At 60.1% G+C, this 113,348-nt stretch carries 108 protein-coding genes and 1 pseudogene (2 of these 109 only partly in view); 56 read left to right on the forward strand and 53 right to left on the reverse strand.

What is annotated here, in order from left to right; all coding sequences use genetic code 11:
* Positions 1-220 carry the 5' portion of a CidA/LrgA family protein gene (locus AC07N4_RS10215; RefSeq protein ID WP_273537012.1) on the reverse strand. The gene continues 167 nt to the left of window position 1, outside the view, so the window shows 220 of its 387 coding nt (coding positions 1-220); its start codon is at positions 218-220; its stop codon lies beyond the left edge, outside the window.
* 95 nt (positions 221-315) lie between these two features.
* On the opposite strand from AC07N4_RS10215, the gene AC07N4_RS10220 reads away from it, so the two are divergent.
* Entirely contained in the window at positions 316-1,203 is an 888-nt protein-coding gene (locus tag AC07N4_RS10220; RefSeq protein ID WP_493065288.1) for a LysR family transcriptional regulator, read from the forward strand.
* On the opposite strand, the gene AC07N4_RS10225 is transcribed toward AC07N4_RS10220, so the two are convergent.
* Entirely contained in the window at positions 1,193-1,648 is a 456-nt protein-coding gene (locus AC07N4_RS10225; RefSeq protein WP_096819050.1) for a flavodoxin, read from the reverse strand. The two genes, AC07N4_RS10220 and AC07N4_RS10225, sit on opposite strands and share 11 nt — an antisense overlap.
* 153 nt (positions 1,649-1,801) lie before the next feature.
* Between AC07N4_RS10225 and AC07N4_RS10230 the strand changes: the two genes are divergently transcribed.
* The gene (locus AC07N4_RS10230; protein ID WP_096819048.1) at positions 1,802-2,278 is read left to right on the forward strand and encodes a PAS domain-containing protein; all 477 of its coding nucleotides are present in this window, start codon (positions 1,802-1,804) and stop codon (positions 2,276-2,278) included.
* A 54-nt stretch (positions 2,279-2,332) separates the two neighbouring features.
* Positions 2,333-2,938, forward strand: a complete 606-nt coding sequence (locus AC07N4_RS10235) for a hypothetical protein (protein ID WP_096819046.1) — start codon at positions 2,333-2,335, stop codon at positions 2,936-2,938.
* Positions 2,939-2,941: 3 nt separating this feature from the next.
* Here the strand turns inward: AC07N4_RS10235 and AC07N4_RS10240 are convergent, their stop codons facing one another.
* Positions 2,942-3,901 (reverse strand): MerR family transcriptional regulator, encoded by a 960-nt coding sequence (locus AC07N4_RS10240; RefSeq protein ID WP_493065287.1) that lies wholly within the window; start codon positions 3,899-3,901, stop codon positions 2,942-2,944.
* 222 nt (positions 3,902-4,123) lie between these two features.
* Between AC07N4_RS10240 and AC07N4_RS10245 the strand changes: the two genes are divergently transcribed.
* The 6 genes from AC07N4_RS10245 (at position 4,124) to AC07N4_RS10270 (ending at position 7,111) form a co-directional block, all read left to right on the forward strand.
* The gene (locus tag AC07N4_RS10245; RefSeq protein ID WP_102619453.1) at positions 4,124-4,693 is read left to right on the forward strand and encodes an antibiotic biosynthesis monooxygenase; all 570 of its coding nucleotides are present in this window, start codon (positions 4,124-4,126) and stop codon (positions 4,691-4,693) included.
* Positions 4,694-4,749: 56 nt separating this feature from the next.
* On the forward strand, positions 4,750-5,460 hold the full coding sequence (folM, locus tag AC07N4_RS10250; protein WP_493065286.1) for a dihydromonapterin reductase: 711 nt from the start codon (positions 4,750-4,752) through the stop codon (positions 5,458-5,460).
* A gap of 22 nt (positions 5,461-5,482) precedes the next feature.
* A complete protein-coding gene (gene folE, locus AC07N4_RS10255) occupies positions 5,483-6,043 on the forward strand; it encodes a GTP cyclohydrolase I FolE (protein WP_096819040.1) in 561 nt (186 codons plus the stop codon).
* On the forward strand, positions 6,044-6,415 hold the full coding sequence (gene folX, locus AC07N4_RS10260; protein WP_096819038.1) for a dihydroneopterin triphosphate 2'-epimerase: 372 nt from the start codon (positions 6,044-6,046) through the stop codon (positions 6,413-6,415).
* Between the two features lie 68 nt (positions 6,416-6,483).
* Positions 6,484-6,780, forward strand: a complete 297-nt coding sequence (locus AC07N4_RS10265; protein ID WP_102619451.1) for a DUF1244 domain-containing protein — start codon at positions 6,484-6,486, stop codon at positions 6,778-6,780.
* Entirely contained in the window at positions 6,773-7,111 is a 339-nt protein-coding gene (locus AC07N4_RS10270) for a HopJ type III effector protein (protein WP_493065285.1), read from the forward strand. Before AC07N4_RS10265 ends, AC07N4_RS10270 begins: the two co-directional genes overlap by 8 nt.
* 64 nt (positions 7,112-7,175) lie before the next feature.
* On the opposite strand, the gene trxB is transcribed toward AC07N4_RS10270, so the two are convergent.
* Entirely contained in the window at positions 7,176-8,138 is a 963-nt protein-coding gene (gene trxB / locus AC07N4_RS10275; protein WP_085711762.1) for a thioredoxin-disulfide reductase, read from the reverse strand.
* A 312-nt stretch (positions 8,139-8,450) separates the two neighbouring features.
* On the opposite strand from trxB, the gene cysZ reads away from it, so the two are divergent.
* Together cysZ and AC07N4_RS10285 are read left to right on the forward strand one after the other, a co-directional pair.
* A complete protein-coding gene (gene cysZ / locus AC07N4_RS10280; protein WP_493065284.1) occupies positions 8,451-9,203 on the forward strand; it encodes a sulfate transporter CysZ in 753 nt (250 codons plus the stop codon).
* Positions 9,204-9,246: 43 nt separating this feature from the next.
* Positions 9,247-10,467: a glycosyltransferase family 4 protein gene (locus tag AC07N4_RS10285; RefSeq protein WP_493065283.1), complete on the forward strand. Its 1,221-nt coding sequence runs from the start codon at positions 9,247-9,249 to the stop codon at positions 10,465-10,467.
* Here AC07N4_RS10285 and AC07N4_RS10290 read toward each other — a convergent pair.
* The 3 genes from AC07N4_RS10290 to AC07N4_RS10300 all read right to left on the reverse strand — a co-directional run bounded on the left by AC07N4_RS10290 (position 10,436) and on the right by AC07N4_RS10300 (position 12,787).
* Positions 10,436-11,539 (reverse strand): NADH:flavin oxidoreductase, encoded by a 1,104-nt coding sequence (locus AC07N4_RS10290; protein ID WP_493065282.1) that lies wholly within the window; start codon positions 11,537-11,539, stop codon positions 10,436-10,438. The genes AC07N4_RS10285 and AC07N4_RS10290 overlap by 32 nt on opposite strands.
* A 157-nt stretch (positions 11,540-11,696) precedes the next feature.
* On the reverse strand, positions 11,697-12,179 hold the full coding sequence (locus AC07N4_RS10295) for a glutathione peroxidase (RefSeq protein ID WP_007959082.1): 483 nt from the start codon (positions 12,177-12,179) through the stop codon (positions 11,697-11,699).
* Between the two features lie 122 nt (positions 12,180-12,301).
* Positions 12,302-12,787, reverse strand: a complete 486-nt coding sequence (locus tag AC07N4_RS10300) for an FKBP-type peptidyl-prolyl cis-trans isomerase (protein WP_096819004.1) — start codon at positions 12,785-12,787, stop codon at positions 12,302-12,304.
* On the opposite strand from AC07N4_RS10300, the gene AC07N4_RS10305 reads away from it, so the two are divergent.
* The 3 genes from AC07N4_RS10305 to yihG all read left to right on the forward strand — a co-directional run bounded on the left by AC07N4_RS10305 (position 12,756) and on the right by yihG (position 16,153).
* Positions 12,756-13,082, forward strand: a complete 327-nt coding sequence (locus tag AC07N4_RS10305; protein ID WP_096819002.1) for a DUF3565 domain-containing protein — start codon at positions 12,756-12,758, stop codon at positions 13,080-13,082. The genes AC07N4_RS10300 and AC07N4_RS10305 overlap by 32 nt on opposite strands.
* Before the next feature lie 61 nt (positions 13,083-13,143).
* On the forward strand, positions 13,144-15,243 hold the full coding sequence (pta, locus tag AC07N4_RS10310) for a phosphate acetyltransferase (protein WP_096819000.1): 2,100 nt from the start codon (positions 13,144-13,146) through the stop codon (positions 15,241-15,243).
* A 4-nt stretch (positions 15,244-15,247) separates the two neighbouring features.
* Entirely contained in the window at positions 15,248-16,153 is a 906-nt protein-coding gene (gene yihG / locus AC07N4_RS10315) for a 1-acylglycerol-3-phosphate O-acyltransferase, YihG family (RefSeq protein WP_134825509.1), read from the forward strand.
* Positions 16,154-16,617: 464 nt separating this feature from the next.
* On the opposite strand, the gene cysN is transcribed toward yihG, so the two are convergent.
* The 3 genes from cysN to AC07N4_RS10330 all read right to left on the reverse strand — a co-directional run bounded on the left by cysN (position 16,618) and on the right by AC07N4_RS10330 (position 20,351).
* Positions 16,618-18,516 carry a sulfate adenylyltransferase subunit CysN gene (gene cysN, locus AC07N4_RS10320; RefSeq protein WP_096818996.1) on the reverse strand — a complete coding sequence of 633 codons (1,899 nt, stop codon included), beginning with the start codon at positions 18,514-18,516 and terminating at the stop codon, positions 16,618-16,620.
* Positions 18,517-18,525: 9 nt separating this feature from the next.
* Entirely contained in the window at positions 18,526-19,443 is a 918-nt protein-coding gene (cysD, locus tag AC07N4_RS10325) for a sulfate adenylyltransferase subunit CysD (RefSeq protein WP_096818994.1), read from the reverse strand.
* 149 nt (positions 19,444-19,592) lie between these two features.
* Positions 19,593-20,351 carry a Nif3-like dinuclear metal center hexameric protein gene (locus AC07N4_RS10330; protein WP_102619445.1) on the reverse strand — a complete coding sequence of 253 codons (759 nt, stop codon included), beginning with the start codon at positions 20,349-20,351 and terminating at the stop codon, positions 19,593-19,595.
* A 103-nt stretch (positions 20,352-20,454) separates the two neighbouring features.
* Here AC07N4_RS10330 and algW point away from each other — a divergent pair, with 103 nt between their 5' ends.
* The 3 genes and pseudogenes from algW (at position 20,455) to AC07N4_RS10345 (ending at position 24,535) form a co-directional block, all read left to right on the forward strand.
* Entirely contained in the window at positions 20,455-21,612 is a 1,158-nt protein-coding gene (algW, locus tag AC07N4_RS10335; RefSeq protein ID WP_096818989.1) for a Do family serine endopeptidase AlgW, read from the forward strand.
* A gap of 87 nt (positions 21,613-21,699) precedes the next feature.
* Complete coding sequence (locus tag AC07N4_RS10340) at positions 21,700-23,805, forward strand: TonB-dependent siderophore receptor (RefSeq protein ID WP_096818987.1); 2,106 nt, start codon at positions 21,700-21,702, stop codon at positions 23,803-23,805.
* A gap of 12 nt (positions 23,806-23,817) precedes the next feature.
* Positions 23,818-24,535, forward strand: a pseudogene (locus AC07N4_RS10345) (DUF4198 domain-containing protein).
* A 49-nt stretch (positions 24,536-24,584) separates the two neighbouring features.
* Here AC07N4_RS10345 and hisC read toward each other — a convergent pair.
* The 10 genes from hisC to AC07N4_RS10395 all read right to left on the reverse strand — a co-directional run bounded on the left by hisC (position 24,585) and on the right by AC07N4_RS10395 (position 32,534).
* On the reverse strand, positions 24,585-25,637 hold the full coding sequence (gene hisC, locus AC07N4_RS10350; RefSeq protein WP_493065281.1) for a histidinol-phosphate transaminase: 1,053 nt from the start codon (positions 25,635-25,637) through the stop codon (positions 24,585-24,587).
* Positions 25,638-25,639: 2 nt separating this feature from the next.
* Positions 25,640-26,965, reverse strand: coding sequence for a histidinol dehydrogenase (gene hisD / locus AC07N4_RS10355; protein WP_096818982.1), 1,326 nt, complete (start codon positions 26,963-26,965; stop codon positions 25,640-25,642).
* A gap of 125 nt (positions 26,966-27,090) precedes the next feature.
* Complete coding sequence (gene hisG, locus AC07N4_RS10360; RefSeq protein ID WP_096818980.1) at positions 27,091-27,726, reverse strand: ATP phosphoribosyltransferase; 636 nt, start codon at positions 27,724-27,726, stop codon at positions 27,091-27,093.
* 127 nt (positions 27,727-27,853) lie between these two features.
* On the reverse strand, positions 27,854-29,119 hold the full coding sequence (gene murA / locus AC07N4_RS10365; protein WP_085729622.1) for a UDP-N-acetylglucosamine 1-carboxyvinyltransferase: 1,266 nt from the start codon (positions 29,117-29,119) through the stop codon (positions 27,854-27,856).
* Positions 29,120-29,141: 22 nt separating this feature from the next.
* Entirely contained in the window at positions 29,142-29,381 is a 240-nt protein-coding gene (locus AC07N4_RS10370) for a BolA family protein (RefSeq protein ID WP_096818978.1), read from the reverse strand.
* A gap of 115 nt (positions 29,382-29,496) precedes the next feature.
* A complete protein-coding gene (locus tag AC07N4_RS10375; protein ID WP_096818976.1) occupies positions 29,497-29,802 on the reverse strand; it encodes an STAS domain-containing protein in 306 nt (101 codons plus the stop codon).
* The gene (locus AC07N4_RS10380; RefSeq protein WP_096818974.1) at positions 29,799-30,449 is read right to left on the reverse strand and encodes an MlaC/ttg2D family ABC transporter substrate-binding protein; all 651 of its coding nucleotides are present in this window, start codon (positions 30,447-30,449) and stop codon (positions 29,799-29,801) included. The genes AC07N4_RS10375 and AC07N4_RS10380 overlap by 4 nt, the downstream gene beginning before the upstream one ends.
* Before the next feature lie 11 nt (positions 30,450-30,460).
* The gene (gene mlaD / locus AC07N4_RS10385) at positions 30,461-30,928 is read right to left on the reverse strand and encodes an outer membrane lipid asymmetry maintenance protein MlaD (RefSeq protein ID WP_096818971.1); all 468 of its coding nucleotides are present in this window, start codon (positions 30,926-30,928) and stop codon (positions 30,461-30,463) included.
* Complete coding sequence (gene mlaE, locus AC07N4_RS10390; RefSeq protein WP_096818969.1) at positions 30,928-31,725, reverse strand: lipid asymmetry maintenance ABC transporter permease subunit MlaE; 798 nt, start codon at positions 31,723-31,725, stop codon at positions 30,928-30,930. Before mlaE ends, mlaD begins: the two co-directional genes overlap by 1 nt.
* Entirely contained in the window at positions 31,725-32,534 is an 810-nt protein-coding gene (locus tag AC07N4_RS10395) for an ATP-binding cassette domain-containing protein (RefSeq protein ID WP_096818967.1), read from the reverse strand. The genes mlaE and AC07N4_RS10395 overlap by 1 nt, the downstream gene beginning before the upstream one ends.
* Before the next feature lie 275 nt (positions 32,535-32,809).
* Between AC07N4_RS10395 and AC07N4_RS10400 the strand changes: the two genes are divergently transcribed.
* The 10 genes from AC07N4_RS10400 to AC07N4_RS10445 all read left to right on the forward strand — a co-directional run bounded on the left by AC07N4_RS10400 (position 32,810) and on the right by AC07N4_RS10445 (position 39,836).
* Complete coding sequence (locus tag AC07N4_RS10400) at positions 32,810-33,784, forward strand: KpsF/GutQ family sugar-phosphate isomerase (RefSeq protein ID WP_493065280.1); 975 nt, start codon at positions 32,810-32,812, stop codon at positions 33,782-33,784.
* Positions 33,785-34,309: a KdsC family phosphatase gene (locus AC07N4_RS10405; protein ID WP_011332476.1), complete on the forward strand. Its 525-nt coding sequence runs from the start codon at positions 33,785-33,787 to the stop codon at positions 34,307-34,309.
* Positions 34,310-34,317: 8 nt separating this feature from the next.
* Positions 34,318-34,890, forward strand: a complete 573-nt coding sequence (gene lptC, locus AC07N4_RS10410; protein ID WP_085711782.1) for an LPS export ABC transporter periplasmic protein LptC — start codon at positions 34,318-34,320, stop codon at positions 34,888-34,890.
* Positions 34,877-35,422 (forward strand): lipopolysaccharide transport periplasmic protein LptA, encoded by a 546-nt coding sequence (gene lptA, locus AC07N4_RS10415; RefSeq protein ID WP_096818965.1) that lies wholly within the window; start codon positions 34,877-34,879, stop codon positions 35,420-35,422. Before lptC ends, lptA begins: the two co-directional genes overlap by 14 nt.
* Entirely contained in the window at positions 35,422-36,147 is a 726-nt protein-coding gene (gene lptB, locus AC07N4_RS10420) for an LPS export ABC transporter ATP-binding protein (RefSeq protein ID WP_007953572.1), read from the forward strand. The genes lptA and lptB overlap by 1 nt, the downstream gene beginning before the upstream one ends.
* A 186-nt stretch (positions 36,148-36,333) precedes the next feature.
* Positions 36,334-37,827, forward strand: a complete 1,494-nt coding sequence (locus AC07N4_RS10425) for an RNA polymerase factor sigma-54 (RefSeq protein WP_011332472.1) — start codon at positions 36,334-36,336, stop codon at positions 37,825-37,827.
* Positions 37,828-37,900: 73 nt separating this feature from the next.
* The gene (gene hpf, locus AC07N4_RS10430) at positions 37,901-38,209 is read left to right on the forward strand and encodes a ribosome hibernation-promoting factor, HPF/YfiA family (protein WP_007953578.1); all 309 of its coding nucleotides are present in this window, start codon (positions 37,901-37,903) and stop codon (positions 38,207-38,209) included.
* Between the two features lie 11 nt (positions 38,210-38,220).
* Entirely contained in the window at positions 38,221-38,685 is a 465-nt protein-coding gene (ptsN, locus tag AC07N4_RS10435; RefSeq protein WP_096818963.1) for a PTS IIA-like nitrogen regulatory protein PtsN, read from the forward strand.
* A gap of 2 nt (positions 38,686-38,687) precedes the next feature.
* On the forward strand, positions 38,688-39,545 hold the full coding sequence (rapZ, locus tag AC07N4_RS10440; RefSeq protein ID WP_493065279.1) for an RNase adapter RapZ: 858 nt from the start codon (positions 38,688-38,690) through the stop codon (positions 39,543-39,545).
* Positions 39,546-39,560: 15 nt separating this feature from the next.
* Positions 39,561-39,836, forward strand: a complete 276-nt coding sequence (locus AC07N4_RS10445) for an HPr family phosphocarrier protein (RefSeq protein WP_096818959.1) — start codon at positions 39,561-39,563, stop codon at positions 39,834-39,836.
* Positions 39,837-39,876: 40 nt separating this feature from the next.
* On the opposite strand, the gene AC07N4_RS10450 is transcribed toward AC07N4_RS10445, so the two are convergent.
* From AC07N4_RS10450 to AC07N4_RS10470, 5 genes are read right to left on the reverse strand one after another with little or no spacing between them, the layout of a single operon-like run.
* Entirely contained in the window at positions 39,877-40,770 is an 894-nt protein-coding gene (locus tag AC07N4_RS10450; protein ID WP_273539079.1) for a ZIP family metal transporter, read from the reverse strand.
* 30 nt (positions 40,771-40,800) lie between these two features.
* Positions 40,801-41,412, reverse strand: a complete 612-nt coding sequence (locus tag AC07N4_RS10455) for a superoxide dismutase (protein WP_096818954.1) — start codon at positions 41,410-41,412, stop codon at positions 40,801-40,803.
* A 1-nt stretch (position 41,413) separates the two neighbouring features.
* Positions 41,414-41,854, reverse strand: coding sequence for a DUF2753 family protein (locus AC07N4_RS10460; RefSeq protein ID WP_096818952.1), 441 nt, complete (start codon positions 41,852-41,854; stop codon positions 41,414-41,416).
* A 27-nt stretch (positions 41,855-41,881) separates the two neighbouring features.
* Positions 41,882-43,258, reverse strand: a complete 1,377-nt coding sequence (locus AC07N4_RS10465) for a class II fumarate hydratase (protein ID WP_096818950.1) — start codon at positions 43,256-43,258, stop codon at positions 41,882-41,884.
* On the reverse strand, positions 43,239-43,646 hold the full coding sequence (locus tag AC07N4_RS10470) for a FagA protein (protein ID WP_085608076.1): 408 nt from the start codon (positions 43,644-43,646) through the stop codon (positions 43,239-43,241). Before AC07N4_RS10470 ends, AC07N4_RS10465 begins: the two co-directional genes overlap by 20 nt.
* Before the next feature lie 366 nt (positions 43,647-44,012).
* Between AC07N4_RS10470 and AC07N4_RS10475 the strand changes: the two genes are divergently transcribed.
* Together AC07N4_RS10475 and AC07N4_RS10480 are read left to right on the forward strand one after the other, a co-directional pair.
* A complete protein-coding gene (locus AC07N4_RS10475) occupies positions 44,013-44,291 on the forward strand; it encodes a hypothetical protein (RefSeq protein ID WP_102619439.1) in 279 nt (92 codons plus the stop codon).
* Between the two features lie 117 nt (positions 44,292-44,408).
* On the forward strand, positions 44,409-44,666 hold the full coding sequence (locus tag AC07N4_RS10480) for a hypothetical protein (RefSeq protein ID WP_102619438.1): 258 nt from the start codon (positions 44,409-44,411) through the stop codon (positions 44,664-44,666).
* 94 nt (positions 44,667-44,760) lie between these two features.
* Here the strand turns inward: AC07N4_RS10480 and pmbA are convergent, their stop codons facing one another.
* On the reverse strand, positions 44,761-46,107 hold the full coding sequence (gene pmbA, locus AC07N4_RS10485) for a metalloprotease PmbA (RefSeq protein WP_096818948.1): 1,347 nt from the start codon (positions 46,105-46,107) through the stop codon (positions 44,761-44,763).
* 108 nt (positions 46,108-46,215) lie between these two features.
* Here pmbA and yjgA point away from each other — a divergent pair, with 108 nt between their 5' ends.
* The gene (yjgA, locus tag AC07N4_RS10490) at positions 46,216-46,740 is read left to right on the forward strand and encodes a ribosome biogenesis factor YjgA (protein WP_096818946.1); all 525 of its coding nucleotides are present in this window, start codon (positions 46,216-46,218) and stop codon (positions 46,738-46,740) included.
* A gap of 51 nt (positions 46,741-46,791) precedes the next feature.
* Here yjgA and tldD read toward each other — a convergent pair whose 3' ends face one another.
* The 8 genes from tldD to mreB all read right to left on the reverse strand — a co-directional run bounded on the left by tldD (position 46,792) and on the right by mreB (position 58,029).
* Positions 46,792-48,234: a metalloprotease TldD gene (tldD, locus tag AC07N4_RS10495; RefSeq protein ID WP_085711794.1), complete on the reverse strand. Its 1,443-nt coding sequence runs from the start codon at positions 48,232-48,234 to the stop codon at positions 46,792-46,794.
* Positions 48,235-48,239: 5 nt separating this feature from the next.
* Positions 48,240-49,100 carry a carbon-nitrogen hydrolase family protein gene (locus AC07N4_RS10500; RefSeq protein WP_493065278.1) on the reverse strand — a complete coding sequence of 287 codons (861 nt, stop codon included), beginning with the start codon at positions 49,098-49,100 and terminating at the stop codon, positions 48,240-48,242.
* Between the two features lie 58 nt (positions 49,101-49,158).
* The gene (locus AC07N4_RS10505; RefSeq protein WP_493065277.1) at positions 49,159-52,962 is read right to left on the reverse strand and encodes a YhdP family protein; all 3,804 of its coding nucleotides are present in this window, start codon (positions 52,960-52,962) and stop codon (positions 49,159-49,161) included.
* 75 nt (positions 52,963-53,037) lie between these two features.
* The gene (rng, locus tag AC07N4_RS10510; protein WP_096818937.1) at positions 53,038-54,495 is read right to left on the reverse strand and encodes a ribonuclease G; all 1,458 of its coding nucleotides are present in this window, start codon (positions 54,493-54,495) and stop codon (positions 53,038-53,040) included.
* A 58-nt stretch (positions 54,496-54,553) separates the two neighbouring features.
* Positions 54,554-55,150 carry a Maf family protein gene (locus AC07N4_RS10515; protein WP_493065276.1) on the reverse strand — a complete coding sequence of 199 codons (597 nt, stop codon included), beginning with the start codon at positions 55,148-55,150 and terminating at the stop codon, positions 54,554-54,556.
* 63 nt (positions 55,151-55,213) lie between these two features.
* Positions 55,214-55,705: a rod shape-determining protein MreD gene (mreD, locus tag AC07N4_RS10520; protein ID WP_085711798.1), complete on the reverse strand. Its 492-nt coding sequence runs from the start codon at positions 55,703-55,705 to the stop codon at positions 55,214-55,216.
* Positions 55,705-56,850 (reverse strand): rod shape-determining protein MreC, encoded by a 1,146-nt coding sequence (mreC, locus tag AC07N4_RS10525; protein ID WP_096818934.1) that lies wholly within the window; start codon positions 56,848-56,850, stop codon positions 55,705-55,707. The genes mreD and mreC overlap by 1 nt, the downstream gene beginning before the upstream one ends.
* A gap of 141 nt (positions 56,851-56,991) precedes the next feature.
* A complete protein-coding gene (mreB, locus tag AC07N4_RS10530; RefSeq protein ID WP_002555108.1) occupies positions 56,992-58,029 on the reverse strand; it encodes a rod shape-determining protein MreB in 1,038 nt (345 codons plus the stop codon).
* 211 nt (positions 58,030-58,240) lie between these two features.
* On the opposite strand from mreB, the gene gatC reads away from it, so the two are divergent.
* The 6 genes from gatC to AC07N4_RS10560 all read left to right on the forward strand — a co-directional run bounded on the left by gatC (position 58,241) and on the right by AC07N4_RS10560 (position 63,400).
* Positions 58,241-58,528, forward strand: a complete 288-nt coding sequence (gatC, locus tag AC07N4_RS10535) for an Asp-tRNA(Asn)/Glu-tRNA(Gln) amidotransferase subunit GatC (protein ID WP_096818932.1) — start codon at positions 58,241-58,243, stop codon at positions 58,526-58,528.
* 16 nt (positions 58,529-58,544) lie between these two features.
* Positions 58,545-59,996 (forward strand): Asp-tRNA(Asn)/Glu-tRNA(Gln) amidotransferase subunit GatA, encoded by a 1,452-nt coding sequence (gatA, locus tag AC07N4_RS10540; RefSeq protein ID WP_273537988.1) that lies wholly within the window; start codon positions 58,545-58,547, stop codon positions 59,994-59,996.
* Positions 59,997-60,006: 10 nt separating this feature from the next.
* A complete protein-coding gene (gene gatB, locus AC07N4_RS10545; protein WP_493065275.1) occupies positions 60,007-61,452 on the forward strand; it encodes an Asp-tRNA(Asn)/Glu-tRNA(Gln) amidotransferase subunit GatB in 1,446 nt (481 codons plus the stop codon).
* Between the two features lie 88 nt (positions 61,453-61,540).
* The gene (locus tag AC07N4_RS10550; protein ID WP_493065274.1) at positions 61,541-61,915 is read left to right on the forward strand and encodes a septal ring lytic transglycosylase RlpA family protein; all 375 of its coding nucleotides are present in this window, start codon (positions 61,541-61,543) and stop codon (positions 61,913-61,915) included.
* A 46-nt stretch (positions 61,916-61,961) separates the two neighbouring features.
* Positions 61,962-63,023, forward strand: coding sequence for a calcium/sodium antiporter (locus AC07N4_RS10555; RefSeq protein WP_096818926.1), 1,062 nt, complete (start codon positions 61,962-61,964; stop codon positions 63,021-63,023).
* Entirely contained in the window at positions 63,020-63,400 is a 381-nt protein-coding gene (locus AC07N4_RS10560) for a carboxymuconolactone decarboxylase family protein (RefSeq protein ID WP_085685699.1), read from the forward strand. The genes AC07N4_RS10555 and AC07N4_RS10560 overlap by 4 nt, the downstream gene beginning before the upstream one ends.
* Before the next feature lie 10 nt (positions 63,401-63,410).
* Here AC07N4_RS10560 and AC07N4_RS10565 read toward each other — a convergent pair whose 3' ends face one another.
* From AC07N4_RS10565 to kdgD, 5 genes are all read right to left on the reverse strand, one after another.
* Entirely contained in the window at positions 63,411-64,352 is a 942-nt protein-coding gene (locus tag AC07N4_RS10565; RefSeq protein WP_096818922.1) for an AEC family transporter, read from the reverse strand.
* A gap of 95 nt (positions 64,353-64,447) precedes the next feature.
* Positions 64,448-66,001: a galactarate dehydratase gene (gene garD, locus AC07N4_RS10570; protein ID WP_493065273.1), complete on the reverse strand. Its 1,554-nt coding sequence runs from the start codon at positions 65,999-66,001 to the stop codon at positions 64,448-64,450.
* 11 nt (positions 66,002-66,012) lie between these two features.
* Positions 66,013-67,377 carry an MFS transporter gene (locus AC07N4_RS10575; protein WP_493065272.1) on the reverse strand — a complete coding sequence of 455 codons (1,365 nt, stop codon included), beginning with the start codon at positions 67,375-67,377 and terminating at the stop codon, positions 66,013-66,015.
* Between the two features lie 98 nt (positions 67,378-67,475).
* Positions 67,476-68,915: an aldehyde dehydrogenase family protein gene (locus AC07N4_RS10580; RefSeq protein ID WP_192559778.1), complete on the reverse strand. Its 1,440-nt coding sequence runs from the start codon at positions 68,913-68,915 to the stop codon at positions 67,476-67,478.
* 61 nt (positions 68,916-68,976) lie between these two features.
* A complete protein-coding gene (gene kdgD, locus AC07N4_RS10585; protein ID WP_007953624.1) occupies positions 68,977-69,888 on the reverse strand; it encodes a 5-dehydro-4-deoxyglucarate dehydratase in 912 nt (303 codons plus the stop codon).
* Between the two features lie 236 nt (positions 69,889-70,124).
* Between kdgD and AC07N4_RS10590 the strand changes: the two genes are divergently transcribed.
* The 3 genes from AC07N4_RS10590 (at position 70,125) to AC07N4_RS10600 (ending at position 72,103) form a co-directional block, all read left to right on the forward strand.
* Positions 70,125-71,423 carry a phospholipase gene (locus tag AC07N4_RS10590; RefSeq protein ID WP_493065271.1) on the forward strand — a complete coding sequence of 433 codons (1,299 nt, stop codon included), beginning with the start codon at positions 70,125-70,127 and terminating at the stop codon, positions 71,421-71,423.
* An 11-nt stretch (positions 71,424-71,434) separates the two neighbouring features.
* Positions 71,435-71,626 (forward strand): hypothetical protein, encoded by a 192-nt coding sequence (locus tag AC07N4_RS10595; RefSeq protein WP_102619428.1) that lies wholly within the window; start codon positions 71,435-71,437, stop codon positions 71,624-71,626.
* A gap of 102 nt (positions 71,627-71,728) precedes the next feature.
* Entirely contained in the window at positions 71,729-72,103 is a 375-nt protein-coding gene (locus tag AC07N4_RS10600; RefSeq protein WP_493065270.1) for a hypothetical protein, read from the forward strand.
* Between the two features lie 4 nt (positions 72,104-72,107).
* On the opposite strand, the gene AC07N4_RS10605 is transcribed toward AC07N4_RS10600, so the two are convergent.
* The 4 genes from AC07N4_RS10605 to AC07N4_RS10620 all read right to left on the reverse strand — a co-directional run bounded on the left by AC07N4_RS10605 (position 72,108) and on the right by AC07N4_RS10620 (position 76,599).
* A complete protein-coding gene (locus AC07N4_RS10605) occupies positions 72,108-72,854 on the reverse strand; it encodes a FadR/GntR family transcriptional regulator (protein WP_096818913.1) in 747 nt (248 codons plus the stop codon).
* A gap of 105 nt (positions 72,855-72,959) precedes the next feature.
* The gene (locus tag AC07N4_RS10610; protein ID WP_273540226.1) at positions 72,960-74,687 is read right to left on the reverse strand and encodes an ABC transporter ATP-binding protein/permease; all 1,728 of its coding nucleotides are present in this window, start codon (positions 74,685-74,687) and stop codon (positions 72,960-72,962) included.
* Between the two features lie 96 nt (positions 74,688-74,783).
* Positions 74,784-75,344 carry a response regulator transcription factor gene (locus AC07N4_RS10615; protein WP_003221630.1) on the reverse strand — a complete coding sequence of 187 codons (561 nt, stop codon included), beginning with the start codon at positions 75,342-75,344 and terminating at the stop codon, positions 74,784-74,786.
* Positions 75,337-76,599: an ATP-binding protein gene (locus AC07N4_RS10620; protein ID WP_096818909.1), complete on the reverse strand. Its 1,263-nt coding sequence runs from the start codon at positions 76,597-76,599 to the stop codon at positions 75,337-75,339. The genes AC07N4_RS10615 and AC07N4_RS10620 overlap by 8 nt, the downstream gene beginning before the upstream one ends.
* A gap of 226 nt (positions 76,600-76,825) precedes the next feature.
* Here AC07N4_RS10620 and AC07N4_RS10625 point away from each other — a divergent pair, with 226 nt between their 5' ends.
* Positions 76,826-77,542 (forward strand): SIMPL domain-containing protein, encoded by a 717-nt coding sequence (locus tag AC07N4_RS10625; protein ID WP_096818907.1) that lies wholly within the window; start codon positions 76,826-76,828, stop codon positions 77,540-77,542.
* A 74-nt stretch (positions 77,543-77,616) separates the two neighbouring features.
* Here the strand turns inward: AC07N4_RS10625 and AC07N4_RS10630 are convergent, their stop codons facing one another.
* Positions 77,617-77,979, reverse strand: a complete 363-nt coding sequence (locus tag AC07N4_RS10630; RefSeq protein ID WP_273540228.1) for a DUF6124 family protein — start codon at positions 77,977-77,979, stop codon at positions 77,617-77,619.
* A gap of 1,003 nt (positions 77,980-78,982) precedes the next feature.
* Between AC07N4_RS10630 and AC07N4_RS10635 the strand changes: the two genes are divergently transcribed.
* From AC07N4_RS10635 to AC07N4_RS10675, 9 genes are all read left to right on the forward strand, one after another.
* A complete protein-coding gene (locus AC07N4_RS10635; RefSeq protein WP_493065269.1) occupies positions 78,983-80,584 on the forward strand; it encodes an ABC transporter substrate-binding protein in 1,602 nt (533 codons plus the stop codon).
* 260 nt (positions 80,585-80,844) lie between these two features.
* Positions 80,845-82,467, forward strand: coding sequence for an ABC transporter substrate-binding protein (locus AC07N4_RS10640; RefSeq protein ID WP_096818903.1), 1,623 nt, complete (start codon positions 80,845-80,847; stop codon positions 82,465-82,467).
* A gap of 294 nt (positions 82,468-82,761) precedes the next feature.
* The gene (locus tag AC07N4_RS10645; RefSeq protein WP_096818901.1) at positions 82,762-84,360 is read left to right on the forward strand and encodes an ABC transporter substrate-binding protein; all 1,599 of its coding nucleotides are present in this window, start codon (positions 82,762-82,764) and stop codon (positions 84,358-84,360) included.
* 178 nt (positions 84,361-84,538) lie between these two features.
* Positions 84,539-85,951 carry an OprD family porin gene (locus AC07N4_RS10650; protein WP_096818899.1) on the forward strand — a complete coding sequence of 471 codons (1,413 nt, stop codon included), beginning with the start codon at positions 84,539-84,541 and terminating at the stop codon, positions 85,949-85,951.
* A 78-nt stretch (positions 85,952-86,029) separates the two neighbouring features.
* Positions 86,030-87,625 (forward strand): ABC transporter substrate-binding protein, encoded by a 1,596-nt coding sequence (locus AC07N4_RS10655; RefSeq protein WP_493065268.1) that lies wholly within the window; start codon positions 86,030-86,032, stop codon positions 87,623-87,625.
* Positions 87,626-87,698: 73 nt separating this feature from the next.
* A complete protein-coding gene (locus tag AC07N4_RS10660) occupies positions 87,699-88,709 on the forward strand; it encodes an ABC transporter permease subunit (protein WP_096818896.1) in 1,011 nt (336 codons plus the stop codon).
* An 11-nt stretch (positions 88,710-88,720) separates the two neighbouring features.
* The gene (locus AC07N4_RS10665; protein WP_096818895.1) at positions 88,721-89,647 is read left to right on the forward strand and encodes an ABC transporter permease subunit; all 927 of its coding nucleotides are present in this window, start codon (positions 88,721-88,723) and stop codon (positions 89,645-89,647) included.
* A 10-nt stretch (positions 89,648-89,657) separates the two neighbouring features.
* Positions 89,658-90,626: an ABC transporter ATP-binding protein gene (locus AC07N4_RS10670; protein WP_085711820.1), complete on the forward strand. Its 969-nt coding sequence runs from the start codon at positions 89,658-89,660 to the stop codon at positions 90,624-90,626.
* On the forward strand, positions 90,626-91,606 hold the full coding sequence (locus AC07N4_RS10675; protein WP_096818892.1) for a peptide ABC transporter ATP-binding protein: 981 nt from the start codon (positions 90,626-90,628) through the stop codon (positions 91,604-91,606). Before AC07N4_RS10670 ends, AC07N4_RS10675 begins: the two co-directional genes overlap by 1 nt.
* Before the next feature lie 105 nt (positions 91,607-91,711).
* Here AC07N4_RS10675 and AC07N4_RS10680 read toward each other — a convergent pair whose 3' ends face one another.
* The 3 genes from AC07N4_RS10680 to AC07N4_RS10690 form a co-directional block, all read right to left on the reverse strand.
* Positions 91,712-91,969, reverse strand: coding sequence for a hypothetical protein (locus AC07N4_RS10680; protein WP_096818890.1), 258 nt, complete (start codon positions 91,967-91,969; stop codon positions 91,712-91,714).
* 156 nt (positions 91,970-92,125) lie between these two features.
* On the reverse strand, positions 92,126-93,361 hold the full coding sequence (locus tag AC07N4_RS10685) for an MFS transporter (protein WP_493065267.1): 1,236 nt from the start codon (positions 93,359-93,361) through the stop codon (positions 92,126-92,128).
* A gap of 134 nt (positions 93,362-93,495) precedes the next feature.
* Complete coding sequence (locus tag AC07N4_RS10690) at positions 93,496-95,079, reverse strand: peptide chain release factor 3 (protein ID WP_192559766.1); 1,584 nt, start codon at positions 95,077-95,079, stop codon at positions 93,496-93,498.
* Between the two features lie 357 nt (positions 95,080-95,436).
* Between AC07N4_RS10690 and AC07N4_RS10695 the strand changes: the two genes are divergently transcribed.
* The 4 genes from AC07N4_RS10695 to AC07N4_RS10710 are packed head-to-tail and all read left to right on the forward strand — an operon-like array spanning position 95,437 to position 98,862.
* Complete coding sequence (locus tag AC07N4_RS10695) at positions 95,437-96,126, forward strand: ABC transporter permease (RefSeq protein ID WP_170931630.1); 690 nt, start codon at positions 95,437-95,439, stop codon at positions 96,124-96,126.
* A 21-nt stretch (positions 96,127-96,147) separates the two neighbouring features.
* Positions 96,148-97,041: a glycine betaine ABC transporter substrate-binding protein gene (locus tag AC07N4_RS10700; RefSeq protein ID WP_273540807.1), complete on the forward strand. Its 894-nt coding sequence runs from the start codon at positions 96,148-96,150 to the stop codon at positions 97,039-97,041.
* A 13-nt stretch (positions 97,042-97,054) separates the two neighbouring features.
* The gene (locus AC07N4_RS10705; RefSeq protein WP_085729571.1) at positions 97,055-97,708 is read left to right on the forward strand and encodes an ABC transporter permease; all 654 of its coding nucleotides are present in this window, start codon (positions 97,055-97,057) and stop codon (positions 97,706-97,708) included.
* A complete protein-coding gene (locus AC07N4_RS10710) occupies positions 97,705-98,862 on the forward strand; it encodes an osmoprotectant ABC transporter ATP-binding protein OsmV (protein ID WP_493065266.1) in 1,158 nt (385 codons plus the stop codon). Before AC07N4_RS10705 ends, AC07N4_RS10710 begins: the two co-directional genes overlap by 4 nt.
* Positions 98,863-98,915: 53 nt before the next feature.
* Here the strand turns inward: AC07N4_RS10710 and AC07N4_RS10715 are convergent, their stop codons facing one another.
* Positions 98,916-99,893, reverse strand: coding sequence for a hypothetical protein (locus AC07N4_RS10715; protein ID WP_493065265.1), 978 nt, complete (start codon positions 99,891-99,893; stop codon positions 98,916-98,918).
* 880 nt (positions 99,894-100,773) lie between these two features.
* Here AC07N4_RS10715 and AC07N4_RS10720 point away from each other — a divergent pair.
* Positions 100,774-101,937, forward strand: coding sequence for a type III PLP-dependent enzyme (locus AC07N4_RS10720; RefSeq protein ID WP_102619415.1), 1,164 nt, complete (start codon positions 100,774-100,776; stop codon positions 101,935-101,937).
* A 43-nt stretch (positions 101,938-101,980) separates the two neighbouring features.
* Here AC07N4_RS10720 and AC07N4_RS10725 read toward each other — a convergent pair whose 3' ends face one another.
* From AC07N4_RS10725 to AC07N4_RS10740, 4 genes are all read right to left on the reverse strand, one after another.
* Complete coding sequence (locus AC07N4_RS10725; RefSeq protein WP_273538389.1) at positions 101,981-102,892, reverse strand: hypothetical protein; 912 nt, start codon at positions 102,890-102,892, stop codon at positions 101,981-101,983.
* A gap of 12 nt (positions 102,893-102,904) precedes the next feature.
* A complete protein-coding gene (locus AC07N4_RS10730; RefSeq protein WP_493065264.1) occupies positions 102,905-105,124 on the reverse strand; it encodes an alpha-xenorhabdolysin family binary toxin subunit A in 2,220 nt (739 codons plus the stop codon).
* Positions 105,125-105,361: 237 nt separating this feature from the next.
* Positions 105,362-106,120, reverse strand: a complete 759-nt coding sequence (locus AC07N4_RS10735; RefSeq protein WP_493065263.1) for a tetratricopeptide repeat protein — start codon at positions 106,118-106,120, stop codon at positions 105,362-105,364.
* On the reverse strand, positions 106,121-106,801 hold the full coding sequence (locus AC07N4_RS10740; protein ID WP_085698411.1) for a Fe2+-dependent dioxygenase: 681 nt from the start codon (positions 106,799-106,801) through the stop codon (positions 106,121-106,123). It abuts the gene before it with no gap.
* Between the two features lie 207 nt (positions 106,802-107,008).
* On the opposite strand from AC07N4_RS10740, the gene AC07N4_RS10745 reads away from it, so the two are divergent.
* Positions 107,009-109,333, forward strand: coding sequence for a TonB-dependent receptor (locus tag AC07N4_RS10745; protein ID WP_493065262.1), 2,325 nt, complete (start codon positions 107,009-107,011; stop codon positions 109,331-109,333).
* Positions 109,334-109,465: 132 nt separating this feature from the next.
* The gene (locus AC07N4_RS10750; protein ID WP_493065261.1) at positions 109,466-111,994 is read left to right on the forward strand and encodes a PepSY domain-containing protein; all 2,529 of its coding nucleotides are present in this window, start codon (positions 109,466-109,468) and stop codon (positions 111,992-111,994) included.
* Between the two features lie 50 nt (positions 111,995-112,044).
* On the opposite strand, the gene AC07N4_RS10755 is transcribed toward AC07N4_RS10750, so the two are convergent.
* On the reverse strand, positions 112,045-113,348 hold the 3' portion of the coding sequence (locus tag AC07N4_RS10755; RefSeq protein WP_493065260.1) for an alkaline phosphatase D family protein. 238 nt of this gene lie beyond the right edge of the window; 1,304 of the gene's 1,542 nt are visible here — the last part of the coding sequence; its start codon lies beyond the right edge, outside the window — the gene reads right to left on this strand; its stop codon occupies positions 112,045-112,047.

The raw sequence follows: 113,348 nt of genomic DNA on the forward strand, positions 1-113,348 counted from the left end.
GCAGCATCTCGGCCATCAGCAGTCCCGCGCCCATTTGCAGCGCCGCCGGCTTGACCCACCCGAACGCAAAAGCCAACAGCAGCAACGCCATGCCGATCACGCCGCCGGGGATCGGCCATGCCAGCCACGCAGCCAGTTGGCAGCCGAGCAGATAGAGACCGAGCAGAACGGCCAGTTCGGCCAGCAGGCGAGAGAGATATTTGAGTGTTGAGGCGTTCATGGTTGGGCTCCTTTCAGGTGCCTATTTTACGAACCGGACTGCCATCCCCGAAGCGAATTGTTAGACTCAAAGCCATTCCAATCTGGAATCAGGCCATGGAATTCAAACAGCTCAAAAGCTTCGTCGAAGTCATGCATCAGGGCGGTTTCACTCAGGCGGCAAAAACCCTGCACATCAGTCAGTCCGCCGTGAGCAAGCAGATCGCTCAGCTCGAACAGAGCCTGGGCACGCCGCTGCTCGAACGACTCGGCTCGCAAATACGCCTGACCGCCGCCGGCAGCGTAGTGCTGCAACGGGCCGAAGACATGCTGCGCCTGCGCAATGAATTGCTCAGCGAACTGGATGACCTCAGTCATCTGGCACGCGGCGAGTTGCGCCTCGGTTTGCCGTTGCTGGGCAGCGACGCGTTGTTTGCCGGGCTGTTCGCCGAGTACCGGCGGCGTTACCCGAACATCAGCGTACAGTTGCTCGAAGGTGGCAGCCGCAATATCGAACAGGCGGTATTGAGCGGTGAACTGGAACTGGGCGGCAGTCTGCGGCCGAAAGACCCACAGTTCGACTTCCAGCCCTTCTGCGATGAACCGCTCGATGCGCTGCTGCCGGTGGATCACCCGCTGGCGGCAAAAGGCGAGATCGCTCTGGAGGAATTGGCTGAGACGCCGTTCCTTTTGTATCAGCGCAGTTTCGTGCTCAACGATCGTTTGCTTCAGGCGTGCCAGCAGATGGGCTTCACCCCGAAAGAAGGTGGCCGTAGCGGCCAGGCGGATTTTCTCGCGGCGCTGGTGGCCGCCGGGCAAGGCGTGGTGCTGCTGCCGAGCGTGGTGGCACGCGGTCTGGTGCGGCCAGGCGTGGTTCGCCTGACCTTGAACGCGCCGGATTACCTGCGCTGGGACATCGCCTTCATCTGGCGCCGGGGCGCGTATCTGTCGAAGGCTGCACAAGCCTGGCTCGCGCTGTTGCGCGAACGCGGGATCAGCCCTTGAGCGTGGCGATCAACTGTTCCAGCCAAGGCTCGGCGTCGGTTTCCGGGGTGACGCTTTCGCTGGCGTCGATGCGCAGCATGTCCTGCACTTCACGCACGCCGAGTTCGCCGAACAGCTCACGCATCTGCTCGCCGCCGCCGCAGAAAGTGTCGCCGTAACTGGCGTCGCCCAGTGCGATCACCGCGCCAGGCAAGCCACGCCAGGCCGCCGGCAGCTGATCGCGGAGGGTCGAGTACAAGGGTTGCAGGTTGTCCGGCAACTCGCCCATGCCCGTGGTCGAGGTCACGGCCAGCAAGGCTTCAGGGCCAAAGGCCTGGAGGTCGGCGAGGCTGGCACGCGAGTTGTAGAAGGTTTCAAAACCGGCGGCTTTCAACAGGCTCTGGGCGTGGCGGGCGACTTCTTCGGCCGTGCCGTACACCGAGCCGGAGAGGATGGCGACTTTCATCAATCTGATCCTGAAACTGAAAAAAAGAGCGGCGATAGTAACAGCCGGCGGCGCAATGTTGCGATTGGCTCTCGATAAGCGCTGATGGCCAGTAGACAGCGCCGATTGATCTTCTAGAATGCCTGCCACCGACACCCTTGAAAGGATTCAAAGATGATCAATGCCAGCCTGCTGCAGATGGTGATCAACGCGTCGAACGATGGAATCGTGGTGGCCGAACGGGAAGGTAAAGAGGACAACATCCTGATTTACGTGAACCCGGCTTTCGAACGCCTGACGGGTTACACCAGTGAAGAGATCCTGTATCAGGATTGCCGTTTTCTGCAGGCCGGAGACCGGGACCAGGACAACCTGCCCCTCATTCGAGAGACCCTGCGCAATAACGGCTCGTGCCGCGAGATTCTGCGTAACTACCGCAAGGACGGCACACCGTTCTGGAACGAGCTGTCGCTGTCGACGGTAAAAAACGCTGACGATGGACAGACTTACTTCGTCGGCGTGCAAAAGGACGTGACCGTTCAGGTCAAGGCGCAGCAGCGAGTGGCGCAGCTGGAAGCCCAGGTCGCGGCACTCGAGGCAGAGCTGGCAGCCATCAAAGCGACGAACGGCGCAAACAAAACAGCGAACTAAGTGTCATTAACTACAATCACCAATGACTTTGTAATTATTTATTTCGAGCTAGCCATGCAACGCGACGCCCTCCTGACCCAGGACGAGCTGGATTTTATCCAGACCATGCAACACAACCCGCAGCTCAATGTGCGGGATGCGACGTCGAGCCTGTTGGTCAATGGTGGTTCGCAAATCCGTGATCTGCTCACGCGCCTGGCGGCCCATGAGCAAGTCACCATCCAGGCCAACTTCGAAAACCAGCAGATGACCTTTCCGCTGCATCTGGTGGAAGACGAATTCCACGCCCTGCATTTGCGCCTGGGTGTGCCAAGCATTTATGAAGACGGGCCGATGGTGCGCCCATGGCGTCTGACCCTTGAAGAACCGGTAGCGCTGGAGAATGCCAAGGGTCAACCGGGCATGCTGTGGGTTCACGAGGTTTCGCACAAAGGCGTGTTGCTGGAAGTGCGCAACAAGACCAAGCCACCGAAGCATTTCGCCCTGTGGTTCAGCCCTTCAGGCTATGAGCGGATTTCCCTGCGCGGCACCTTCGAACGGGAAACCGAAAGTGGTTTCTACGCCTACGACTTGAGCCAGAGCGACGCCGACGAGACCGAGCGCCTGCGCCAGTTCATCCTTCAGCAACATCGCCTGACTCACCCTGCCCTGCACACCTGAACCTCAGGTATCCAGCGTCCCCGCGAGAAACTGGTTCAGGCGCTGGCGCATGGTCGAACCTTCATTGCCCAGACAGCCCACCGATGAACCGGCCAAGCTGTCCTGTGCCAGATCCGACGCATCGCCTGCCAGCATCAACTGACAATCCAGGCTCAGGGCCAGGCGGTTCAGACGCCGGGGCAATTCGGTAGTCGGGGCGTGATTGGAAAACAGCACCAGCGCCTGCGGTTTGATTTTTTCGCAAACCAGCGTCAGCTCATCGAACGGCTGGCCGGTGGTCAACACACGAACGCCCGTGTCATTGCCACTGAGAAACAGCGCCGCCACCAGCAATTCGAGTTCACGGCATTGCCCGGCCAGGGCGCTGACAACCACCTTGCGCGGATGCGAGCCACGCAACACGACAATGCGCTGCAGCACCCGCGCCCTCAGGAAACCATCAAGGAACAGCCACTCGCTGGTTTGCCCGAATGAATCCTGACGCTGCAACAAGCGCAGCCACAGCGGCATGAGGATGTCCTGGAACACCACAGGCAGCGTGTAGGAAGAGAAAATCTGCCCGTAGACCCGATCCAGTTCCTGGTCATCGAATGAACTGACCGCGCGCTGGACCTGATCCTGCCATTGCAGATAGTCGGCCTGCACCATGTCATTGGGAATGATGTGCGCCAGCGCTTTCATCGGCTCGGTCTTGGCCAGGATCCTGCCGACCTTGCTCACCGAGACACCACGATCAATCCAGTCGACGATGCTGCGAACGCGCTCGATATCGGTCATCGAATACAGCCGGTGCCCGCTTTCGGTGCGTGTCGGCTGGATCAAACCATAACGTCGCTCCCATGCGCGCAGCGTGACCGGGTTCACTCCGGTCAGACGCGCCACTTCACGTATGGGGAAAAGCTCCTCGCGCTCAAGCGCAACAGATGCCTGCGAAGCAGGGCGAACGTCTGTAATGACAGGCATGTGTGCGGGCACGTCCTTGTTGGCGTTGTTAGCGTAGTTGGATCCCATTCTACTCCGGATGCCCCTCGTCGGTTCAAGCGATGAAACGGGACGAAACTCTCTGGTTTCGTCACAATAATCAGGAATAATCCTTGCTTGTCGAAAAGCGCAGCCCTCTACCCCGGCGCTGCGTCAGGCGAAGTTCCTACCCGGAACGACGCAAACGTAATACGGAGATACACGATGTCTACTTCCCCCGTCACGCTGATGGTCGCGCGTCGCGTCGCCGATGGCCGCTATCAGGACCTGATCGCCTGGCTGCGCGAAGGCGAACAACTGGCCACCGACTTTCCCGGCTACCTGGGTTCCGGCGTATTGGCTCCGCCTCCCGGCGACGATGAGTTCCAGATCATTTTCCGCTTTGTCGACGAACAGACCCTGCACGCCTGGGAGCACTCGGCCTCGCGCACCGCGTGGCTGGCCCGTGGCAGTGATCTGTTTGCCCACCCGACCGAACATCGGGTCAGCGGCATCGAAGGCTGGTTCGGTGCAGCCGGCGTGCGTCCTCCGCGCTGGAAACAGGCCGTGGCCATCTGGCTGGCGTTTTTCCCGGTTTCCCTGCTGTTCAACTTCGTGCTCGGTCCGCTGCTCGGTGAAATGAGCCTGTTGCCCCGCGTGTTCATCAGCACACTGTGCCTGACGCCGTTGATGGTCTATTTCTTCATTCCACTGTCGACACGCCTGCTGGCCGGCTGGCTCAACAGTTCCCCACCCCGTCCACTGCCTGGCGCGGCGTCCACGCAAAATCGCTGAAACCATCGCTCGCGTCGCTGTTATAGTTTTTGCTCTGACCTCGACGCGAGCCGTTCATGACCTCTTTTGCAGCTCCCATTCTCATCACTGGTGCCGGCCAGCGCGTCGGGCTGCATTGTGCGCAGCGGTTGCTGGAGGACGGTCACCGGGTCATCTTCACTTACCGTAGCGAACGTCCGGGCGTGAAGACGCTGAAGGACCTGGGCGCGATCGGCGTGTTCGCGGACTTTTCCAGTGAAAGTTCCATCCTGGCGTTCATCGCCGAACTGAAAACCCACACCGACAGCCTGCGGGCCATCGTCCACAACGCCTCCGAGTGGCTGGCGGAAAACGGGGACGACGAAGCCGAAGCCTTCACTCGCATGTTCAACATCCACATGCTGGCGCCGTACCTGATCAATCTGCATTGCGCCGACCTGCTGCGACGCTCGAACCCCGCCGATATCATCCACATCAGCGACGACGTCACCCGCAAGGGCAGCAGCAAACACATCGGCTATTGCGCCAGCAAGGCCGGGCTCGACAGTCTCACGCTGTCCTTCGCCGCGCGCTACGCCCCGTCAATCAAGGTCAACGGCATCGCGCCGGCCCTGCTATTGTTCAATCCCGACGACGACGCGGCATACCGCGCCAAGGCGCTGGCCAAGTCCGCGCTGGGCATCGAACCCGGCAGCGAAGTGATCTATCAGAGCCTGCGCTATCTGCTCGACAACCCTTATGTCACTGGCACGACCCTGACCGTCAACGGCGGGCGGCACGTCAAGTAAAACGCCCCCGCGAGGATGCTCCATGACCCGTTCCCTGCCCGAAAACTACCGCGAGATCCTGATCGGCCTCGGTGAAGATCCCGACCGTGAAGGCTTGCTCGACACACCGGTGCGGGCGGCCAAGGCCATGCAGTATCTGTGTCACGGCTATGAGCAGAGCGTCGACGAGATCGTCAATGGTGCGCTGTTTGCTTCCGACACCGACGAGATGATCATCGTCGCGGACATCGAGCTCTACTCGTTGTGCGAACATCACCTGCTGCCCTTCATCGGCAAGGCCCATGTGGCTTATATTCCGACGGGCAAGGTACTGGGACTGTCGAAGATCGCACGGCTGGTGGACATGTTCGCCCGCCGCCTGCAGATCCAGGAAAACCTCACCCGGCAGATCGCCGAGGCGGTCCAGCAAGTCACCGATGCCGCCGGTGTCGCGGTGGTCATCGAAGCCCGGCACATGTGCATGATGATGCGCGGTGTCGAGAAACAGAATTCGACCATGAACACCTCGGTCATGCTCGGCGCCTTCCGCGAGTCGAGCAACACCCGCCAGGAGTTCCTGCAATTGATTGGACGGAGCAAGTAAATGCCACAACTTCAACCGGGAATGGCGCGCATCCGGGTCAAGGATCTGCGCCTGCGCACCTTTATCGGGATCAACGAGGACGAAATCCTCAACAAGCAGGATGTGCTGATCAACCTGACCATCCTGTACGCCGCGCAGGAAGCGGTGCGCGACAACGACATCGACCACGCGCTGAACTACCGCACCATCACCAAGGCGATCATCGCCCACGTGGAAGGCAACCGCTTCGCGCTGCTCGAACGCCTGACCCAGGAATTGCTGGATCTGGTGATGGTCAACGAATCGGTGCTGTACGCCGAGGTCGAAGTCGACAAGCCGCACGCGTTGCGTTTTGCCGAGTCGGTGTCGATCACCCTCGCCGCCAGCCGCTGAGTGCGTCTGGCGCTTCAAGCGTCAGACTTTTATCATCCGCGCCACGATTTGACTGCACAGAGCCCATCATGACCGAGCAACAACGCCTCGAACTCGAAGCCGCCGCCTTCCGCCGGCTGGTCGCCCACCTGGACAGCCGCAAGGATGTGCAGAACATCGACCTGATGAACCTCTCCGGGTTCTGCCGCAATTGCCTGTCCAAGTGGTACAAGGCCGCCGCCGACGAGCGCCAGATCGACGTCAGCCTCGACGATGCCCGCGAAGTGGTTTACGGCATGCCGTACGCCGAGTGGAAAGCCCAATATCAGCAAGAAGCCAGCGCCGAACAACAAGCGGCGTTCGCCAAAGGAAAACCCAATGAGTGATCTAAACACCCTGCGCGCCAGCCTCAAGAGCGGCGAACACGTTTTTGCCGATACCCTGGCGTTCGTCGCCGCCGGTTACGACTACCAGCCTCAGGCGTTCAACAACGGCGGCGTGGAAAACGCGGCCGGGCAGAATGAAGGTTCGTGCAAGACGCTGGGTCTGGCGCTGCTGGAAGGCTTGAACGACGAAGAAGCGCTGCTGGCATTCGGCGAACACTACCGTTCGGTCGTGGCGACGCCTGAAGGCAGCGACCACGGCAATATCCGTGCGCTGATCCAGCACGGTCTGGCCGGTGTGAAGTTCGAAGCGCAGCCGCTGATCCGCCGCTGATTCCCTAGCGAATCGCGGGTACAAAAAAACCGGCCAATTGGCCGGTTTTTTTATGTCTGCAATCTTAGAACGAAGCGTTTTGCAGATCGTCCAGGTAACGCTCGGTGTCCAGTGCCGCCATGCAGCCGGCGCCGGCCGAGGTGATGGCCTGACGGTAAACGTGGTCGGCCACGTCGCCGGCAGCAAAGATGCCTTCGACGCTGGTCGCAGTGGCGTTGCCTTCACGGCCGCCCTGAACCACCAGGTAGCCGTCTTTCAATTCCAGCTGACCTTCGAACAGCGAGGTGTTCGGGGTGTGGCCGATCGCGATGAACACGCCGTCGACCTTGATTTCGTCGAAGCTGCCGTCGTTGTTCTTCAGACGTGCACCGGTCACGCCCATGTTGTCGCCCAGCACTTCGTCCAGGGTCGCGTTCAGTTTCAGCTCGATCTTGCCTTCGGCCACACGGGCGTTGAGCTTGTCGATCAGGATCTTCTCGGCGCGGAAGGTTTCGCGACGGTGGATCAGGGTGACCTTGCTGGCGATGTTGGCCAGGTACAGGGCTTCTTCGACAGCGGTGTTGCCGCCACCGACCACGGCAACCGGTTTGTTGCGATAGAAGAAACCGTCGCAGGTCGCGCAGGCCGAAACGCCTTTGCCCATGAACGCTTCTTCCGACGGCAGGCCCAGGTAACGAGCGCTGGCGCCGGTGGCGATGATCAGGGCGTCGCAGGTGTAGGTGCCGCTGTCGCCAGTCAGGCTGTACGGTTTGGAAGCGAAGTCCACCGCGTTGATGTGATCGAACACGATCTCGGTTTCAAAACGCTCGGCGTGCTCACGCATACGCTCCATCAGCACCGGACCGGTCAGACCGTGGACGTCGCCCGGCCAGTTGTCGACTTCGGTGGTGGTGGTCAGTTGACCGCCAGCCTGCATGCCGGTGATCAGCAGCGGCTTGAGGTTGGCACGGGCAGCGTAGACAGCAGCGCTGTAACCGGCAGGGCCGGAACCGAGGATGATCACTCGCGAATGACGGACTTCAGACATGAACCTGTCTCCTGTTGACCGGCCAATACATCAGGCGCGGACGCCGGACTGCCGGCGAGAATAAAAAAGGACTGTGGATAACCTTGGGGAAGGCATGAGCTCGACAGTCCTGTAAAAAGTTGGGTGCAGCGTATCGAGGGGGGCAAGATTAAGGAAATACGGTTTAACAATCCAGCTCATAGGTGGTCTCTATGCCGACACACTGACGAGATGGACGTCTTTGTTACAGTGAATGTCGATCCCGCTGCCGCGCTTTCACAGGTGATGCAAAGTCGGTAAGGTCGGCGCGATTTCCCTTGCTCGGAGCACCTTATGCCCGCCCCTGTTCTCTCAGGCCCGCAATACCTGCGTGAAGGCCTGAAACTGGTCTTGAGCCCTGGCCTGCGCCTTTTTGTGCTGCTGCCGCTGGTCATCAACCTGGTGCTGTTCGTCGGATTGATCTATTTCGCCGGCCACCAGTTCAGCCTGTGGGTCGATACCCTGATGCCGTCGCTCCCCGACTGGCTGAGCTTTCTGAGCTACATCCTGTGGCCGCTGTTCGTGGTGCTGGTGGCATTGATGGTGTTTTTCACCTTCACCATGCTGGCCAACGTGATCGCGGCGCCGTTCAATGGTTTTCTCGCAGAAAAAGTCGAAGTCGTGGTGCGCGGCACCGACGACTTCCCGGCCTTCAGCTGGGGCGAACTGATCGCCATGATCCCGCGCACCCTCGCCCGTGAAATGCGCAAACTGGGCTACTTCCTGCCGCGCGCCATCGGCCTGTTCATCCTCTCGTTCATCCCGATGGTAAACATCGTCGCCGCACCGCTGTGGCTGCTGTTCGGCGTATGGATGATGGCGATCCAGTACATCGACTACCCGGCGGACAACCACAAGCTGGGCTGGAACGAGATGCTGGCCTGGCTTCGGCAGAAGCGCTGGCAGAGCATGAGCTTCGGCGGGATCGTTTACCTGGCGTTGCTGATTCCAGTGGTGAACATCCTGATGATGCCGGCCGCCGTGGCCGGGGCTACGCTGTTCTGGGTGCGTGAGCGCGGTGCCGAAAACCTCGTGACGCAACGCTGAGGTCGCGTTCACAAATCCATCATCCGAACGTCACAACCACGACATGGCCTCAGCCGACACTGAGGTCATGACGACAGCTCTACACATCACTCTGATCAGCGAAACCTTCCCACCGGAAATCAACGGGGTGGCCAATACCCTTGGCCGCTTGTGCGACGGTTTGCGCGCGCGCGGGCATCGGGTGGAACTGGTGCGGCCACGTCAGGGTGACGATCCGCAGCGCAGTGAAGACGATGCGCTGCTGTTGTGCCGAGGCTGGCCGCTGCCGGGTTATCCGGGGTTGCAGTGGGGTCAGTCGTCGATGCACAAGTTGCTGCGCCGCTGGACACGCCAGCGCCCGGATGTGCTGTACATCGCCACCGAAGGCCCGCTCGGGTTGTCGGCACTGCGAGCCGCGCGCCGCCTGGGCATCGCCGTGGTCAGCGGCTTCCACACCAATTTCCAGCAGTACACCAACCAGTACGGCCTCGGCCTGCTGACACGATTGCTGACCCACTATCTGCGCTGGTTCCACAATCGGTCGGCGCTGACCCTGGTGCCGAGCGTCAGCCAGCGTCTGGAACTGGAACGACGACATTTCGATCGTCTCGCACTGCTGTCCCGAGGGGTCGACAGTCAGTTGTTCCACCCGACCAAACGCCTGAACGCCCTGCGTGAGCAATGGGGACTGAGCGAGCAGGACATCGCGGTGATTCACGTAGGACGCCTGGCGCCAGAAAAGAATCTCGGCCTGCTCAAGCGCTGCTTCGACAAGCTTGCCAGTGCTTATCCACAGCGCAATCTGAAGCTGATCATCGTCGGGGACGGACCGCAGCGGGTGGCCCTGGAAAAAGAATTGCCCGGGGCGATTTTCTGCGGCTCACAACGCGGCGAAGCGCTGGCAGCGCACTATGCGTCTGGCGACCTGTTCCTGTTTCCGAGCATGACCGAGACGTTCGGCAACGTCGTGCTGGAGGCGCTGGCCTCGGGTCTTGGCGTGGTGGCCTACGATCAGGCAGCGGCTGCGCAGCATATTCGCCACGGCTACAACGGCGTGTTGGCGATGCCGGGGGATGAAGAGGCGTTTTGCGATGCAGCGCAGTGGCTGCTGGAAGAGGATGAAACCTTGCGTTGCGTCAGATTGAACGCCCGCCAGCATGCCAGTCGCCAAGGCTGGGCGGCCATCATCGAGCAGTTTGAAAACCATTTGCAGGGAGCTTGCCGCGACCTGCGCGACAAGCCCCCCACTGCAATCAAACCAGCGTCATCAACGCCTCACGGCTGAACGGCAAAATGTCCTGCTCGCGGCCTTCGCGCACTTTTTGCGCCCAGTCCGGATCCACCAGCAACGCACGGCCCACCGCCACCAGATCGAACTCGTCATTGTTCAGACGCTCCAGCAGTTTTTCCAGACTGGCCGGTTGCGCGACCTTGTCGGTGTTGACCATGAACTGCAGGAACTCGCCATCCAGGCCGACACTGCCGACAGTGATGGTCGGTTTGCCGGTCAGTTTGCGCGTCCAGCCGGCCAGGTTCAGTTCGGAACCGTCGAATTCCGGTTCCCAGAAACGACGCGTCGAGCAGTGGAAAATGTCCACGCCAGCGTCGGACAACGGCTTGAGGAACTCGCCCAGCGCCTCCGGGGTTTGCACCAGACGTGCGGTGTAGTCCTGCTGCTTCCATTGCGAGAAACGGAAGATGATCGGGAAGCCTTCACCTACCGCAGCGCGCACGGCCTGGATCAGCTCGATGGCGAAACGCGAACGGTTGGCCAGGCTGCCGCCGTATTCGTCGGTGCGCTGGTTGCTGCCTTCCCAGAAGAACTGGTCGATCAGGTAACCGTGGGCGCCGTGGATTTCCACGCCGTCCATGCCGATGCTCTGGGCATCTTTGGCAGCCTGGGCGAAGGCTGCGATCACGTCCTGGATATCCTGCTTGGTCATGCCGTGCACCACGACCTGACCGTCCTTGAGTTTCTCCGTCGGGCCGTAGCCCGGCACGCTGGCATCCGGCTCGGTGCCGATGCGACGAACGCTGCCGACGTGCCACAGTTGCGGGACGATCTTGCCGCCCTCGGCGTGCACCGCGTCGACAACTTTCTTCCAGCCGGCCAGTGCCGCTTCGCCGAAGAACTGCGGCACATTCGGGTAACCGTTGGAGGCTTGGTGGCCGACGGTGGTGCCCTCGGTGATGATCAGGCCGACACCGGCCGCCGCACGACGACGGTAATACTCGATCACTTTGGTATTGGGTACGCCACCCGGAGAGAACGAACGGGTCATCGGCGCCATGACCACACGGGTCGGCAGTTCGAGGGCACCGAGCTGGAACGGTTTGAACAAGGCTTGAACAGGCATGGGAGGCTCCACGAAAAGGTCATCGACGGGCAGGTGATTCATATGACGGCGATAATATGCGGAGTTTCAACCAGCCGAAAGCATTATTGATCTGAATGATTAAGGGTCAAAAGACAGGCAAAAAAAATCGCAGCTCGATGGCTGCGATTTTCGCGTTTCAGCTCAGGGCTTTTTCAATCGCCGTAATCACCGAAGGATCATCCGGCGCCGTGCGCGGCGAGAAGCGGGCCAGTACACGACCATCCTTGCCGAGCAGGAATTTCTCGAAATTCCAGGTGATGTCACCGGGAAATTCGGCACCCTCGCCCGCCAGCAGGCGGTACAGCTGATGGCGATCGTGACCGTTGACTTCGAGCTTTTTCGACAACGGAAAACTCACGCCATAGTTGAGGCTGCAGAATTCCTGAATCTCCTGCTCGCTGCCCGGTTCCTGACCGGCAAACTGGTTGCACGGCAGGCCCAGCACACTGAAGCCTTTGCCTTTGTATTGCTGATAGAGGTTTTCCAGCGCCGCGTACTGTGGGGTCAAGCCGCATTTGGAGGCGACGTTGACCACCAGCACGACTTGGCCCTTGAAGGGTGCCAGCGGTAGCTCCTGACCATCCAGGGCTGTCAACTTAAGGTCGTGAAAAGCACTCATGACGAACTCCAGATTCCCGTTTTCTACTCGAAACAGCCACTTGGCGAGGCCACCAAGGACAGCCGCGGACTAAAAAGGCGCCCTCGGGCGCCTCTCCAGTTCTCTGAGCTTAGCGCAGAAAATCAGTGGTGATGGCCACCTTCGCCATGGACGTGACCATGAGCGATTTCTTCCTGGCTGGCGTCACGGATGGCAACGACCTTCACTTTGAAGTTCAGGCGCTGACCGGCCAGCGGGTGGTTGCCGTCGACGGTGACGTCGTCGCCGTCCAGGTCACGAATGGTGACGATCTGCATCTGGCCGTCCGGCGCCGAAGCGTGGAACTGCATGCCGACTTCCAGCTCGTCAACGCCTTCGAACATGCTGCGGCTCAGGGTGCTGACCAGTTCGGCAGCGTATTCGCCGTAGGCATCTTCCGGCTCGACTGCAACTTGCAGGTCGTCACCGACGGTTTTACCTTCCAGGGCTTTTTCCAGGCCCGGGATGATGTTGCCTGCGCCATGCAGGTAAACCAGCGGAGCGCCGCCGGCGGAGCTGTCGATGACCTCACCAGCGTCGTTGGTCAGGGTATAGTCGATGGAGACAGCCTTATTGGCGGCGATCAGCATGGGGCGAGACCTTTTGCATAAGAATATAGAAAGGCCAAGTTTAGCGAAGCAATCGCTCGAAAGCGAACACAACCCTGACAAACGGGATTCGACGATCACAGGCTTCCATCAGGACGAGGACGGTCACTGGGTGGCCGAACTTTCCTGCGGCCACACCCAGCACCTGCGTCACCAGCCGCCATGGCAGTCGCGGGCATGGGTGCTGGACGCAACGCAACGTATTGAAAAAATAGGCCAACCCTTTGCTTGCGGTTGGTGCGCTCAAGGCTCGGTTAGCGCTAACCTTGACGCCTGAAAAACCGGTGGAAGGCCAGCCATAGGCCAACGCCCTTGCCATGCACCCTTAGAGAATCCGCATGCAAACTTTTTTTATCGCGCCCACCGATTTTGGTGTGGGTCTGACCTCCATCAGCCTCGGGCTGGTGCGTACGCTGGAACGGGCCGGGCTGAAAGTCGGCTTTTTCAAACCGATTGCCCAGCCGCATCCGGGCGACACCGGCCCTGAGCGCTCCACTGAGCTGGTGGCCCGCACCCACGGCCTGAAGCCGCCGCAGCCACTGGGCCTGGCCCACGTCGAGCGGATGCTTGGCGACGGTCAGCTCGACGAACTGCTCGAAGAAATCATCGCGCTCTACCAACAGGCAGCCATCGGCAAAGACGTGCTGGTCGTCGAAGGCATGGTGCCGACCCGCAGCGCCAGCTATGCCGCACGGGTCAACCTGCACTTGGCCAAGAGCCTTGATGCCGAGGTGATTCTGGTTTCGGCGCCGGAAAACGAAGTGCTGACCGAACTCTCCGGCCGCGTCGAGTTGCAGGCGCAACTGTTCGGCGGCCCGAAAGACCCGAAAGTCCTCGGCGTGATCCTCAACAAGGTCAAGACCGACGAAAGCATGGACGCCTTCGCCGCGCGTCTGAAAGAGCATTCGCCGTTGCTGCGCAGTGGTGATTTCCGCCTGCTCGGCTGCATTCCGTTCCAGCCCGAACTCAATGCCCCGCGCACCCGCGACGTCGCCGACCTGATGGGCGCCCAGGTGCTCAACGCCGGCGACTACGAAACCCGGCGCATGACCAAGACCATCATTTGCGCGCGCACCATGCGCAACACCGTGGACCTGCTCAAGCCCGGCGTATTGGTAGTAACCCCCGGTGATCGCGATGACATCATCCTCGCCGTCAGCCTCGCGGCCATCAACGGCGTACCGCTGGCCGGCCTGCTGCTGACCAGCGACACCCTGCCGGATCCACGCATCATGGACCTGTGCCGTGGCGCGTTGCAGGCTGGCTTGCCGGTGTTGTCGGTGAGCACCGGTTCCTACGACACCGCCAACCTGCTCAACGGCCTGAACAAGGAAATCCCCGTCGACGACCGCGAGCGCGCGGAGATCATCACCGATTTCGTCGCCAGTCATCTGGATGCCAACTGGCTGCACCAGCGCTGCGGCACGCCGCGAGAAATGCGCCTGTCACCGGCGGTGTTCCGCTATCAATTGATTCAACGCGCCCAGGCCGCCAACAAGCGCATCGTCCTGCCCGAAGGCAGCGAGCCGTTCACCGTGCAAGCGGCGGCGATCTGTCAGGAACGCGGGATTGCCCGCTGTGTGTTGCTGGCCAAGCCGGCAGACGTCGAAGCCGTGGCCCGGGCCCAGGGCATCGTGCTGCCGCCGGGGCTGGAAATTCTCGATCCGGACCTGATCCGCGAGCGCTACGTCGAGCCGATGGTCGCCCTGCGCAAGAGCAAAAGCCTCAACGCGCCGATGGCCGAGCAGCAACTCGAAGACACGGTGGTGATCGGCACCATGATGCTGGCGCTGGATGAAGTCGACGGACTGGTCTCCGGCATCATCAACACCACCGCCAACACCATCCGCCCGGCCTTGCAACTGATCAAGACGGCGCCGGGCTGCACGCTGGTGTCGTCGGTGTTCTTCATGCTGTTCCCCGAAGAAGTGCTGGTCTACGGCGACTGCGTGATGAACCCGCACCCGAGCGCCAGCGAACTGGCCGAGATCGCCCTGCAAAGCGCCGACTCGGCCGCCGCATTCGGCATCACCCCGCGCGTGGCGATGATCAGCTACTCCAGCGGCGAATCGGCCACTGGCGAGGACGTCGAGAAAGTCCGCGAAGCCACCCTGCTCGCCCACGAACAACAGCACTCGCTGCTGATCGACGGGCCGTTGCAGTACGACGCCGCCGCCAACGAAACCGTGGCCCGGCAACTGGCGCCGAACAGCCAGGTGGCCGGTCGCGCCACGGTATTCGTGTTCCCCGACCTGAACACCGGCAACACCACGCACAAAGCCGTGCAACGCAGCGCTGATTGCGTCAGCCTCGGCCCGATGCTGCAAGGCCTGCGCAAACCGGTGAACGACCTGCCGCGCGGCGCGCAGGTCGACGACATCGTCTACACCATCGCCCTGACCGCGATTCAAGCTGCCAACCGACCTCTGGATATCTGACCCGATGCTGGCCTTTCTCCCTGCCACCCTGCGCGGCGTGATCGCCGCGCTGCTGCTGGCGCTGAACACGATCCTGCTGTGCTCGTTCCTGTTTCTCGTGGCGCTGATCAAAGTGCTGCCGTTCGACCTCGCACGCCGTGCCTCGCGCTGGCTGATGAGCCACACCCACGAAGCCTGGATCAGTAACAACAAAGGCTGGATGAACCTGGTCCGCCGCACCCGCTGGCACCTCAGCGGCCTGCAAGGCCTGGACTACCAGCATTCGTACCTGATCACCAGTAACCACCAGAGCTGGGTCGACATCCTGGTGCTGCAATACGTGCTCAACCGACGCATCCAGCCGCTGAAGTTCTTCCTCAAGCAGGAACTGATCTGGGTGCCGGTGATCGGTCTGGCGTGGTGGACGCTGGGCTTTCCGTTCATGAAACGCTATTCGAAAGCGTATCTGGAGAAACACCCGGAAAAGAAAGGCAAAGACCTGGAAACCACCCGCAAGACCTGCGCGAAATTTCGCGACAACCCGGTGGGCATCTTCAACTTCGTCGAAGGCACACGCTTCACCGAAGGCAAGCACGCGCAGCAACAGTCACCGTTCAAATACCTGCTCAAACCCAAGGCCGGCGGCATTGCGTTCGTGCTGGATGCGATGGGCGAACAGCTGGAATCGATCGTCAACGTGACGATCCACTACCCGGGCGGACGTCCAGGCTTCTGGGACCTGCTGTGCGGCAACGTGCGGGATGTAGTGGTGCACTTTGAAGAACTGAAAATCCCTGCGCAGTTCATCGGCAAGAACTACGACCAGGACGGCGAATACCGCCTGCAATTCCAGGGCTGGATCAACCAGCTGTGGCAAGACAAGGATGCGCTGCTGGAACAGATGCATCGCGAATATCCGAACCAACGCTGATCCCCCCGAGGCCCCCCCCGACAGAAACAGGCCGGCCGTCAGGCTGGCTCCCACAGGAAAGCAATTCGCTTCTCGCTTCCCACCACTCAACACGATGAGCGTTAGCTCGAGTAAAGCTTTTGACGTGCCGGCCCCATCGGAAGGCTGAGTGGAGGGATTCATCCGGGGGTGGGCGCGCAGCGCCGTTTGGCGGAGCCAAACACATCGAGAGGAGGTGCAGCGAAGCAAACCGTAGGCGATGCCCCCGGATGAATCCCGGAACGAAGGAACACCGAGCCAAAGCGAGGTGCCGAACGCCGGGGCCCAGCGTTTTGGTTCCTTTTGGGCGTTTGCAAAAGGGACTCGCCGTAAGGGCGAAACCGCCAGCCGCAGCACCCGCAAAAACGGATATTCACCCCAAAAAAGCCAAAAAAAAGCCCACCGATAATCACTCACCGGCGGGCTTTTTTATCAGCAGCTAACGCTTAAATCGCGCCACGCTTACGCAACAGATCCAACACCTGCTTCACACTTTCATCCAGCGACAACGACTGAGTATCGATCACCAGATCAGCATCCAACGGCACGTCGTACGGGAAAGACTCACCCGGAATATTATCGCCACCCGCAGCGTACAACCCTTGCGGATCACGCTCTGCGCAAACAGTCGGCGAAGCCTGGACATAGACCGTCAGCAAACGCTCCTTGCCGATCAGATCTTTCGCTTGTTCACGACCTTCAGCACTCGGCGCCACGAACGCAGCAAGCGTCAGCAGACCCGCTTCGTTGAACTGACGCGCCACGTGAGCGGCACGACGCCAGTTCTCGGTACGACCGGCGCGATCCTGCGGCAGACCTTTGTTGAGGTCGTGACGCAGGTTCTGGCCGTCCAGCACAAACACCGCACGACCGAGGTCGAACAGTTTGCGCTCGACCGCGTACGCCAAAGTGCTCTTGCCCGCGCCGGACAGGCCGCTGAACAGCACGGTCGCCGGTTGTTGACCGAAACGCTGAGCGCGCTCTTCGGTCGCTACATGAGCCAGCTTGCCGTGGTGCGTAGCCGTGCCATGAGTCACTGGCTGCGCGACGATCATGCCGGCGCCAACGGTGCCGTTGGTCAAACGGTCAATGATGATGAACGCGCCGGTGGTGCGGTTGCTGTCGTAACCGTCGAGGGCGATCGGCGCATCGAGCGCGATCCTGACCTTGCCGATTTCGTTGAGCTGCAACGCGCTCGCCGGGCCTTCTTCGAGGGTGTTGACGTCGACCTTGTTGACGATGCTGGCGATGGAGCCCGGCACGTAACTGGTGGCGCGCTTGATGTCGTATTTCTTGCCCGGCAGCATCGGCTCTTCAGCCATCCACACCAACATCGCTTCGAAGCTGTCGGTCACCGGCGGTACGTTGTCGGCGTGTACCAGCAGGTCGCCACGGGAGATGTCGATCTCGTCTTCCATGGTCAGCGTCACGGCCTGGCCAGGACCTGCGTGTTCCAGTTCACCTTCGAAGGTGACGATGGATTTCACGCGGCTGCTCTTGCCCGACGGCAGGACCACGACTTCGTCGCCCTTCTTGACGATGCCGCTGGCCAGGGTGCCGGCGAAACCGCGGAAGTTCAGGTTCGGACGGTTGACGTACTGCACCGGGAAACGCAGATCGGTGAAGTTGCGGTCGCCCGCCACTTCCACGGTCTCGAGGATTTCCATCAACGACTGGCCGGTATACCACGGCGAGCGCTCGGACTTGTTCACCACGTTGTCGCCCTTCAGAGCGGACATCGGCACGAAGTGCATGCTCGTCGGCTTCATCTTCAAGCCTTCGGCGAACTTCAGGTAGTCGGCCTTGATCGACTCGAACACGCCCTGATCGAAGCCTTTGAGGTCCATCTTGTTGATGGCGACAACGATGTGCTTGATGCCCAGCAGGGATGCGATGAAGCTGTGGCGACGGGTCTGGGTCTGCACGCCGTAACGGGCGTCGACCAGAATGATCGCCAGGTCACAGGTGGATGCACCGGTGGCCATGTTGCGGGTGTACTGCTCATGGCCGGGGGTGTCGGCGATGATGAATTTGCGCTTGGCGGTGGAGAAATAGCGGTACGCGACATCGATGGTGATGCCCTGCTCGCGCTCGGCCTGCAGGCCGTCGACCAGCAATGCCAGGTCGATGTCGTCACCGGTGGTGCCGACTTTCTTCGAATCGCGGGTGATGGCTTCGAGGTGATCTTCGTAGATCATCTTCGAGTCGTGCAGCAGGCGCCCGATCAGGGTGCTCTTGCCGTCGTCGACGTTACCGCAGGTCAAAAAGCGCAGCAGCTCTTTACGTTCGTGCTGGCCCAGGTAGGCGAGGATGTCCTCGCTGATCAAATCAGACTGGTGAGACATGACAACCCCTTAGAAATAACCCTGACGTTTTTTATCTTCCATCGAGCCTGCGCCATCGTGGTCGATGACCCGGCCCTGGCGCTCGGAAGTTCGCGTCAGGAGCATTTCCTGAATGATGTCCGTCAGGCTTTCGGCCTCGGACTCCACCGCGCCCGTCAACGGGTAGCAGCCAAGGGTACGGAAACGCACTTTCTTTTTGACGATGCGCGCCTTGTCCTCATCGGACAGGTGTTCGAGGATGCGCTCGTCATCGATCATGATCAGCGTGCCATTCTTCTCGATCACTTCGCGCTCGGCGGCGAAGTACAGCGGAACGATCGGGATGCCTTCGAGATAGATGTACTGCCAGATGTCCAGCTCGGTCCAGTTCGACAGCGGGAACACACGAATGGATTCGCCCTTGTTGACCTTGCCGTTGTAGACGTTCCACAGCTCCGGACGCTGGTTCTTCGGGTCCCAGCGGTGTTTGCTGTCGCGGAACGAGTAGACGCGCTCCTTGGCGCGGGACTTCTCTTCATCGCGACGGGCACCGCCGAAGGCGGCGTCGAAACCATGCTTGTCGAGTGCCTGCTTCAGGCCCTCGGTCTTCATGATGTCGGTGTGTTTGGCGCTGCCGTGGGTGAACGGGTTGATGCCCTGCGCAACGCCATCCGGGTTGACGTGGGTGATCAGGTCCAGGCCAAGCTCTTCGACCATCTTGTCGCGAAACTTGTACATTTCCTGGAATTTCCACTGCGTGTCGACGTGCATCACCGGAAACGGCAGTTTGCCCGGGAAGAACGCCTTGCGTGCCAGATGCAGCATCACGGCGGAGTCTTTACCGATGGAGTACAGCATCACCGGGTTGTCGAACTCGGCGGCCACCTCGCGGATGATGTGGATGCTTTCCGCCTCCAGCTGTTTCAGATGCGTCAGTTTGTCGACCATGGCTACTCACGAAAGCTTTCTTATGAACGGCCAGCGGGCCGTGTTCGAGCGGGGAATCCTAGCACAGCGACCCCTTCTAATCAGGACGCCAACTAGATCGAAAGGGCATATGAATATGCCCGCTCGTTCGGGTGCTTTTCAGGGAAAAGTCAGATCGGATTCGGGCAGTCGATGAAGATGTGTTCCAGGGCAAACCGCTTCGCCAGATAGTCGCCCAGCGCCTGCACGCCGTAGCGTTCGGTGGCGTGGTGGCCGGCGGCGATGAAGCTGATGTCGTTTTCCCGGGCGCTGTGGAACGTCTGCTCGGAGGCTTCACCGCTGAGGAACAGATCGACGCCGGCAGCGATGGCGTTGTCGATGTAGCCCTGACCGCCGCCGGTGCACCAGCCGACCCGACGGATCATCGCGCTGCCCTCGACCAGCAACGGCTCACGGCCCATGCGTTCCTGTACACGACGGGCGAAGTCGCGGGCGGTCACCGGTTCGTCCAGCGAACCGACCAGGCCGACGATCTTCAGGTTGTCCGGATCCAGCGGCCCTTCGACGGTAATGTCGAGCTGCCGGGCCAGTTGCACGTTGTTGCCGACGTCCGGGTGCAGATCCAGCGGCAGGTGATACGCCAGCAGACTGATGTCGTGTTTGAGCAAGGTTTTCAGGCGCCGCTGCTTCATGCCGGTGACGCACGGGTTCTCGCCCTTCCAGAAGTAACCATGATGCACCAGCACCAGATCAGCCTCGGCTTCGACGGCGGCATCGAGCAGCGCCTGGCTGGCCGTGACGCCGCTGACGATGCGCATCACTTGCGGGCGACCCTCGACCTGCAGGCCGTTGGGGCAATAATCGGCAATTTTCGCACTGCCGAGGTAACGGTCGGCTTCTTCGACCAGGGTGCTCAGGGCGACGGCCATGAAAGACTCCTAAATATCCCGTTCAGAGGCACGCGCGGCCTCGTATAATGCGCGACATTATGGGCGGTCTGACCCCGCCTGCAACTTTTCCAGGACGTGCTTAATGCTCAAGGCGCTGCGTTTTTTCGGCTGGCCGCTGTTGGCCGGCGTGCTTATCGCTCTGTTGATTATTCAGCGTTACCCGCAGTGGGTCGGGCTTCCGAGCCTCGACGTCAACCTGCACCAAGCCCCGCAGACCACCAGCACGCAGCAGGGGCCGGTGTCCTATGCCGACGCCGTGGTCATCGCCGCGCCGTCGGTGGTCAACCTCTACACCACCAAAGTCATCAACAAGCCGAGCCATCCGCTGTTCGAAGACCCGCAGTTCCGTCGTTTCTTCGGGGACAACTCGCCGAAGCAGAAACGCATGGAGTCGAGCCTCGGTTCCGGCGTGATCATGAGCCCGGAAGGCTACATCCTGACCAACAACCACGTCACCACCGGCGCCGACCAGATTGTCGTGGCGCTCAAGGACGGTCGTGAAACCCTGGCCCGCGTGATCGGCAGCGACCCGGAAACCGACCTCGCCGTCTTGAAGATCGACCTGAAAACCCTGCCGTCGATCACCGTTGGCCGTTCCGACAACATCCGCATCGGCGACGTCGCCCTCGCCATCGGCAACCCGTTCGGCGTCGGCCAGACCGTGACCATGGGCATCATCAGTGCCACCGGCCGTAACCAGCTCGGCCTGAACAACTACGAAGACTTCATCCAGACCGACGCGGCGATCAACCCGGGCAACTCCGGCGGCGCACTGGTGGATGCCAACGGCAACCTCACCGGCATCAACACCGCGATTTTCTCCAAGTCCGGCGGCTCGCAAGGCATCGGTTTTGCGATCCCGGTGAAGCTGGCGATGGAAGTGATGAAGTCGATCATCGAGCACGGTCAGGTGATTCGTGGCTGGCTGGGGATCGAAGTACAGCCGCTGACTCAGGAACTGGCGGAGTCGTTCGGTCTGTCGGGGCGTCCGGGGATTGTGGTGGCGGGGATTTTCCGCGACGGCCCGGCACAGAAGGCCGGCCTGCAACTGGGTGACGTGATTCTGAGCATTGATGGCGAGCCTGCGGGCGATGGCCGCAAGTCGATGAACCAGGTGGCGCGGATCAAGCCGACTGACAAGGTCACGATTCAGGTGATGCGCAACGGCAAGGAGTTGAAACTGACCGCTGAAATTGGTCTGCGTCCGCCACCCGCGCCGGTGCAGGAAAAAGAAGAGTAAGACTTTGTTCGCGCCAATGGCGCGAATAACAGACATTCTCAACAGGCATGTTATATTGTTTCAATTAATGCATTGGAACAACATAACATGTCGTCTCGAAAAAAGGCCTCCCTCCTCGGCCTGACCCTTGGGCTGCTGGGCGATCCCGCGTTTGCCGATGAACCGCAAACGCTCGAACTCGACGCCATCAGCGTCACTTCTGACTACGAATCCCCTACCGGGCCGGTCAAGGGCTATCGCGCCACCCGCTCGTCCAGCGCCACCAAAACCGATACCGCGATCCGCGATATCCCGCAGGCCATCAGTGTGGTGCCCGCCAACGTGCTCAAGGATCTGGGCAGCACCAGCGTCGAACGTGCGCTGGATTTCGCCGGTGGCGTGTCGAAGCAAAACAACTTCGGTGGCCTGACGCTTTACGAATACAGCGTGCGCGGTTTCACCACCTCCGAGTTTTACCAGGACGGTTTCAGCGCCAACCGTGGTTACCCGAGCACACCGGACACCGCCAACATCGAGCGCATCGAAGTGCTCAAGGGACCGGCCGCCAGCCTGTACGGCCGAGGCGATCCGGGTGGCACGGTGAACATCGTCACCAAAAAACCGCAGCCCGAGGCCTTCACCACCCTGCAAACCAGCGCCGGCAGTCGGGATCGCTACCGCACGGCACTGGACGTCAACACACCACTCGATGAGCAGGGTAACGTTCTGTCGCGAATCAACCTCGCGGTCGAGGACAACAACAGTTTTCGCGACCATGTCGACAGCAAACGCGTCTTCGTCGCCCCCTCCTTCAGCTGGCAACTGAGCCCGGACACCAGTCTGCTGGTGGAGAGCGAATTCGTGCGCCATAGCTCGACCTTCGACCGCGGCATCGTTGCGCCAAACAATAAATGGAGCGGTGTTTCGCGCTCAACGTTCCTCGGCGAGCCCAACGACGGCAACATCGACAACCACAACAACAAGCTGCAAACCACGCTTGAACACCACCTCAACGATGCCTGGAAACTGCGCCTGGCCAGCCATTACAAGGAAGGCAAACTCTGGGGTTTCGCCTCCGAAAACCGCCCGCTGAACGCCGATGGCCACACCGTCAACCGCCGCTATCGCGAACGCGATACCAACTGGCATGACAGCATCACCCAACTGGAACTGCGCGGCCTGTTCGACCTCGGCAGTTGGCAACACGAACTCCTGATCGGCAGCGAATACGAGAACTTCCGCAAGAACGAACGCGTCACCACCATCGCCGGCGGCCCTTACGCCATCGATATCTATAACCCTGTGTACGGCCAGCCCAAGCCCGACGGTGCACGCTCCGGCACAGACTTCTTCGAACACGTCGAAAGCCATGCGCTGAACCTGCAGGATCAAATCGTCTTCAACGAAAAACTGCGCGGGATGCTCGGTGTGCGATTCGAGCACTTTGAGCAAAACATCGATGACCACAGCCGCAACACCACCAGCCGCCAGACCCACGACGCGCTCACTCAACGTGCAGGACTGCTCTATCAACTGACCCCGGACACCGGCCTGTTCGCCAACGCCTCGACCTCATTCAAACCGAACAACGGCCTCGATGCGGCTGGCAAACCCTTCGATCCGGAAGAAGGCGTGGGTTACGAAATCGGCATCAAGAACGAGCTGTTCGACGAACGTTTAAGCAGCACCCTCGCCTTCTTCCATATCGACAAGGAAAACGTCCTCGCCCTCGACCCGGACACCGACACCAGCCGCGCCATGGGCAAGGCCCGCAGTCGGGGTTTCGATCTGCAAGTCACAGGGCAAGTGACCGACGCCGTCAGGGTGATCGGCGCCTTCGCCTGGATTGACGCCGAAGTCACCAAGGGTGATGCCGCGATTCCTGCCGGTAGCCGCATCCTCGGGGTGGCCAAACGCAGCGGCAGTCTGTTGGGGGTTTACGAGTTTCAGGACGGCCGCTTGCGCGGCTCGGATTTCGGCGCGGCGTTCACCTACGTCGGTGACCGCTCGGGTGAGTCCGGCAGCGATTTCGAACTGCCGGCCTATCACACCATCGACCTGCTGGCCCATTACAAGGCCAGCGACAACATCACCGTCGGCCTGAACCTGAACAACCTGTTCGACGAAAAGTACTACGAGCGCTCGTACAGCAATTACTGGGTCAACCCCGGCGAGCCGCGCAATTTCACGATCAGCCTGACACTTAACCTGTAAAAGGACGTCACCATGCAATACGGCAAATCCCTGCTGCTCATCGCCGCGCTGTTCGCCACTCACGCTTCGGCCCATGGTTTATGGACCGAACAACGGCGCGGCAATATCGAAGTCGTCTACGGCCACGGTGCCGAAGACAATGCGTTCAAACCGCAGAAAGTCAGCGGGGCGTGGGCCTTTGACGCGGGCGGCAAGATGATTCCCGTCAGTGTGCAGCGCCTTGCAGATCACGCCCGCCTGCAACCGTTGAAACCGCCAGCGGTGTTGGCCGTGGCGCTGAACAACGGCATGTGGTCGCAAACCGCCGACAAGAAATGGATCAACGAGGGGCGCAGCAAAGTCCCGGGAGCCATCGAGTCGACCGAGACCCTCAAGTACAGCCTGGCGATTTATCAGTCGGGAGCGAAGCTGCCCAAACTGGACCAGATCAAATTGCTGATTTTGCCGGAGGTCGATCCACTGACCGTAGGGCCGGGGAAATCATTGCCGGTGCGGGTGTTGCTGGATGGCAAACCGGCAGCGGGCGTGAAGTTGATCGGTGACTACCGCAACGCACCGAATACCTTGAGCTCCGAAACCGACAAGGACGGTCGCACAGGTACTGGTGCGTAATGAGGGATTGAATGTGATTGCGGCGCAGGTGGAAGTGCCGGTGAAGGGCAGTGCAGAGGTGAGCAGTCGGGGGTTGTTCAGTTCATTGACGTTCCTGGGCGAACCGCATCACGAATGAATCAACGCTGATCCCTGCGGGGACGGAACCCACAGGGATCAGCGTCGTTTCAGAGGTCGCCGAGACCGTCGATCAACGCCTGATTCTGCTCCGGCGTGCCGATCGAGATCCGCAGGAACTGGGCAATCCGTTGCTGCTTGAAGTGGCGCACGATCACACCCTGCTCACGCAGTTTGGCCGCCAGCCCTGCCGCATCGTGTTGCGGATGCCGGGCGAAGATGAAGTTTGCCGCTGACGGCAGCACTTCAAAGCCTTTGGCCTGCAACTGGGCAACCACCCATTCGCGACTCTCGATGACCAGTGCACAGGTCTTGTCGAAGTATTCGCGATCCTCGAACGCTGCCGCCGCGCCGACATTGGCCATGCGATCGATCGGGTAGGAGTTGAAGCTGTTCTTGATCCGCTCCAGCGCCTCGATCAGGTCCGGATGCCCGACCGCCAGACCGACCCGCAGGCCTGCCAGCGAACGGGACTTGGACAAGGTCTGAGTCACCAGCAGGTTCGGATAACGGTCCACCAGACTGATCGCGGTTTCGCCGCCGAAGTCGATGTAGGCCTCATCGACCACCACCACTGAATCCGGGCTGGCCTTGAGGATCTGCTCGACCGCTTCCAGTGCCAGCAGGCAACCGGTCGGCGCGTTCGGGTTGGGGAAGATGATCCCGCCGTTCGGTTTGGCGTAGTCGGCCGGGTTGATCCGGAACTGCGCGTCCAGCGCCACTGCATCGAACTTGATGCCGTAAAGGCCGCAGTAGACCGGATAGAAGCTGTAGCTGATATCCGGGAACAGCAGCGGCTGATCGTGTTGCAGCAGGCCGTGGAAGATGTGCGCCAGCACTTCGTCCGAACCGTTGCCGAGGAACACCTGGTTACTCTGCACGCCGTAGTAATTGGCGACGGCGTTTTTCAGCAGATCGCTGTTCGGATCCGGGTACAGACGCAGGTTGTCGTTGAGTTCAGTCTGCATCGCCGCCAGGGCTTTTGGCGACGGGCCGTACGGGTTTTCGTTGGTGTTGAGTTTGACCAGGCGGGTCAGCTTCGGCTGCTCGCCCGGCACATACGGCACCAGATCCTTGACGAACGGGCTCCAGAATTTACTCATGTTCAGTTCCCCTTCACTTCGTCTTTGATGCGGTACTCGGCGCTGCGAGCGTGGGCGCTCAGCGATTCGCCACGGGCCAGGATCGATGCAGTCTTGCCCAGTTCCGAAGCACCGGCCTCGGAGCAAAAGATGATCGACGAGCGTTTCTGAAAGTCGTACACACCCAGCGGCGAAGAGAAACGTGCGGTACCGGAGGTCGGCAACACGTGGTTCGGACCTGCGCAGTAGTCGCCCAGCGCTTCGGAGGTGTGGCGGCCCATGAAGATCGCGCCAGCGTGGCGAATCTGCGGCAGCCAGGCCTGCGGATCAGCGACCGACAGTTCAAGGTGTTCCGGGGCGATGCGGTTGGCGACTTCAATGGCCTGGGCCATGTCGCGCACGTGGATCAGTGCACCGCGACCATTGATCGAAGTTTCGATGATGGTGGCGCGATCCATGGTCGGCAGCAGTTTGTCGATGCTGGCCGCCACCTTGTCGAGGAACTCGGCGTCCGGGCTGACCAGAATCGCCTGGGCGTCTTCGTCGTGCTCGGCCTGGGAGAACAGGTCCATGGCGATCCAGTCCGGATCGGTCTGGCCGTCGCACACCACAAGGATTTCCGACGGGCCGGCGATCATGTCGATGCCGACCTGACCGAATACGTGACGCTTGGCGGTGGCCACATAGATGTTGCCCGGGCCGACGACCTTGTCCACCTGCGGCACGCTTTCAGTACCGTAGGCCAGCGCCGCAACGGCTTGTGCGCCGCCGATGGTGAACACCCGGTCGACGCCGGCGATGCACGCTGCCGCCAGCACCAGCTCGTTGACTTCACCGCGTGGGGTCGGTACCACCATCACGACTTCTGTGACGCCGGCAACCTTGGCCGGAATCGCGTTCATCAATACCGACGACGGATACGACGCCTTGCCGCCCGGCACGTACAGACCAGCGCGATCCAGTGGCGTGACTTTCTGGCCCAGCACCGTACCGTCGGCTTCGGTGTAGCTCCAGGAATCCTGCTTCTGTTTTTCGTGATAGCTGCGAACGCGGGCGGCGGCTTTTTCCAGCGCTTCGCGTTGCGGTGCGGTGATGCGGGTCAGGGCCAGTTCCAGACGCTCGCGCGGCAGGATCAGGTCCGCCATCGAGGCGACTTCGAGGCCGTCGAACTTCTGGGTGAACTCGACCAGCGCCGCGTCACCGCGCTCGCGCACAGCCTTGATGATGTCCAGCACCCGCTGATTGACCGAGTCGTCAGACACACTTTCCCAGCTCAGCAGATGATCCAGATGATGCGCGAAATCCGGGTCAGCAGCGTTGAGTCGGCGAATTGCAGTCGGTGCGGTCATAGCGAGAGCCTCATAGGAATGGCAAAAACTCAGGCGCCCTAACTTAGCAGTCGTTTCCGCTTGGGCACCTGAGATTCTGGCTATGAGGCGGATAGACGGGCGCGACTCAAGGTCGCGCAGGTACATCAGCCGCGGTGTCGAGACTCCACTGCCTTGCGCAGGGTGTCGATCAACGCCTGGATTCGGGCGTGTTGCATTTTCATCGAAGCTTTATTGACCACCAGACGCGAGCTGATCGTGGCGATCAGTTCTTGGGGTTCCAGACCGTTGGCGCGCAGAGTGTTGCCGGTGTCGACCACGTCGATGATCTTGTCGGCCAGACCGATCAGCGGTGCCAGCTCCATCGAACCATACAGCTTGATGATGTCGACCTGACGGCCCTGCTCGGCGTAGTAACGCTTGGCAACGTTGACGAACTTGGTCGCAACGCGCAGACGGCCCTTGGGCTCGACAGCACCGATCTTGCCGGCGGTCATCAGCTTGCACTGAGCGATCTGCAGGTCCAGCGGCTCGTACAGGCCTTGCCCGGTGTATTCCATCAGCACGTCTTTACCGGCAACGCCGAGGTCGGCCGCGCCATGCTCGACATAGGTCGGCACGTCGGTGGCGCGCACGATCAACAGGCGTACGTCTTCCTGAGTCGTGGGAATGATCAGCTTGCGGCTCTTGTCCGGATTCTCGGTCGGCACGATGCCCGCTTCGGCGAGAAGCGGCAGGGTGTCGTCAAGGATGCGGCCCTTGGACAGTGCGATGGTCAACATGGGAAACGTCAGTCCTTATCAAGGTACTCATGTCCGGTCGCAATCGGCGCCGGACATACATCGAGGGCGTTACCACCCCCGATCAAAACGAATTCAACGGACACTTCCCTGTGTCCAGATGCAGCGACTAGCCCGGAACGCGACGGATCTTGGCGCCCAGCATCTGCAGTTTTTCCTCGATGCACTCGTAACCACGGTCGATGTGGTAGATGCGGTCGATCAGGGTATCGCCTTCGGCCATCAGGGCCGAGATCACCAGGCTGGCCGAAGCTCGCAGGTCGGTTGCCATCACTGGCGCGCCCTTGAGGATTTCAGTGCCGGTCACGATCGCCGTGTTGCCTTCGACCTGGATCTTGGCGCCCATGCGGTGCAGCTCGTACACGTGCATGAAACGGTTTTCGAAGATCGTCTCGATCACGGCACCAGTGCCTTCGGCAATGGCGTTGAGCGAGATGAACTGCGCCTGCATGTCGGTCGGGAACGCCGGGTACGGCGCAGTGCGCACGTTGACCGCTTTCGGGCGCTTGCCGTGCATGTTCAGCTCGATCCAGTCTTCACCGGTGGTGACTTCTGCACCGGCTTCGCGAAGTTTTTCCAGAACGGCTTCGAGAATGGTCGGATCGGTGTCCTTGACCTTCACGCGGCCACCGGTAACCGCGGCGGCCACCAGGTAGGTACCGGTTTCGATACGGTCAGGCATGACCTTGTAGAAGGCCGAACCCAGACGCTCGACGCCATCGATGGTGATGGTGTCGGTGCCAGCGCCGGAAACCTTGGCGCCCATGGCGTTCAGGAAGTTCGCCAGGTCGACCACTTCAGGCTCGCGGGCGGCGTTCTGCAGCACGCTGCGGCCCTTGGCCAGAGCAGCGGCCATCATGATGTTCTCGGTACCGGTCACACTGACGGTATCGAAGAAGAAGTGTGCACCGCGCAGGCCGCCTTCAGGGGCCTTGGCCTTGATGTAGCCGCCTTCGACGTCGATGATCGCACCCATGGCTTCCAGGCCACGGATGTGCAGATCGACCGGACGCGAACCAATCGCGCAACCGCCAGGCAAAGCCACTTCGGCTTCACCGAAACGGGCAACCATCGGGCCCAGCACCAGGATCGACGCACGCATGGTTTTCACCAGTTCGTACGGGGCGATCAGGGTCTTGATGGTGCGCGGGTCGATTTCGACGCTGAGTTTCTCGTCGATCACAGGCTCGATGCCCATGCGACCGAACAGCTCGATCATGGTGGTGATGTCGTGCAGGTGCGGCAGGTTGCCGACGGTGACCGGGCCATCGCACAGCAAGGTGGCAGCCAGGATCGGCAGGGCGGAGTTCTTCGCCCCGGAAATGCGGATCTCGCCATCAAGACGAGCGCCACCGGTAATAATCAATTTATCCATAACAATCTCGACGCCCTAGGGCTCAGGTGCGCTCGGCCCAGGCCGCGCTGCTGAAAAATTTCATAGTGACCGCGTGGATGCTGCCATCGGCGATCCATGGGTTCAAATGGGCATAGATGCTTTGCTGACGCTTGACCGGGCTCAACGCCGCCAGTTCATCGCTAATCACGTTCAGCTGAAAGTTGCAGCCTTCGCCTTCAACTTCCACCCGGGTTCCGGGCAGATTTGCTTCAAGGAAGCTCTTCACTTCTACGGCCTGCATGCTCAACCTCAATCGGCGCCCTGTGCGCACGGGTCGGACATCATACAAAAAAGCCCCGCGCCTGCGAACCCCGCTGCGCAGGACTCTGACGGGGGGCTTCTTTACAGATGCGGGTTCAGGGTTGCGCCAACAGCTCGGTCAGCTCGCTGACCTGAGCAATTTCACGCATGTCTTCGGGCATCCCGCGGATGCTGACGGCCTTGCCGGCGGCTTTCGCATCACGAATGAAGCACAGCAGCAACGACAGGCCGACGCTGCTGGACTTTTCCACCGCCGAGCAATCGATCACCAATGCCGGGGCATTGCACGATTTGATCAGCGCCCGGCCCTGCTCCCGAAGGCCGGGACCGGTGCGGTAATCCAGCACGCCAGTGAGTTGCAGCTCACTGGCGGCGTCCAGACGAATGGCCGACTCGGTCATTGGGCGGGCTTTCCGTTCTGTTCAGCCGACTGCTTGGCCTTGGCCACTTCCCCGGCCCAACCGTTGATGGTCTTGTCCAGGTCGTTGCCGTTGCGCTGCATTGCATCGGCGAACTGATCGCGGAACAGCTTGCCGATGTTGATGCCGTTGATGATCACGTTGCGCAGTTTCCACTCGCCATTGATCTTCTCGAGCGTGTACGACACCGGGTAGATCGCGCCGTTGCTGCCCTTGACGGTCATGCCGACGCTGGTGCGATCGCCCGACTCGTCCTTGGCCGGATCAACGGTGATGCCCTGGTTGTTGTATTCGAGCAAGGCGTTGCCATAGAACTGGAACAGGCCTTTCTTGAAGTTTTCCTCGAAAGTCTTCATCTGCGCCGGTGTTGCCTTGCGCGAATACTTGACCGTCATGATGCTCTTGGAAATGCCCTCGGCATCCACGACCGGTCCGACGATGCTGTTCAGCGCCGCGTAGAAGTCATTCGGGTCCTGCTTGTACTTCTCTTTATTAGCGGCCAGATCGGCCAACATCCGTTTGGTGGTGTCCTGAACCAGGTCGTGCGCCGAAGGCGCCGCCACGGCGTTAGCCACCAGCGGCAGTGCCGCCAGCAACACCAACAGGCCACGTCGCAAGGTAGAGATCATTCAAAAGCTCCTCATTTGGCGTCTTTGCTAACGGTATTGAGCAGGAATTTACCGATCAGGTCTTCCAGTACCAGTGACGACTGCGTGTCGTGGATGGTTCCACCATCCTTGAGGCGGGTTTCTTCCCCGCCCACGCTGATACCGATGTACTTCTCGCCCAACAGGCCAGCGGTGAGGATAGACGCTGTGGAGTCAGTCGGCAGGTTGTCGACCTTCTTGTCCACCAGCAACGTTACCCGACCGGTGAAACTGTCGCGGTCCAGATCGATCGCCGTGACCTTGCCGATGGTCACACCGGCCATGGTCACTTTGGCTCTGACCGTCAAACCGGCGATATTGTCGAAGTACGCGTAAAGTTTATAACTGTCGGTGGTGGACGTCGGAGACAGGCCACTGACCCGCAGGGCCAGCAGCAACAAGGCCAGGATCCCTGCCAGCAGGAACAGGCCGACACCGATTTCCAGGGTGCGGTTTTGCATCAGAAATCTCCAAACATCAAAGCGGTCAGAATAAAGTCCAGGCCGAGCACTGCCAGCGAGGCAAACACTACGGTCTTGGTGGTGGCACGACTGATCCCCTCGGAAGTGGGCTCACAGTCATAGCCTTGGAATACGGCAATCCAGGTCACGACAAAGGCGAAAACGATACTTTTGATCACGCCATTGAGCACATCGCTGGAGAAGTTCACGCTGTTCTGCATGTTCGCCCAGTAGGAGCCTTCATAGACGCCCAGCCAGTCGACCGCGACCCAGGAACCGCCCCAGATGCCGACCACGCTGAAGATCATCGCCAGCACCGGCAGGGAAATGAAACCGGCCCACAGACGCGGGGCAATGATGTACTTGAGCGGGTCCACACCGATCATTTCCAGGCTGGACAACTGCTCGGTGGACTTCATGTTGCCGATTTCCGCCGTCAGCGCCGAACCGGCACGACCGGCGAACAGCAGCGCCGTCACCACCGGACCCAGTTCACGCAGCAGGGTCAAGGCAACCATCTGCCCCACCGCCTGCTCCGAACCATAGCTCGACAGAATACTGAAGCCTTGCAGCGCCAGCACCATGCCGATGAAGATCCCGGACACCACGATGATCACCAGCGACATGACGCCGACTGAGTGCAATTGCTTGACCAGCAGGCCGAAACCACCGCTGATGCCGCCCCGGCCCAGCAGGGCATGGAACAGGAACAGGGTCGCCCGACCGAATACCGCGACAGCGTCGATGGCTGACTCGCCGAATCGACGCACGCGTTCTATTAATGAAATTCTGCGCATCAGCGCTTCCCCAGAAGATCTGCGCGGTAATCCGTCGCTGGAAAGTGATACGGAACCGGGCCATCGGGGTTGCCGGTCATGAACTGACGGATACGCGGCTCGTCCGAGTTCATCAACTCGTCCGGCGTACCCTGCCCCAGCACCTGGCCATCACCTACGACATAGATGTAGTCGGCGATGCTCGCGGTTTCCGCCAGATCGTGGGAAACCACGATGCTGGTGATCCCCAGCGCGTCGTTGAGCAGACGGATCAGGCGCACCAGAACGCCCATGGCGATCGGGTCCTGGCCGACGAACGGTTCGTCGTACATGAGAATCTGCGGATCCAGCGCAATCGCCCGGGCCAGCGCCACACGACGTTTCATGCCGCCGGACAGCTCGTCGGGCATCAGTTCGATGGCGCCGCGCAGGCCGACTGCCTGCAATTTGAGCAGGACGATGTCGCGGATCATCTCGTCCGGCAATTCGGTGTGAACGCGCAGGGGAAAGGCGACGTTCTCGAACACGTCGAGATCGGTGAACAGCGCGCCGCTCTGAAACAGCACACCCATGTGCTTGCGTGCATCGAACAGATCGCTGCGCGACAGCTTCGGCAGGTTCTGGCCGTTGACCCAGACCTCACCCTGCGAAGGCCGCAACTGGGCGCCCATCAAGCGCAACAGCGTGGTCTTGCCACACCCGGAAGGCCCCATGATGCCGGTGACCTTGCCGCGCGGGATGCGGATATCGACGTTATTGAAAATGCTCCGCGCACCGCGCTTGAAGGAGACTCCCTTCAGCTCGACCGCGTAGGCGTTATCGGCACTCATCTAAACTCCTTGCGATGCAGCCTCTCACTCGGACGCCTGGCTTTCTGAAGAAAGCCCCTACATCCCGGGCAGGCCGAACTGGCGGCGAACTATATCACTGCAAAGGCCAAGCGCCCAAGGCCTCTCCCCGGCCGCGTTCAGCGATATGACAGGCCCAGGGCTTCTATTAGAGGGTTTTGGTAACGAGGAATGACAAAGCACGACGAACTTGCGTGAGGCTTTTCAACATAACCGCTATAATCGCCGCCTTTTCATCGGGCTATACGATTTCTGACATGAGCCAAACCAGCGACCTGATTCAATCGGCACAACGCACCATCCGCCTCGAAGTGGAAGCCGTACAAGGCTTGTTGCCCCATATCGACGCCGATTTCGTACGCGCTTGCGAGATGATTCTGGCCAGCAAGGGCCGTGTCGTCGTGGTCGGCATGGGCAAGTCCGGGCACATCGGCAACAAGATTGCCGCGACCCTGGCCAGCACCGGCACCCCGGCATTTTTCGTGCACCCGGCCGAAGCCAGCCATGGCGACATGGGCATGATCACCCGTGACGACGTGATCCTGGCCCTGTCGAACTCCGGCTCCACCAACGAAATCGTCACCCTGCTGCCGCTGATCAAGCGCCTAGGCATCCAGCTGATCAGCGTGACCGGCAACCCGCAATCGCCTCTGGCAAAAGCGGCCGAGGTCAATCTCAACGTTCACGTCGAGCACGAAGCCTGCCCGCTGAACCTGGCGCCGACCTCCTCGACCACCGCCGCACTGGTCATGGGCGATGCCCTGGCCGTGGCGCTGCTGGAAGCCCGCGGCTTCACCGCCGAAGATTTCGCCTTTTCCCACCCGGGTGGCGCACTGGGCCGACGCCTGCTGCTGAAAGTGGAAAACGTCATGCACGCCGGCCAGGAGCTGCCGCAGGTACAACGCGGCACCCTGCTCAAGGACGCACTGATGGAAATGACCCGCAAGGGTCTGGGCATGACCGTGATTCTTGAAGCCAACGGCAAACTCGCCGGGATCTTCACCGACGGCGACTTGCGCCGCACGCTGGATCGCAGCATTGATATACGCAGCGCCACCATCGACCAGGTGATGACCGTGCACGGCAAGACCGCCCGCGCCGAAATGCTCGCCGCCGAGGCCCTGAAAATCATGGAAGACCATCGAATCAACGCGCTTGTCGTCGTGGATGAGGACGATCGCCCGATCGGCGCCTTCAACCTCTCCGACCTGCTGCGCGCAGGAGTGATGTAAATGAGCACCGATCTGCTGCAACGCGGCAAAGCCATCAAACTGGCGGTTTTCGACGTCGACGGCGTCCTCACCGACGGGCGCCTGTACTTCCTTGAAGACGGCAGCGAGTTCAAGACCTTCAATACGCTCGACGGCCAGGGCATCAAGATGTTGATGAACGCCGGCGTGCAAACGGCCATCATCAGTGGTCGCAAGACCCCGGTGGTCGAACGCCGGGCGAAAAACCTGGGCATTCCGCACCTGTTTCAGGGCCGTGAAGACAAACTCGTCGTCCTCGACGGCCTTCTCGAGCAACTGGGCCTAAGCTATGAACAGGTCGCCTATCTCGGCGACGATCTGCCCGACCTGCCGGTGATTCGCCGGGTGGGGCTGGGGATGGCGGTGGCCAACGCTGCCGCTTTTGTGCGCGAGCACGCCCATGGCGTCACTCAGGCCCGTGGTGGCGAGGGTGCCGCCCGTGAATTCTGCGAACTGATCCTGCGCGCCCAGGGCAGCCTCGATGCCGCCAATAACGCGTATTTGTGAGTCAAACCATGTTTAGCAAAAAGTTTCGCAACATACTGCTGTTCGGTTGCATCGCGGCCATTTTCGGCGCGGTCGGCTACTGGAACATCAGCCCGGAACGCTTCCTCGACAAGCCTCCTGTCTCGGCAGAAGAGAGCCCGATCGACTGGTACGCGACCAACACCCACACCTTGCAATACCTGGAAGACGGCAAGGTGCAGTACGAAATGACTTCCGACAAGGCCGAGCACGTCAAGGCGACCGACATTACACTGGTCACCAAGCCCGACCTGAACATGTATCGCGGCACCGACTTCCCATGGCACGTGACCAGCGAGCGCGGTGAAGTGAATTCCGGTGGCACCGAGGTCGAGCTGATCGACTCGGTTCGCGTCAAGCGCACCGATGAAAAGAACCGCGACACCCTGATCACCTCCACTCGCATGACAGTGTTCCCGCAGCAACAATATGCGCAGACCCAGCAACCCGTTAGAATCGACGGCGCTGGCGGTGTATCGACCGGCGTGGGAATGAAAGCGTATTTGAAGGAAAGCAGGATACACCTGCTATCGAACGTAAGAGGACAGTATGAGGCTCGTTAAAACCCTCCCTATTTTGCTCAGTCTGGGCGCAGCACTGGGAAGCGTGAGCGCCTGGGCTCTGCCGAACGATCAAGAGCAGCCAATCCGCATTCAGGCCGACGATGCCCAGCTGGACGACAAGAATGGCGTTGCCACCTATAAAGGTGACGTGATCATCACTCAGGGTTCGATGATCGTCAAAGGCAACACCGTGACCATCACCCGCACCCCGACCGGCGATATCGACGTCGTGACCTCGGTGGGCAACCTTGCCTACTTCGAGCAGTTGCAGACGGCTGGCGACACCAAGCCTGTACAGGGCTGGGGCGTGACCATCCAGTACCACGCCGCGCAAAACCGCGTTGTACTGATCGACAAGGCGAAAGTCGTCGACAAGGACAACAACACCACTCAGGGCGAGAAAATCGTCTATGACACGGTGAAAAAGCTGGCCAGCGCGGGTCGTGCCACCGGCAACAAGGTCACCGAAGCGCGTCCGCGCATTGACATGGTGATCCAGCCGAAGAAGAAAACCGACGAGAAATCCCAGTAATGGCAACTCTGAAAGCTCAGCACCTGGCCAAGGCCTATAAAAGCCGCCAGGTCGTGCGCGATGTCAGCCTGTCGATCGACAGCGGTCAGATCGTCGGCCTGCTCGGCCCCAACGGCGCCGGCAAGACCACCTGCTTCTACATGATCGTCGGCCTGGTGCAGGCCGATCAGGGTCGCGTGCTGATCGACGACCTGGACGTCAGCCACCAGCCGATGCACGGTCGCGCCAAGGCCGGTATCGGCTATCTGCCACAGGAAGCGTCGATCTTTCGCAAACTGTCGGTGGCCGACAACATCATGGCCATCCTCGAGACCCGCCAGGAGCTCGACAAGGCCGGTCGTCGCAAGGAGCTGGAAAGCCTGCTGCAGGAATTCCACATCAGCCACATCCGCGACAACCTCGGCATGAGCCTGTCCGGTGGTGAGCGTCGCCGGGTGGAAATCGCCCGCGCACTGGCCACTGCACCGAAGTTCATTCTGCTCGACGAACCGTTCGCCGGTGTCGACCCGATCTCCGTGGGTGACATCAAGCAGATCATTCACCACCTCAAGGCCAAGGGCATCGGTGTGTTGATCACCGACCACAACGTCCGCGAGACGCTGGATATCTGCGAAACGGCCTACATCGTCAATGACGGCCAACTGATCGCCGAAGGCGACTCCGCGACCATCCTCGCCAACGATCTGGTGAAGGAAGTGTATCTGGGTCACGAGTTCCGCCTGTAAGCGCGACAGCATTCGACCAGCCGTCCGGGTGCTGTAACGTTGAAGCGCACTTTTATACGCTTTTATTGTTACAGCGCTCTAGGCAAACACGACAGTTTCAGGCATATAATTTGCTTAAGTTTGGCGCTTCGGCGCCCTGTAGTGGATGGCGCATAGCGCCGGCGAATAAGGTGTTAAGCCCCTGCCATGAAACCATCGCTAGTCTTGAGAATGGGCCAGCAGCTGACGATGACACCGCAGCTGCAACAGGCCATCCGCCTGCTCCAATTGTCGACCCTGGATCTGCAACAGGAAATCCAGGAGGCTCTGGAATCCAATCCGATGCTCGAACGCCAGGAAGACGGCGACGACTTCGACAACTCCGATCCCATGGCCGACAACGCCGAACAGAAGCCCAACACCGAGATCCAGGAACCCTCCTATCAGGAGACCGCACCGACGGTCGACAATCTAGAGGATGGCGAATGGAACGAGCGAATCCCCAACGAACTCCCCGTCGACACCGCCTGGGAAGACGTCTACCAGACCAGCGCCAGCAGCCTGCCGAGCAGCGATGACGACGAGTGGGACTTCACCACCCGTACCTCCGCCGGCGAGAGCCTGCAAAGCCACCTGCTGTGGCAGCTGAACCTGGCGCCGATGTCCGACACCGATCGCCTGATCGCCGTCACCCTGATCGACTGCATCAACAATCAGGGCTACCTCGACGAAACCCTCGAAGAAATTCTCGACGCCTTCGATCCGGAGCTCGACATCGAGCTGGACGAGATCGAAGCCGTCCTGCACCGCATCCAGCAATTCGAACCTGCCGGCATTGGCGCACGCAACCTGGGCGAATGCCTGCTGCTGCAATTGCGCCAGCTGTCGGCCAAGACTCCTTGGCTGGCGGAAGCCAAGCGTCTGGTCACCGATTACATCGACCTGCTCGGCAGCCGCGACTACAGCCAGCTGATGCGCCGCATGAAGCTCAAGGAAGATGAACTGCGCCAGGTCATCGAACTGGTGCAGAGCCTCAACCCGCGCCCCGGCTCGCAGATCGAATCCACCGAAGCCGAATACGTGGTGCCTGACGTCATCGTGCGCAAGGACAACGAGCGCTGGCTGGTCGAACTGAACCAGGAATCGGTGCCGCGCCTGCGGGTCAACGCCCAGTACGCCGGTTTCGTGCGCCGCGCCGACACCAGCGCCGACAACACCTTCATGCGCAATCAGTTGCAAGAAGCCCGCTGGTTCATCAAGAGCCTGCAGAGCCGCAACGAAACCCTGATGAAAGTGGCCACCCAGATCGTCGAGCATCAGCGCGGCTTTCTTGAATACGGCGACGAAGCCATGAAGCCTCTCGTGCTGCATGACATCGCCGAAGCGGTGGGCATGCACGAGTCGACGATTTCCCGGGTGACCACGCAAAAATTCATGCATACCCCCCGGGGCATTTATGAACTGAAATACTTTTTCTCCAGCCACGTCAGCACCTCCGAAGGCGGCGAATGCTCGTCCACGGCGATCCGCGCGATCATCAAGAAACTGGTTGCCGCGGAAAATCAGAAAAAGCCGTTGAGTGACAGCAAGATCGCTGGTTTACTGGAGGCACAAGGCATTCAGGTGGCTCGCCGCACCGTCGCCAAGTACCGCGAATCCCTCGGGATCGCGCCTTCGAGCGAACGCAAGCGGTTGATGTAAGCCACGTTACAGCGTTCCAGTGGCAGGCTCTTCGGCCTGCCGCTTTATGCACTGGCAACGAAGGAGAAGCTGTATGCAAGTCAACATCAGTGGACACCAACTGGAAGTTACCCAACCTCTCCGTGAGTACGTTGAGCAAAAGCTCAAGAGGCTTGAGGGGCATTTCGACAAGATCACCAACGTGCAAGTCACGATGTGCGTCGAGAAGCTGAAGCAGAAAATCGAAGCCACGCTGCATATTCCCGGTAACGAGGTCGTCGCAAACGCGGAACATACCGATATGTACGCAGCGATCGACGCGCTGACCGACAAGCTTGATAAACAACTCAAAAAGCATAAGGAAAAGACCCAGAGCCTGCTTCAGGGCGCTACCGGTCGATAACCCCCACCCCCATGATCCGACTTGAAAGCATCCTGACCCCCGGCCGTTCCCTCGTGAACGTGCCGGGCGGCAGCAAAAAGAAAGCCCTCGAACAAATTGCCAACCTGATCGCCCGGGAAGTACCGGATCTGGAGATGCAAGATGTCTTCGAGGCACTGATTGCCCGTGAAAAACTCGGCTCGACCGGTTTTGGCAACGGCATCGCCATTCCCCATTGCCGCCTCAAGGGTTGCGAATCCCCCATCAGCGCCTTGATGCACCTTGAAGCACCCATCGATTTCGACGCCATCGATGGTGCACCGGTCGACCTGCTGTTCGTGCTGCTGGTCCCGGAAGCCGCCACCGATGCGCACCTGGAACTGCTGCGCCAGATCGCCAGCATGCTCGACCGCAAGGACGTACGCGAAAAATTGCGTCGCGCCACCACCAACGAAGCCTTGTATCAGGTTGTCCTGGACGAGCAAAACGGGCACTAAACATGCGCTTGATCATCGTCAGTGGCCGCTCCGGCTCGGGCAAAAGTACCGCTCTGGATGTCCTCGAGGACAACGGCTACTACTGCATCGACAATTTGCCGGCCGGCCTGCTCCCGGAACTGGCGGAGCGCGCACTGATTCATACGGAACTGCCTCAGCCACTGGTCGCGGTATCGATCGATGCGCGCAATCTGCCCAGTCATCTCTCGCGCTTTCCGGAGTTGCTTGAAGAGGTCCGCAGCCGGCACATCCAGTGCGACGTCCTGTATCTGGACGCCGATGAAGAAACCCTGCTCAAGCGCTTTTCGGAAACCCGTCGTCGCCACCCGCTGAGCAGCGCCAATCGTTCGCTGGCAGAAGCCATCAACGATGAAACGGCCCTGCTGGGCCCGATCGCCGATCTGGCCGACCTGAAGGTCAACACCACCAATCTGAACCTGTACCAGTTGCGCGACACCATCAAGCTGCGGCTGCTGAACCAGCCGGAGCCGGGCACGGCGTTTCTGGTGGAGTCGTTCGGTTTCAAACGCGGCATGCCGGTGGATGCGGATCTGGTGTTCGATGTACGCTGCCTGCCCAACCCGTACTGGAAACCGGAACTACGCGCGCAATCGGGGCTCGATGAGCCGGTAGCCGAGTACCTGGCGGCACAGCCGGAAGTCGAAGAGATGTTCCAGGACATCTATGCGTATCTGTTCAAATGGCTGCCGCGCTTCGCTGCCAGCAATCGCGCCTACGTCACCATTGCCATTGGCTGCACCGGCGGACATCACCGTTCCGTCTACCTGACCGAACGCCTGGGTCAGGCCCTGCAGAAAACCCTGAAGAACGTCCAGGTTCGCCACCGCGACCTCAGCTAAAGGATTCACACCGCGATGCCTGCTCTGGAAATCGAAATCATCAACAAGCTGGGCCTGCATGCCCGGGCGTCGGCAAAGTTCGTTGGCGTGGCGGGGCAGTATCCCGACTGCACGATCAGAGTGGGTCGCACCCCGGAAACTACGGTAGATGGCAAAAGCATCATGGCGATGATGATGCTCGCTGCCGGCAAGGGCACCAAAATCTTCCTGAGCACCGAGGGGCATCAGGAACAGGAAGCCCTGGATGCCTTGGTGGCACTGATCAACAACTACTTCGACGAAGGCGGTTGAAAGCCTTTGGTGGCGAGGGAGCAAGCTTCCCTCCCCCCTCTCATCCCAACGCCGTGTCCATCACCATCATCAGGCAGAACCCGATCAACAATCCCAGGCTCGCCAGTTTGTCGTGACCATTGCGTCGCGACTCCGGGATTACTTCGTGGGTCACCACCAGCAACATCGCCCCGGCCGCCAGCGCCAATCCGAGGGGCAACAGCAACTCCGCCAGGCTGACCAGCCATGCACAGAGCAGTGCAAACACCGGTTCGACCAGCCCCGATGCCGCGCCGATCAGAAACGCCTTGACCCGCGACATCCCTGCTCCGGCCAGCACCAGCGCAATCACCAACCCTTCCGGCACATCCTGCAAGGCGATGCCCATCGCCAGGCTGTCAGCGTCCGGCATGCCGCCGCCAGCGGAGACGCCGACGGCCATGCCTTCCGGAATGTTATGGGCAATGATGGCAAACACGAACAGCCAGATCCGCGGGGGAATCACCGGGTGCTCGACGGTGCCGATGAGCATTTCCGGTGAAGCGCCGGACACCTTGCGGTCCACCAGATACAGACCGAAAGCACCGAGCATGATGCCGAAACAGATCAAGCCACTGGCACCCCAAGGGCTCAGGCCAAGGCTTTCTGCGGCGGCAATCCCCGGCACGATCAGCGAAAAAGCAGTCGCTGCCAGCATCACGCCGGCACCAAACCCCAGCAGCGTGTCGCCCAATGCCTGAGGCATGTTGCGGATCACCAGCACCGGAACCGCCCCGAGTGCCGTGCCAAGCGCGCAGATTGCACCGCCCTGCAATGCCCGGGACAGTTTCGGCTCCAGGTCCAACCATTCGAGTCCGTGAGCCACCAGCAAGGCCATGCCCGCCAACAGCAGCAGCGACCCGAATGCGTAACGAAACATACGCCCACTTCCGATCGCCAGTGTTTCAGTGCCCATAGTCAGCCTTGGATTGTTTTTATAGGAGACTTAAACCAGTGCAGCCTGATAACGCGCAGCGACTTCAGGCCAATTGATCACGTTGTAGAACGCGCTGATGTATTCCGGGCGGCGGTTCTGATAACGCAGGTAGTAGGCGTGTTCCCACACATCAAGTCCGAGAATCGGCGTATTGCCTCCCATCAGCGGGCTGTCCTGGTTGCCGCTGCTTTCCACCACCAGTTTTTTGTCCGGGGTCACGCTGAGCCAGGCCCAGCCGCTGCCGAAACGGGTCAGCGCGGCTTTGGTGAAAGCATCCTTGAAGCTGTCGAGGCCGCCCAGTTGCTCATCGATCGCCCTGGCCAGCGCGCCGTCCGGCTTGCCGCCACCGCCTGGCACCATCACTTCCCAGAACAGCGAATGGTTGGCGTGACCGCCGCCCTGATTGATTACCGCCGCGCGCAGTTTTTCAGGCAGTTGCTGGACGCTGGCCACCAGTTTTTCCACCGGCCATTCGGCGTACTCCGTGCCCTCGACCGCGGCGTTCAGGTTGTTGATATAGGTCTGGTGATGCTTGGTGTAGTGGATCTCCATGGTCTGCGCATCGATGTGCGGTTCCAGTGCATCGTAGGCGTAAGGCAAGGCTGGCAGGGTAAAAGCCATTTCAGTGGACTCCATGGTGATGTTGGGCAGGCACGCGACGCGCATTGCCGGTATCCGGGTGCAGCAGACGCTGGGTGCGCGGGTATTCGCCGTGTTCGCTGATGAAATTGAGCAGTTCGACATAGGTCTTGCTGCTCTGGCGCAACGCCGCCTCACGCAGGGCCGGGCGCAGGCGCTCGTTCTGCATGGTCTGCAACAGGCGCTGATGGATCGCGCAGAGGTATTCGGCGCTCTCCTCCGGCTGGTTCAGGCGCAGATGCAGGTCGGCCAGGTTGTGATGGGAGATGACGCAGGCCGCCACCGCTTCGTCGGCATCGGCCCAGCGCTCGAACAGCACTTGAGCCAGGGCCAGCGCTTGCAGATAGGCCTCGCGGGCGTCGATCAGCTCGCCCAGCATGAAGCAGCGATTGGCCCGTTCGATCGTGCGTTTCCAGTGCTCCATGATGAGTCTCCAAAGCGGTTGCGGTGTTTACACGCCGCCGGCGGTGAGTTTCTCGGGATTGAGCAACTCTTCCAGTTGGCTGCGCGACAGGTCGGTGTGTTCCAGCGCAACGTCAATCACCGGACGGCCCTGTTTGTAGGCCTGCTTGGCGATTTCGGCAGCCTTCTGGTAACCGATGATCGGGTTGAGTGCGGTGACCAGAATCGGGTTGCGCGACAGCGCTTCCTTGAGGCGCGACTCGTTGACCTTGAAGCTGGCAATCGCCTTGTCACCCAGCAGACGGCTGGAGTTGGCCAGCAACTCGATGCTGCTCAACAGGTTCTGGGCGATGATCGGCAGCATCACGTTCAGTTCGAAATTGCCCGACTGACCGGCGATGGTGATCACCGAGTCATTGCCGATCACTTGCGCGGCGACCATGGCGGTGGCTTCCGGAATCACCGGGTTGACCTTGCCTGGCATGATCGATGAGCCCGGCTGTAGGCCTTCCAGCTCGATTTCTCCGAGGCCGGCGAGCGGGCCGGAGTTCATCCAGCGCAGGTCATTGGCGATTTTCATCAGCGACACGGCGGTGGCCTTGAGCTGACCCGACACGGCCACGGCGGTGTCCTGCGAGCCGATCAGCGCGAACAGATCCTTGCCGGGGGTGAATTGCACGTTGGTCAATTGACTCAACTGGCGGCTGAATCGCGCGGCGAATTCCGGGTGCGCATTGATCCCGGTGCCGACCGCCGTGCCACCCTGAGCCAGGGATTGCAGGCTTGGCAGCAAGTCCTGCAGGTGACCGATATTGGCCTTGAGTTGCTGCGCCCAACCGTTGAGCACCTGGCTCATGCGCACCGGCATGGCGTCCATCAGGTGGGTGCGACCGGTTTTGACGTGGTGGTGGACTTGTTCAGACTTGCGTTCGATCACTTGCACCAGGTGCAGCAGCGCCGGCAGCAGTTGTTCATGCAGGGCCAGCGCGGCGCTGACGTGGATGGTGGTCGGGATGATGTCGTTGCTGCTCTGCCCGCAGTTGACGTGATCGTTGGCGTTCACCGGCTCGTCGAGCAGGCGGCTGGCCAGGGTGGCGATCACTTCGTTGGCGTTCATGTTGGAACTGGTGCCGGAACCGGTCTGGAAGATATCCACCGGAAAATGCTGCATGAAGTCGCCTTCAAGCAGACCCTGGGCCGCGTCGCTGATGGCTTTGCCTTGCGCAGCGCTGATCTGGTTGAGTTCGACGTTGGCCCGGGCTGCAGCGGCCTTGGCCAGAATCAGGGCGCGAATGAACTGGGTCGGCATCGGCTTGCCGCTGATCGGGAAATTGTCCACTGCGCGCTGGGTTTGCGCGCCGTAGAGAGCGTCCACCGGCACCTGCAGTTCGCCCATGCTGTCGCGCTCAATACGTGTCTTGGTCATCGGTAAATCCTTGGACTAATTCAATGAGAGGAATCGAGGGTTGCAACTCGCAAGTGGCGAGCTGCCAGGTGTAGCTTTGCCAGCGTTTGAGCCGGCATTTGCACAGGGACAGGCGCTCCATTTCACGCAATGGACGCCAGGCTTGATCGAGACAGAGGCTGCGCCAGTGCCACGGCAACGCGATGTCGGTGGCCGTGTCGAGCAGCAGACGGAAAGAAGTTTCAGCGACAGTCCAGGGCGAGGTCGCCGTGCAGCAGGCCAGATACCGGCCTTCGGCCAGGTAGTGTTCGATCAGACGCGGTTCGTCGGGATCCATGGCGCAACGGATCTGGCGACTCATCCAGCGCCAGCTTTCGAGGTACGGCTGCTCGTGCAAGGCAGAACTCATGATCCTGGGCTCATCCGATAATGAGATTTATTATTAGATGATAATGATACGCAACGCAAGATCGCGGATTGCCCGGCCTTTCAGCAGCGCAGAATCTGCGCCCCCCCCCCCCCCCCGACAGCCTCCTGCCAATGGATCCGTCGCGTGAAAAAAAAAAGGCGCGCCAACCAACGGTTGCCACGCCTGATTTCAGACATTCCGGGGGCAGTGAAGATCACAACTCTGCCAATCAGATCGCCTGATTAAAACTTTTGAAACATTGCACAACGACTTGAAACAGTCCTGCGCTAACTCATCACTCAGAACCCCTTAAGCTACTCCGCGCGTGAAACGGACTTTTAATTCAAAAATACTTAGGGATAGGAAATGCCTCGGAAGCCAATTCATACTTACATCGAAAATGAAATAAACAGATTGTCACAGCGCATTATCGACAAGGGGCCTGCGGCCGACGAAGTTTCCTACGTTCAACTCGGCTTTCATCTTGCTCTACAACGTGTGATGCGCGGCAATCCACAGCCTTCGGACATTGGCTTGCTGAATACGATTGAAGGCACGTTTAAAGAAATGAAGATTCTCACCCCTTCGATGGACATTCTTGCTTACTTCAACGACAACCCGGAACACCCTTTACCAGAGGCGTAACCAGCGTTTCAGGCGCCGAAAACGCCAAGCGCCGCTTGTGATTCGCAAGGCTCAGTTTATCCAGGAATTTTCAAAGTCGCTGGATAACACACATCCATAAGACTATTTGAGGTAATCATGAAGCAACTCGAATTGGCAGCATTTATTGAATCAGAGTTAAATACGCTAGCCCAGAAAATCATCGATAAAAAAGAAATCAGCGACGAAATTGCTCACGCCAAGATCGGATTTTATCTTTCTCTTCGTCGCACCCTGAACAACAAGGCGTCACCAGCCGACATTGGTGTTCTCGACGCCATCAACGACACACTTCAAACATTAGGTATAGTGGAGCGAAACGTGACGTTTCTAAGCCCCACAAAAAACAAAAATTAAACTTCCTTATTTAGACGATAGATTTCAAAACTGAAAACTACGCATATTCAATCAGCGCTTAACAGTGAACAAACACTGTTAAGCGCTTTTTTACTCAACTGCCCGCGACGGTCATCTTCTCGATCAATACCGAACCGGTGCGAATGTTGCTGCGCAGCTCCAGATCGTTACCCACTGCGACGATCTGCTTGAACATGTCGCGCATGTTGCCGGCGATGGTCACTTCCTGCACCGCGAACTGGATTTCACCGTTTTCAACCCAGAAACCCGCCGCACCACGCGAGTAATCGCCGGTGACCATGTTCAGGCCATGGCCCATCAGCTCGGTGACCAGCAACCCACGGCCCATACGTCGCAACAGTGCTGCCTGGTCTTCATCGCCATGGGTGACGAACAGGTTGTGCACACCGCCTGCGTTGGCGGTGCTTGGCATGCCGAGCTTTCGACCGGAATAGGTGCCGAGGATGTACGACACCAGTTCGCCCTTTTCGACGAACGGTTTGGCATAGGTCGCCAGACCGTCACCGTCGTACGACGCACTGCCCATGGCGCGCATCAGGTGCGGGCGCTCGTCGATGGTCAGCCATTCAGGGAACAGCTTCTGCCCCAGCGTGCCTTCGAGGAACGACGATTTGCGGTACAGACTGCCGCCGGAAATCGCCGACAGGAAACTGCCAAACAACCCACCCGCCAGCTCGGCGGAAAACAGCACCGGCACTTCGCAAGTCGGTACCGGGCGTGCGCCCAGTCGGCTCGCCGCTCGCTGTGCAGCGCGCTGACCGATGCTCACCGGGTCAGCCAGCAAACTGCCTTGGCGGTTCACGTCGTACCAGTAATCACGCTGCATCTGACCATCGGCCTCGGCGATCATCACGCAGCTCAGGCTGTGTCGAGTCGAGGCGTAACCACCGATGAAACCGTGGCTGTTGCCATACACGCGGCAACCCTGATGAGTGCTGAGGGTGGTGCCATCGGCATTCTTGATCCGTGCATCGGTGTCGAACGCCGCGGCTTCACAGAGCAGCGCCTTCTCGATGGCTTGTTCCGGGGTGATGTCCCATTGGTGGAACAGGTCGAAATCCTGAATATCCCTGGCCATCAGCGCGGCATCGGCCAGCCCCGAAGCTTCGTCTTCGGAGGTGTGCTTGGCAATCGCCAGCGCCGCAGCGACGGTCTCGCGAATCGCATCCGGCCCGGTAGCGGACGTGCTGGCCGAGCCCTTGCGCTGGCCGACATACAAGGTGATGCCAAAGCCCTGATCGCGGTTGAACTCGACCGTTTCGACTTCACGTTGACGCACCGACGTCGACAGGCCCTGCTCCAGCGACACCGCTACTTCGCAGGCACTGGCACCCTGACGCTTGGCTTCGGCGATGATCTGCTCGACCTGTTCCTGCAGTGCCGGCAATGCCTGTGGGCCGACGCTTTCAACTGCACTCATGCTCATCTCCACTCAAATTCTGCTTTCGGCTGGGGCCTTCGAGCGACCGGGCCGGACAAGCGGCCCCCGACTGGTTATCATGGCGGCGTTTCTTTGCGGACTGCCACCATGGTTGATTCTTACGACGACTCCCTCGATACGGGAGAAAAAAGCAAATCCCAGGTCAAACGCGAGCTGCATGCTCTGGTTGACCTTGGCGAGCGCCTTACAACGCTCAAGCCCGACTTGCAGGCGAAACTGCCATTGACCGACGCCTTGCGCCGGGCCCTGGCCGATGCGCCCAAGCACACCGCGAACATCGCGCGTAAACGGCACTTGCAGTTCATCGGCAAACTGATGCGCGATCAGGACACTGACGCCATTCTCACCTTGCTCGATCAACTCGATGCCTCTACCCGTCAGTACAACGAGCGTTTCCACAACCTCGAACGCTGGCGTGACCGCCTGATCGGCGGTGACGATGCCGTGCTGGAGAAATTCGTCGTCGAGTACCCGGACGCCGACCGCCAGCAACTGCGTTCCCTGATCCGTCAGGCCCAGCATGAGGTTGCGCAAAACAAACCTCCTGCCTCGAGCCGCAAGATCTTCAAGTACATCCGTGAGCTGGACGAGACTCAACGCGGTCTGCGTTGATATTCGCCACCGGGTGGCCGCACTGCGCGCCACCCGAAGCTCCATCCTTTCTTATGCGCCCGTGCCACCCACGGTGATCGCATCGATCTTCAGCGTCGGCTGACCCACGCCCACCGGCACCGATTGCCCATCCTTGCCGCAAGTCCCCACACCGCTGTCCAGCGCCAGATCGTTACCGACCATCGACACCCGACTCATCGCTTCCGGACCGTTGCCGATCAACGTCGCGCCTTTGACCGGCGCGGTGATCTTGCCGTCCTCGATCAGGTAAGCCTCGCTGGTGGAGAACACGAACTTGCCGCTGGTGATGTCGACTTGACCGCCACCAAGGTTGGCGCAGTAGATACCCTTCTTCACCGACGCGATGATTTCCGCCGGATCGCTCTGGCCGCCGAGCATGTAAGTGTTGGTCATCCGCGGCATCGGCAAGTGCGCGTAGGACTCGCGGCGACCGTTGCCGGTGCGGGCGACGCCCATCAGGCGCGCATTGAGCTTGTCCTGCATATAGCCCTTGAGCACGCCGTTTTCGATCAGTGTGGTGCACTCGGTCGGCGTGCCTTCATCATCGACGCTCAGGGAACCGCGACGACCGGCCAATGTGCCGTCATCGACGATGGTGCAGAGCTTCGAAGCAACCATCTCGCCCATACGCCCGCTGTAGGCAGAACTGCCCTTGCGGTTAAAATCGCCTTCCAGACCGTGGCCGACCGCTTCGTGAAGCAGCACGCCGGACCAACCCGAACCCAGAACAACCGGCAAGGTGCCGGCCGGTGCCGGAATCGCTTCCAGATTCACCAGCGCCTGACGCAACGCTTCACGGGCATAACCCATGGCGCGGTCTTCGGCGAGGAAATAACGGTAGTCGGTACGCCCGCCGCCGCCATGGCCGCCACGTTCGCGACGACCGTTCTGCTCGACGATCACACTGACGTTGAATCGCACCAAAGGACGCACGTCGGCAGCCAGGCCACCGTCGGTCGAGGCCACGAGAATCCGCTCCCAGACCCCGGCCATGCTCACGCTGACCTGCTGGATACGCGGATCGAGGGCGCGAGTGGCAACATCGATGCGTTTGAGCAGTTCAACTTTTTCGGCGCGGCTCAGCACTTCCAGCGGGTTGTCCGGCGCGTACAACTGGGCGACGTCTTGCGTGCTGAACGCCTGCACCGTGCCGTTCTGCCCGGCACGGGAAATCGAACGGGCCGCACGGGCCGCCGCGCCAAGGGCTTCGAGGGTGATCGCGTTGCTGTAGGCAAAACCGGTTTTTTCGCCGGACTGCGCACGCACACCAACACCCTGATCGAGGTTGAAACTGCCTTCCTTGACGATGCCGTCTTCCAGCGACCAGGACTCGGAAATCTGCCCCTGGAAATACAGGTCGGCCGCATCGATGCCTGGACCCGCCAGATCACCGAGCACGCCTTGCAGGCTCTCGATCGTCACGCCGCCAGGCGCCAACAGGTGATCACTGACTGAGGACAACAACTCGCTCATAGGTTTTACGCCTTAAATTCGTGTTCTGAAGCAGGTCGCTGTGCGCCCTGCGAAAAAAACCGCCGATGACCCGTCACCGGCATTCGCGCCCGGATGGACGCCTGTTCGTCACTGTCGCGCTCGGCCAGCAACACGGCTTCGCCTTGTTCCTGTTGCGCCAGCACGCGGCCCCACGGATCGATAATCGCCGCACGGCCAAAGGTTTCCCGCGGCCCCGGATGCACCCCGCCCTGGGCCGCCGCCAGCACGTAGCACTGGGTTTCAATCGCCCGTGCACGGATCAACACGTCCCAGTGCGCCGCACCGGTCACCGCGGTGAAGGCCGACGGCGCGGTAATCAATTCAGCCCCCGCCGCACGCAACTCGCTGTACAGCTCCGGGAAGCGCAGGTCGTAACACACCGTCAGGCCGATTCGGCCGACCGGCGTGTCCGCAACCACCACGCCACTGCCATAAGCATAGTCATCGGATTCACGGTAACGGCCGCGATTGTCCGCAACATCCACATCAAACAGATGCAACTTGTCATAGCGAGCAACGATTTCGCCCTGATCGTCCACCAACAACGAGCAGGCATGGGACTTCGCCTCGGGTTGCCCCACAGGCGGCAACGGCAAGGTGCCGGCCACTATCCATAACTTGAGGTCGCGAGCGGTCTGTTTCAACCACGGCAGGATCGGGCCTTCGCCAAGTGCTTCGGCACGGCCGATATCAGCGATGTCGCGACGCCCCATGGCCGCGAAGTTTTCCGGCAGCACCGCCAGCTTCGCGCCAGCGTTGGCCGCTTGTTCGAGCAAACGTCGGGCATCGCGCAGATTGGCCAGCACGTCGCTCTGGCTGACCATTTGAATCACCGCTAAAGACATGGCGAACTCCGCAAGAGGTAGGCAGCCATGCTACTCCATCGGTTTGCGGCCTGGCTGATCAAAAAGGCTTGTCGAAGGTGATTTTCGGCTCTTTCCACGGGCCTTTGACGGTGTATTTGACGCTGGCGAACCGCGCTACGCGATCACCGATCAGTTTGTCGATCAGGAACAGCGCCCCGCCGACCGCCGGTGCACCGACAATCAACGCGGCAATCGGCAGGTTGTTGGTCACCGGCAAGGTCACCAGCAACCGGGCATCGACCTGATCGCCGACCAGATCCAGCGTGCCGTTGAGCTCAAGATTGCTCGACGGCCCGGTCAATTTGATCGGCTCCTGCGTCACGTAGACACCGTTGTTCGCCACCAGTAATCCCTTGACCCGGTCATAGCTCAAACCTTTGCCGAACAGGTCGGAGAAATCGAGGCGCAGACGCCGGCCGATGGAGTTGAAGTTGAGCAGACCGAACACTCGCAGCGCCTGAGCACCGCCCTCGACTTCGACGAACTGCCCCTTGTTCAGCGACGCATCGAGCGTGCCGGAGAAGCGCTTGGTCGCCAGCCACGCCGGTGAACCCGGCCAGCGGCCGTCGACATCCATGTGGAACTCTTCGCTGGTCACGCTCGGCGCAAAGCCCCAGCCCTTGAGCACGTCGGCGAGATTCTTGCCGCCAATCCGGCCCTTGTACCAACTGCTGGTGGCACCGGGCGTCCCCTCCCAGCCACCGCTGCCCTGCAACAGAATGCCCTTGAGACCCAGATCGAGGTTGTTCAGGGCGATACCCTTGGCGGTCGGACGGACTTTCAGCGACCAGCCACCGACCAGGTCCTGGCCCTGGAACAGCTGATTGATGGTGATGTCCAGCGCCGGGATCTTGGTTGGATCGACCGAGGCCAGTGGGTCAGGGGCGTTATCGTCGGCCTGCACCGTCGGGTCCGGTGCCGGCAAACGCACGTATTGAAGGTTCACCACAATCGGTGCGGCCTTAGCGTCGGGAATGCCGACCGTGCCTTTGGCCTGCTGACTGTCGAGGGCCAGCGCCCAGGCGCCGGGCTTGCGATCCAGTTGCACCGCCGCCTGATCCAGCGTGGTGCCGAAGGCGGTGAGTTTGCCGATCTTGAAATCTGCGCTGCTGAGCAGTTGCTTGGCGCTGCCGCCCGGATCCTGACCGGCGTACTTGTCCACCAGATCCTGCCAGGGTTTGACGTCCAGCTCGGACAACACACCGCGTATCCGCAGGCCTTTGTTTCCCGGCAACACGGCCTCACCGGTACCGAGGAACAGCTCGCCACGGCCATCGGCGAAATTGCTAGGTGGCGCGGCGAAGGTGAAGTTGGCCAGTTGATCGTAATTGACCCAGTAACGCCGCTCCTGACCTTGCAGCGTCATGCGGAACACCGTGTCACGCCCGACATCGGCGGTCATGCCGAACGGCGCGGGCAGATTCACCGCCACACCCTTCAGGTTGGAGCTGACCATCAATTGGCTGTCAGCACCGTCCAGGTTCACTTGCAGTTGATAGGGAATCGTCCCGGACACCGGCAACGGCTGAGTCACGCCGAGCCAGTCGGTGAGTTTCTTGACTTCGACCTGCCCCGACGCCGCTACCCGGGTCTTGAGCTTGCCGGGGCCGCCATCGGCGAAGATCTGCGCGGTGACCGGTTTGTCGAAGGCCCGGGCACTGATGTTCTGCCCGCTCAGACCCTTGGCGCTGTCGAAGCGGAAGTCACCCTTGAGCTGGCTCAACTCCAGTTTCGGCTCAGCCAGTTTCAGTCGCGCATTGGCAGTCTTGAAGTCCACGAGGATCTTCGGCTGATCGCCCTTGGCCAACGGCACATCCAGTTTGAGTTTGCCTTGCAGGTCGCCCTCGCCTTCCCAGCCGGCGAAGGTGTCGGCGGTGCCGATCGGCGCCTCCTGGAGAATTTTCAAGCCGTCGCCCAGTCCGCCGGCAAACCCGCCGTCGAGGTACATATGGCTGTGCTCGCCGCTCGGTACATGGGGGATATTGACGAAGACGTCGTTGACCTGAGTGTCGAGCAACTGGCCTTTGCTGGCGACGATCCGCACACCGCTGTCCTCGATGAACACATCACCGCTGACCTTGCTCACGTGCGGCCAGCCAGGCTGGAATGCGAGTTCGGCATCGTGCACCTTGAAAAACAGGCTGATGCTGCGATCCGCATCTGCGGCGCCTTTGTTCAGGGAACCCTGATACTGGAAGAACCCCTGATCCACCGCGCCTTTGAGAATCGCGGTACGCAGCCATTCGTCCAGAGACGGGCTCAGTACCTCGGGCAAGTACTTGGCGGTGTAGCGACCGTCGCCGTCCACCAGCCCGACCCGCAGGTCCATGTAGTCTTCCTGGGTGTGGTCGAAGTGCAGGCGGATCAGGAAGTCGCCGGCAATCTTGCCTTCCTCGCCGAGCACCTTCAGGTACGGTGCGATCAGCGTGAAACCTTCGCTATCGAGCTTCCAGGTCAGTCGGGCATTGGCCTGGATGTATTGCCATGGCTTGGCAAAAATCGGATCGAGGTGCAGGACAAAGTCCTTGCTGTCCATGCGCAACTCACCGCCGCCGAGGTTGCCGGTCAGGCTGCCGCTGACATTCCGCGCGGCCGGCGCACCGTGATAGGCGTCGAAGCCGACCTGATCGAGGTTGGCGGCGAAACTGAATTTGCTGTCGTCGGTGGCGTTGGGCCGGAAATCCAGCAGCACATTGCGCAAGCCACCGGTCACTTTCAGATGCTCGACCACGGTGGCAAAGCCTTGCGGCAGCGGGCCCAATGCATTGAGCAACGGAGTGATCGGCGTCAGATCGAGGCGATCGGCCTGCAGATGCCAGAGCTCATCGACCTTGTCGGTGGCGGCGGTCTGCTTGACCTGAACACGGGACTCCCAGCGGGTCTCGCCAAAATTCATCGCCAGCGAATCGAGGGTGACGGTCGCGCCCTCGGCACTGCGCTGGAAGTAACCGTTGAGCGCCAGATTGTTGATCTGGATCGGCTTGCGCTCGGCGTAGGCACCGGTCAATTGCGGAGCGTTGAGGCGAATGGCGGCGCTTTGCAACGCGCCCTCGCTCCAGTTGACCCACAACTCGCCGCCGGCCTTGATCTCGGAGAAATTCCACTGCTGGGTCAGGCGCTCGGGCAGCCATTTCGCCCAGTCGCTTTGCGGCAGGCTGACGTAGCCCTCGACCGCGCTGTCCTGCAACTGGCTGGCACGAATCCGCGTACGCAGGCTCAGTGCAACGGGTTGCCCGTCGGGCAAGGTCAGTCGCGCGTCGAGGCGCTGACGATTGAGACCGGTCTTGAGATTGAGGCCGACGTAAGTAAACGTCAGCGGCGCCTGGTCCCGCGGCTGCAAGGTCACCTGGCTGTCGAGCACCGACAATTGCTGGACCACTTGCATACGGTTGAACAGTTGCTCGGGATCCATGGGCTGATCCTGCTGCACCGGCAACCCTTCCAGCGCCCACTGGCCGTCTTCGCCTTCCTTGAGGCTGATCTTCAGACCATTGAGTTCAAGGTGCGCGATACGCACTTCGCGAGCCAGCAGACTGGCCCACAGATCCGGCACGGCACGCACCCGATCCAGGCGCAGCGCATTGGCACCGTCGCCGACCATCACGTCGTGGGCCAGCAGGATCGGCGCAAATCCGCTCCAGTTGCCTTCCAGCTCACCGATCTGCAACGGCATGCCCAAGGCTGCGCTGGCCTTGTCTTCGATGTCGGTACGGTATTCGGCCACCAGTGGCGTGAGTTCCCGGCCGAGGCTGACGTACAACGCCATCAACACCAGAACCAACGCGCACAGGCCCAGACCCCAACGGGTCAGTGCGGCCAGAATGCATGTCAGACGTTCCATGTCAGTTGGCTCCCATGGCAAAAATACTGCAAAAAGCTGAGGCCAGCCGTTTCAGGAAATAGGTGACGCAGGGGATCAGAGCAGCACCACGTCATATTGTTCCTGGGAATACATGGTTTCCACCTGGAAGCGTATGGTGCGCCCGATAAACCCTTCAAGCTCGGCGACGTTACCGGACTCTTCATCGAGCAGCCGGTCGACGACTTTCTGGTTCGCCAGCACACGATAACCCTCGGCCTGATAGGCCCGGGCCTCGCGCAGGATCTCGCGGAAAATCTCGTAGCAAATGGTTTCCGGCGTCTTCAGCTTGCCCCGCCCCTGACAACTGCTGCAAGGCTCGCACAGCACTTGCTCCAGACTTTCGCGGGTACGCTTGCGAGTCATCTGCACCAGACCCAGCTCGGTGATACCGATGATGTTGGTCTTGGCGTGATCGCGCTCCAGCTGTTTTTCCAGGGTACGCAGTACCTGGCGCTGGTGCTCTTCATCTTCCATGTCGATGAAGTCGATGATGATGATCCCGCCCAGATTGCGCAGGCGCATCTGCCGGGCAATCGCGGTGGCCGCTTCGAGGTTGGTCTTGAAGATGGTCTCTTCGAGGTTGCGATGCCCGACGAACGCACCGGTGTTGACGTCGATGGTGGTCATGGCTTCAGCCGGATCCACCACCAGATAACCGCCGGACTTCAGCGGCACCTTGCGTTCAAGGGCTTTCTGGATTTCGTCTTCGACGCCGTACAAGTCAAAAATCGGCCGCTCACCCGGATAGTGTTCCAGACGATCGGCGATTTCCGGCATCAGTTCGGCGACGAACTGCGTGGTTTTCTGGAAGGTTTCCCGGGAGTCGATGCGGATCTTCTCGATTTTCGGGCTGACCAGATCACGCAAGGTGCGCAATGCCAGACCGAGGTCTTCATAGATCACGCTCGGCGCGCCGATGGTCTTGATCTGTTCGCTGATCTGATCCCACAGGCGTCGCAGGTAGCGGATGTCCATCAGGATCTCATCGGCCCCGGCACCTTCGGCGGCGGTGCGCAGAATAAAACCACCGGCCTCCTTGATGCCTTCTTTGGCCACACAATCGCTGACCACCTGTTTCAGACGTTCGCGCTCGGCTTCATCTTCGATTTTCAGGGAAATGCCGACGTGGGCGGTGCGCGGCATGTACACCAGATAGCGCGACGGGATCGACAGTTGCGTGGTCAACCGCGCGCCCTTGGAACCGATCGGATCCTTGGTGACTTGCACCACCAGGCTCTGACCTTCATGCACCAGGGCACTGATGCTTTCCACTGCCGGGCCTTCGCGCAGGGAGATTTCCGAGGCGTGAATGAACGCCGCACGGTCCAGGCCGATGTCGACGAATGCCGCCTGCATGCCGGGCAGCACGCGTACGACCTTGCCTTTATAGATGTTGCCGACGATCCCGCGTTTTTGCGTGCGCTCGACATGCACTTCTTGCAGCACACCGTTTTCGACCACCGCCACGCGCGATTCCATCGGCGTGATGTTGATCAGAATCTCTTCACTCATGGCAGGGTCTCGTTCAGGCATGTTCACGATAATGGCCGCATCTTGTTCCGTTCGACGCTTACTGCGCACTCAGGTTTTGCCAACAGGGTATGCCGAAATGGCCGAGCAGTTCTGCGCTTTCGCACACCGGCAATCCCACGACAGCCGAATAACTGCCGTTGAGACCGGCGACAAACACTGCGCCCAGCCCCTGAATACCGTAACCGCCGACCTTGTCCCGAGGTTCGCCGCTGGCCCAGTAGGCGGCGGCTTCTACGCGACTGATCGCCCGGAACCGTACCAGACTGCGTACCACTTGCGACTCGCAGCGCTCACCATCGAGCACGGCGATGGCGGTCAGGACTTCGTGCTCCTTGCCGGACAACATCATCAGCATGGCGCATGCATCGGCTTCGTCCACCGGTTTGCCGAGAATTTTGCCGTCCAGCACCACGGCAGTGTCGGCGCCCAGCACGCAAAATGGCGTGTCGCAGACGACAGAGCACCGCCCAGCCTCGGCCTTGCCGCGCGCCAGGCGCTCGACATAGGCCGTTGGGGATTCATTGGCTAAAGGGGTTTCATCGATGTCCGCACTGATGGCGGTGAACGGAACGCCGATCTGCGTGAGCAGCTCACGCCGACGCGGCGATCCAGAGGCGAGGTAAAGCGACTTCATCCAAACATCTCCCTGTTGAGTGCCCTGCCTCATGGCACCGGTACGGGCCCATGCCTGACCGAATCAGTTGATTTTGTAGCGTCGGCGCAATCCACGCAAAGCGAAGCTGACCCACGGCCAGAGCAAGGCGCTGACCAGTGCCGGCAGCACCAGCGCCAGGGTCGGCTGGCGATTGCCGGTCAGGGCACTGAGCCACAATTGCACAAGCTGCGCGAGACCGAAGATCACCAGGATGACCAGGCACTGCTGCCACATCGGGAACATCCGCAGGCGTTGCTGCAACGACAGCACCAGGAACGTGATCAGCGTCAGGATCAACGCGTTCTGTCCCAGCAGCGTGCCGTACAGCACGTCTTCAGCAAGCCCGAGGCAAAATGCGGTGACCATGCCGACCTTCTGCGGCAGGGCCAAGGCCCAGAATGCCAGGAGCAGGGCCAGCCAGAGCGGGCGCAGGATTTCCATGAATTGCGGCAGCGGCGACACGCTGAGCAGCATGCCGATCAGAAACGTCAGCCAGACGATCCAGCCGTTTCGGGAGGCTTTGACACCGACCATTATTCTCGTCCCCCAGTGGTAGCCGGCGCAGTGACAGGCGGTTTGGCGGCCGGCCGTGCGCTGGCAGGCTGAGCGGCTGGCGGCTTGCTGGCTGCCGGCGTCGCTGCGGGTGGTTTGGCCGGCGTCGCTGGCGGTTTGCTCGCGGCGGGTTTGGCTGGCGTAGCAGCAGCGGGTGCAGCAGGTGTGCTGGCCGCAGCAGGTGCTTGAGCCTGAGCCGGTGTATTCACCGTTTTCGGCACAGTGGCTGGAATGATCGGGCCACCACCAAACGCATCAAGGTTTTCCTGAGCCTGCGCCGCATCGTTGGCACGCTCTTCAGCTGTACGGTTGTCGCTGAACACCAGCAACAGGTAGCGGCTGCGGTTCAGCGCAGCCGTCGGTACGGCGCGGACAATGGCGAATGGCTGGCCGGAATCGTGGATCACTTCCTTGACCGTCGCCACCGGGTAGCCGGCCGGGAAGCGCTGGCCCAGGCCGGAGCTGACCAGCAGATCGCCTTCTTTGACATCGGCCGTATCGGCCACATGGCGCAGTTCCAGACGCTCAGGGTTACCGGTGCCGCTGGCAATCGCCCGCAGACCGTTACGGTTCACCTGCACAGGAATGCTGTGGGTCGAGTCGGTCAGCAGCAAGACACGGGAGGTGTACGGCATCAGTTCGACCACCTGCCCCATCAGGCCGCGTGCATCAAGCACCGGCTGACCGAGCACCACGCCGTCGCGCTCACCTTTATTGATGATGATGCGATGAGTGAAGGGGTTCGGGTCCATGCCGATCAGCTCGGCCACTTCGACCTTCTCGTTGACCAGCGCGGAGGAATTGAGCAACTCGCGCAGACGGACGTTCTGCTCGGTGAGGGCGGCAAGCTTTTGCATGCGGCCCTGCAACAGCAGGTTCTCGGTCTTGAGTTTTTCGTTTTCGGCGACCAGCTCAGTGCGGCTGCCGAACTGACTGGCGACACCTTCCCACAGCCTGCCGGGCAGGTCAGTGATCCAGTAAGCATCCATCAGCACCAGCGACATCTGGCTGCGGGCAGGCTTGAGCAGGCTGAAACGGGCATCGACCACCATCAGCGCGACCGACAGCACGGCCAGCACCAACAAGCGCACGCCCAGTGAGGGGCCCTTGGCGAAAAGCGGTTTAATAGGCCGCTCCTCCCAGGCAAATGTTCTGTTTATTCATACGGCATCAAACCGGCCTGGATGAAGACTGACAGAAGATAAACGCCAACAGGCAGCACTGCAAAGTGCTGCCTGCGCGCTCACCCATGTAATGCAATCCGCGACTTATTCGCTGGAGAGCAGGTCCATGGTGTGCTTGTCCATCATTTCCAATGCACGGCCACCGCCGCGAGCAACACAGGTCAGCGGGTCTTCGGCAACGATCACCGGCAGACCGGTTTCCTGGGCCAGCAACTTGTCGAGGTCACGCAGCAGCGCGCCACCACCGGTCAGCACCAGGCCACGCTCGGCGATGTCGGAAGCCAGTTCCGGCGGCGATTGCTCCAGGGCGCTTTTCACGGCCTGAACGATAGTTGCCAGGGACTCTTGCAGAGCTTCCAGCACTTCATTGGAGTTCAGGGTGAATGCGCGTGGAACGCCTTCGGCCAGGTTGCGACCGCGAACGTCGACTTCGCGAACTTCGCCGCCCGGGTAGGCCGTACCGATTTCCTGCTTGATGCGCTCGGCGGTGGATTCGCCGATCAGGCTGCCGTAGTTGCGACGCACGTAAGTGATGATCGCTTCGTCGAAGCGGTCGCCGCCAACGCGGACGGATTCGGCGTAGACCACACCGTTCAGGGAGATCAGCGCGATTTCGGTAGTACCACCACCGATATCCACGACCATCGAGCCGCGTGCTTCTTCAACCGGCAGGCCGGCACCGATCGCAGCAGCCATCGGCTCTTCGATCAGGAACACTTCACGCGCACCGGCACCAAGGGCCGATTCACGGATGGCACGACGCTCAACCTGGGTGGACTTGCATGGAACGCAGATCAGCACACGAGGGCTAGGCTGCAGGAAGCTGTTTTCGTGAACCTTGTTGATAAAGTATTGCAGCATCTTTTCGCAGACGCTGAAGTCGGCAATGACGCCGTCCTTCATCGGACGAATGGCAGCAATGTTGCCCGGCGTACGGCCGAGCATGCGCTTGGCCTCGGTGCCGACAGCAACGACACTTTTCTGGTTACCGTGTGTCCGAATGGCCACAACCGATGGCTCATTCAGGACGATACCGCGCTCGCGCACGTAAATAAGGGTGTTGGCAGTGCCCAGGTCAATGGAAAGATCGCTGGAAAACATGCCACGCAGTTTCTTGAACATGGGAAAGGGACCCTAGGCAACGCGTGGGTAAAAAAGTGCGGCAAACTCTAACAACGACAGGGATTTTGGGCAAGGCGCCAATATGTTAAATTGGCCGCTTTTCTGTGCACCAAGCCCCACAATCGCGGCCTTATGACCGTAGAAGTGCGGTAGTGTTCCGACAATCTAACACACGGACGCCGTCCGTCCTGTTTTCCACTGGAGAAACCCGATGGCGCTAGAACGCTCCGACGTGGAAAAAATCGCTCATCTGGCCAGCCTTGGCCTTAATGATGCCGATCTTCCACAAATCACTTCGGCCCTCAACAGCATTCTCGGGCTGGTCGACGAAATGCAGGCGGTCAATACCGATGGTATCGAGCCGCTGGCCCACCCGCTGGAAGCCAGTCAGCGCCTGCGCGCCGACGTCGTGACCGAGACGAATAACCGCGAGGCCTATCAGTCCATCGCACCAGCGGTCGAAAACGGCCTGTATCTGGTTCCGAAAGTCATCGACTAAAGGGAAAGAGCCTGCAATGCATCAAATGACTCTGGCCGAGATCGCCCGCGGTCTCGCCGATAAAAAGTTTTCTTCCGAAGAGCTGACCAAAGTCCTGCTGGCGCGCATTACCCAGCTCGACCCGCAGCTCAACAGTTTCATCAGCCTCACCGAAGAGCTGGCCCTCGAGCAGGCGAAAGCCGCCGACGTGCGCCGGGCCAACGGTGAGAGCGGCGCGCTGCTTGGTGCGCCGATCGCCCACAAAGACCTGTTCTGCACCCAAGGCATCCGCACCAGCTGCGGCTCGAAGATGCTCGACAACTTCAAGGCTCCGTACGACGCCACCGTGGTTGCCAAACTGGCCGCCGCCGGCACCGTGACTCTGGGCAAGACCAACATGGACGAATTCGCCATGGGTTCGGCCAACGAGTCGAGCTGGTACGGCGCGGTGAAAAACCCGTGGAACCTGGAACACGTACCGGGCGGTTCGTCCGGTGGTTCGGCGGCGGCCGTTGCCGCTCGTCTGTTGCCGGCGGCTACCGCGACCGACACCGGCGGCTCGATTCGCCAACCGGCCGCGTTCACCAACCTCACCGGCCTGAAACCGACCTACGGTCGTGTTTCGCGCTGGGGCATGATCGCTTACGCCTCCAGCCTCGATCAGGGCGGCCCGTTGGCTCGCACCGCCGAAGACTGCGCGATTTTGTTGCAAGGCATGGCTGGCTTCGATCCGAACGACTCCACCAGCATCGATGAGCCGGTGCCGGACTACGCCGCCGGTCTGAATGGCTCGCTGCAAGGCCTGCGCATCGGCGTGCCGAAGGAATACTTCGGTGCCGGTCTCGACCCGCGCATTGCCGATCTGATCCAGAACAGCATCAAAGAGCTGCAGAAGCTCGGTGCCGTGATCAAGGAAATCAGCCTGCCGAACATGCAGCACGCGATTCCTGCGTACTACGTGATCGCACCGGCGGAAGCCTCGTCCAACCTGTCGCGTTTCGACGGCGTGCGCTTCGGCCACCGCTGCGCAGACCCGAAGAACCTGGAAGACCTGTACAAACGCTCCCGCGGCGAAGGCTTTGGTGCCGAAGTGCAGCGCCGGATCATGGTCGGTGCCTACGCGCTGTCCGCCGGTTACTACGACGCCTACTACCTGAAAGCGCAGAAGATCCGTCGCCTGGTGAAGAACGACTTCATGACGGCCTTTAATGAAGTCGACATCATCCTCGGCCCGACCACGCCAAACCCGGCCTGGAAACTCGGCGCCAAGAACAGCGACCCGGTCGCTGCCTATCTGGAAGACGTCTACACCATCACCGCCAACCTCGCGGGCCTGCCGGGCCTGTCGATGCCGGCCGGTTTCGTCGACGGCCTGCCGGTCGGCGTGCAACTGCTCGCTCCGTATTTCCAGGAAGGTCGCCTGTTGAACGTTGCCCACCAGTATCAGTTGAACACTGACTGGCACACCCGCACCCCAACCGGCTTCTGAGGAGACACACATGCAATGGGAAGTCGTGATCGGGCTGGAGATTCACACCCAGCTCACCACCCGGTCGAAAATCTTTTCCGGTAGTTCCACCACATTCGGTTCCGAGCCGAACACCCAGGCCAGCCTGATCGACCTGGGCATGCCCGGCGTGCTGCCGGTGCTCAACCAGGAAGCCGTGCGCATGGCGGTGATGTTCGGTCTGGCGATTGACGCCGAGATCGGTCAGCACAACGTGTTCGCCCGCAAGAACTACTTCTACCCGGACCTGCCGAAGGGCTACCAGATCAGCCAGATGGAATTGCCGATCGTCGGCAAGGGCCACCTGGACATCGCCCTGGAAGACGGCACGGTCAAACGCGTCGGCATCACTCGCGCGCACCTGGAAGAAGACGCCGGCAAGAGCCTGCACGAAGAATTCAGCGGTGCCACCGGCATCGACCTGAACCGTGCCGGCACGCCGCTGCTGGAAATCGTGTCCGAGCCTGACATGCGCAGCGCCAAGGAAGCCGTGGCCTACGTCAAGGCGATCCACGCGCTGGTGCGCTACCTGGGCATCTGCGACGGCAACATGGCCGAAGGCTCGCTGCGTTGCGACTGCAACGTGTCGATCCGTCCGAAAGGCCAGGTTGAATTCGGCACGCGCTGCGAGATCAAGAACGTCAACTCGTTCCGTTTCATCGAGAAGGCAATCAACTCCGAGATCCAGCGTCAGATCGACCTGATCGAAGACGGCGGCAAAGTGATCCAGCAGACTCGTCTGTACGATCCGAACAAGGACGAAACCCGTCCGATGCGCAGCAAGGAGGAAGCCAACGACTACCGTTACTTCCCCGATCCGGACCTGCTGCCGGTGGTCATCGAGGACTCGTTCCTCAACGACGTGCGCGGCACCCTGCCGGAACTGCCACCGCAAAAACGCGAGCGCTTCCAGAGTGCGTTCGGTCTGTCAGCCTACGACGCCAACGTGCTGGCCACCAGCCGTGAGCAGGCGGACTACTTCGAGAAGGTCGCAAGCATCGGCGACGACGCCAAACTGGCGGCGAACTGGGTGATGGTCGAGTTGGGCAGCCTGCTCAACAAGCAGAACCTGGATATCGAGGATTCGCCGGTTTCGGCCGAGCAACTGGGCGGCATGTTGCAGCGCATCAAGGACAACACCATCTCCGGCAAGATCGCCAAAGTGGTGTTCGAAGCGATGGCCAACGGCGAAGGCAGCGCGGACGAGATCATCGAAAAGCGCGGCCTGAAGCAGGTCACCGACACTGGCGCGATCTCGGCAGTGCTGGACGAAATGCTCGCGGCCAACGCCGAGCAGGTCGAGCAATACCGTGCGGCAGACGAAGCCAAGCGCGGCAAGATGTTCGGCTTCTTCGTCGGTCAGGCCATGAAAGCCTCCAAAGGCAAGGCCAACCCGCAGCAAGTGAACGAACTGCTGAAAAGCAAGCTCGAAGGCTGATGAAAATGGGGCCAGTTCCAACGCCTGGCTCCATTCCCTGTGGGAGCCGGCAGGCTGGCTCCCACATCTGTTTTCGGGAAACCTTTGAATGAAGCGTCTACTCATCAGCTGCGCCCTGCTCTCTCTGCTGGCCGGTTGCGCCAGCACCGACACCATCGACCCGCACGGTTACGACCAGACCGGCGTCGCCTCCTATTACGGAGCCAAACACCACGGTAAACGCACCGCCAGCGGCGAAGCGTTCAACCAGAATTCCCTGACCGCCGCCCATCGCCAGTTGCCATTCGGCACGCGGGTGAAGGTCACCAACCTGAAAAACGACAAATCCTGCGTGGTGCGCATCAATGACCGCGGGCCGCACACCCGTGGGCGCATCATCGATGTTTCACGCGAAGCCGCCGAACGTCTCGGCATGATTGGCAGCGGCACGGCACGGGTTCGCGTGCAGGCCCTCGACGACTGATGGAGCGCCCGCCATTTTCGGACTGACCGATTTACCGCTAATCAACGTGATCGAACTGCTCTGTGGGCTGTTCCTGCTGATCGCCGGTGCCGAACTGATGGTGCGCGCCGCCGTGCGCCTGGCTGCGCGCCTGCATGTGCGGCCGCTGATCATCGGCCTGACCATCGTCGCCCTCGGCAGCAGCGCCCCGCAAATGGCGGTCAGCCTGCAAGCGACCCTGACGCACAACCCCGATATCGCCGTCGGCAGCGTGATCGGCAGCAGCATTTTCAACATCCTCGTGACCCTCGGCCTGTCGGCGCTGATCATTCCGCTGCGGGTCTCGCGGCAACTGGTGCGTCTGGACATCCCGCTGATGATCGGCGCCAGCCTGCTGGTGTTCGTACTGGCCTGGAATGAGGAGATCGGCCGTTTCGACGGTGTTCTGCTGTTGAGCGCGTTGGGGCTGTATCTCGGCTTGCTGCTGCGCCAGTCGCGCCACTCGGCCCGGCCGCATTCCGATCATCCTCAGACTCAGCCGGCTCCCTGGTTCACCAGCCTGCTGATGATCGTCGCCGGTCTGGCCATGCTGGTGTTCGCCGGGCATTTGCTGCTGGGCGCCGCGGTAGCGGTGGCCACCGATCTCGGGTTCTCCGAGCGCGTCATCGGCCTGACCGTGGTCGCGGTCGGCACCTCGCTGCCGGAACTCGCCACTTCGTTGATCGCCGCGTTGCGCGGTCAGCGGGACATTGCCGTGGGCAACGTGATCGGCGCCAACCTGTTCAACCTGCTCGGGGTCCTCGGCATCACCGCGCTGATCGCACCAACGCCACTCTCCGTGTCGCCGAATGCACTGGATTTCGACCTGCCGGTGATGCTCGGCGTCGCCGCGCTGTGCCTGCCGGTGTTCTATTCCGGCTACCGCGTGACTCGGGCCGAAGGCTTGTTGCTGCTCGGTTTGTACCTGGCGTACGGACTGCACGTGGTGTCGTTCACCACCGGCATGCCGCTGGCCGGCAAGCTCGAACGGTTGATGCTGTTTTATGTCCTGCCGACGCTGCTGACGTTTCTGTTTATCACGTCGGTGCGCGCCTGGCGCCGCCAACACCACAAGAGGGATGTGCCATGACCGAATCGAAGAAATCCGGGGTCGAAATCCGCCGCCAGGTAATGGGCGATGCATTTGTCGACCGCGCGCTGGGCAACGCCACTGAATTCACCCAACCGTTGCAGGATTTCGTCAACGAACACGCCTGGGGCGGCGTGTGGAATCGCGAAGGTTTGCCGCTGAAAACCCGCAGCCTGATCACCCTCGCCGCGCTGACCGCGTTGAAGTGCCCGCAAGAGTTGAAGGGCCACGTGCGCGGTGCGTTGAACAATGGCTGCACGGTCGATGAGATCCGTGAAGCGCTGCTGCATTGCGCGGTGTATGCCGGCGTGCCGGCGGCGATCGATGCGTTTCGTGCGGCGCAGGAAGTGATCGACAGTTACCAGAAGCCTGAGTAACCGCCAGTCCTCAGATCCACCCGCCCCACTGCAAGAAGAAGATCCCGACGTTGGTGGTGATCGCCGCCATCAACGTGGTCAACACGATGATCGCCGCCGCCAGTTCATGATTGCCCTGGGCTGCACGGGCCATGACAAAACTCGCGGCCGCCGTCGGGCTGCCGAAGTACAGAAACAGAATCCCCAGTTCCGCCCCACGAAAGCCCCACAGCCACGCACCCAACGTCGCGAGCACCGGCAGGCCGATCATCTTCACCAGACTGGAACTCAGCGCCAGGCTGCCGCTCTTGCGCAACGCCGCCAGCGACAGCGTGCCGCCGATGCAGATCAGCGCTAGCGGCAATGTGGTTTGCGCCAGATATTGGCCCGACGTTTCCAGCCATCCCGGCAACCCGATCTTGAACCAGGCAAACGGCGCCGCCGCGATCACGCTGATGATCAGCGGATTGCTGATGACGCTTTTGCAGATGCTCCACGGATCGGACTTGATCACCGGGCTGTAGACCGCCAGCACAATGGTCGACAGAGTGTTGTAGAAGAGGATCACCAGCGCCGCGAGAATCGCCCCGAGGGAAATCCCGTAGTCGCCGTACATGCTCGCCGCCAGCGCCAGACCGATCACCCCGTTGTTGCCACGAAACGCACCTTGAGTGTAGATACCGCGATCCTCACGCGGGCAGCGGAAAATCGCCCAGCCCCAGGCCAGGGCAAAACTGGCCAGCGTGGCAAGGGCAAAGTAGATCAGCAGCGCCGGTTGCAGCGCGGCGTGCAGGTCGGCATGCAGGATGCCGAGAAACAACAGCGCCGGCATGGTGACGTTGAACACCAGCGACGACGCTGTGTGGATGAAGTTGTCGTTGATCCAGTCGATGCGCTTGAGCAACACCCCCAGAAACAGCATGGCAAACACCGGCGCGGTGATGTTCAGGGTTTCGAGGAAGATTGCCAGCATGCCGGGGAGCCTTGGAGGTGAGCGTCGTTAGGGGGCTAATGATAAGCCACTTTCACCCCGATCGTTCCCACGCAGCGCGTGGGAACGATCAACCATCAAGTAATCGGCGCCGGATTGAACAACGTAATGTCGTTATGCAGCTTGTGCTTTTCCGCCCACGTCTGCTGCTTGCCGCTCGCCACATCCAGATAGTAGTGGAACAACTCCCAACCCAGCTCCTCGATGGTCGCGCGCCCGGTGGCAATACGCCCGGCATCGATGTCGATCAGATCCGGCCAGCGCTGCGCCAGTTCGGTACGAGTCGAAACCTTCACCACCGGCGCCATGGCCAGACCATAAGGCGTACCTCGCCCGGTGGTGAACACATGCAGGTTCATCCCCGCCGCCAGTTGCAACGTGCCGCAGACAAAGTCACTCGCGGGCGTCGCACAGAAAATCAAACCCTTCTGCTTGAAGCGCTCCCCAGGGCCAAGTACGCCGTTGATCGCGCTGCTGCCGGACTTGACGATCGAGCCCAAGGACTTCTCGACAATGTTCGACAACCCGCCCTTCTTGTTACCCGGCGTGGTGTTGGCGCTGCGATCCGCCTCGCCCTTGGCCAGGTAACGGTCGTACCAGTCCATTTCGCGCACCAGTTCCTCGGCAACGGTTTTGGTCTGGGCCCGTGAGGTCAGCAGGTAAATCGCGTCGCGCACTTCGGTGACTTCGGAAAACATCACCGTCGCCCCCGCCCGCAGCAGCAAATCCGAGGCATAACCCAGCGCCGGGTTGGCGGTGATCCCGGAAAACGCATCACTGCCACCGCACTGCATGCCGAGGATCAGCTCGGACGCCGGCACGGTTTCCCGGCGGCGCTGGTCGAGTTTCTTCAGGCGAACTTCGGCCAGTTCCATGATCTGCTCAATCATTTCGGTGAAGCCGTGACTGGAATCCTGCAAGCGATACAGCCACGGCTCGCTCAGGTCGACCGACGCGTCGTCCTCGTGCATCACCTGCCCGGCCTGCAATTTCTCGCAGCCCAGACTGATCACCAGCGCCTCGCCACCGAGGTTCGGGTTGCGCGCCAGATTGCGCACGGTACGGATCGGGATGTAGGCATCGGTGGCCGTGATGGCCACGCCGCAACCGTAACTGTGGGTCAGCGCCACCACGTCATCGACGTGCGGGTACTTCGGCAACAGCTCATCCTTGATCCGTTTTACCGCGTGATCCAGCACCCCGGTGACGCATTGCACGGTGGTGGTGATCCCGAGGATGTTGCGCGTGCCGACGGTGCCGTCGGCATTGCGATAACCCTCGAAGGTGTAACCCTCCAGCGGTGCCTGCGCGGCCGGCACTTCGGTGGACAGCGGCAGGCTGTCCAGCGGTGGCGCGGTCGGCATGCGCAGTTGATCTTCCTTGACCCAACTGCCACGGGGAATCGGCTGCAACGCATAGCCGATGATCTGGCCGTAGCGAATCACCTGACCGCCCTCGGGAATGTCCTCGAGGGTGACCTTGTGGCTCTGCGGCACGAAATCCACCGTCACCAGGCCGTCGGCAAATTCGGTTCCGGCCGGAACGCCCTGATCGTTGACCACGACCACTACATTGTCCCGCTCGTGCAGGCGGATGTAGCGCGGCGAGTCGGAATGTTCAATCAACTGCATGACGCCGCTCCTCAGGAATGCGCTTGAGACAATTTACCGGCCGCTTCGGAACCACCGTTGGTTGGCGGCTCTTTCAATACGACACGTTTGATCGGGCCGACGATCACCAGGTAGCTGAACACCGCCACCAGTGCGTTGGCGCCAACGAACACCAGCGCCCATTTGAACGAACCGGTGGAGCTGATGATGTAGCCGATGACGATCGGCGTGGTGATCGACGCGATGTTGCCGAAGGTGTTGAACAGGCCACCGCTCAGACCAGCGATCTGTTTCGGCGAGGTGTCGGAGACCACCGCCCAGCCCAGCGCGCCCACGCCTTTGCCGAAGAAGGCCAGGGCCATGAAACCGACCACCATCCATTCCACTTCAACATAGTTGCACGCGACGATGCTGCTGGAGACCAGCAGGCCGGCGATGATCGGCGCCTTGCGAGCGAAGGTCAGCGAATGGCCCTTGCGCAGCAGGTAATCGGAAATCACCCCGCCAAGGACGCCGCCGATAAAGCCGCAGATCGCCGGCAACGAAGCGATGAAACCGGCCTTCAGAATAGTCATGCCGCGTTCCTGTACCAGGTACACCGGGAACCAGGTCAGGAAGAAATAGGTGATGCCGTTGATGCAGTACTGGCCCAGGTAAACACCAAGCATCATGCGGTTGGTCAGCAACTGACGGATGTAGTCCCATTTCGGGCCGTCAGCCTTTTTGCCTTGCTTCTGGTCCATGTCGACCATGCCGCCGTTGTCGGCAATGAACTTCACTTCCGCTTCGTTGGCCATCGGGTGCTGGCGCGGGCTGTGGATAACCTTCAGCCAGATCAGCGAGAACACGATGCCGAACAGGCCCATGACGATGAATACGTGCTCCCAGCCGAAGGTGTAGACGATCCAGCCCATCAGCGGAGCGAACAGCACGGTGGCGAAGTATTGCGCCGAATTGAAAATTGCCGAAGCGGTGCCGCGTTCGGCAGTCGGGAACCAGGCCGCGACGATGCGCGCGTTGCCGGGGAACGAAGGCGCCTCGGCCAGACCGACCAGAAAGCGCAGCATGAACAGCGCGACGATGGCCGTGGACATGCCGAACTCACCGACGAAGCCTTGCAGCACGGTGAACAGCGACCAGGTGAAGATGCTCAGGGCATAGACTTTTTTCGAGCCGAAGCGATCGAGCAGCCAGCCACCGGGAATTTGCCCGGCCACGTAGGCCCAACCGAATGCAGAGAAGATGTAGCCGAGGGTGACCGCGTCGATGCCGAGGTCTTTTTGCAAACTGGAACCGGCGATCGCGATGGTGGCGCGGTCGGCGTAGTTGATCGTGGTCACCAGGAACAGCATGAGCAGAATCAAATAGCGGACGTGAGTCGGCTTGGACGATTGCATGTAGATGTACTCCCACTGATTATTTTTATGCGGGTAAAACATTCTTTGGTCTTGTGCCGCGCAGGGCCTTGGCAATAACCCTGCGCGGGTGCAGCGACTTACGAACCGATGTAGGCGGTTTTCACCACGGTGTAGAACTCTTGCGCATAGCGGCCTTGCTCACGTGAGCCATAGGATGAACCCTTACGGCCCCCGAACGGAACGTGGTAATCGACACCGGCGGTCGGCAGGTTGACCATCACCATCCCGGCCTGGGAATGACGCTTGAAGTGGTTGGCGTACTTCAGCGACGTGGTGGCGATACCCGCCGACAGACCGAACTCGGTGTCGTTGGCCATGGCCAGCGCGGCGTCGTAGTCGGCGACGCGGACGATGTTGGCCACCGGGCCGAAGATTTCTTCGCGGCTGATGCGCATCGACGCTTCGCTATCGGCAAATAGGGTCGGCGCGAGGAAGTAGCCCTCGGTGTCACAGGTCACCAGACCGCCACCGCTGACCACGCGCGCGCCTTCGGACTGGCCGATGTCGATGTATTTCAGGTCCTGCTCAAGCTGCGCCTGGGAGACCACCGGACCAATGTCGGTGCCGGCCTTCAACGCGTGACCGACCTTGATCGACTTCATGCGCTCGGCCATGGCTTCAACGAACTTGTCGTGAATCCCGGCAGTGACAATCAAGCGGCTAGACGCCGTGCAACGCTGGCCGGTGGAGTAGAACGCGCTCTGCACCGACAACTCGACAGCCTGCTTGAGGTCGGCGTCGTCGAGAATGATCTGCGGGTTCTTGCCGCCCATCTCCAGCTGAACCTTGGCCTGGCGCGACACGCAATTGACCGCGATCTGACGTCCCACACCGACGGAACCGGTGAAGCTGATGCCGTCGACTTTCGGGCTGTTGACCAGCGCTTCACCCACTACGCGTCCGCTGCCCATCACCAGGTTGAACACGCCGGCCGGGAAGCCTGCGCGGGAGATGATTTCGGCCAGGGCCCAGGCGCAACCCGGCACCAGATCCGCCGGTTTCAACACCACGCAGTTGCCGTAGGCCAGGGCCGGGGCGATTTTCCACGACGGGATGGCAATCGGGAAATTCCACGGGGTGATCAGGCCGACCACGCCGAGGGCTTCGCGGGTGACTTCGACGTTGACGCCCGGGCGCACCGACGGCACGTAATCGCCAGACAGACGCAGGCATTCACCGGCGAAGAACTTGAAGATGTTGCCGGCGCGAGTCACTTCGCCAATGGCTTCCGGCAGGGTCTTGCCCTCTTCCCGGGCCAGCAGGGTACCGAGCTCTTCGCGACGGGCGAGGATTTCAGTACCGACCTTGTCCAGCGAGTCGTGGCGAGCCTGAATGCCTGAGGTCGACCACGCCGGGAACGCAGCGCGAGCGGCGTCGATGGCGGCGTTGACCTGAGCCAGATCGGCCTTGGCGTAATCGCCGATGGTGTCGCTCAGCTCGGACGGGTTGATGTTGACCGAGTAATCGTTGCCGGCGATCCACTCACCGTTGATGTAGTTGTCATAGCGCTTGGTCACGAATCATTCTCCTGACGCAAAAGGCCGCTGATTGCTCAGCGGCCTTGATTAGAGGGTTGGGTTACTGCGCACCTTGCTTGTCGATCAGCGCGGCGAGCATTTCGTACTCTTCGCGGGTCAGGTCGGTCAGCGGCGCCCGCACCGGGCCTGCGTCATAGCCGGCGATCTTGGCGCCTGCCTTGACGATGCTCACGGCGTAACCAGCCTTGCGGTTGCGGATGTCCAGGTACGGCAGGAAGAAGTCGTCGATGATTTTGCCGACGGTGGCGTGATCTTCGCGGGCAATCGCGTGGTAGAAATCCATCGCGGTTTTCGGGATGAAGTTGAACACCGCTGACGAGTAGACCGGCACGCCCAGGGCCTTGTAGGCAGCGGCGTAGACTTCAGCGGTCGGCAGACCACCGAGGTAGCTGAAGCGATCGCCGAGGCGACGACGGATCGACACCATCAGCTCGATATCACCCAGACCGTCCTTGTAACCGATCAGGTTCGGGCAGCGCTCGGCCAGACGTTCCAGCAGCGGCGCGGTCAGGCGGCAGACGTTGCGGTTGTAAACCACCACACCGATGTTCACCGATTTGCACACCGCTTCAACATGGGCGGCAACGCCGTCCTGGCTGGCTTCGGTCAGGTAATGCGGCAGCAACAACAGACCTTTGGCGCCCAGACGTTCGGCTTCCTGAGCGTATTCGATGGCCTGGCGGGTCGAACCACCGACACCGGCGAGGATCGGCACGCTGCTGGCGCAGGTGTCGACGGCAGTCTTGATGATTTCCGAGTATTCGCTGGCAGCCAGGGAGAAGAATTCACCGGTACCACCGGCGGCGAACAGGGCCGAAGCACCGTACGGGGCCAGCCATTCCAGGCGTTTGATATAGCCCGCGCGGTTGAAATCGCCTTGGGCATTGAAATCGGTAACCGGGAACGACAGCAGGCCGGCGGAGAGGATGGACTTCAGTTCTTGTGGATTCATTATTCGAACACCCTGGTAGCAACGTTTTTTTGTGAGTGGACCGTTCAGCCTTCGCCGAAGTTGTAGGTCATCGTACAACTTAAAAGATAACCGTCAACTGCATTTCATCGCTGGAGGGCATTTTTTGTCGGACAAGATTTCTTTTTGACGTAGGCGTTTTCTCGACTAGGCTCCAATTAACTGTATATACATACAGCTATATAAGAACCTGCCGACGACATATCAAGGAGAAAGAAATGTCCGGTCTACAACCAAAATGCCTTGAAAAACCCACACCGCTCATCGCCCGTTTCGATGATCTTTTTACCCCCAACGGCATCGCCTTCAGTGCTGAAAATCCGCATCTGCTGCTGCACATTGCCGACTCGCACAGCGATGTCGAACCCGCCCTCGCCCTGCCCGGCAAAGCCATGAAAGGCAAACCGCCGCTGCGCTTCGAAGGCGCGGAACACACGGCGATCGGCGACAACACCCTGCTGCGCTTCGTTGAAAACGCCGAGCCGGTGCTCGCGCAAAACGTGCCCTTGCATCTGCCGAACGGACTGGCGCTCACCTATGGCCAGGTGCTGGCGCTGGGCGGTGATTTCTACGGAGTCGTCGACCGGCCGATCAACGAAGGCGCCACCCCGGCGGATCGTCTGCTGCGCTTCACGGCAGCTTTCGACACCCTCGCCGCCGTGCCGGCTTCCAAGGCCGAAGCGCCACAGATTCTCGCGATCATGCAAAAAGAGATCGACGCCGTTAAACAGGCGATCAAGGACGGCAAACCACCCCACGAAGCCTACGACGCACTGGGAGATACGTTGTCGGAAGAGTGGAACAAAATCACCGGCGGCGGCAGTTTCGTCTCGGCGCTGTTCCCGCTCGGTCGCTACCTGAAACTGGCGGCGAACAATGCCGACCACTTCGGCGAATGGGCCCGTCAGGCTTACATCGCCGGGCACACCGCAGCCCTGCAAACTGCCGCTGCCGCCCACGCCAGTCAGGACGAGCTGCAACTGGAACGGGCCTACGCGATGAACGCGTTCGCCGATCACTATCTCACCGACCTGTTCTCCTCCGGGCATTTGCGAGTGCCCCGCAAGGCCATGGCCGCCGCAGTGACGCCGAGCGATCTGGACTCTCTGATCACCCGGTTCATGCACGACGAAGACAGCAAATTCGGCCTCAAGGTACGCAACGCCCGGGGCGAGCAATGGCGGGCGTTCGGCGACAAGCGCTACTTCGAAGCCGCCGACACCGACAATCGCAATCAGGTGAATCAAGCGGTGCAGGATTCGGCGGACGAAGTGTATGCCGCCTATTCCAGCGGCAATGTGCCGACCACCTTCAACGCGCTGCAACGGTTGCCGGACCTGACTTTCGTGATGAGTCTGACGAACAATTTCTCGCCACTGTTCCGCCTTCAGGGCAACAAAGTCCTGCGGCGCAAGGACGTGAACAACCTCAACGACACCGCCACCATCGACGACTGGTGGGGCTGGAGCACTTACCTGCTGCTCAAGGACTATCACCCAACCGGCAACACGAATTAAGGAGCGATTCGATGACGATCAAATTGAAAGTGGAACTGGCTTCCGGCCAATCGTTGAAAGGTGCGCCGCTGCAATTGCTGCGCGACGGCGTCGCCATCGCCCGGGCGTCGGTGGATGCCCAGGGCCAGGCGACATTCGACGTCCGGCCCGCCCCGGGAAAACTGGCGGTCAGGGTGGATCGTTCGATTCTGCCCCAGAGCTGAAATGCCCGGACAAGATTGCCCCGGCGCGCCTCACCGATTCGCCGGGTAAAGTGCGACGACTGCCGCGAAGGATCGCGGCAGATCTTTCAAGGAGAACGAAGCATGACGTTTGCCGCTGCACACCTTCCGCAATTTCCCGATCACGCCAGCGACTCGATCATCCTGCGCCTGTCTGCCCTGGATGACGACCTGATCATCCGCGTCCCCGATGGACAGGACACACCGCCGAACTGGGATGTGTACCCGATCCTCGGTGATGATCCAGAAGAGCCTGAATGGCTGGGTCTGTCGGAGCCGACCGGCGTCTGGGATGACGCACTCGACGACATGGTCGGCCTGACCGGGATCGAACTGAGCATCCCAAGATTCGAGCTGGAAAAGTACCTGAACAGCACCGTCGAACTGCGTTACAAGTTTGCCGATGAGTCCAGCCTGGAACCGTGTTCGGAGCCGCTGAAGCTCTACGTCGAAGCCTGATTCCTCAACCCTGCGCCTGCGCCTCTTCATGCGCCTGACGCAGCCGTTCGCGGCTGTTGGTCAGGTGCAGGCGCATGGCCGCGCGGGCGGCATCGGAATCCTGGCGGGCGATGGCCTCGTAGATTTCCTCGTGCTCGCGGCTCAGGCGATTCATGTAGTGCTGCTGGTCGTCATGGGCCAGGCGCGCGGAGTTCAGCCGCGTGCGCGGAATGATGCTGGTGCCCAGGTGGGTCATGATGTCGGTGAAATAGCGGTTGCCGGTGGACAGCGCGATTTGCAGGTGGAACTGGAAGTCCGACGCCACTGCATCGCTGGCATGGGCCACGCTTTCGTTCAATGCATCGAGGGCGGCACGCATGGCGGCCAGTTGTTCGGTGCTGCGACGTTGTGCGGCGAGACCGGCCGATTCGACCTCCAGGCTGATACGGAATTCGAGAATCGCCAGCACGTCACGCAGGGTGACCACGGTCGCCGGGTCGATCCGAAAACCGCTCGGGCTCGGTGTGTCGAGCACGAAGGTGCCGATGCCGTGACGGGTTTCGACCTGCCCTGCAGCCTGCAGTCGGGAAATCGCCTCGCGCACCACGGTACGGCTGACACCATTGGCTTCCATGATCGCCGACTCGGTGGGCAACTTGTCGCCACGCTTGAGCAGACCGTCGCGGATCTGCTCGGTCAGCACCGTCACCAGTTCCTGTGCCAGGCTGCGGCGCTTGCGAGGGAGGCGCGGGGTGTCGATCGGGTTTTCCATGGTCTGCGTTTATCTCGAAAATTCGGCTAGAGGGGCATCATAGCCCAAGGGAGTTGTACGATCACCGTCCTCTGTGGGAGCAGGCTCCCACAGATTCAGTACACATCAAGCCGTGACGGTCTGCTCGACCAGATGCCCGCTGTCGATCCGTACATGCCGTGGATGGAAGCGCTTGAGGCTGCTGCGATGGCCGACGCTGACGATGCTCAGGCCCGGCAACTGATCGATCAGCGCCTGATACAGCGTGGCCTCGTCTTCTTCGTCCATCGCCGACGTCGCTTCGTCCATGTACAGCCAGTGCGGTGCGTAGAGCAGCGCACGAGCAAAGGCCAGACGTTGCTGTTCACCCGGCGAGAGCATGCGCTGCCAGTGATTGGCTTCGTCCAGTCGTGCCACCAGATGCGGCAGACGGCAGGTTTCCAGCACTTGTGCATAACGCTCTGGCGAGTAGGTGTCGCCCGGTTGTGGATAACTCAAGGCTTCACGCAGGGTGCCGATCGGCAGATACGGTTTTTGTGGCAGAAACAGGTAGCGCGATACCGGCAAACGGATGCTGCCGTGGCCGGCCGGCCACAAATGCCCCATCGCCCGCAGCAGTGTCGACTTGCCGCTGCCGGAGCGGCCGCTGAGCATCACTCGATCACCCGCCTCCACGGTCATGTCGGCGCTGGTCAGCAGGTGACGACCGTCAGCCAGGTCCAGACCGAGGTTGTGTACTTTCAGTTCATCACCGTGATTCTGTACATCGATGGCCGGTGCCCGGTCTTCGTTGTCGCTCATGGCCTGACGGAAGCTCAACAAACGATCACAAGTCGCTCGCCATGCGGCGAGGTCCGAGTACGCGGAGATGAACCAGCTGAAGTTCTCCTGCACGTTGCCGAATGCCGAGTTGATCTGCATCAGCTCACCCAGTTCGATCTTGCCGGACAGGTAACGCGGTGCCGCGACGATGAAGGGGAAGATGATTGCGATCTGGCCGTAACCCGAGGTGAAGAACGTCAGGCGCTTGGACACCCGCATGATGTCCCAGAAGTTGTGCCAGACCAGACCGAAGCGGCTGCTCAGACGACGATTTTCGTTGGGCTCGCCGTTGTACAGCGCAATGCTCTCGGCGTTCTCGCGCACCCGCACCATCGAGAAACGCAGGTCGGCTTCGAAACGTTGTTGTTGGTTGTTCAGGCCGATCAGGCGTCGACCGATCAGGTGCGTCAGCCAACTGCCGACCGCCGCATACAGCAGTGCACACCAGAACATGTAACCGGGAATCTCGACGCCGAACACCTCAATGCTGCCCGACACTCCCCACAGAATGATCGAGAACGACACCAGGCTGACCACCGTGCGGATCAAGCCCAATGCGAGGCTCAAGGTGTTGCTGGTGAAGGTATTCAGGTCTTCGGAAATCCGTTGGTCAGGGTTATCGGTGTAGCCGCCCTGCTCCAGTTGGTAGTAGTTCTTGTGCCCGAGCCAGCGCTTGAAATGGTTTTCGGTGAGCCACGCCCGCCAGCGGATGGTCAGCATCTGCGTCAGGTACTGGCGATACACCGCGCCGAGAATCGCCACGGCCGCAATGCCGCAGAAATACAGGATCAACTGCCAGAACGCCGCCTCGTCCTTCTTTTGCAGGGCGTTGTAGAAATCCTTGTACCAACTGTTGAGCCACACCGAGATGCCGACGCTGAACAGCGACAGCGCGATCACGGCGATCAGCAACGTCCAGGCCTTGCCCTTCTCTTCACTGCGCCAGTACGGCGTGGTCATGGCCCACACCTTGCGAAAAAACTGCCCGCGCACAGCATCGTTGACCGCGGAATATTCAGCGTTCTGATTCATGGATAAGGCTCGATAAAGAAAAGAACAGACACGCACCGATCATAGTTGATCGGTGCGCTTTATCGCGAGGGCTGGCGATGGCCGTTCAGCGCAGGTTCAGCGACGAACCGGGCGCTTCTGCAGTTTGCGCTGCAGGGTGCGGCGGTGCATGCCCAGAGCACGTGCAGTGGCGGAGATGTTGCCTTCGTGCTCGGTCAGCACGCGCTGAATGTGTTCCCATTGCAGGCGATCCACCGACATCGGGTTTTCCGGCACCAGGCTGTCGAGGTCGGCGTGCTCGGACAGCAGCGCCGCCAGCACGTCGTCGGCGTCGGCCGGTTTGCACAGGTAATTGCAGGCGCCGCGCTTGATCGCTTCGACCGCCGTGGCAATGCTCGAGTAACCGGTGAGGATCACCACGCGCATTTCCGGGTCCAGCTCCAGCAGCTTCGGCAGCAGGACCAGACCGGAGTCGCCGTCCATTTTCAGGTCCAGCGCGGCATAGTCCGGCAGATCGGCCTGGGCGATGGTCAGGCCTTCCTCGGCGGAACCGGCGGTGCTGACGCGGAAACCACGGCGAGCCATGGCGCGGGCCATCACCCGGGTGAAGGTCGCGTCGTCATCGACCAACAGCAAATGCGGCAGTTCTTCGCCTTCGACTTGGATTTCGTCACTCATGTTGCTCTCCTCGGGCGCCGTGGGGCAGGCGCAGCTCGGTGAGCGTGCCGCCTTCCTCATGACTATAGAGTTTCACTGAGCCGCCGGCGCGTGTCACGCTGGCCTTGCTCAAAAACAGGCCCAGGCCGAAACCTTTGCCCTTGGTGGTAAAAAACGGTTTGCCGATCTGCTCGGCGATGGCCAGCGGCACACCGGCGCCATGATCGCGGATGCTGATGGTCAGGTCTTCAGCGGTCCAGTCCAGCGTCACCTGAAGGTTTTCCGGGCAGGCATCGGCGGCGTTGTTCAGCAGATTCAACAAGGCCTGGGTCAGATCCGGCGGCGGTGCTACACGCGGCAACGTGCCCTGGCCCAGGCGCTGGAAGCGGTAACTGGCCTCGGGACGCATCAGGTGCCAGCGGTTGAGCGCCTCGTCGAGCCATTCGGTGACGTCCTGCATCTCCACCGCCATCCGGCGATTGGCTTCGGCGGCGCGCACCAGTTGCTGCAGGGTCTCCTTGCAGAGCTTCACCTGATCCTTCAGCACCTTCAGGTCTTCCTGAAGCATCGGGTCGTGATGATCCTGCTGCATTTCGTTAAGCAATACGCTCATGGTCGCAAGCGGTGTGCCCAGTTCATGAGCGGCACCGGCGGCCTGAGTCGCCACGGCCAGCAATTGCTGATCGCGCAAGCCTTCTTCGCGGCGGATCGCGCGCAATTCTTCCTGACGGCGCAGCTCTTCGGCCATCCGCGCGGCGAAGAAGGTGATCACCGCTGCCGCCAGCGCGAAGCTCAGCCACATGCCGTAGATCTGCAGGTTCTCCCGGGCCACCGGCAGGGTTTCCAGCGGATAAAAGTGCGTCAGCATCAGGGTGTACAGGGCCAGCGCAATGCCGGACAGCACCACCGAATAACGCCACGGCAGCGTCACCGCGGCAATGGTCAGCGGCACCAGATAATACGAAACGAACGGGTTGGTCGAACCACCGGAGAAATACAGCAAGGCACTGTGGATAAACAGATCGCAGGCCAGTTGCAGCGCGTATTCGAGCTCGGTAACCGGCCACGAGGTGCGCAGGCGCACGGCGGTGAACACACAGAGCAGAATCGAACAGCCGAGGGTCATCACCAGTTGCACCCACGGCAACGGCAACAAATCCAGCCAGTAGGCCAGGCCCACGGAACCGGCCTGCGCGGCGAGCACCAGGGTGCGGATGAAAGTCAGCCGCCAGAGGTTCTGGCGAGTGGCGGAAGTCAGTTGTACGGGGGCGAGCATGAGCTCTCCTGATGAGCGCTCCAGGCGGATCGCACGGAGTATAACCAAGGCGCGGGCTTGAGAGGCGAAAGTGCGGCAAACGACCACATGGCAAAAAGCTTCGCGGCGGCTATAAGGCCCATCTGTATAGAAGTTGTAACTGGGCGAACCGGATCATAAAAGCTACAGTCTGATGGTTTCACGCAGGCCCCCGAACCATCACCTGCGCCCTCATCAAGGAGCTTTCATGCACACATTTCGCCGCAGCGCCGCCCTTCTCGCCCTGACCGTCGGCAGCGTCGCCAGCCTTCCGGCCCTGGCCGCCGATGAGCTGCACTACAACCAGATTTCCCTGCGCGCCGAAGTCAGCCAGGAAGTGGCCCGCGACCTGATGATCGTGACCCTCTACACCGAAGAGCAAAACACTGACCCGGCCAAACTCGCCGCCGACGTCAGCACCACCATGAACAAGGCCCTGGCCCAGGCCAAGCAAGTCAAAGACATCACCCTGCGCCAGGGCAGCCGCAACAGCTACCCGATCTACGACACCAAGGGCCAGAAAATCACCGGCTGGCGCGAGCGCGCCGAACTGCGTCTGGAAAGCGCCGACTTCGCCGCCCTGTCCAAACTCACCGGCGAGTTGCTGACCGACCTGAAAATGGGCGGCATGGACTTCGCCATCGCCGACCCGACCCGCAAGGCCAGCGAAGACAAACTGCTGAAAGAAGCCGTCACCGCCTTCAAGGCCCGCGCCCAACTGGCGACCGACGCCCTGGGCGGCAAGGGCTACAAAATCGTCAACCTGAACCTCAACAGCAACGGCTTCCCACAACCGTACATGCGCGCCCCGATGATGATGAAAGCCGCCGGTATGGACGCAGCACCGGTCACACCTGAAGTCGAAGCCGGCACCAGCCAGGTCAGCCTGACGGCCGATGGCTCGATTGAAGTGCTGATGCAGTGATTGAATGACGGCTGAATGAAAAACCGGCGATCAGAAAATGATCGCCGGTTTTTTTATGCCCGGGATTTGGGTTATCAGGTTTGCGGATCAACCCGGTCCAGCGCGCGGTTCACTGCGAGCTCGGCCAGCATGATGATCTGCTGGATACCGAGCGCCGTACTGCGCTGCGGGCCCGAAAGCTCATTGGCGAAATTGCTGGCGATGGTACTGGCCGACGCCAGGGATTCGCAGGCGTTGGCCAGCAGGCTTTCGGTATCGACGTTGGGAGTGACCATGTACATCGTGCTCGGCGGGCGTGGTTTGGAAAGGTTGGGGCAGAGATAGAAATCGAGGGCGCGTTTGATGGCTTCGCGGTTGCGAGCGAGGTCTTCGGCACGCATGGCTTCTTCGAGGGGCGTGGGTGTTTCGAGGGGTGGGTCGGGTATCAGCTTATCCATGTAGCAATTTCTCCAGGTTATGGAGCCACTTTTTCCCGATCTCACTCGAAGAAGAGGTGGCAGCTATGTACGGGGTGAGATCACCGGTATGGACACCCGGCAGGACATTCGTCCACCCGCACACAGCCGCCATAGAGAATCGCTGACAGTCTAAGCTGGCGGCGATTATGAAGGGGCTCGCACAAGTATCCAAATGAATAGCCGGGATCTCACTCCCGGTCGCTGAATTGGCAGCGACAACCAAAGACTAGAGAGCGCGCTTCCGACGGACAACCTGAAAACCTTGTGGGAAGGATCCTGGGTTGTTGTTGAGATTTAAACGGCTTCAAAAGCAGCCCTCACCCTAGCCCTCTCCCGGAGGGAGAGGGGACTGACCGCGGTGTTTGGGGGAGGTACGCCGACGTGAGATATCGAGGTGAATTCGGGTTTTGAAACACACACGATTTCACTTCTGCCTCTGCCTCTGCCTCTGCCTCTGCCTCCAGAACTAGATCTAGATCTAGATCCACATCCACACCAACATCAGCTCCCGCTTCTGCTTCTGCTTTTGCTTTTGCTTCCACCACTCAACAGGATGAGCGTTAGCTCGGCTGCAGCTTTTGATCTTGATCCACGGGCGACGTCGGAAGGCTGAGTGGAGGGATTTATCCGGGGGTGGGAGCGCAGCGACCGTTTGGCGAAGCCAAACACATCGAGAGGAGGTGCAGCGAAGCAAACCGTAGGCGATGCCCCCCGGATGAATCCCGGAGCGAAGGAACCCCGAGCCTCAGCGAGCGGGCCGAACGTAGGAGCAAGCGTTTTTGGTTACTTTTTAGGCGTTTGTAAAAAGTGACCCGCCGTAAGGGCGGAACCCTAAGTGGCCGTTACCGCAACAACGGATATGTACCCAACCACCCCAGATATACCGAACTAGACACCTCACCTAGAAAAACGATATTTCCGCGCCCCCCCACCACCCAGCTAACCTCCCCCGCCACAATCACCTCCAACCCCCGGGGCAGACATGCAAAGACTCACCCTAAAACCACTACTGATAACCCTCGCCCTGGCAACTACAGCCCCCTTCGCCAACGCAGCAACAACCTTGGTCTACTGCTCCGAAGCCAGCCCCGCCGGCTTCGACCCCAGCCAGTACACCAGCGGCACCGACTTCGACGCCTCCGCCGAAACCCTCTTCAACCGCCTCACCCAGTTCAAACGCGGCGGTACCGAAGTCGAACCCGGCCTGGCGACCAACTGGGACGTAAGCCCGGACGGCCTCCAATACACCTTCCACCTGCGCCAAAACGTAAAATTCCACACCACCGACTACTTCACCCCGACCCGCACCTTCAACGCCGACGACGTCCTGTTCACCTTCCAGCGCCTGCTCGACCCGGACAACGCCTTTCGCAAGGCCTACCCCGCCGAGTCCCCGTATTTCACCGACATGGACCTGAACACCACGATCAAATCCGTGGAAAAACTCGACGACAACACCGTGCGCTTCAACCTGAACAACATCGACGCCGCGTTCGTGCAAAACCTCGCCATGAGCTTTGCCTCGGTGCAATCGGCCGAATACGCCGCCCAACTGCTGAAGGAAGGCCACGCCGCCGACCTCAACCAGAAACCGGTCGGCACCGGCCCATTCGTGTTCAAGCGTTATCAGAAGGATTCGCAGATCCGCTACGCGGCGAACAAGGACTACTGGAAACCCGAGGACGTGAAAATCGACAACCTGGTGTTCTCGATCACCCCGGACGCCGCCGTGCGCCTGCAAAAGCTCAAGACCGGCGAATGCCAGGTCAGCGGCTACCCGCGCCCGGCCGACATCGAAGTGATGGAAAAAGACCCGAACCTGCGCGTGTTGAAGCAGGCCGGTTTCAACCTCGGTTTCCTTGCCTACAACACCACTCACCCGCCGCTGGACCAATTAAAGGTGCGTCAGGCCCTGGACATGGCCATCGACAAACCGGCGATCATCAAGGCGGTTTACCAGAGTGCCGGGCAACTCGCGCAAAACGCCTTGCCGCCCGCGCAATGGTCCTATGACCCGAATATCAAGGACGCGCCGTACGATCCAGTGAAAGCCAAGGCGCTACTCAAGGAAGCCGGGGTTGCGCCGGGTACAACCATCAACCTCTGGGCGATGACAGTGCAGCGCGCATCCAACCCGAATGCGCGGATGTCGGCACAGATGATCCAGCAGGATTGGGAGAAGATCGGTATCAAGGCCAACATCGTCAGCTATGAATGGGGCGAGTACATCAAGCGCGCCAAGAATGGCGAACACGACGCGATGATCTATGGTTGGACAGGTGACAACGGCGACCCGGACAACTGGCTGGGCGTGCTTTACAGCTGCGCGGCAGTGAAAGGCAGCAACTACGCCAAGTGGTGCGATCCGGCCTACGACAAACTGGTGCAGCAGGCCAAGGTGTCCACCGATAAATCGCAACGGGTAAAACTGTATCAACAGGCGCAACTGATCCTTAAACAGCAGGTGCCGATCACGCCGATCGCCAACTCCACGGTGTTCCAGCCGCTGCGCAAGGAAGTCACCGACTTCAAGATCAGCCCGTTCGGTCTAACCCCCTTCTATGGCGTGGGTATAAATAAGTAACACCGAGCCCCAAGGCGGCGCGCAAATCGTGACCAATGCACCGTTTTGGGGCTTCATTTGCACCGTAAAAACCGACCGCAAACGGTCAAATGCGTCAGAAGTTATACAGATGCGACATTAAGGTACGTTCGTGCCACCGTTTGATGCCGCCGGGCGCTCTGGATCTTGCATTGGGTATGGGCCCTGCATAAGTATCCGCAGGCACGACTCACGAGGTCGTACCTCAATATTAAAAAATGACAACAAATCATGAGGCCAACATGCTTAAACACGCGGTCATTCCGTTTTTAGTCGGCGCAGGCTTGTTAGCCTCCGCACCTTTCGCTTCCGCTGCGACTAACCTGGTGTTCTGCTCCGAAGGCAGCCCGGCCGGTTTCGACCCAGGCCAATACACCACCGGAACCGACTTCGACGCCTCAGCCGAAACCATGTTCAACCGTCTGACCCAGTTCGAGCGTGGCGGCACCGCCGTGATTCCTGGGCTGGCGACCAGCTGGGACATTTCGACCGATGGCCTGACTTACACCTTCCACCTGCGTGAAGGCGTCAAGTTCCACACCACCTCGTATTTCAAGCCGACTCGTGAGTTCAACGCCGACGACGTACTGTTCACCTTCAATCGCATGATTAACAAGGATGACCCGTTCCGTAAGGCGTACCCGACCGAATTCCCGTACTTCACCGACATGGGGATGGATACCAACATCACCAAGATCGATAAAGTCGACGACCACACCGTCAAGTTCACTCTGAAAGAAGTCGACGCCGCGTTCATCCAGAACATGGCCATGAGCTTCGCGTCGGTTCAGTCCGCCGAGTACGCAGCCCAGCTGCTGAAAGAAGGCAAGGCTGCCGACATCAACCAGAAGCCGATCGGCACTGGTCCGTTCGTGTTCAAGAGCTACCAGAAAGATTCCAACATCCGTTACACCGGCAACAAGGACTACTGGAAGCCTGATGACGTGAAGATCGACAACCTGATCTTCGCCATCACCACCGACCCGTCGGTACGTATCCAGAAGCTGAAGAAGAACGAGTGCCAGGTCACCCTGTTCCCTCGTCCGGCTGACCTCAAGGCACTGAAAGAAGACCCGGCGCTGAAGATGCCTGACCAGGCTGGTTTCAACCTGGGCTACATCGCCTACAACGTGATGGACAAGGTCAAGGGCAGCAACGAAGCCAACCCGCTGGCCGACCTGCGCGTTCGCCAGGCGCTGGACATGGCCGTCAACAAGCCACAGATCATCGACTCGGTTTACCAGGGCGCGGGCCAACTGGCCGTCAACGCCATGCCACCGACCCAGTGGTCCTACGACACCACCATCAAGGACGCCAAGTACGATCCTGAGAAAGCCAAGCAGCTGCTCAAGGAAGCCGGCGTCAAGGAAGGTACCGAGATCGTCCTGTGGGCGATGCCGGTTCAGCGTCCGTACAACCCGAACGCCAAACTGATGGCCGAAATGCTCCAGTCCGACTGGAAGAAGATCGGTCTGAACGTGAAGATCACCAGCTACGAGTGGGGCGAGTACATCAAGCGTTCCAAAGGTGGCGAGAACCAGGCCATGATCATTGGCTGGAGCGGTGACAATGGTGATCCGGACAACTGGCTCAACGTGTTGTTTGGTTGCGACTCCCTGAGTGGCAACAACTTCTCCAAATGGTGCGACAAGAAATTCGACGGCCTCGTGAAAGAAGCCAAGCGCACCACTGACCAGGCCAAGCGCACCGAACTCTACAAAGAGGCGCAACACGTCCTCAAAGATGCAGTCCCTATGACACCTATCGCTCACTCGACGGTGTATCAACCCATGCGCGCCAACGTGCAGGACTTCAAGATCAGCCCATTCGGCTTGAACTCCTTCTACGGCGTCAGCGTCAAGTAAAAAACCGGCGGCGACGTTTTCAGCGTCGCCGCTGTTTTTTTCTGCCGAATTGTCAGGAATTTGCCTACATCCATTTCCACCTGGTCTTACCAGGTTGGTCTAGGACGTGTCGCCTTTTCCTACGAGTCTTTAGGACTCAGCGCATTTACTGCCAGACCTGCGGCCCCTACCGTCAGGTTCTGACCAGTGACTGCGTGGGCTATCGGTTTGCTGTGGGTTTGAGCTCAATGCCGCCACAACTTCCCTGGAAGGGATCGCGGCGCATTGAAAAACACTGAGAAAAGAGGGAGCGTCATGCGCCACACCTTGGTTTTTTCCGCATTGCTGGGCGCCGGTCTGCTGGCCGCCACGTCCGCGAGTTTTGCCGCCAGCGACAGTCTGGTGTTCTGCTCCGAAGGCAGCCCGGCCGGTTTCGATACCGCGCAGTACACGACCGCGACCGATAACGACGCCGCCGAACCGCTGTACAACCGCCTGGCCGAGTTCGAAAAGGGCGCGACCAATGTCGTACCGGGCCTGGCAACGAGCTGGGATATTTCCGAGGATGGCCTCAAGTACACCTTTCACCTGCGTGAAGGGGTGAAATTTCATACAACGGCGTACTTCAAACCTACCCGTGATTTCAACGCCGACGACGTGCTGTTCACGTTTAACCGCATGCTCGATCCGCAACAGCCATTCCGTAAGGCTTATCCGACCGAGTTCCCGTATTTCAACGGGATGAGCCTGAACAAGAACATCGCCAAGGTCGAGAAGACCGGGCCGCTGACCGTGCAGTTCACGCTCAACAGCGTCGACGCCGCGTTCATCCAGAACATCGCCATGAGCTTCGCCGCCATTCTGTCTGCCGAATACGCCGACAAACTGTTGGCCGAAGGCAAGCCGAGCGACATCAACCAGAAGCCGATCGGCACTGGCCCGTTCGTGTTCAAGAGCTATCAGAAAGACTCGAACATCCGCTACACCGGCAACCCGCATTACTGGGATCAGAGCCGGGTGAAGCTGAAGAACCTGATTTTCGCGATCAACACCGACGCTTCGGTCCGCGTGCAGAAGCTCAAGGCTGGCGAGTGCCAGGTCACTCTGCATCCGCGCCCGGCCGATGTGCCGGCACTGAAGAACGACCCGAAACTGCAACTGATCGAAAAGCCGGGCTTCAACCTTGGCTACATCGCCTACAACGTGCGCCACAAACCGTTCGACCAGCTCGAAGTGCGTCAGGCGCTGGACATGGCGGTGAATAAACAAGGGATTCTCAACGCTGTTTACCAGGGTGCCGGTCAACTGGCGGTCAACGCCATGCCGCCGACCCAATGGTCCTACGACACCACGATCAAGGACGCCGCCTACAACCCGGAAAAAGCCAAGGAGTTGCTCAAGGCTGCCGGCGTCAAGGAAGGCACCGAGATCACCCTGTGGGCCATGCCGGTGCAGCGCCCATACAACCCGAACGCCAAACTGATGGCCGAAATGCTCCAGGCTGACTGGGCCAAAATCGGTCTGAAAGTGAAGATCGTCAGCTACGAATGGGGCGAGTACATCAAGCGCACCAAGAATGGCGAACACGACATCAGCCTGATCGGCTGGACCGGTGACAACGGGGACCCGGACAACTGGCTCGGCACGCTGTACAGCTGCGACGCCATTGGCGGCAACAACTATTCCATGTGGTGCGATCCGGCTTACGACAAGCTGATCAAAGAAGCCAAGGTCGTCACCGACCGCGACCAGCGCACCGTGCTTTACAAACAGGCCCAGCAGTTGCTCAAGCAGCAAGTGCCGATCACGCCTGTCGCCCACTCGACGGTCAACCAGCCGTTAAGCGCCAGGATCGAAGGATTCAAGGTCAGCCCCTTCGGTCGCAACGTGTTTTCGGGTGTCAGCATCGATTAAACAAAAAACCGACTAGCCGCAACGCTGAGGAGGCCGTCTACCTCCTCACGCAAGCGCTTTGCCGAAATTCGCCAATCAGGCCTTTTGCAAACGTTTGCGATGTGTGAATGAGTTCTAAAACCAAAAACCGGCCAACCCAAAAAAGCCGGCATAAAAAGAAAGTAAAGGAGCTTCACCCATGAAACTGAGCAGCACCGCGATACTGGCCCTGGCCATCAGCAGCATCACCGCCACGGCTTATGCCGAGGAACAGAGCCAGGCGTACACCCCGGTTACCGTCAACGAGCAGAGCGCCCAGGCTGAAGCCACCGGTTTCCTCGAAGGCTCCAAGATCAGCGGCACGACCCGTAACTGGTACGCCAACGAGCAACTGAAACGTGGCGGCAAGTTCACCTACCGCAAAGACGGTGTCGCGACCCCGACCGATCGTCGTATCAACTGGGTGCAGGGCACCATCGTCAACTACACCTCCGGCTTCACCCAGGGCACCGTCGGTGTCAGCACTGAAGTGGCCGCGTACAACGCCGTTGCCCTGGAGCGCGATCGCAAGGATCTGGCCTCCAACAATGGTGGCGCACCGGGTTCGCGTCCAGGCGCAGGCAACAACCGTACGCTGACCAAAGAAGGCGGCGACGCTGAAGGTCAGTGGAGCAAACTGGGCCTGGCCAACGTCAAGTTCCGCGTTTCCAACACCACGCTGACCGCCGGTCGCCAGAACTTCAGCACGCCAATCGTCGACACCATCGGCAACCGTGCGCTGCCTTCGAGCTTTGAAGGTGTCAGCCTGCACAGCGAAGAGCTGAACAACCTGTCGTTCGACGCCGGCAGCTTCGATCGCGTATCGCCACGTACCGAAGAGAGCCTGTCGAAATTCCGCTCCGAGTACACCAACAACAGCGCCGAGACCGATCGCGTGAGCATCGTCGGCCTGAACTACCAGCCGCTGAAAAGCCTGAAGACCAGCCTGTACGCTTCCAAGGTTGAAGACTTCTGGAACCAGTACTACTTCGGCGCCACCCACGAACTGGGTGACAGCAACGTCGTAAGCCTGACCACCGGCCTGAACTACTACAAAACTGTCGATACCGGCAAAAAAGAGATGGGCAACATCGACAACGACACCTACTCCCTGTCGTTCGGTCTGACCCACCAGGCCCACAGCCTGACCTTCTCGTACCAGGAAATTAACGGTAACGAGTACTTCGACTACCTGCACGAAACCAACGGCATCTACCTGGCCAACTCCCTGCTGTCCGACTTCAACGGCCCGAACGAGAAATCCTTCCAGGTCGCCTACGGTCTGAACATGGCCGAATACGGCGTGCCAGGCCTGAAGTTCAACATCTACCAGGCTCGCGGCTGGGGCATCGACGGTACTCACTACACCGGCACTGCGTATGACGTGAAAAACATGGACGGCGAGCACCACTACGAATACGGCATCGGTGCAACCTACGCCGTACAGAGCGGCCCACTCAAGGCCACCACCATCCGTGGCACCTACACCGCTCACCGCGCCAGCGAAAACCAGGCTGACGGCAGCATCAACGAGTTCCGTCTCGTGACCACCGTACCATTCAACATCCTGTAAAAACGCACGCCGACGGCTGACTCAGTGACGAGTCGGCCGTTCGGCCTTTTGTCTTCAACCGATTGCAGAGGGTTCTTGATGAAAATGCTTCCCCTACGTGCGGCCATCGCTGCCGCGTTGCTGAGTGTCGCTGTCGGCGTCTCGGCCAAACCCTTGGTGGTCTGCACCGAAGCCAGCCCGGAAGGCTTCGATATGGTCCAGTACACGACTGCAGTCACTGCCGACGCGGTGGCCGAAACCATCTTCAACCGTCTGGCCGACTTCAAGCCAGGCACCACTGAAGTGATCCCGGCGCTTGCCGAGTCCTGGGACATCAGCGACGACGGCCTGACCTACACGTTCCACCTGCGCAAAGGCGTCAAGTTCCACACCACCGAATACTTCAAGCCGACTCGCGACATGAACGCCGACGACGTGGTCTGGAGCTTCCAGCGTCAGCTGGACCCGAATCATCCGTGGCACAAGCTGTCGAGCGTGGGCTTCCCGTACTTTGAAAGCATGGGCTTCAAGGAACTGCTGAAGAGCGTCGAGAAAGTCGACGACAACACGGTCAAGTTCACCCTGACCCGCCGCGAAGCGCCGTTCCTGGCCGACATCGCCATGGCGTTCTCCTCGATCTACCCGGCCGAATACGCCGACCAGTTGCTCAAGGCCAACAAGACCGGCGACCTGAACAACAAGCCGGTCGGCACTGGCCCGTTCGTCTTCCAGCGCTACAACAAGGACGCCCAGGTTCGCTTCAAGGCCAACCCGGACTATTTCCGTGGCAAGCCGCCGGCTGATGCCCTGATTCTGGCCATCGCCACCGACAACAACGTTCGCCTGCAGAAACTCAAGGCCAACGAGTGCCAGGTCGCGCTGTATCCGAAGCCGGACGACATCCCGAGCATCAAGAAAGACGACAAGCTGAAAGTCGATGAAATGGACGCGATGACCGTCTCCTACATCGCCATGAACACCCAGCACAAATACATCAGCGACGTGCGGGTGCGTAAAGCGATCGACATCGCCTTCGACAAGGAAGCCTATGTCAACGCGCTGTTCGGCAAGGGCAATGCGTCGGTCGCGGTCAACCCGTACCCGCCGACCCTGCTGGGCTACAACCACGACCTGAAGAACCCGCCACGTGACCTCGATGCAGCGCGCAAACTGCTCAAGGAAGCCGGCGTGCCGGAAGGCACCACGTTCACCCTGTTCACCCGCAACGGCGGCGGCCCGACCAACCCGAACCCGATGCTGGGCGCGCAAATGATGCAGGCTGACCTGGCGAAAGTCGGGATCAAGATCGACATCCGCGTGATGGAATGGGGCGAAATGCTCAAACGCGCCAAAGCCGGCGAACACGATATGGTTTCGGCCGGATGGGCGGGCGACAACGGCGACCCGGATAACTTCCTGACGCCTATGCTCAGTTGCGAAGCCGCCAAGAACGGCGAAAACTACGCTCGCTGGTGCAACGAGAAATTCCAGACCCTGCTCGACGAAGCACGGGCTAAAGTAGATCCGGCCGAACGCGCCAAACTGTACGAAGAAGCCCAGGCCATCTTCAATCAGGACCAGCCGTGGATCAGCATGGCCCACACCCGGATGTTCACTGCAATGCGCAACAACGTTGAGGGTTATCACATCAGCCCTCTGACAACCAATAACTTCGCCACCACCCAGGTGAAGTAGATAAGAAACTCCCGGCCTCCCTGACCCCAGGGTCGCCGGGCACGCCTAACCGGCCGATGAGGTACCACACAAGATGTTAAGTTTTATTGCCCGCCGACTGGGGTTGTTGATCCCCACGTTTTTCGGCATCACCTTGCTGACTTTCGCGTTGATTCGCATGATCCCCGGCGATCCCGTGGAAGTGATGATGGGCGAACGTCGGGTCGATCCCGAAATGCACGCTCAGGCAATGGAACGCCTCGGTCTGAACAAGCCGCTGTATGCCCAATACCTGGATTACATCGGCAAGCTTGCCCACGGCGACCTCGGCGAATCCCTGCGTACCCGTGAAAGCGTCTGGACCGAGTTCACGCAACTGTTCCCGGCCACCTTTGAACTGTCGATGGCTGCCCTGCTGTTCGCCGGTGTCTTCGGGCTGCTGGCCGGCGTCATTGCCGCCCTCAAGCGAGGGTCCCTGTTCGATCATGGAGTAATGGGCATATCCCTCACGGGATACTCGATGCCCATCTTCTGGTGGGGCCTGATTCTCATCATGTTTTTCTCGGTCAGCCTGGGCTGGACGCCGGTTTCCGGGCAGAACGACCTGTTGATCGACGTTGAGCGCAAAACGCACTTCATGCTGATCGATACCTGGCTCAGCGATGAACCGGGCGCCCTGCTCGACTACCTGCATCACCTGATCCTGCCCGCCATTGTGCTGGGCACCATTCCGCTGGCGGTGATCGCCCGGATGACCCGTTCCTCGATGCTCGAAGTGCTGCGCGAAGACTACATCCGTACCGCCCGTGCCAAAGGCCTGTCGCCAGCACGCGTGGTGTTCGTCCACGGCCTGCGCAACGCGTTGATCCCGGTGCTGACCGTGGTCGGCCTGCAAGTCGGCACCCTGCTGGCCGGCGCCGTCCTGACCGAAACCATCTTCTCCTGGCCCGGCATCGGCAAATGGCTGATCGAAGCCATTGGCGCCCGGGACTATCCGGTCGTGCAAAACGGCATCTTGCTGATTGCCTGCATTGTGATTCTGGTCAACTTCGTGGTGGACATCCTCTACGGCTTTGCCAACCCACGCATTCGTCACCAGCGCTGAGGTCAATACCCATGAGCACTCCAACATCCTCAGTAGCCACCGCCACCTCGAACGTGGATCAAAGCCTGCTGTATCCGTCGCCGTACAAGGAGTTCTGGCAAGCATTCGCCAAGAACAAGGGCGCCGTCGCCGGTCTGGCGTTCTTCACCCTGATCGTGTTCTGCGCGATCTTTGCCCCCTGGGTCGCGCCGCACAATCCGAGCGAGCAATACCGTGACTTCCTGCTCACCCCGCCGGTGTGGCTGGAAGGCGGGCAATGGCAGTTCATCCTCGGCACCGACGAACTGGGACGCGACTTGCTGTCCCGCCTGATCCAGGGTTCGCGCCTGTCGTTGCTGATCGGTCTGTCCTCGGTGGTGATGTCGCTGATCCCGGGTATCTTCATGGGCCTGCTGGCCGGTTTCTTCCCGAAGATCCTCGGTCCGACCATCATGCGTCTGATGGACATCATGCTGGCCCTGCCGTCGCTGCTGCTGGCCGTGGCGATCGTCGCCATCCTCGGCCCTGGCCTGATCAACACCGTGATCGCCATCGCCGTGGTTTCGCTGCCGTCCTACGTGCGCCTGACCCGTGCTGCGGTGATGGGCGAACTGAACCGCGACTACGTGACCGCCGCACGCCTGGCCGGTGCCAGCCTGCCACGCCTGATGTTCATCACCGTGCTGCCGAACTGCATGGCACCGCTGATCGTTCAGGCAACCCTGAGCTTCTCCTCGGCGATCCTCGACGCCGCCGCCCTGGGCTTCCTCGGCCTCGGCGTACAGCCGCCAACCCCTGAGTGGGGCACCATGCTGGCTTCGGCCCGCGACTACATCGAACGCGCCTGGTGGGTCGTGAGTCTGCCTGGTTTGACCATTTTGCTCAGCGTGCTGGCAATCAACTTGATGGGCGACGGCCTGCGCGATGCGCTGGACCCGAAACTCAAGAACGCCGCCTGAGGAGATTCCCATGTCACTGTTAGAAATCAAGAATCTCAACGTACGCTTCGGCGACAAGAACGCCACACCGGTGGTCGACGGCCTCGACCTCAAAGTGGACAAGGGCGAAGTCCTGGCCATCGTGGGCGAATCGGGTTCCGGCAAGTCCGTGACCATGATGGCGCTGATGGGCCTGATCGAGCACCCGGGGATCGTGACTGCCGACTCCCTGAGTTTCGACGGCAAAGACATGCTCAAGCTGAGCAATCGCCAGCGTCGGCAGATCGTCGGCAAAGACCTGTCCATGGTGTTCCAGGACCCGATGACCGCGCTCAACCCGAGCTACACCGTCGGTTTCCAGATCGAAGAAGTGCTGCGCCTGCACCTGAAAATGTCCGGTAAGGCCGCCCGCAAGCGCGCCATCGAACTGCTGGAAAAGGTTGAAATCCCGGGTGCCTCCAGCCGCATGGACGCCTATCCGCACCAACTGTCCGGCGGCATGAGCCAGCGTGTGGCAATTGCCATGGCGATTGCCGGCGAGCCGAAACTGCTGATCGCGGACGAACCGACCACCGCACTCGACGTGACGATTCAGGCGCAGATCATGGACCTGCTGCTGGCGTTGCAGAAAGAGCAGAACATGGGCCTGGTGCTGATCACCCACGACCTCGCCGTCGTGGCTGAAACCGCCCAGCGCGTGTGCGTGATGTACGCCGGTCAAGCCGTTGAAGTCGGTCAGGTGCCGCAACTGTTCGACATCCCGGCCCACCCGTACAGCGAAGCGCTGCTCAAGGCGATTCCGGAACACAGCCAGGGTGCCGAGCGTCTGGCCACCCTGCCGGGCATCGTTCCCGGCCGTTACGACCGTCCGCAAGGCTGCCTGCTGTCGCCGCGCTGCCCGTACGTGCAGGACAGCTGCCGCGCGCAGCGTCCGACCCTTGACCCGAAAAGCCACAGCCTCGCCCGCTGCTTCTACCCGTTGAACCAGGAGGTGGCGTAATGGCCGTCGTACTTACCGCCCGCGACCTGACCCGTCACTACGAAGTCTCCCGTGGCCTGTTCAAGGGCCACGCGACCGTACGCGCCCTCAACGGTGTGTCGTTCGAACTGGAAGCCGGCAAGACCCTCGCCGTTGTGGGCGAATCGGGCTGCGGCAAATCCACCCTGGCCCGTGCCCTGACCCTGATCGAGGAGCCGTCGTCCGGTTCCCTGAAAATCGCCGGCCAAGAAGTGGCCGGCGCCGACAAGGCCCAGCGCAAGCAACTGCGCAAAGACGTGCAGATGGTGTTCCAGAGCCCGTACGCCTCGTTGAACCCACGGCAGAAGATCGGTGATCAACTGGCCGAGCCGCTACTGATCAACACCAACCTGTCGGCCGCCGAACGTCGCGAGAAAGTCCAGGCGATGATGAAGCAGGTCGGCTTGCGTCCCGAGCACTATCAGCGCTATCCGCACATGTTCTCGGGCGGTCAGCGTCAGCGTATCGCGCTGGCCCGAGCGATGATGCTGCAACCGAAAGTGCTGGTGGCGGACGAACCGACTTCGGCGCTGGACGTATCGATCCAGGCGCAGGTGCTGAACCTGTTCATGGACATGCAGCAGGAGTTCAACACCGGTTACGTGTTCATCTCGCACAACCTGGCGGTGGTGCAGCACGTGGCCGATGACGTGATGGTGATGTACCTCGGCCGCCCGGTGGAAATCGGTCCGAAGGATGACATCTACGCCCGTCCTCTGCATCCCTACACCCAGGCGCTGCTGTCGGCGACTCCGACCATCCATCCGGATCCGGACAAGCCGAAAATCAAAATCGTCGGCGAGTTGCCAAACCCGCTGAACCCGCCACCGGGTTGCGCGTTCCACAAGCGCTGCCCGTACGCGACCGAACGTTGCAGCGCAGAAGAGCCGGCCCTGCGCCAGCTCGACACCCGTCAGGTAGCGTGCCACTACGCCGAGCAGTTCCTCGACGGCGCGGCATAAAAAACCCGCCCTGTTGCCGGGGCGGGTCGTTCAAGCGTTGACCAAACCTCTTCTTCTTCGATTGCGCATCAGTCGGGGAAGAAGGGGTTTTCTTTTGTCTGCAATCTACGTCTGGCTGTCGCCATCATCCGGATCATCGGTATCCGGCTCGTCGGTGGTCGAGTCGTCATCGTCCTTGCTGCCGCCCTGATCCTGATCACCCGGTTCGGACTCGGACTTGGCGAGCATGATCACCGCTGCGTGGCCATGGGTAGCGTTAAAACCTTGCGGTGGGCCGCCAGTACTCGCCCATGCCGCCGTGGTGCCGAGCGTCAGCATCACCAAAACCTTAAGCAACAACACTATGCGTTGAAAAATGCTCATGAGCGTTTCCATCCTTTCGTGATTGAAGCCAGAGTGCCGATCCGGCGCTGAATAAAATCTAGTTCCGATCAGCCGGGTTCACCAGATAGGACGCTAACCAATGCCCATAATTGCTGCGGGTGGACAGACCGCTTTCGAATAACCTCCATAACCGGATCAGCTAAGCGAGGCGGCCTTGCGGGTTTGCAAGGGCTGCTTGCCCGTCACCCGCAAACGGGTCGCCAGATACACCAACGGGACGGACATCAGCGCCAGCGCCGCACTGGCCACCCAGACGCTGTGACCACCGAACTGCCCGTAAAGCTGACCGCTCAGCACCGGTGACAGCAGCGCGCTCGCACTCCAGGCCATGAAAAACAGACCAAAGTACTGACCGCTTTTTCCGCGTTGCGCATGCTGCATGACCAGCACATTCAGCGGCGGCATGAACAGCGCTTCACCGAGGGTCCAGACCACCGTCGACAGACAGGCATAAAACAAACCGGAACCCAGCGGCAACATGCCGAGCCCGACCGCCAGCAGTATGCAGCCGGCAATCAATGGCCGACACGAGCCCCAGCGTTCGCCCCAATGCGAGATTGGAATCTGCAACACCACGACAAGGACTGCGTTGATTGCGAACTGCCAGCCAATGGCCTCGGTACTCAAGCGATAGTAATCGCGCAGGTAGTTGCCGAGCGTGCTGTAGACCGTGTCGAACGCCATGCCGAGCAGGACGGTCGCCGCCAGCAGCCAGAGGAATGGCTTGTCGCGATACGGCAGGCCGGAGCCAGTCTGCGCCTCAGGTGTTTCTTGCGGGACAAGCATCGGTCGTCGCCAGGTCGTGCGGACAAACCAGAGCAACGCCACCAGCGTCAGCGCCGCACTGATGAAGAACACCCAGCGAAAATCCGTCTGCGCCAGCACACCGCCCGCGATACCGGCGGCGGCCATCCCGAGGTTTCGCGCGATACGGCTCAAGGCCTGCGCCCGTGGGCGCTGCGCAACCTCGCAATACTCCATGATCAAGCGTTGATGCAGCGTGCGGATCGCGCCGTCGATCGTACCGCTGAGCAACAGCAGCCCGGCCAGCAACGGCACCTGCGTGACCAGCCCGAGCCCGAGCAGCACCCACGCTGAAACGAAGAACAGCGCCGCCGTCAGCCGAGCGGTGCGGACATGGTCACTGAGCAAGCCGCCCAACATCGAACCGATCAACAGCCCGCCGCCATACGCCGCCAATAGCCAGCCAACGGTCTCGATGGCGAAGCCCAGTTCCTGACGCAGATACAGCGCCATGAACAGCTTGACCATGCTGCTCAGCCGATTGATGAACAACAGCGCCGCCAGCACCCAGGCCATGGTGCTGAAGTAACCGTCGAGTCGCAGCAGATGAATCAACCGACCGGTCATTACCTTGATCCCTCCTTGATCATTCTTCGCCGCAGGTTCGCACCCGGATCAAATGGACCCGCCCATACTCAATCAACAGGCAAAAAAAAGCCCACTGTTTTATCAGTGGGCTTTCGGGTGTCGCCAATCAGCGCTTAGTGATGCTCACGCGTCGCACGGAATTTCACGTCCGGCCAGCGCTCTTCCATCAGGGCCAGGTTGACGCGGGTCGGAGCGAGGTAGGTCAGGTGACCGCCGCCGTCCAGTGCCAGGTTTTCCACAGCCTTGTTGGAGAATTCCTCAAGTTTCTTCTTGTCGCCGCATTCGATCCAGCGCGCGGAGTACACGGTGATCGGCTCGTAGGAGCACTCGACCTTGTATTCCTCTTTCAGGCGGCTGGCGACCACATCGAACTGCAGCACACCGACGGCGCCGAGGATGATGTCGTTGCTGCGCTCCGGGAAGAACACCTGGGTCGCGCCTTCTTCGGCCAGCTGTTGCAGGCCCTGGCGCAGTTGCTTGGATTTCAGCGGATCGCGCAGGCGTACGCGGCGGAACAGTTCCGGGGCGAAGTGCGGGATACCGGTGAAGCCCAGGCTTTCGCCTTCGCTGAAGGTGTCGCCGATCTGGATCGTGCCGTGGTTGTGCAGACCGATGATGTCGCCGGCGTACGCCTCTTCCAGTTGCTCACGCTCGGAGGAGAAGAACGTCAGGGCGTCGCCGATGCGCACGTCCTTGCCGGTGCGCACGTGGCGCATCTTCATGCCTTTCTCGTACTTGCCGGAGCAGATACGCATGAAGGCGATACGGTCGCGGTGTTTCGGGTCCATGTTCGCCTGGATCTTGAAGATGAAGCCCGAGAACTTCTCTTCCACCGGCTCCACGGTGCGCTCGTTGGCCACACGGGCCAGCGGACGCGGTGCCCAGTCGACCACGGCGTCGAGAACGTGGTCGACACCGAAGTTACCCAGCGCCGTACCGAAGAACACCGGGGTCATCTGACCGTCGAGGAACTCCTGCTGATTGAACTCGTGGCAGGCGCCCTGCACCAGTTCCAGCTGTTCGAGAAAACGATCGTACTCGTCGCCCAGGTGTGCGCGGGCTTCGTCGGAGTCAAGCTTCTCGATGATCTTGGTTTCGGTGCGTTCGTGACCGTGACCGGCGGTGTAGACAATGATGTAGTCGTCGGCGAGGTGGTACACGCCCTTGAAGTCGCGGTAGCAACCGATCGGCCAGGTGATCGGCGCAGCCTTGATCTTCAGGACGGCTTCGATCTCGTCGAGCAGTTCGATCGGGTCGCGGATGTCACGATCGAGTTTGTTGATGAAGCTGACGATCGGCGTGTCACGCAGACGGCAGACGTCCATCAGCGCGATGGTACGTGGCTCTACACCTTTACCGCCGTCGAGGACCATCAAGGCCGAGTCCACCGCCGTCAGGGTGCGGTAAGTATCTTCGGAGAAGTCTTCGTGGCCCGGGGTGTCGAGCAGGTTGATCATGTGTTCGCGATACGGGAACTGCATGACCGACGTGGTAATCGAGATACCCCGCTGCTTTTCCATCTCCATCCAGTCGGATGTCGCGTGGCGGTCGGATTTACGGGATTTCACCGTACCGGCCACCGCAATCGCCTTGCCCATCAGCAAGAGCTTTTCGGTGATGGTGGTTTTACCGGCATCGGGGTGGGAAATAATGGCGAAAGTGCGGCGTTTCGCGACTTCGGCGGCCTGGTTGGTCATGGGAAATCGCCTGGCGGTGATTCAAAAAAGGGCCGCGATTATAGCCCAAGTCAACGCAATAACCGAACCGTTGAGCACATTAAGGGTGGCCAAATGCTGCCGTGGATGGGAACCTTTTAAAGCACGGAGACGTCCATCCCCTGTTACGACTTTTCGTCAGGGGCTGAAAAATCAGCAAGTTAGCCTGACGAGGCTGCGCTCATGGCTCGCTTTCAGACCGCTGTTGCCGGTGCTGAGGGAGCTGCTTCTCGCGAACGTTATTTTCCCGGCAGCCAGGCATGGCATGCCACTCGGGACGGCGTTCGCCGACTATAAAAAAGGAGTCCGCCTGTGGCTATCCGCTATGGCAAAGGGCTGATGGGAGGTGCGGTGGTGATCGCGCTCCTGGCCCTGCTGGTCCACTGGATCGGCATCAACACGATCGAACACTACCGCGACGATTTGTTGTTTTACCTGCAAGCTCATCTGATTCTCGTCCTCGCTTCAATGCTGGCCGCCCTTGTCGTGGGCATCCCCGCCGGCATCTTCCTGAGCCGCCCGACCATGGTCGGCCGCGCCGAACGCTTCATGCAGATCTTCAACATCGGTAACACCGTGCCACCACTGGCCGTACTCGCGATTGCCCTGGGGATTCTCGGCATCGGCAGCGGACCGGCGATCTTCGCCCTGTTCCTCGCCTCTCTTTTGCCGATTGTGCGCAACACCTACGAAGGCCTGAAAAACGTCCAGGGCTCACTGAAAGAAGCCGCAACCGGCATCGGCATGACCCCGCGTCAGGTGCTGTGGCAGGTCGAATTGCCCAACGCCGTGCCGATCATCGTCGGCGGTGTGCGCGTGGCGCTGGCGATCAACGTCGGTACTGCGCCGCTGGCCTTCCTGATCGGCGCCAACAGCCTCGGCAGCCTGATTTTCCCCGGCATCGCCCTGAACAATCAGCCGCAACTGCTGCTCGGCGCCGCGTGCACCGCGCTGCTGGCCCTGCTGCTCGATGGCGTGGTCACCCTCGCCAGCCGTCTCTGGCTGGAACGCGGTTTGCGCCCGTCTTAAGGCTTCGGCAAAGGAATATTCATGAAACGACTTAGTTTGATTCTGAGCTGTGCCCTGCTGTTCGCAGGATTTGCCCAGGCGGCGGAAAAGCCGCTCATTCGCCTCGGCGCCCGCGTGTTCACCGAACAAACCCTGCTCGCGGAAATCACCGCCCAATACCTGCGCAGCAAAGGCTACGACGCGCAGATCACCGGTGGTCTGGGCAGCAACCTGGCCCGCAGCGCCCACGAAAGCGGGCAACTGGACATGCTCTGGGAATACACCGGCGTGTCGCTGGTGGCCTACAACCATGTCACCGAAAAGCTCGATAGCGAACAGTCTTACGCCCGGGTCAAAGAACTCGACGCGAAAAAAGGCCTGGTCTGGCTGACCCCGTCGAAATTCAGCAACACCTACGCCCTCGCCCTGCCGAAAAAAGTGGCCGAGGAATACCCGCAGATCAGCAATATCAGTCAGCTGAACGATGTGTTGCGCAGCGAAGCCAAGCGCAATCATCTGGTGGCGCTGGACACCGAGTTCGCCAACCGCTCGGACGGTCTGGACGGCATGGTCAAGCTGTACGACATGAACCTGACCCGCCAGAACATCCGGCAGATGGACGCAGGACTGGTCTACACCGCACTTCGCAACGGCCAGGTGTTCGCCGGTCTGGTCTACACCACCGACGGTCGCCTCAACGCATTCGGGCTGAAGCTGCTGGAAGACGACAAGCATTACTTTCCGGACTACACCGCTGCGCCAGTCGTGCGTCAGGCCTACCTCGACGCCCACCCGCAACTGGCGGAGCAACTCAAGCCGCTGGCCGAATTGTTCGACGACGAAACCATGCGCCAGCTCAACGCGCGGGTCGACGTTGATCACGAGAGCCCGTCGAAAGTCGCTGCCGATTTCCTGCGCCAGCATCCATTGAACTAAAGGAGGAAAAGTCATGGAATTCCTGAACGCCTTTTCCCACCTCGACTGGCAGCAGGTGATGCACCTGACCTGGCAGCACATCACGCTGGTCGGCATCGCCGTCAGTCTGGCGATTCTCATCGGCGTGCCGCTGGGCATTCTGATGACGCGTTTCCCGAGCCTCGCCGGCCCGTTACAGGCCAGCGCCACGGTGCTGCTGACCGTGCCGTCGATTGCGTTGTTCGGCCTGCTGCTGCCGTTCTACTCGAAATTCGGCCAGGGCCTCGGCCCGATGCCTGCGATCACCGCCGTGTTCCTTTATTCACTGCTGCCGATCATGCGCAACACCTACCTCGCCCTGACCGGTGTCGAGCCGGGCATCCGCGAAGCCGCACGCGGCATCGGCATGACCTTCGGCCAGCGCCTGCGCATGGTCGAGTTGCCGATTGCAGTGCCGGTGATCCTCGCCGGTGTGCGCACCGCCGTGGTGATGAACATCGGCGTGATGACCATCGCCGCGACCATCGGCGCCGGCGGCCTCGGCGTGTTGATCCTCGCCTCCATCAGCCGCAGCGACATGTCGATGCTGATCGTCGGCGCGCTGCTGGTCAGTCTTCTGGCGATCTTCGCCGACCTGTTTTTGCAGTGGCTGCAACGCTCTTTGACTCCAAAAGGATTACTCAAATGATCGAACTTCAAAACCTCAGCAAGACCTTCCAAAGCAACGGCAAAGATGTGAAAGCCGTGGACTCGGTGAGCCTGACCGTCAATGAAGGCGAAATCTGCGTATTCCTCGGGCCATCGGGCTGTGGCAAAAGCACCACGCTGAAAATGATCAACCGCCTGATCAAGCCGACCTCCGGCAAGATCCTGATCAACGGCGAAGACACCACCGACCTCGACGAAGTGACCCTGCGTCGCAACATCGGCTACGTGATCCAGCAGATCGGTCTGTTCCCGAACATGACCATCGAAGAGAACATCGTGGTGGTGCCGAAACTGCTCGGCTGGGACAAACAGAAATGCCACGACCGCGCCCGCGAACTGATGAGCATGATCAAGCTTGAGCCCAAGCAGTATCTACATCGTTATCCACGCGAATTGTCCGGCGGCCAGCAGCAACGGATCGGCGTGATCCGTGCACTGGCAGCGGATGCACCGCTGTTGCTGATGGACGAACCGTTCGGTGCGGTCGACCCGATCAACCGCGAGATGATCCAGAACGAGTTCTTCGAAATGCAGCGCGCGCTGAACAAGACCGTGATCATGGTCAGCCACGACATCGATGAAGCGATCAAGCTCGGCGACAAGATCGCAATCTTCCGCGCCGGCAAGCTGTTGCAGATCGACCATCCGGACACTCTGCTCGCCCATCCGGCAGACGACTTTGTCAGCAACTTCGTCGGCCAGGACAGCACGTTGAAACGTCTGTTGCTGGTAAAAGCCGAAGACGCGGCAGACAACGCGCCGTCCGTCAGCCCGGAAACTCCGGTGACCGATGCGCTGGAGTTGATGGACGAGCATGACCGCCGCTATGTCGTCGTGACTGACGCTGAGAACAAGGCGCTGGGTTATGTGCGCCGTCGTGACCTGCATCGTCAGACCGGCACCTGTGCGCAGTTCCTCCGGGAGTTCAACGCTACCGCTGCGTACGACGAGCATCTGCGGATTCTGTTGTCGCGGATGTACGAGTTCAATCGGTCATGGTTGCCTGTGATGGATGCCGAGCGAGTGTTTCTTGGGGAGGTGACTCAGGAGTCGATTGCCGAGTATTTGAGCTCCGGCAAGTCCCGTGGGGGCAAGACCAGTATTGTGTCGCCAGCGGAAGTTGCGTTGGCGTGAGACACGGGCTGTAAAAAGGGCGGTGCTTTTGGATAAGCACCGCCCTTTTTGGTTCAGGAGGAAATGGCCTGATCGGCGGCGATGAATTCAAACTTCACGTCGTGCGTCTGAACCTGTGGAAGCGTTATACGTATCATCGGTACCCAGATTCCGGTTTGAGTCTTGAAATCCCGCTGGTCGTACTGCGCCGCGGGTTTGCCGGTATCGTTGAGGTAGAAAACCGCCATAATCGGCAATACCGCGCCTTTGCCCTGCCCCCAGTTTTCCAGTCTGAACTCGTTTTGTGTATTGAAAGCAAACGTTCCCCCTTGCCCTTGAGCCTTGATTGCCTCATTGAATGCTTCGGTGGCCTTTTCATTCAGAACATCGCGAACATCAAATCCGCACAGGTATCCGTACTTGTTCGGCTGGCTGTTGTAGTGGACGATATATTGCGCAGCCGTATTAATGTTCTGCGCCTGACATGGAGAACTGCTGGGGACGCCAGGGGTTTCTCCGCAACCACTATTGGTTCGCGAGGTTGTTGCGCCATCTACTGGAAAAAAACACAAAATTTCCGGTTCGATCTTTCCCGTGGGGTTGTAGAAATAAGGACTGAAAATAAAACCATTATTGTAGCCAAACACCAACTTGCTGAACTTGGCGTCCTTGCGCAACCAGGAAAATGAAACGCCGGTGCTGGAAGGATTCGGGTTCCAGAAATGAAAGGCGGTGGAGTGCTGTGTCGCACGCACCGGCACCCCGCTACACAAGAATGCGGGGGCGCTGGGATTGGCCCGACACATAGAAATAGTGTTGTTGTAGTACTCCGTCAAATAAGCCGCTGTTTCAGGCCCGGTAAAGGACTGTGTTGTTCCTGCACTTGCGGACTGCACAGCTTGGGCATTTTTGTCGGTCGTAACATTCGGAGCAAGATCATGAGTCACACATCCCGAAAGCAACAAAACAACTATCCACACTAATAGCCTGTTCATTTTTCCTGCCTCCACAAAGCTATAAGCCACATCAAAGATTGAACTTCTATCGTGCAAAAACGTGCACCTTCAAGCTCATCTTTCGGAATGGCATCCAAATAAATCCAGCACGACGACTGTGCAATCACCTTAATAACAATTCAGAAATTAAGCACCTGTCAGAACTGACAGTAGGTAAAAGGCCAGCCATATCTTTTCGAAATCAAAACAGGCTGGGCTATAGCCAGATTGCGATTGAGTGCCAAGCGAATGATGCTCGGCGAGGTCACCCAGGAATCGACTGCGGCGTAACTGAGTTCAGGTCGTTCACGCGGAATGAAGACCAATATTGTGTCGCCAGCCGAGGCGGCGGCCTGATCAAAAGCAAAAGTGCTGTTCACAAGCCCTTTTTTCGACCGCCGGAACAAGAAAGCCGTGATTTTTTTGCCGACGATGAGCCGGCAAGAAATATCAACACATCAGAAGGCTGAGCCCGGCCGAAGATGTCAGCCCAAACCAGCAACTTCCCTCTCAACTTCCCTTCTCGCTGCCAACGTCGCCGATGTTGAAGTGATCGTACTTACCGGAGAGTTGGCACACATCAGCTTCGAACGTGCAGGTATTTTTAACACCTGAAAATTATTGCGGAACATCTGACCGTCATCTCGGTCGGCTACAAAGAGTGATATCCGCGACGCACGTCAGAAGCGTGCAAAAACGCGACATTTTTAGTTGATCTCAGGCCCCTCACGCCCTAAAGTTCGCGCCGAACGTCCATGCTGGAAACGATCCATCCGGCTCAAGTACTGACGACGAGACAGCAAGGCCAAGGGCAACGACCCATGGCCTTTTTGCTTTCGGCGACATGCCTTGGGAAGTAGGCGAACCAAAGTGGGGATACGGAGGGCGTTCATTTGCACCCATTGTTTTTACGAGTTTGCCCATAGGAGCTCCCAGCATGTCGATCCAGGTCGAAGACTATTTCGCGCGCGCCACTTTTGACAAAATGAAGGCGTTCGCCGACAAACAGGAAACCCCGTTCGTGGTGATCGACACCGCGATGATCGCCCAGGCCTACGATGACCTGCGCGCCGGTTTCGAATTCGCCAAGGTCTACTACGCGGTCAAGGCCAACCCGGCCGTCGAGATCATCGACCTGCTCAAAGAGAAAGGTTCGAGCTTCGACATCGCCTCGATCTATGAGCTGGACAAAGTGCTGGGCCGTGGCGTCAGCCCGGACCGCATCAGCTACGGCAACACCATCAAGAAATCCAAGGACATCCGCTACTTCTACGAGAAGGGCGTGCGTCTGTTCTCCACCGACTCCGAAGCCGACCTGCGCAACATCGCCAAGGCTGCGCCGGGCTCGAAAATCTACGTGCGCATCCTGACCGAAGGCTCGACCACGGCTGACTGGCCACTGTCGCGCAAATTCGGCTGCCAGACCGACATGGCCATGGACCTGCTGATCCTCGCCCGCGACCTGGGCCTGGTGCCTTACGGCATCTCGTTCCACGTCGGCTCGCAACAGCGCGACATCAGCGTCTGGGACGCGGCGATCGCCAAGGTAAAAGTGATCTTCGAGCGCCTGAAAGAAGAAGACGGCATCCATCTCAAGCTGATCAACATGGGCGGCGGCTTCCCGGCCAACTACATCACCCGCACCAACAGCCTGGAAACCTACGCCGAAGAGATCATCCGCTTCCTGAAGGAAGACTTCGGTGATGACCTGCCGGAAATCATTCTGGAGCCGGGCCGTTCGCTGATCGCCAACGCCGGTATCCTGGTCAGCGAAGTGGTACTGGTTGCACGTAAGTCCCGTACCGCCGTCGAGCGCTGGGTTTATACCGATGTGGGCAAGTTTTCCGGCCTGATCGAAACCATGGACGAAGCGATCAAGTTCCCGATCTGGACCGAGAAAAAAGGCGAGATGGAAGAAGTGGTCATCGCCGGCCCGACCTGCGACAGCGCCGACATCATGTACGAAAACTACAAGTACGGCCTGCCGCTGAACCTGGCGATCGGTGATCGCCTGTACTGGCTGTCGACCGGTGCGTACACCACCAGTTACAGCGCCGTAGAGTTCAATGGCTTCCCGCCGCTGAAATCGTTCTACGTGTAAGCGACGCTTCAACTGAAAAGGCCCATGCATGCATGGGCCTTTTTTATTTGCGCAGCCAAGTCTCAAGGTGATTGATCATCGCCATGAACTCTTCAGCGCCCTCCTTCGAGGCGGCGAGCTGGAAATTCAACTCCCCGAGTTTCGATACACGTTCAGCTCTCAACAACTCATTGAACACAGTATCGATGCGTAAGCCGGTCTCTTCGAGAAACACGCTGAGTTGCGAACTCACGGAAGCCAGTCCGTTAAACAACGCGGCGATATCGGTTTTGTACTCTGCGGCTTTTACGAGCGGATCAGCTGACGACCAAGCGAAGTCCCAGGCTGGTGCTGTACGCGCTTCGCGAAACAACTCCTCGACCACTGTCGGTTGGGTATGACACTGGCACGAGCGATGATCCATCGCCCTGATGAACACCGACTTAAGCCCGAACGACTCGTCATGCACCTCAGCGATGGTGTATTTCAGTTGGCGTATCGCCGCCCTCAGCGAGGAAAACCGAAGTGCCAGTTCGTGAATCAGATCCGGCACATCAGTGGGCGGAAACAACTTCCAGGTTGGCGACCTGGATAAACTGTACAGCTTGAAATCCACCTGACTGAGGGGCTCGTTCCTTGAGGTGTTTTTGATGATTTCCTGAGTCTCAGCGGTGAACAGGGTGAGATCCGCAACATATGTGCTGCACAGGCGTCGAGCGTCTTCAGTACGCTCCCAGAACTCCTGCAAGTAGCGCGCATTGAACCTGGCGTTGTTCAAACGCGAATCGTTGGCCAGTACCGCCATTTGATGACCGATGGCTCTGCGGCGCTCGAACACCAAAGGAATGTTATTGAAGGTTGGGTTCAGAGAGCCCAGGAAATTCGTGTATCGATCCAGTACGCGTCGTTGTGCTGCGGAAAACTCATAGGCAAGTGTATTCATGACTGATCGGGAAGCGGTGGGCAGAACGCCCACCGCCTCGACTCCTTACTGCTGAACCGTTTTCAGATACTGCCGGACGTCGGCAATACGGGCGATGGCAGAAGCCGTTCTCTGCTCGACAGGCTGCGACTTGTCCTGTTTGAAGTCTCGGGCGAAGGACTCGAATACGGCCACCAGATTCGAGAATTCATTCACGTAACTCCAGCGCTCCTCGTCCAGTTGGTCGAGGACTTGCACCAGGTGAATCTTTCCATCGATCTGCGCAATATCGTTGATGTGTTTCTTCAACTGCGCCTTCAGATCAGCCGCTTTTTCCTTGAGTTGGTTGTAAGCCGCCAGCATGTTCAGATAAGAGATCGCCTCACCAATACCCGAGATCATTTTTTTCAAGGTATCAATGGCGAACAACGCGACTTGAACCTGCGGTGGCGCCAGCCCCAGTGCTTTCAGGTTATCCAGCGTCAGCTGGGCTTCCTTACCGATTTTCTCCACCCCGGCTTTCGCGAGCAGGTCGAGCGCTTCAGACACCGATTTCATCTGCTTTTCGAAATCGGCGACTTTTTCTTCCGACTTGACCTTCAGGGCTTCCGTGAAGGCCCGGTCCTGTTGCAGCGTTGCAATCCATTGCGCCGACGCCGATCGGTCATAGGCGGTACTCAAGCCGTTGTGCGTCATCTTCAAATCGTCCGCGTGCTCGGAGACGTTCATCGATACATTCTTGAGTTCGCTTTCCATTTCCTCGCGGATTTCATCCGCGTCTTCCGGATATTCGAGAAGTTCGGCCTGAGACATTTTCAGCTTGTTCTGCGCACGCTCCAGATTGATCCCTGTTGTCTGGGCCTGATTACGAAGTTCGAATGTGGCTTTCTGGATAGCCACTGTCAGCCCATTCATTGTGCGGACGGTACCCGGCAGATAGTTGAACTGCTCACCGAGCATTTGCGCAGTGACATTGCTTGTTTGAACGGCAGCCGCGTGGGCACGCAAAGCTGTAACATCAAAATCCGAAGTGGCGGGATGATTACTTGGCGAAAACATCATTGCTTTGCTCCTGAACACCGTAAAACTGCTTCCATACTCTTTATCTGCCGCAGCAAACACGCCCAACAGCTGATCGGAACTCACCTTGATCTGCTCCCACGGATCAATAATGCCGAGAATCTGGTTCTTGAACTTCCTCAAGGAAGTTGCTTCCTGCAGCAGATCAACTTCTTTGACAGATGCAGTGATATAGGTACTCAGTGCATTCCAGACCAGCATCAGGTTTTGCGTGGCGACTTCAGCTTCAATCGCTACATAGCTCAGGTTCTGCAAATCATCGCGCACTTTGTTCAGGGAACTCAGCGTCTGGTTTTTGCTGGCCATTACCTGGTTGGAAGCCTGTTGCTCTGCCTTCAACCTGTTTCGCTCCTTTCGGATTTTTTCGGCCTTGACGCCCTGATAGATGCCGAGAATCAAACCACCGATATTCAGTGCGGCTGCCGACCTGATCGCTTCCTGAACCAACTGATCATATTGCTTGTTCAGTTCATCGATTTCTTTCGAGCGCTGGTCGATTTCGACCTGTAGAGCCTGGATGTCTGCCTGATAGGTATTGCGAGACACAAACTCCAGTCGCAGCTTGATCTCTGGCAGCACGATCTCGCGCATATCAGCGCCAAAACTGTCGAGTTCAGCTCTGACGTGCTCGGCCTTCGCGTGGCACTGCATGACCTTGGCCAGCATGTCGTTGAGGTAGGCCTTGATTTCAGGAACATCACCGGACGGCAAACCCAGGTCGGGAAGCCCCGGAATCGTGCGTTTCAGCTCCAGATACTCTTCCGGCGTTTTGATATCGTATTCCTCCAGGTATCTGGAGGCTTTCAGGTCTTCGTAGATCTCAACTATTCCTTTGCCTGTGCGAATAATGCTGCCGGCAAAAATCTTGAGATCGGTCCCTGTGAGCATGATTTTTTCACGCAACGGCGACCAGCGCTTGGCATGGTCGTAGGTGTAGGTGAATGTCCGCAGAAAGTCCGTTGCCTTGAGCCCAACACCTCCTGTATCCCCGGCGCCATAGTTCAAATAGGCAACGACATCCGCCAGTCGAACGGGAAGCGACAGCCCCAGCACTTCATACTTACGCAGGCTGATGATCTGTTCTTTGGTTAATTGAATACCGGTTTCCCGATTGTATTCTTCACCCTCGCCGAGCGAAGCACTTACAAACACCCGAGGCGCCTTTGCAGCGGCCTCGACAATCTTGCTGTCCATCTTGAATTCCATAAGAGACTCCTTGTCTTCTTCGGATATTTAATAAAAGTCGTTCTAGATATACGACATCATCGAGCGATTCATTCCAACTTGAGCGCCGACATCGCAAAACAACCTTAGGACAGCAAGACAACAATCAACAAGCATTCAAATATTAGCAATCAAGACAAACAAACCATCCGCCCAGACTCTTATCCGAGAACAGCCATATCAACTTGATAAAAAACAAACTCACCGCAGAATAAATACTTACAAAGCAACTAACTCCGCCAGCCGCAACTTATAAGCGTCGGCCATTGCACGAATTTGCGGATGTCGTGCATTCAACAAAGACACGCTGGCGACTCGCAGGAAATTCACATTGCCCGCGTCCAGCGCCTTGCGCAGCCAGCCGAGTGCGTCATCGATGTGCCCTTCGTCGGCAAGCATTGCCGCATGACTGAACTGCCCACGAAAGTCGCCACCCTCGGCCGCACGCCGATACCAGTCGCGCGCCGTTGGCAGGTCTTGCGGACAGTGGCGTCCCTCTTCCAGATACCGGCCCAGCAGGTTCATCGACTTGGCATGCCCCGACTCGGCAGCACGGCGGTACAGGGCGAGGGCCAGCGCCTGGTCTTCGGGTATTCCACGTCCGGTGGCGTGCAGGTTTGCCAGGTTGTACATCGCCCAATCCAGCCCCGCGTCGGCGGCTGTTTGGTAATGGCGCGCAGCGCGCTCGGCGTCGGCCACACAACCCCATCCGTGTTCATGACAGCGGCCGAGCATGTTGCGCGCCATTAGATGACCTTGCCCGGCGGCGATTTCAAACCAGCGCAATGCCAGCGGTTGATCCTGAGCAATCCCATGACCATCGAGCAGAATCTGCCCGAGCAGCGCCTGCGCTTCGAGCACGCCCTCGCCCGCCGCCATCAGAATGGCCTGAGCCGCGCGAGCCGGGCTTTCTTCGAGCATGGCGGTGAGCCGTTCGCCGTCGAGGATTTCTTCGCGGCGCAAACGAAAGTCCGTCACTTACACCTCGACCCAGCGGCGCAACAGGTTGTGATAGGTGCCGGTGAGGCGGATCAGCGAAGGGTGATCGGGCATGTCCTGAGTCAGTTGCTGGATCGCACCGTCCATCTCGAACAGCAAGGCGCGTTGGCTGTCTTCGCGCACCAGGCTTTGGGTCCAGAAGAACGAGGCATACCGAGCGCCACGAGTCACCGCGTTGACTTTATGCAGGCTGGTGCCGGGATACAGAACCATGTCGCCAGCGGGCAGCTTCACTCGCTGGGTGCCGAAGGTGTCCTGGATTTCCAGCTCGCCGCCGTCGTAGTCCTCGGGTTCGCTGAAAAACAGCGTGGCCGACAGATCGGTGCGTACCCGCTCGATGCTGCCCTTGGGCTGGCGCACGGCGTTGTCGATGTGGAAATCGAAACTGCCACCCGCCGTGTAGCAGTTGAGTAACGGCGGAAATACCTTGTGCGGCAGCGCGGCGGACATGAACAGCGGATTTTTCCACAGGCGCTCAAGCATCGCGGCGCCGATTTCCTTGGCCAGCGGATGGCCTTCGGGCAGTTGCAGATTGTGCTTGGCCTTGGCCGATTGATAGCCGGCGGTGATCTTGCCATCGGCCCAGTCGGCCTGCTCCAGAGCCTCGCGGATGCGCCGCACTTCGTCTTTCTCGAACAGAGCGGGGATGTGCAGCAGCATGTCGAAGTCACCTGATGGCAAAGAGGCGGCAATGGTATTGATTCTTATTGGCTGTGTAAAACCCGCTAGACGAATGAACTGGCAAAAACCGTAAGGTTAAATTGTAAAGAATGTAAATTCAGTGCGGATAGCAATGTTTCGCAATTGATACGAATACCTGTTTACCCTATATTCCGCCGCCTCAAATCCTTGGGGAGGGGAATAAAAATGGCACGTCAACAAGCACAATTACCGGTCAGTTCACCACGTCTGCTCGCTTCCGCCATCGGCGTCGCAATCACCGCCGGCTCCGCTGGCCACATGGTGTTCGCCGCTGAAAAGACCGACAGCAAAGCCTCCGGCAATGCCATCGCCCTGGACGCCACCGCCATCACCGGCGAAGCCCAGGACTCGACGTCCTACCAGGTCGAGAAAGCCTCCTCGCCCAAGTACACCGCGCCGCTGGTCGATACGCCGCGCTCGGTCACCGTTATTCCGCAACAAGTCCTGAAGGACACCGGCGCCCTGAACATGCAGGACGCGCTGCGCACCGTACCGGGCATCACTTTCGGTGCCGGTGAAGGTGGCAACCCGCAGGGCGACCGTCCGTTCATCCGTGGTTTCGACGCCCAGGGCGACACCTACCTCGACGGCGTGCGCGACACCGGTTCGCAGAGCCGCGAGATCTTCGCCGTGGAAAACATCGAAGTCAGCAAGGGCCCGAACTCCGCCATCGGCGGTCGCGGCGCGGCGGGCGGCAGCATCAACCTGGTGAGCAAGAAAGCACACCTGGGCAACTCGTTCGACGGTGGTTTCACCTGGGGTTCCGACCAGACCCAGCGCTACACCCTGGACGGCAACTACCAGTTCAGCGACACCGCTGCCGGCCGTCTGAACCTGATGAGCCACGAGAGCAACGTCGCCGGTCGCGACAGCGTCGACTACGACCGCTGGGGCATCGCGCCATCCCTGGCCTTCGGCCTGGGCACCGATACTCGCGTCAACCTCGACTACTACCATCTCGAAAGCAACGACACGCCGGACTCGGGCATCCCGTACACCATTCCGGCTGCCGGCTCGGCGGCACGTACCAAGTCCAATCCGGACAAGCCGTACTCGGGCGGCGATCACAGCAACTTCTACGGTCTGGACGGTCGCGACTTCCGCAAGGGTCGTACCGACACCGCGACGTTCGCCATCGAGCATGACCTGAATGACTCGCTGACCATCAAGAACACTCTGCGTCACGGCACCAGCATGCAGGATTACATCCTGACCCAGCCGGACGACAGCAAGGGCAACGTCAACAACGGCAGCGTCTGGCGTCGTGCGAACACTCGCGTGAGCAACACCGAGACCACCACCAACCAGACTGACCTGTTCGGTAACTTCTACGTTGCAGGGTTCAAGAACAGCTTCTCCACCGGTGTCGAATACACCCGTGAGGAAAGCCGCAAATCCTCTTACAACGTCAACACCGATACCACGCCGCGCTCCACCAACGTGCCGTCCAGCACCAACTGCACCCCGTCGATGATCGGCGCGTCGAGCGGCTACAACTGCACCTCGCTGTCGAACCCGAACCCGAACGATCCGTGGAACGGCGCCATTTCGCGCAACTACGCCGGCACTGACACCCAGTCCGATACTTACGCGCTGTATGTGTTCGACACCCTGGAACTGTCCCAGCAATGGCTGGTGAACATGGGACTGCGTTACGACCACTTCGAAACCGGCTACCACACCTACAACAACGCTGGCACCACCACCGCCAAAGGTGCAGACACCAGCGAGTTCGTCACCGGTCAGTTCGGCATCGTCTACAAACCGGCAGAGAACGGCAGCATCTACGCGTCCTACGCCACTTCCGCCACGCCACCGGGCAACACCCTGGGCGAAGGCATGGACGGCAACCCGCTGGGCGGCACCACCGATCGCAACGGTAACCTGCTCAAGAGCGACATGGAGCCGGAAACCACCAAGAACTACGAAATCGGCACCAAGTGGGATCTGTTGAACGATCGCCTGTCGCTGACCGCCGACATCTTCCGCACCGAGAAAGAAAACGCGCGTGTCCAGGTTGATACCACGTCGTACGAAAACGCCGGCAAGACTCGTGTACAAGGTATCGAGCTGTCGGCCAGCGGCAAGATCACCGACAAGTGGCAAGTGTTCGCCGGTTACGCCTATATGGACAGCGAGCAAGTGGATGGCGGCCCGCTGAACCGTGCCACCGACGGCAACGAACTGCCTAACACGCCGAAAAACAGCGCCAGCCTGTGGACCACTTACCAGGTCACGCCGAAGCTGACCATCGGTGGCGGTGCGTTCTACGTGGATGACGTGTTCGGCAGCGTGGCCAACACCACCATGGTCGATTCCTACGTTCGCTACGACGCGATGGCTGCGTACAAGCTGACCAAGAACGTCGACCTGCAACTGAACGTGCAGAACCTGACCAACGAAACCTACTACGACAAAGCCTTCTCGACTCACTTCGCCAACCAGGCGGCGGGCCGTACGGCATTGCTGAGCACCAACTTCCACTTCTGATAGAAGCCGGAAGCCTCGGGCCCCGTTCATTCACTTGAACGGGGCTTTTGTGCGTAATAAAGAACGTTTCTCGATAAGCCACGGCATAATGCACGCCGTGAACACAATTTCCGAACGGACAAGGCAAGCGACGTGTTGAAGAAAACCCTGTTCCAGTTGCACTGGTTTTTTGGCATCACTGCCGGGCTGGTGCTGGCCCTGATGGGCATCACCGGCGCTGCCTATTCGTTTCAGGACGAGATCCTGAAAGCCCTCAACCCATCCGTGTTGCAGGTGGAGAAGCAGGTGGCCGGCGTCCTGCCGCCCGCCGACCTGGTGGCGCACATCGAAGCGGCCTCGGGCAAGAAAGTCTCGATGCTCTCGGTCGAAACCGAAAGCGGCAGCGTCGGACGCGTCTGGTTCACCCCGCCGAAAGGTGAGCGTCGTGGCGAGATGCGCTACTTCGATCCCTACACCGCCGAGTTCAAGGGCGAGGCCACCGGCCAGGACTTCTTCGGCCTGATGCTGCAACTGCACCGGTTCCTCGCCATGGGCGATACCGGCCGCAACATTACCGGCGCCTGCACCCTGATGCTGCTGTTCTTCTGCCTGTCCGGCCTGTACCTGCGCTGGCCACGCCAGTGGAACAGCTGGCGCGTGTGGCTGACCCTGGACTGGAAGAAAAAGGGCCGCAGCTTCAACTGGGACCTGCACTCGGTGTTCGGCACCTGGTGCATGCTGGTTTACCTGTTGCTGGCGCTGACCGGTCTGTCCTGGTCCTACGAGTGGTACAACAAAGGACTGACGAAATTGCTGTCGGATGCGCCGCAGAACGAACGTGTGCGCGGCGGACGCGGCCCGGCACCTGAAGGCCCGGCGCCGACCGCCGATTACGCCGCAATGTGGGTCAGCATCTACAGCTCCGCAGGTCCAGGCCTCGCCTCCTACAACATCCGCATGCCGCCTGTGGCCGGCCAACCGGCGACCGTGTTCTATCTGCTCGACAGCTCGCCCCACGAGCGCGCGCTGAACCAGATCACCCTCGACCCGGCCACCGGCGTCGTCAAACGCGTCGACCGCTACGCCGACAAAAGCTTCAAGGCGCAATTGCTGACCAGCATTTACGCGCTGCACGTCGGCAGCTATTTCGGTCTGGTCGGGCGGATCATCGTGACGGTCGCAGCGGTGCTGATGCCGCTGTTCTTTATCACCGGATGGCTGTTGTACCTCGATCGCCGCCGCAAGAAAAAGCAGATCAAGGATGCCCGCCAAGGCCTCGAGCAACCGACCGGTGACACCCCGGCATGGTTGATCGGTTTCGCCAGCCAGAGCGGTTTTGCCGAGCAACTCGCTTGGCAGACCGCCGGCCAGTTGCAGGCAGCAGGATTGCCGGTGAAGGTGCAGCCGCTGGCGAATGTCAGCGAGCAGGATCTGCAGGAATCCAACAATGCGCTGTTCGTGGTCAGCACCTTCGGCGACGGCGAAGCACCGGACAGCGCTCGCGGTTTCGAACGCAAAGTGCTGAACAACGCCTCGACACTCGACAGCCTCAATTACGCCGTACTCGGTCTCGGCGACCGTCAGTATCAGCACTTCTGCGGTTTCGCCCGACGTCTGCACCAATGGCTGGGCGAGCATGGCGGCAAGACGCTGTTCGCTCCGGTGGAGGTCGACAATGGTGATCCTTACGCACTGCGTCACTGGCAGACCCAGCTCGGCCTGATCACCGGGCAAGCACCGGTCGACACCTGGCAGGCACCGAGCTACAGCAACTGGACGCTGGAACGCCGCGAACTGATGAACCCTGACAGCAGCGGTTCACCGGTTTTCCTGCTGGGTCTCTCGGCGCCTGACACCAGCAGCTGGCTCGCTGGCGATCTGGTGGAAGTGTTGCCACGCAACTGCCCGTGGGCCATCGAACATTTCCTCGACGGCCTCGGCATTCGTGGCGAAACCAGCGTGAAGGTCAACGGCCTGGAAGAATCGCTGGAAGTCGCCCTCGCCACCCGCCAGTTGCCCGAACACCGCGCCCATCTTGTAGGCCTGCATGCCCAGGCACTGGTCGATGCGATGGTGCCGCTGGCGATGCGCGAATACTCGATCGCCTCGATTGCTGCCGACGGCGTGCTGGAATTGATCGTGCGTCAGGAACAGCATTCTGACGGCACCCTCGGCATCGGTTCCGGATGGCTGACCGAACATGCGCAGGTAGGCGGCAGTATCAGTCTGCGGGTACGCCGCAACAGCGGCTTCCATCTGCCGAACCAGCCGGTGCCGATGATCTTGCTGGGCAACGGCACCGGCCTTGCCGGCCTGCGCAGCTTGCTCAAGGCGCGGATTGCCGACGGGCAGCAACGCCACTGGCTGCTGTTCGGCGAGCGCAATCGGGAGAACGATTTCCTGTGTCGCGCAGAACTCGAAGAGTGGCTGATCAACGGCGATCTGGCGCGACTGGACCTGGCGTTCTCGCGGGATCAGGCGCAGAAAATCTATGTGCAGGATCGCTTGCGCGAATCGGCTGCCGAGCTGAAGAAATGGCTGGCGGACGGTGCCGTGATCTACATCTGCGGCAGCTTGCAAGGCATGGCGTCAGGGGTGGATCAGGTGCTCAATGAAGTGTTGGGGGCCGCCGAAGTCGAACGCCTGATCGAACAGGGTCGTTATCGCCGCGACGTTTACTGATTCACCTGCATTCCTGTGGGAGCAAGCCTGCTCCCACAGGTTCACTGCATTTAGACTGGCTGCAGCTTCTGCTCAAACACCGCCACCCCATCCAGATCCCGCAACACCACACTCAACTCCCCGCTCTGCCCCTCGATGTTCACCTCGCCAAAAAACTGAAACCCGGCAAACGGTGAAGCGTTTTGCGTCGGCGGTGCTTTCTGAAACACCACTTCCGGGCCGAAGGTCTTGTCCAGCGGATTGGGCCCGAAACTCCCGGCATTCAGAGGCCCAGCGACAAACTCCCAGAACGGCTCGAAATCCTGGAACGCGGCCCGATCCGGGTGATAGTGATGCGCCGCGCAGTAATGCACGTCCGCCGTCAGGAACACGAAATTGCGCACCTGTTGCGCCCGCAGAAACCCCAGCAATTCGGCGATTTCCAGTTCACGTCCCTGGGCCGGGCCGGGGTCGCCGTTGGCCACCGCTTCCCAACGCGGCACACCGGGGCTGACTTCGCCGTCCGGCACGCCGAGACCGATCGGCATGTCCGCAGCGATGACTTTCCACTGGGCTTTCGATGCCTTCAATCCGCGTTTGAGCCAGTTCAGTTGTTCACGCCCGAGGAACGGTTTTTCCGCCCCGAGATTATCGTCATTGGCGCCGCGATAACTGCGCATGTCGAGCACGAACACATCGAGCATCGGCCCGTAGCTCAGCTTGCGATAGATCCGCCCGCCACCGTCCGCTGCCTGACGGCGCATCGGCGAATATTCGAGCCAGGCCTGACGCGCACGGCCGACCAGGGTGTGGATATCTTTTTCCTGATAGCGTTCGTCGAGCTGTTTGCCCGGCGACCAGTTGTTGACCACTTCATGGTCATCCCATTGCCAGATCTGCGGCACTTCGGCGTTGAAGCGGCGGATGTTTTCGTCCATCAGGTTGTAGCGGTAATTGCCGCGATAGTCGTCGAGGGTCTGGGCGACCTTGCTTTTGGCTTCCGTGGTGAGGTTGCGCCAGATCCGGCCACCCTCAGTGGTCAGTTGCGCCGGCACCGGGCCGTCGGCGTAGATCGTGTCGCCGCTGTGGATAAAGAAGTCCGGCAGGCGCATGCGCATGGATTCGTAGATGCGCATGCCGCCGATATCGGGGTTGATGCCGAAGCCCTGGCCGACGGTGTCGCCGCTCCACACGAAGCGGATATTGCGCCGTGCGGTCGGTGCACTGCGCAGGTGGCCGAGCCACGGTTCGCTGGCAACACCAGTCTGGGCGTCCTTGAAATACACGCGGTAGAAAATCGCCTGATCGGCGGGCAATCCGGTGAGTTCGACGCGGGCGGTGAAATCGCTGCGCGCGTCGGCCAACGCGGAGATGA

This window comes from Pseudomonas sp. GW821-FHT09E04 (assembly GCF_059416185.1).

What these genes read in the sequence shown, in the direction of transcription:
- gatA (WP_273537988.1), top strand. Translation starts at nt 58,545, where the DNA reads ATGCATCAAATGACTCTGGCCGAGATCGCCCGCGGTCTCGCCGATAAA.
- AC07N4_RS10550 (WP_493065274.1), top strand. Translation starts at nt 61,541, where the DNA reads ATGAAGCGTCTACTCATCAGCTGCGCCCTGCTCTCTCTGCTGGCCGGT.
- AC07N4_RS10605 (WP_096818913.1), bottom strand. Translation starts at nt 72,854, where the DNA reads ATGGAAAACCCGATCGACACCCCGCGCCTCCCTCGCAAGCGCCGCAGC.
- AC07N4_RS10690 (WP_192559766.1), bottom strand. Translation starts at nt 95,079, where the DNA reads ATGACCAACCAGGCCGCCGAAGTCGCGAAACGCCGCACTTTCGCCATT.
- AC07N4_RS10660 (WP_096818896.1), top strand. Translation starts at nt 87,699, where the DNA reads ATGTTAAGTTTTATTGCCCGCCGACTGGGGTTGTTGATCCCCACGTTT.
- algW (WP_096818989.1), top strand. Translation starts at nt 20,455, where the DNA reads ATGCTCAAGGCGCTGCGTTTTTTCGGCTGGCCGCTGTTGGCCGGCGTG.
- AC07N4_RS10720 (WP_102619415.1), top strand. Translation starts at nt 100,774, where the DNA reads ATGTCGATCCAGGTCGAAGACTATTTCGCGCGCGCCACTTTTGACAAA.
- AC07N4_RS10230 (WP_096819048.1), top strand. Translation starts at nt 1,802, where the DNA reads ATGATCAATGCCAGCCTGCTGCAGATGGTGATCAACGCGTCGAACGAT.
- AC07N4_RS10615 (WP_003221630.1), bottom strand. Translation starts at nt 75,344, where the DNA reads ATGAGTGACGAAATCCAAGTCGAAGGCGAAGAACTGCCGCATTTGCTG.
- AC07N4_RS10245 (WP_102619453.1), top strand. Translation starts at nt 4,124, where the DNA reads ATGTCTACTTCCCCCGTCACGCTGATGGTCGCGCGTCGCGTCGCCGAT.
- AC07N4_RS10425 (WP_011332472.1), top strand. Translation starts at nt 36,334, where the DNA reads ATGAAACCATCGCTAGTCTTGAGAATGGGCCAGCAGCTGACGATGACA.
- AC07N4_RS10745 (WP_493065262.1), top strand. Translation starts at nt 107,009, where the DNA reads ATGGCACGTCAACAAGCACAATTACCGGTCAGTTCACCACGTCTGCTC.
- AC07N4_RS10640 (WP_096818903.1), top strand. Translation starts at nt 80,845, where the DNA reads ATGCTTAAACACGCGGTCATTCCGTTTTTAGTCGGCGCAGGCTTGTTA.
- mlaD (WP_096818971.1), bottom strand. Translation starts at nt 30,928, where the DNA reads ATGCAAAACCGCACCCTGGAAATCGGTGTCGGCCTGTTCCTGCTGGCA.
- AC07N4_RS10665 (WP_096818895.1), top strand. Translation starts at nt 88,721, where the DNA reads ATGAGCACTCCAACATCCTCAGTAGCCACCGCCACCTCGAACGTGGAT.
- lptC (WP_085711782.1), top strand. Translation starts at nt 34,318, where the DNA reads ATGTTTAGCAAAAAGTTTCGCAACATACTGCTGTTCGGTTGCATCGCG.
- AC07N4_RS10685 (WP_493065267.1), bottom strand. Translation starts at nt 93,361, where the DNA reads ATGACCGGTCGGTTGATTCATCTGCTGCGACTCGACGGTTACTTCAGC.
- AC07N4_RS10235 (WP_096819046.1), top strand. Translation starts at nt 2,333, where the DNA reads ATGCAACGCGACGCCCTCCTGACCCAGGACGAGCTGGATTTTATCCAG.
- AC07N4_RS10370 (WP_096818978.1), bottom strand. Translation starts at nt 29,381, where the DNA reads ATGCAGGCCGTAGAAGTGAAGAGCTTCCTTGAAGCAAATCTGCCCGGA.
- lptB (WP_007953572.1), top strand. Translation starts at nt 35,422, where the DNA reads ATGGCAACTCTGAAAGCTCAGCACCTGGCCAAGGCCTATAAAAGCCGC.
- gatC (WP_096818932.1), top strand. Translation starts at nt 58,241, where the DNA reads ATGGCGCTAGAACGCTCCGACGTGGAAAAAATCGCTCATCTGGCCAGC.
- AC07N4_RS10635 (WP_493065269.1), top strand. Translation starts at nt 78,983, where the DNA reads ATGCAAAGACTCACCCTAAAACCACTACTGATAACCCTCGCCCTGGCA.
- hisD (WP_096818982.1), bottom strand. Translation starts at nt 26,965, where the DNA reads ATGACCGCACCGACTGCAATTCGCCGACTCAACGCTGCTGACCCGGAT.
- cysZ (WP_493065284.1), top strand. Translation starts at nt 8,451, where the DNA reads ATGCCCGCCCCTGTTCTCTCAGGCCCGCAATACCTGCGTGAAGGCCTG.
- AC07N4_RS10405 (WP_011332476.1), top strand. Translation starts at nt 33,785, where the DNA reads ATGAGCACCGATCTGCTGCAACGCGGCAAAGCCATCAAACTGGCGGTT.
- AC07N4_RS10400 (WP_493065280.1), top strand. Translation starts at nt 32,810, where the DNA reads ATGAGCCAAACCAGCGACCTGATTCAATCGGCACAACGCACCATCCGC.
- AC07N4_RS10480 (WP_102619438.1), top strand. Translation starts at nt 44,409, where the DNA reads ATGAAGCAACTCGAATTGGCAGCATTTATTGAATCAGAGTTAAATACG.
- AC07N4_RS10680 (WP_096818890.1), bottom strand. Translation starts at nt 91,969, where the DNA reads ATGAGCATTTTTCAACGCATAGTGTTGTTGCTTAAGGTTTTGGTGATG.
- AC07N4_RS10700 (WP_273540807.1), top strand. Translation starts at nt 96,148, where the DNA reads ATGAAACGACTTAGTTTGATTCTGAGCTGTGCCCTGCTGTTCGCAGGA.
- AC07N4_RS10220 (WP_493065288.1), top strand. Translation starts at nt 316, where the DNA reads ATGGAATTCAAACAGCTCAAAAGCTTCGTCGAAGTCATGCATCAGGGC.
- AC07N4_RS10270 (WP_493065285.1), top strand. Translation starts at nt 6,773, where the DNA reads ATGAGTGATCTAAACACCCTGCGCGCCAGCCTCAAGAGCGGCGAACAC.
- hpf (WP_007953578.1), top strand. Translation starts at nt 37,901, where the DNA reads ATGCAAGTCAACATCAGTGGACACCAACTGGAAGTTACCCAACCTCTC.
- AC07N4_RS10630 (WP_273540228.1), bottom strand. Translation starts at nt 77,979, where the DNA reads ATGGATAAGCTGATACCCGACCCACCCCTCGAAACACCCACGCCCCTC.
- AC07N4_RS10240 (WP_493065287.1), bottom strand. Translation starts at nt 3,901, where the DNA reads ATGCCTGTCATTACAGACGTTCGCCCTGCTTCGCAGGCATCTGTTGCG.
- AC07N4_RS10470 (WP_085608076.1), bottom strand. Translation starts at nt 43,646, where the DNA reads ATGAGTTCTGCCTTGCACGAGCAGCCGTACCTCGAAAGCTGGCGCTGG.
- pmbA (WP_096818948.1), bottom strand. Translation starts at nt 46,107, where the DNA reads ATGAGTGCAGTTGAAAGCGTCGGCCCACAGGCATTGCCGGCACTGCAG.
- AC07N4_RS10695 (WP_170931630.1), top strand. Translation starts at nt 95,437, where the DNA reads ATGGGAGGTGCGGTGGTGATCGCGCTCCTGGCCCTGCTGGTCCACTGG.
- AC07N4_RS10575 (WP_493065272.1), bottom strand. Translation starts at nt 67,377, where the DNA reads ATGCAATCGTCCAAGCCGACTCACGTCCGCTATTTGATTCTGCTCATG.
- AC07N4_RS10295 (WP_007959082.1), bottom strand. Translation starts at nt 12,179, where the DNA reads ATGAGTGCTTTTCACGACCTTAAGTTGACAGCCCTGGATGGTCAGGAG.
- garD (WP_493065273.1), bottom strand. Translation starts at nt 66,001, where the DNA reads ATGCAGTTGATTGAACATTCCGACTCGCCGCGCTACATCCGCCTGCAC.
- ptsN (WP_096818963.1), top strand. Translation starts at nt 38,221, where the DNA reads ATGATCCGACTTGAAAGCATCCTGACCCCCGGCCGTTCCCTCGTGAAC.
- AC07N4_RS10710 (WP_493065266.1), top strand. Translation starts at nt 97,705, where the DNA reads ATGATCGAACTTCAAAACCTCAGCAAGACCTTCCAAAGCAACGGCAAA.
- AC07N4_RS10655 (WP_493065268.1), top strand. Translation starts at nt 86,030, where the DNA reads ATGAAAATGCTTCCCCTACGTGCGGCCATCGCTGCCGCGTTGCTGAGT.
- cysD (WP_096818994.1), bottom strand. Translation starts at nt 19,443, where the DNA reads ATGGTCGACAAACTGACGCATCTGAAACAGCTGGAGGCGGAAAGCATC.
- rapZ (WP_493065279.1), top strand. Translation starts at nt 38,688, where the DNA reads ATGCGCTTGATCATCGTCAGTGGCCGCTCCGGCTCGGGCAAAAGTACC.
- AC07N4_RS10740 (WP_085698411.1), bottom strand. Translation starts at nt 106,801, where the DNA reads ATGCTGCTGCACATCCCCGCTCTGTTCGAGAAAGACGAAGTGCGGCGC.
- AC07N4_RS10500 (WP_493065278.1), bottom strand. Translation starts at nt 49,100, where the DNA reads ATGTCTTTAGCGGTGATTCAAATGGTCAGCCAGAGCGACGTGCTGGCC.
- murA (WP_085729622.1), bottom strand. Translation starts at nt 29,119, where the DNA reads ATGGATAAATTGATTATTACCGGTGGCGCTCGTCTTGATGGCGAGATC.
- AC07N4_RS10340 (WP_096818987.1), top strand. Translation starts at nt 21,700, where the DNA reads ATGTCGTCTCGAAAAAAGGCCTCCCTCCTCGGCCTGACCCTTGGGCTG.
- AC07N4_RS10375 (WP_096818976.1), bottom strand. Translation starts at nt 29,802, where the DNA reads ATGACCGAGTCGGCCATTCGTCTGGACGCCGCCAGTGAGCTGCAACTC.
- AC07N4_RS10625 (WP_096818907.1), top strand. Translation starts at nt 76,826, where the DNA reads ATGCACACATTTCGCCGCAGCGCCGCCCTTCTCGCCCTGACCGTCGGC.
- AC07N4_RS10610 (WP_273540226.1), bottom strand. Translation starts at nt 74,687, where the DNA reads ATGAATCAGAACGCTGAATATTCCGCGGTCAACGATGCTGTGCGCGGG.
- AC07N4_RS10455 (WP_096818954.1), bottom strand. Translation starts at nt 41,412, where the DNA reads ATGGCTTTTACCCTGCCAGCCTTGCCTTACGCCTACGATGCACTGGAA.
- AC07N4_RS10505 (WP_493065277.1), bottom strand. Translation starts at nt 52,962, where the DNA reads ATGGAACGTCTGACATGCATTCTGGCCGCACTGACCCGTTGGGGTCTG.
- AC07N4_RS10330 (WP_102619445.1), bottom strand. Translation starts at nt 20,351, where the DNA reads ATGGCCGTCGCCCTGAGCACCCTGGTCGAAGAAGCCGACCGTTACCTC.
- AC07N4_RS10445 (WP_096818959.1), top strand. Translation starts at nt 39,561, where the DNA reads ATGCCTGCTCTGGAAATCGAAATCATCAACAAGCTGGGCCTGCATGCC.
- hisG (WP_096818980.1), bottom strand. Translation starts at nt 27,726, where the DNA reads ATGTTGACCATCGCACTGTCCAAGGGCCGCATCCTTGACGACACCCTG.
- AC07N4_RS10465 (WP_096818950.1), bottom strand. Translation starts at nt 43,258, where the DNA reads ATGACCAAGACACGTATTGAGCGCGACAGCATGGGCGAACTGCAGGTG.
- AC07N4_RS10650 (WP_096818899.1), top strand. Translation starts at nt 84,539, where the DNA reads ATGAAACTGAGCAGCACCGCGATACTGGCCCTGGCCATCAGCAGCATC.
- AC07N4_RS10380 (WP_096818974.1), bottom strand. Translation starts at nt 30,449, where the DNA reads ATGATCTCTACCTTGCGACGTGGCCTGTTGGTGTTGCTGGCGGCACTG.
- folE (WP_096819040.1), top strand. Translation starts at nt 5,483, where the DNA reads ATGACCCGTTCCCTGCCCGAAAACTACCGCGAGATCCTGATCGGCCTC.
- AC07N4_RS10395 (WP_096818967.1), bottom strand. Translation starts at nt 32,534, where the DNA reads ATGAGTGCCGATAACGCCTACGCGGTCGAGCTGAAGGGAGTCTCCTTC.
- pta (WP_096819000.1), top strand. Translation starts at nt 13,144, where the DNA reads ATGCAAACTTTTTTTATCGCGCCCACCGATTTTGGTGTGGGTCTGACC.
- AC07N4_RS10515 (WP_493065276.1), bottom strand. Translation starts at nt 55,150, where the DNA reads ATGAAGTCGCTTTACCTCGCCTCTGGATCGCCGCGTCGGCGTGAGCTG.
- mreB (WP_002555108.1), bottom strand. Translation starts at nt 58,029, where the DNA reads ATGTTCAAGAAACTGCGTGGCATGTTTTCCAGCGATCTTTCCATTGAC.
- folM (WP_493065286.1), top strand. Translation starts at nt 4,750, where the DNA reads ATGACCTCTTTTGCAGCTCCCATTCTCATCACTGGTGCCGGCCAGCGC.
- AC07N4_RS10225 (WP_096819050.1), bottom strand. Translation starts at nt 1,648, where the DNA reads ATGAAAGTCGCCATCCTCTCCGGCTCGGTGTACGGCACGGCCGAAGAA.
- yihG (WP_134825509.1), top strand. Translation starts at nt 15,248, where the DNA reads ATGCTGGCCTTTCTCCCTGCCACCCTGCGCGGCGTGATCGCCGCGCTG.
- AC07N4_RS10600 (WP_493065270.1), top strand. Translation starts at nt 71,729, where the DNA reads ATGACGTTTGCCGCTGCACACCTTCCGCAATTTCCCGATCACGCCAGC.
- AC07N4_RS10290 (WP_493065282.1), bottom strand. Translation starts at nt 11,539, where the DNA reads ATGCCTGTTCAAGCCTTGTTCAAACCGTTCCAGCTCGGTGCCCTCGAA.
- AC07N4_RS10590 (WP_493065271.1), top strand. Translation starts at nt 70,125, where the DNA reads ATGTCCGGTCTACAACCAAAATGCCTTGAAAAACCCACACCGCTCATC.
- AC07N4_RS10305 (WP_096819002.1), top strand. Translation starts at nt 12,756, where the DNA reads ATGGAGACAGCCTTATTGGCGGCGATCAGCATGGGGCGAGACCTTTTG.
- AC07N4_RS10460 (WP_096818952.1), bottom strand. Translation starts at nt 41,854, where the DNA reads ATGGAGCACTGGAAACGCACGATCGAACGGGCCAATCGCTGCTTCATG.
- rng (WP_096818937.1), bottom strand. Translation starts at nt 54,495, where the DNA reads ATGAGTGAAGAGATTCTGATCAACATCACGCCGATGGAATCGCGCGTG.
- trxB (WP_085711762.1), bottom strand. Translation starts at nt 8,138, where the DNA reads ATGTCTGAAGTCCGTCATTCGCGAGTGATCATCCTCGGTTCCGGCCCT.
- folX (WP_096819038.1), top strand. Translation starts at nt 6,044, where the DNA reads ATGCCACAACTTCAACCGGGAATGGCGCGCATCCGGGTCAAGGATCTG.
- AC07N4_RS10705 (WP_085729571.1), top strand. Translation starts at nt 97,055, where the DNA reads ATGGAATTCCTGAACGCCTTTTCCCACCTCGACTGGCAGCAGGTGATG.
- lptA (WP_096818965.1), top strand. Translation starts at nt 34,877, where the DNA reads ATGAGGCTCGTTAAAACCCTCCCTATTTTGCTCAGTCTGGGCGCAGCA.
- AC07N4_RS10475 (WP_102619439.1), top strand. Translation starts at nt 44,013, where the DNA reads ATGCCTCGGAAGCCAATTCATACTTACATCGAAAATGAAATAAACAGA.
- AC07N4_RS10450 (WP_273539079.1), bottom strand. Translation starts at nt 40,770, where the DNA reads ATGGGCACTGAAACACTGGCGATCGGAAGTGGGCGTATGTTTCGTTAC.
- mlaE (WP_096818969.1), bottom strand. Translation starts at nt 31,725, where the DNA reads ATGCGCAGAATTTCATTAATAGAACGCGTGCGTCGATTCGGCGAGTCA.
- AC07N4_RS10560 (WP_085685699.1), top strand. Translation starts at nt 63,020, where the DNA reads ATGACCGAATCGAAGAAATCCGGGGTCGAAATCCGCCGCCAGGTAATG.
- AC07N4_RS10300 (WP_096819004.1), bottom strand. Translation starts at nt 12,787, where the DNA reads ATGCTGATCGCCGCCAATAAGGCTGTCTCCATCGACTATACCCTGACC.
- mreD (WP_085711798.1), bottom strand. Translation starts at nt 55,705, where the DNA reads ATGGTCGGTGTCAAAGCCTCCCGAAACGGCTGGATCGTCTGGCTGACG.
- AC07N4_RS10645 (WP_096818901.1), top strand. Translation starts at nt 82,762, where the DNA reads ATGCGCCACACCTTGGTTTTTTCCGCATTGCTGGGCGCCGGTCTGCTG.
- gatB (WP_493065275.1), top strand. Translation starts at nt 60,007, where the DNA reads ATGCAATGGGAAGTCGTGATCGGGCTGGAGATTCACACCCAGCTCACC.
- cysN (WP_096818996.1), bottom strand. Translation starts at nt 18,516, where the DNA reads ATGTCTCACCAGTCTGATTTGATCAGCGAGGACATCCTCGCCTACCTG.
- AC07N4_RS10620 (WP_096818909.1), bottom strand. Translation starts at nt 76,599, where the DNA reads ATGCTCGCCCCCGTACAACTGACTTCCGCCACTCGCCAGAACCTCTGG.
- AC07N4_RS10675 (WP_096818892.1), top strand. Translation starts at nt 90,626, where the DNA reads ATGGCCGTCGTACTTACCGCCCGCGACCTGACCCGTCACTACGAAGTC.
- AC07N4_RS10670 (WP_085711820.1), top strand. Translation starts at nt 89,658, where the DNA reads ATGTCACTGTTAGAAATCAAGAATCTCAACGTACGCTTCGGCGACAAG.
- AC07N4_RS10595 (WP_102619428.1), top strand. Translation starts at nt 71,435, where the DNA reads ATGACGATCAAATTGAAAGTGGAACTGGCTTCCGGCCAATCGTTGAAA.
- kdgD (WP_007953624.1), bottom strand. Translation starts at nt 69,888, where the DNA reads ATGAATCCACAAGAACTGAAGTCCATCCTCTCCGCCGGCCTGCTGTCG.
- AC07N4_RS10265 (WP_102619451.1), top strand. Translation starts at nt 6,484, where the DNA reads ATGACCGAGCAACAACGCCTCGAACTCGAAGCCGCCGCCTTCCGCCGG.
- tldD (WP_085711794.1), bottom strand. Translation starts at nt 48,234, where the DNA reads ATGAGCGAGTTGTTGTCCTCAGTCAGTGATCACCTGTTGGCGCCTGGC.
- hisC (WP_493065281.1), bottom strand. Translation starts at nt 25,637, where the DNA reads ATGAGTAAATTCTGGAGCCCGTTCGTCAAGGATCTGGTGCCGTATGTG.
- AC07N4_RS10285 (WP_493065283.1), top strand. Translation starts at nt 9,247, where the DNA reads ATGGCCTCAGCCGACACTGAGGTCATGACGACAGCTCTACACATCACT.
- AC07N4_RS10565 (WP_096818922.1), bottom strand. Translation starts at nt 64,352, where the DNA reads ATGCTGGCAATCTTCCTCGAAACCCTGAACATCACCGCGCCGGTGTTT.
- AC07N4_RS10730 (WP_493065264.1), bottom strand. Translation starts at nt 105,124, where the DNA reads ATGGAATTCAAGATGGACAGCAAGATTGTCGAGGCCGCTGCAAAGGCG.
- yjgA (WP_096818946.1), top strand. Translation starts at nt 46,216, where the DNA reads ATGGTTGATTCTTACGACGACTCCCTCGATACGGGAGAAAAAAGCAAA.